Annotated in this window: 101 protein-coding genes, 4 tRNA genes and 4 pseudogenes (2 of these 109 running past the window's edge); 58 read left to right on the forward strand and 51 right to left on the reverse strand. The window is 59.1% G+C overall.

Annotation, left to right across the window (positions count from 1 at the left end):
• From arcC to arcD (PSH65_RS07350), 4 genes are all read right to left on the reverse strand, one after another.
• On the reverse strand, positions 1-96 hold the 5' end (the start) of the coding sequence (arcC, locus tag PSH65_RS07335; RefSeq protein ID WP_305425574.1) for a carbamate kinase. It extends 834 nt beyond the left edge of the window; only the first 96 of its 930 coding nucleotides appear in the window; the start codon lies at positions 94-96; its stop codon lies beyond the left edge, outside the window.
• A gap of 192 nt (positions 97-288) precedes the next feature.
• Positions 289-1299 (reverse strand): ornithine carbamoyltransferase, encoded by a 1011-nt coding sequence (locus PSH65_RS07340; RefSeq protein ID WP_305425575.1) that lies wholly within the window; start codon positions 1297-1299, stop codon positions 289-291.
• A gap of 69 nt (positions 1300-1368) precedes the next feature.
• Positions 1369-2625 (reverse strand): arginine deiminase, encoded by a 1257-nt coding sequence (gene arcA / locus PSH65_RS07345; protein ID WP_305425576.1) that lies wholly within the window; start codon positions 2623-2625, stop codon positions 1369-1371.
• 35 nt (positions 2626-2660) lie between these two features.
• Positions 2661-4088, reverse strand: coding sequence for an arginine-ornithine antiporter (gene arcD, locus PSH65_RS07350; RefSeq protein ID WP_305425577.1), 1428 nt, complete (start codon positions 4086-4088; stop codon positions 2661-2663).
• 447 nt (positions 4089-4535) lie between these two features.
• Between arcD (PSH65_RS07350) and arcD (PSH65_RS07355) the strand changes: the two genes are divergently transcribed.
• The gene (gene arcD / locus PSH65_RS07355; protein ID WP_305425578.1) at positions 4536-5963 is read left to right on the forward strand and encodes an arginine-ornithine antiporter; all 1428 of its coding nucleotides are present in this window, start codon (positions 4536-4538) and stop codon (positions 5961-5963) included.
• The gene (locus tag PSH65_RS07360; protein ID WP_305425580.1) at positions 5960-6823 is read left to right on the forward strand and encodes a DNA-3-methyladenine glycosylase; all 864 of its coding nucleotides are present in this window, start codon (positions 5960-5962) and stop codon (positions 6821-6823) included. Before arcD (PSH65_RS07355) ends, PSH65_RS07360 begins: the two co-directional genes overlap by 4 nt.
• A gap of 121 nt (positions 6824-6944) precedes the next feature.
• Here PSH65_RS07360 and PSH65_RS07365 read toward each other — a convergent pair whose 3' ends face one another.
• Both PSH65_RS07365 and PSH65_RS07370 read right to left on the reverse strand, forming a co-directional pair.
• Positions 6945-8276: a CoA transferase gene (locus PSH65_RS07365; RefSeq protein ID WP_305425582.1), complete on the reverse strand. Its 1332-nt coding sequence runs from the start codon at positions 8274-8276 to the stop codon at positions 6945-6947.
• Between the two features lie 172 nt (positions 8277-8448).
• A complete protein-coding gene (locus PSH65_RS07370) occupies positions 8449-9708 on the reverse strand; it encodes an IS256 family transposase (RefSeq protein ID WP_305422598.1) in 1260 nt (419 codons plus the stop codon).
• A gap of 418 nt (positions 9709-10126) precedes the next feature.
• On the opposite strand from PSH65_RS07370, the gene PSH65_RS07375 reads away from it, so the two are divergent.
• Positions 10127-10489 (forward strand): DUF6124 family protein, encoded by a 363-nt coding sequence (locus PSH65_RS07375; protein WP_305425584.1) that lies wholly within the window; start codon positions 10127-10129, stop codon positions 10487-10489.
• A 205-nt stretch (positions 10490-10694) separates the two neighbouring features.
• Here PSH65_RS07375 and PSH65_RS07380 read toward each other — a convergent pair whose 3' ends face one another.
• Positions 10695-11159, reverse strand: coding sequence for a methylglyoxal synthase (locus PSH65_RS07380; RefSeq protein ID WP_305425585.1), 465 nt, complete (start codon positions 11157-11159; stop codon positions 10695-10697).
• Positions 11160-11232: 73 nt separating this feature from the next.
• A complete protein-coding gene (gene gap, locus PSH65_RS07385) occupies positions 11233-12234 on the reverse strand; it encodes a type I glyceraldehyde-3-phosphate dehydrogenase (RefSeq protein WP_253550852.1) in 1002 nt (333 codons plus the stop codon).
• A gap of 219 nt (positions 12235-12453) precedes the next feature.
• On the opposite strand from gap, the gene edd reads away from it, so the two are divergent.
• The 11 genes from edd to PSH65_RS07440 all read left to right on the forward strand — a co-directional run bounded on the left by edd (position 12454) and on the right by PSH65_RS07440 (position 26170).
• A complete protein-coding gene (gene edd / locus PSH65_RS07390) occupies positions 12454-14280 on the forward strand; it encodes a phosphogluconate dehydratase (RefSeq protein WP_050681574.1) in 1827 nt (608 codons plus the stop codon).
• Entirely contained in the window at positions 14277-15227 is a 951-nt protein-coding gene (locus PSH65_RS07395; protein ID WP_305425586.1) for a glucokinase, read from the forward strand. Before edd ends, PSH65_RS07395 begins: the two co-directional genes overlap by 4 nt.
• A gap of 176 nt (positions 15228-15403) precedes the next feature.
• A complete protein-coding gene (locus PSH65_RS07400) occupies positions 15404-16135 on the forward strand; it encodes a response regulator (protein ID WP_305425587.1) in 732 nt (243 codons plus the stop codon).
• Entirely contained in the window at positions 16125-17594 is a 1470-nt protein-coding gene (locus PSH65_RS07405) for an ATP-binding protein (RefSeq protein ID WP_305425589.1), read from the forward strand. Before PSH65_RS07400 ends, PSH65_RS07405 begins: the two co-directional genes overlap by 11 nt.
• A 237-nt stretch (positions 17595-17831) precedes the next feature.
• Positions 17832-19091, forward strand: coding sequence for an AGE family epimerase/isomerase (locus PSH65_RS07410; RefSeq protein WP_305425591.1), 1260 nt, complete (start codon positions 17832-17834; stop codon positions 19089-19091).
• 117 nt (positions 19092-19208) lie between these two features.
• Positions 19209-20516, forward strand: a complete 1308-nt coding sequence (locus PSH65_RS07415) for an ABC transporter substrate-binding protein (protein WP_123719265.1) — start codon at positions 19209-19211, stop codon at positions 20514-20516.
• A 183-nt stretch (positions 20517-20699) separates the two neighbouring features.
• On the forward strand, positions 20700-21608 hold the full coding sequence (locus PSH65_RS07420; RefSeq protein ID WP_007902369.1) for a carbohydrate ABC transporter permease: 909 nt from the start codon (positions 20700-20702) through the stop codon (positions 21606-21608).
• A complete protein-coding gene (locus tag PSH65_RS07425) occupies positions 21601-22446 on the forward strand; it encodes a carbohydrate ABC transporter permease (RefSeq protein ID WP_305425594.1) in 846 nt (281 codons plus the stop codon). The genes PSH65_RS07420 and PSH65_RS07425 overlap by 8 nt, the downstream gene beginning before the upstream one ends.
• 3 nt (positions 22447-22449) lie before the next feature.
• Entirely contained in the window at positions 22450-23610 is a 1161-nt protein-coding gene (locus PSH65_RS07430) for an ABC transporter ATP-binding protein (protein WP_305425595.1), read from the forward strand.
• Positions 23611-23737: 127 nt separating this feature from the next.
• The gene (locus PSH65_RS07435) at positions 23738-25084 is read left to right on the forward strand and encodes a carbohydrate porin (protein ID WP_305425596.1); all 1347 of its coding nucleotides are present in this window, start codon (positions 23738-23740) and stop codon (positions 25082-25084) included.
• Between the two features lie 231 nt (positions 25085-25315).
• Positions 25316-26170, forward strand: coding sequence for a D-hexose-6-phosphate mutarotase (locus PSH65_RS07440; RefSeq protein WP_305425597.1), 855 nt, complete (start codon positions 25316-25318; stop codon positions 26168-26170).
• A 150-nt stretch (positions 26171-26320) separates the two neighbouring features.
• Here PSH65_RS07440 and PSH65_RS07445 read toward each other — a convergent pair whose 3' ends face one another.
• Positions 26321-27181 carry a MurR/RpiR family transcriptional regulator gene (locus tag PSH65_RS07445; protein ID WP_173667542.1) on the reverse strand — a complete coding sequence of 287 codons (861 nt, stop codon included), beginning with the start codon at positions 27179-27181 and terminating at the stop codon, positions 26321-26323.
• A 228-nt stretch (positions 27182-27409) separates the two neighbouring features.
• Between PSH65_RS07445 and zwf the strand changes: the two genes are divergently transcribed.
• The 4 genes from zwf (at position 27410) to PSH65_RS07465 (ending at position 31194) form a co-directional block, all read left to right on the forward strand.
• On the forward strand, positions 27410-28879 hold the full coding sequence (zwf, locus tag PSH65_RS07450) for a glucose-6-phosphate dehydrogenase (protein ID WP_048395673.1): 1470 nt from the start codon (positions 27410-27412) through the stop codon (positions 28877-28879).
• Positions 28866-29579, forward strand: coding sequence for a 6-phosphogluconolactonase (pgl, locus tag PSH65_RS07455; protein ID WP_305425598.1), 714 nt, complete (start codon positions 28866-28868; stop codon positions 29577-29579). Before zwf ends, pgl begins: the two co-directional genes overlap by 14 nt.
• A 17-nt stretch (positions 29580-29596) precedes the next feature.
• Positions 29597-30262 carry a bifunctional 4-hydroxy-2-oxoglutarate aldolase/2-dehydro-3-deoxy-phosphogluconate aldolase gene (locus tag PSH65_RS07460; RefSeq protein WP_008072964.1) on the forward strand — a complete coding sequence of 222 codons (666 nt, stop codon included), beginning with the start codon at positions 29597-29599 and terminating at the stop codon, positions 30260-30262.
• Positions 30263-30468: 206 nt separating this feature from the next.
• The gene (locus PSH65_RS07465; protein WP_305425599.1) at positions 30469-31194 is read left to right on the forward strand and encodes an intradiol ring-cleavage dioxygenase; all 726 of its coding nucleotides are present in this window, start codon (positions 30469-30471) and stop codon (positions 31192-31194) included.
• Between the two features lie 2 nt (positions 31195-31196).
• On the opposite strand, the pseudogene PSH65_RS07470 reads toward PSH65_RS07465, so the two are convergent.
• A pseudogene (locus tag PSH65_RS07470) lies at positions 31197-32380 on the reverse strand (aminotransferase class V-fold PLP-dependent enzyme).
• Between the two features lie 25 nt (positions 32381-32405).
• On the reverse strand, positions 32406-32642 hold the full coding sequence (locus PSH65_RS07475) for a DUF3820 family protein (protein WP_007949456.1): 237 nt from the start codon (positions 32640-32642) through the stop codon (positions 32406-32408).
• A 203-nt stretch (positions 32643-32845) separates the two neighbouring features.
• Between PSH65_RS07475 and PSH65_RS07480 the strand changes: the two genes are divergently transcribed.
• Positions 32846-33313 carry a PA2169 family four-helix-bundle protein gene (locus tag PSH65_RS07480; protein ID WP_305425600.1) on the forward strand — a complete coding sequence of 156 codons (468 nt, stop codon included), beginning with the start codon at positions 32846-32848 and terminating at the stop codon, positions 33311-33313.
• Positions 33314-33592: 279 nt separating this feature from the next.
• On the opposite strand, the gene PSH65_RS07485 is transcribed toward PSH65_RS07480, so the two are convergent.
• Together PSH65_RS07485 and PSH65_RS07490 are read right to left on the reverse strand one after the other, a co-directional pair.
• Entirely contained in the window at positions 33593-34063 is a 471-nt protein-coding gene (locus PSH65_RS07485) for a MaoC family dehydratase (RefSeq protein ID WP_305425601.1), read from the reverse strand.
• Positions 34064-34106: 43 nt separating this feature from the next.
• Positions 34107-35051, reverse strand: a complete 945-nt coding sequence (locus PSH65_RS07490) for an alpha/beta hydrolase (protein ID WP_007902411.1) — start codon at positions 35049-35051, stop codon at positions 34107-34109.
• A gap of 245 nt (positions 35052-35296) precedes the next feature.
• Here PSH65_RS07490 and fadD2 point away from each other — a divergent pair, with 245 nt between their 5' ends.
• Positions 35297-36985: a long-chain-fatty-acid--CoA ligase FadD2 gene (gene fadD2 / locus PSH65_RS07495; RefSeq protein WP_305425603.1), complete on the forward strand. Its 1689-nt coding sequence runs from the start codon at positions 35297-35299 to the stop codon at positions 36983-36985.
• Positions 36986-37366: 381 nt separating this feature from the next.
• Positions 37367-39067, forward strand: coding sequence for a long-chain-fatty-acid--CoA ligase FadD1 (fadD1, locus tag PSH65_RS07500; RefSeq protein WP_305425604.1), 1701 nt, complete (start codon positions 37367-37369; stop codon positions 39065-39067).
• 219 nt (positions 39068-39286) lie between these two features.
• Here fadD1 and PSH65_RS07505 read toward each other — a convergent pair whose 3' ends face one another.
• On the reverse strand, positions 39287-39664 hold the full coding sequence (locus tag PSH65_RS07505; protein WP_008069134.1) for a hypothetical protein: 378 nt from the start codon (positions 39662-39664) through the stop codon (positions 39287-39289).
• A 191-nt stretch (positions 39665-39855) separates the two neighbouring features.
• On the opposite strand from PSH65_RS07505, the gene PSH65_RS07510 reads away from it, so the two are divergent.
• From PSH65_RS07510 to def, 3 genes are all read left to right on the forward strand, one after another.
• Positions 39856-40047, forward strand: a complete 192-nt coding sequence (locus tag PSH65_RS07510) for a CsbD family protein (protein WP_050681583.1) — start codon at positions 39856-39858, stop codon at positions 40045-40047.
• Positions 40048-40217: 170 nt separating this feature from the next.
• A complete protein-coding gene (locus PSH65_RS07515; protein ID WP_305425605.1) occupies positions 40218-41162 on the forward strand; it encodes a YihY/virulence factor BrkB family protein in 945 nt (314 codons plus the stop codon).
• Positions 41159-41698: a peptide deformylase gene (gene def, locus PSH65_RS07520; protein WP_305425606.1), complete on the forward strand. Its 540-nt coding sequence runs from the start codon at positions 41159-41161 to the stop codon at positions 41696-41698. Before PSH65_RS07515 ends, def begins: the two co-directional genes overlap by 4 nt.
• Positions 41699-41769: 71 nt before the next feature.
• On the opposite strand, the gene PSH65_RS07525 is transcribed toward def, so the two are convergent.
• Positions 41770-42189: a GNAT family N-acetyltransferase gene (locus PSH65_RS07525; RefSeq protein WP_305425608.1), complete on the reverse strand. Its 420-nt coding sequence runs from the start codon at positions 42187-42189 to the stop codon at positions 41770-41772.
• 365 nt (positions 42190-42554) lie between these two features.
• Positions 42555-43157: a glutathione transferase GstA gene (gene gstA / locus PSH65_RS07530; protein ID WP_305425610.1), complete on the reverse strand. Its 603-nt coding sequence runs from the start codon at positions 43155-43157 to the stop codon at positions 42555-42557.
• A gap of 99 nt (positions 43158-43256) precedes the next feature.
• Between gstA and PSH65_RS07535 the strand changes: the two genes are divergently transcribed.
• Positions 43257-44189 carry a LysR family transcriptional regulator gene (locus PSH65_RS07535; protein WP_305425611.1) on the forward strand — a complete coding sequence of 311 codons (933 nt, stop codon included), beginning with the start codon at positions 43257-43259 and terminating at the stop codon, positions 44187-44189.
• A gap of 71 nt (positions 44190-44260) precedes the next feature.
• Here PSH65_RS07535 and PSH65_RS07540 read toward each other — a convergent pair whose 3' ends face one another.
• Positions 44261-44893, reverse strand: coding sequence for a glutathione S-transferase family protein (locus PSH65_RS07540; protein WP_305425612.1), 633 nt, complete (start codon positions 44891-44893; stop codon positions 44261-44263).
• 67 nt (positions 44894-44960) lie between these two features.
• A complete protein-coding gene (locus tag PSH65_RS07545) occupies positions 44961-45992 on the reverse strand; it encodes a LacI family DNA-binding transcriptional regulator (RefSeq protein WP_305425613.1) in 1032 nt (343 codons plus the stop codon).
• Between the two features lie 215 nt (positions 45993-46207).
• On the opposite strand from PSH65_RS07545, the gene PSH65_RS07550 reads away from it, so the two are divergent.
• Together PSH65_RS07550 and PSH65_RS07555 are read left to right on the forward strand one after the other, a co-directional pair.
• Complete coding sequence (locus PSH65_RS07550) at positions 46208-46741, forward strand: gluconokinase (protein ID WP_007902444.1); 534 nt, start codon at positions 46208-46210, stop codon at positions 46739-46741.
• Between the two features lie 81 nt (positions 46742-46822).
• The gene (locus tag PSH65_RS07555; RefSeq protein WP_305425614.1) at positions 46823-48175 is read left to right on the forward strand and encodes a GntP family permease; all 1353 of its coding nucleotides are present in this window, start codon (positions 46823-46825) and stop codon (positions 48173-48175) included.
• A 179-nt stretch (positions 48176-48354) separates the two neighbouring features.
• Here the strand turns inward: PSH65_RS07555 and alaC are convergent, their stop codons facing one another.
• The gene (alaC, locus tag PSH65_RS07560) at positions 48355-49572 is read right to left on the reverse strand and encodes an alanine transaminase (RefSeq protein ID WP_305425615.1); all 1218 of its coding nucleotides are present in this window, start codon (positions 49570-49572) and stop codon (positions 48355-48357) included.
• A 140-nt stretch (positions 49573-49712) separates the two neighbouring features.
• Here alaC and PSH65_RS07565 point away from each other — a divergent pair, with 140 nt between their 5' ends.
• The 3 genes from PSH65_RS07565 (at position 49713) to PSH65_RS07575 (ending at position 51513) form a co-directional block, all read left to right on the forward strand.
• Entirely contained in the window at positions 49713-50375 is a 663-nt protein-coding gene (locus tag PSH65_RS07565) for a LysE family translocator (protein WP_305425616.1), read from the forward strand.
• A 66-nt stretch (positions 50376-50441) separates the two neighbouring features.
• The gene (locus PSH65_RS07570; RefSeq protein WP_305425617.1) at positions 50442-50927 is read left to right on the forward strand and encodes a GyrI-like domain-containing protein; all 486 of its coding nucleotides are present in this window, start codon (positions 50442-50444) and stop codon (positions 50925-50927) included.
• 97 nt (positions 50928-51024) lie between these two features.
• The gene (locus tag PSH65_RS07575; RefSeq protein ID WP_305425618.1) at positions 51025-51513 is read left to right on the forward strand and encodes a GNAT family N-acetyltransferase; all 489 of its coding nucleotides are present in this window, start codon (positions 51025-51027) and stop codon (positions 51511-51513) included.
• Positions 51514-51650: 137 nt separating this feature from the next.
• On the opposite strand, the gene PSH65_RS07580 is transcribed toward PSH65_RS07575, so the two are convergent.
• The 4 genes from PSH65_RS07580 to PSH65_RS07595 form a co-directional block, all read right to left on the reverse strand.
• Complete coding sequence (locus PSH65_RS07580) at positions 51651-53483, reverse strand: ABC transporter ATP-binding protein (protein WP_123719238.1); 1833 nt, start codon at positions 53481-53483, stop codon at positions 51651-51653.
• Positions 53484-53576: 93 nt separating this feature from the next.
• The gene (locus PSH65_RS07585; protein WP_007902463.1) at positions 53577-54134 is read right to left on the reverse strand and encodes a peptidylprolyl isomerase A; all 558 of its coding nucleotides are present in this window, start codon (positions 54132-54134) and stop codon (positions 53577-53579) included.
• A gap of 3 nt (positions 54135-54137) precedes the next feature.
• Complete coding sequence (locus tag PSH65_RS07590; RefSeq protein WP_305425619.1) at positions 54138-54941, reverse strand: alpha/beta fold hydrolase; 804 nt, start codon at positions 54939-54941, stop codon at positions 54138-54140.
• Positions 54942-54955: 14 nt separating this feature from the next.
• Entirely contained in the window at positions 54956-55879 is a 924-nt protein-coding gene (locus tag PSH65_RS07595) for a LysR family transcriptional regulator (RefSeq protein WP_305425620.1), read from the reverse strand.
• A gap of 49 nt (positions 55880-55928) precedes the next feature.
• On the opposite strand from PSH65_RS07595, the gene PSH65_RS07600 reads away from it, so the two are divergent.
• From PSH65_RS07600 to PSH65_RS07615, 4 genes are all read left to right on the forward strand, one after another.
• Positions 55929-56258: a 3-phosphoglycerate kinase gene (locus tag PSH65_RS07600; protein WP_305425621.1), complete on the forward strand. Its 330-nt coding sequence runs from the start codon at positions 55929-55931 to the stop codon at positions 56256-56258.
• 151 nt (positions 56259-56409) lie between these two features.
• On the forward strand, positions 56410-57009 hold the full coding sequence (locus PSH65_RS07605; protein WP_305425622.1) for an FMN-dependent NADH-azoreductase: 600 nt from the start codon (positions 56410-56412) through the stop codon (positions 57007-57009).
• A 346-nt stretch (positions 57010-57355) separates the two neighbouring features.
• Positions 57356-58222, forward strand: a complete 867-nt coding sequence (locus tag PSH65_RS07610) for a carboxylate/amino acid/amine transporter (RefSeq protein ID WP_305425623.1) — start codon at positions 57356-57358, stop codon at positions 58220-58222.
• A gap of 256 nt (positions 58223-58478) precedes the next feature.
• On the forward strand, positions 58479-59327 hold the full coding sequence (locus PSH65_RS07615) for a mechanosensitive ion channel family protein (protein WP_305425625.1): 849 nt from the start codon (positions 58479-58481) through the stop codon (positions 59325-59327).
• Positions 59328-59481: 154 nt separating this feature from the next.
• Here the strand turns inward: PSH65_RS07615 and PSH65_RS07620 are convergent, their stop codons facing one another.
• On the reverse strand, positions 59482-60780 hold the full coding sequence (locus PSH65_RS07620) for a mechanosensitive ion channel family protein (protein WP_305425626.1): 1299 nt from the start codon (positions 60778-60780) through the stop codon (positions 59482-59484).
• A 193-nt stretch (positions 60781-60973) separates the two neighbouring features.
• On the opposite strand from PSH65_RS07620, the gene PSH65_RS07625 reads away from it, so the two are divergent.
• The 4 genes from PSH65_RS07625 to PSH65_RS07640 all read left to right on the forward strand — a co-directional run bounded on the left by PSH65_RS07625 (position 60974) and on the right by PSH65_RS07640 (position 66029).
• Positions 60974-62320, forward strand: coding sequence for a DEAD/DEAH box helicase (locus PSH65_RS07625; RefSeq protein WP_305425628.1), 1347 nt, complete (start codon positions 60974-60976; stop codon positions 62318-62320).
• A 530-nt stretch (positions 62321-62850) separates the two neighbouring features.
• Complete coding sequence (locus tag PSH65_RS07630) at positions 62851-63426, forward strand: recombinase family protein (RefSeq protein WP_223536304.1); 576 nt, start codon at positions 62851-62853, stop codon at positions 63424-63426.
• Between the two features lie 4 nt (positions 63427-63430).
• Complete coding sequence (locus tag PSH65_RS07635) at positions 63431-65068, forward strand: IS481 family transposase (protein ID WP_305426955.1); 1638 nt, start codon at positions 63431-63433, stop codon at positions 65066-65068.
• Positions 65058-66029, forward strand: a complete 972-nt coding sequence (locus tag PSH65_RS07640) for an ExeA family protein (protein ID WP_305425629.1) — start codon at positions 65058-65060, stop codon at positions 66027-66029. The genes PSH65_RS07635 and PSH65_RS07640 overlap by 11 nt, the downstream gene beginning before the upstream one ends.
• A 113-nt stretch (positions 66030-66142) precedes the next feature.
• Here the strand turns inward: PSH65_RS07640 and PSH65_RS07645 are convergent, their stop codons facing one another.
• The 4 genes from PSH65_RS07645 to PSH65_RS07660 all read right to left on the reverse strand — a co-directional run bounded on the left by PSH65_RS07645 (position 66143) and on the right by PSH65_RS07660 (position 68913).
• On the reverse strand, positions 66143-66553 hold the full coding sequence (locus PSH65_RS07645) for a hypothetical protein (protein ID WP_305425630.1): 411 nt from the start codon (positions 66551-66553) through the stop codon (positions 66143-66145).
• Positions 66554-67236: 683 nt separating this feature from the next.
• A complete protein-coding gene (locus PSH65_RS07650) occupies positions 67237-67497 on the reverse strand; it encodes a hypothetical protein (RefSeq protein WP_370694695.1) in 261 nt (86 codons plus the stop codon).
• A gap of 105 nt (positions 67498-67602) precedes the next feature.
• A complete protein-coding gene (locus tag PSH65_RS07655) occupies positions 67603-67875 on the reverse strand; it encodes a hypothetical protein (protein ID WP_129442062.1) in 273 nt (90 codons plus the stop codon).
• Between the two features lie 303 nt (positions 67876-68178).
• Complete coding sequence (locus PSH65_RS07660) at positions 68179-68913, reverse strand: thioredoxin family protein (protein ID WP_305425632.1); 735 nt, start codon at positions 68911-68913, stop codon at positions 68179-68181.
• A 201-nt stretch (positions 68914-69114) separates the two neighbouring features.
• Here PSH65_RS07660 and PSH65_RS07665 point away from each other — a divergent pair.
• Positions 69115-69511, forward strand: a pseudogene (locus PSH65_RS07665) (transcriptional regulator).
• A 188-nt stretch (positions 69512-69699) separates the two neighbouring features.
• Here the strand turns inward: PSH65_RS07665 and PSH65_RS07670 are convergent.
• The 4 genes from PSH65_RS07670 to PSH65_RS07685 all read right to left on the reverse strand — a co-directional run bounded on the left by PSH65_RS07670 (position 69700) and on the right by PSH65_RS07685 (position 72114).
• Positions 69700-70569 (reverse strand): DUF6279 family lipoprotein, encoded by an 870-nt coding sequence (locus PSH65_RS07670; RefSeq protein WP_305425633.1) that lies wholly within the window; start codon positions 70567-70569, stop codon positions 69700-69702.
• 77 nt (positions 70570-70646) lie between these two features.
• The gene (locus PSH65_RS07675) at positions 70647-71363 is read right to left on the reverse strand and encodes a TorF family putative porin (protein ID WP_305425635.1); all 717 of its coding nucleotides are present in this window, start codon (positions 71361-71363) and stop codon (positions 70647-70649) included.
• A 209-nt stretch (positions 71364-71572) separates the two neighbouring features.
• Positions 71573-71761 carry a hypothetical protein gene (locus PSH65_RS07680; protein WP_017337097.1) on the reverse strand — a complete coding sequence of 63 codons (189 nt, stop codon included), beginning with the start codon at positions 71759-71761 and terminating at the stop codon, positions 71573-71575.
• 152 nt (positions 71762-71913) lie between these two features.
• Positions 71914-72114, reverse strand: coding sequence for a hypothetical protein (locus PSH65_RS07685; protein ID WP_305425637.1), 201 nt, complete (start codon positions 72112-72114; stop codon positions 71914-71916).
• Between PSH65_RS07685 and PSH65_RS07690 the strand changes: the two genes are divergently transcribed.
• The 3 genes from PSH65_RS07690 (at position 72113) to PSH65_RS07700 (ending at position 75881) form a co-directional block, all read left to right on the forward strand.
• Positions 72113-72949: a S1 RNA-binding domain-containing protein gene (locus PSH65_RS07690; protein WP_030131899.1), complete on the forward strand. Its 837-nt coding sequence runs from the start codon at positions 72113-72115 to the stop codon at positions 72947-72949. The genes PSH65_RS07685 and PSH65_RS07690 overlap by 2 nt on opposite strands.
• Positions 72950-73339: 390 nt before the next feature.
• Positions 73340-74785 carry an NCS1 family nucleobase:cation symporter-1 gene (locus PSH65_RS07695; protein ID WP_305425639.1) on the forward strand — a complete coding sequence of 482 codons (1446 nt, stop codon included), beginning with the start codon at positions 73340-73342 and terminating at the stop codon, positions 74783-74785.
• 163 nt (positions 74786-74948) lie between these two features.
• Positions 74949-75881, forward strand: coding sequence for a DMT family transporter (locus PSH65_RS07700; protein ID WP_305425641.1), 933 nt, complete (start codon positions 74949-74951; stop codon positions 75879-75881).
• Here the strand turns inward: PSH65_RS07700 and PSH65_RS07705 are convergent.
• Positions 75817-77007, reverse strand: coding sequence for an MFS transporter (locus PSH65_RS07705; RefSeq protein ID WP_305425643.1), 1191 nt, complete (start codon positions 77005-77007; stop codon positions 75817-75819). The genes PSH65_RS07700 and PSH65_RS07705 overlap by 65 nt on opposite strands.
• Positions 77008-77111: 104 nt before the next feature.
• Here PSH65_RS07705 and PSH65_RS07710 point away from each other — a divergent pair, with 104 nt between their 5' ends.
• Together PSH65_RS07710 and PSH65_RS07715 are read left to right on the forward strand one after the other, a co-directional pair.
• The gene (locus PSH65_RS07710; protein ID WP_305425644.1) at positions 77112-78005 is read left to right on the forward strand and encodes a LysR family transcriptional regulator; all 894 of its coding nucleotides are present in this window, start codon (positions 77112-77114) and stop codon (positions 78003-78005) included.
• Between the two features lie 140 nt (positions 78006-78145).
• Positions 78146-78274 (forward strand): PA1414 family protein, encoded by a 129-nt coding sequence (locus PSH65_RS07715; RefSeq protein WP_007905120.1) that lies wholly within the window; start codon positions 78146-78148, stop codon positions 78272-78274.
• A 186-nt stretch (positions 78275-78460) separates the two neighbouring features.
• On the opposite strand, the gene PSH65_RS07720 is transcribed toward PSH65_RS07715, so the two are convergent.
• From PSH65_RS07720 to speB, 6 genes are all read right to left on the reverse strand, one after another.
• On the reverse strand, positions 78461-78712 hold the full coding sequence (locus PSH65_RS07720) for an acyl carrier protein (protein WP_305425645.1): 252 nt from the start codon (positions 78710-78712) through the stop codon (positions 78461-78463).
• Positions 78713-78767: 55 nt separating this feature from the next.
• A complete protein-coding gene (locus tag PSH65_RS07725; RefSeq protein WP_305425646.1) occupies positions 78768-79493 on the reverse strand; it encodes an MBL fold metallo-hydrolase in 726 nt (241 codons plus the stop codon).
• An 84-nt stretch (positions 79494-79577) separates the two neighbouring features.
• Positions 79578-80957, reverse strand: a complete 1380-nt coding sequence (locus tag PSH65_RS07730) for a sodium:solute symporter (protein ID WP_305425647.1) — start codon at positions 80955-80957, stop codon at positions 79578-79580.
• A gap of 190 nt (positions 80958-81147) precedes the next feature.
• A complete protein-coding gene (locus PSH65_RS07735) occupies positions 81148-82659 on the reverse strand; it encodes a cytosine permease (protein ID WP_305425648.1) in 1512 nt (503 codons plus the stop codon).
• A gap of 54 nt (positions 82660-82713) precedes the next feature.
• Complete coding sequence (locus tag PSH65_RS07740; RefSeq protein ID WP_305425649.1) at positions 82714-83136, reverse strand: nuclear transport factor 2 family protein; 423 nt, start codon at positions 83134-83136, stop codon at positions 82714-82716.
• A 9-nt stretch (positions 83137-83145) separates the two neighbouring features.
• Positions 83146-84096 carry an agmatinase gene (speB, locus tag PSH65_RS07745; RefSeq protein WP_019648049.1) on the reverse strand — a complete coding sequence of 317 codons (951 nt, stop codon included), beginning with the start codon at positions 84094-84096 and terminating at the stop codon, positions 83146-83148.
• Positions 84097-84406: 310 nt separating this feature from the next.
• Between speB and PSH65_RS07750 the strand changes: the two genes are divergently transcribed.
• Together PSH65_RS07750 and PSH65_RS07755 are read left to right on the forward strand one after the other, a co-directional pair.
• Complete coding sequence (locus PSH65_RS07750; protein ID WP_258620607.1) at positions 84407-85300, forward strand: LysR family transcriptional regulator; 894 nt, start codon at positions 84407-84409, stop codon at positions 85298-85300.
• Positions 85301-85304: 4 nt separating this feature from the next.
• On the forward strand, positions 85305-85901 hold the full coding sequence (locus PSH65_RS07755) for a tRNA-uridine aminocarboxypropyltransferase (RefSeq protein ID WP_305425650.1): 597 nt from the start codon (positions 85305-85307) through the stop codon (positions 85899-85901).
• Between the two features lie 131 nt (positions 85902-86032).
• Here the strand turns inward: PSH65_RS07755 and PSH65_RS07760 are convergent, their stop codons facing one another.
• From PSH65_RS07760 to PSH65_RS07770, 3 genes and pseudogenes are all read right to left on the reverse strand, one after another.
• A complete protein-coding gene (locus tag PSH65_RS07760) occupies positions 86033-87388 on the reverse strand; it encodes an HlyD family type I secretion periplasmic adaptor subunit (RefSeq protein ID WP_305425651.1) in 1356 nt (451 codons plus the stop codon).
• A 9-nt stretch (positions 87389-87397) separates the two neighbouring features.
• Positions 87398-89559: pseudogene (locus PSH65_RS07765) on the reverse strand (type I secretion system permease/ATPase).
• Positions 89560-89592: 33 nt separating this feature from the next.
• A complete protein-coding gene (locus PSH65_RS07770; protein ID WP_305425653.1) occupies positions 89593-90951 on the reverse strand; it encodes a TolC family outer membrane protein in 1359 nt (452 codons plus the stop codon).
• A gap of 632 nt (positions 90952-91583) precedes the next feature.
• Between PSH65_RS07770 and PSH65_RS07775 the strand changes: the two genes are divergently transcribed.
• The gene (locus PSH65_RS07775) at positions 91584-97928 is read left to right on the forward strand and encodes a retention module-containing protein (RefSeq protein ID WP_305425655.1); all 6345 of its coding nucleotides are present in this window, start codon (positions 91584-91586) and stop codon (positions 97926-97928) included.
• A 168-nt stretch (positions 97929-98096) separates the two neighbouring features.
• Here the strand turns inward: PSH65_RS07775 and PSH65_RS07780 are convergent, their stop codons facing one another.
• The 6 genes from PSH65_RS07780 to PSH65_RS07805 form a co-directional block, all read right to left on the reverse strand.
• Positions 98097-98456, reverse strand: coding sequence for a DUF6124 family protein (locus PSH65_RS07780; protein WP_305425656.1), 360 nt, complete (start codon positions 98454-98456; stop codon positions 98097-98099).
• 351 nt (positions 98457-98807) lie between these two features.
• Positions 98808-99095, reverse strand: a complete 288-nt coding sequence (locus PSH65_RS07785; protein WP_305427087.1) for a hypothetical protein — start codon at positions 99093-99095, stop codon at positions 98808-98810.
• Between the two features lie 130 nt (positions 99096-99225).
• On the reverse strand, positions 99226-101637 hold the full coding sequence (locus tag PSH65_RS07790; protein WP_305425657.1) for an Ig-like domain-containing protein: 2412 nt from the start codon (positions 101635-101637) through the stop codon (positions 99226-99228).
• A gap of 239 nt (positions 101638-101876) precedes the next feature.
• Positions 101877-102725, reverse strand: coding sequence for an EF-hand domain-containing protein (gene xopAW, locus PSH65_RS07795; RefSeq protein ID WP_305425659.1), 849 nt, complete (start codon positions 102723-102725; stop codon positions 101877-101879).
• A gap of 238 nt (positions 102726-102963) precedes the next feature.
• Complete coding sequence (locus PSH65_RS07800; protein WP_305425660.1) at positions 102964-104016, reverse strand: HAMP domain-containing sensor histidine kinase; 1053 nt, start codon at positions 104014-104016, stop codon at positions 102964-102966.
• Positions 104016-104774 (reverse strand): response regulator, encoded by a 759-nt coding sequence (locus PSH65_RS07805; protein WP_223484365.1) that lies wholly within the window; start codon positions 104772-104774, stop codon positions 104016-104018. Before PSH65_RS07805 ends, PSH65_RS07800 begins: the two co-directional genes overlap by 1 nt.
• Before the next feature lie 292 nt (positions 104775-105066).
• On the opposite strand from PSH65_RS07805, the gene pyrF reads away from it, so the two are divergent.
• A complete protein-coding gene (gene pyrF, locus PSH65_RS07810; RefSeq protein WP_007931610.1) occupies positions 105067-105765 on the forward strand; it encodes an orotidine-5'-phosphate decarboxylase in 699 nt (232 codons plus the stop codon).
• A gap of 132 nt (positions 105766-105897) precedes the next feature.
• Here pyrF and PSH65_RS07815 read toward each other — a convergent pair whose 3' ends face one another.
• Positions 105898-106902, reverse strand: coding sequence for an NADP-dependent oxidoreductase (locus PSH65_RS07815; RefSeq protein ID WP_305425664.1), 1005 nt, complete (start codon positions 106900-106902; stop codon positions 105898-105900).
• A gap of 236 nt (positions 106903-107138) precedes the next feature.
• Here PSH65_RS07815 and PSH65_RS07820 point away from each other — a divergent pair, with 236 nt between their 5' ends.
• From PSH65_RS07820 to PSH65_RS31780, 4 genes and pseudogenes are all read left to right on the forward strand, one after another.
• Positions 107139-107900: an SDR family oxidoreductase gene (locus PSH65_RS07820; protein ID WP_217854199.1), complete on the forward strand. Its 762-nt coding sequence runs from the start codon at positions 107139-107141 to the stop codon at positions 107898-107900.
• A gap of 282 nt (positions 107901-108182) precedes the next feature.
• Positions 108183-109559, forward strand: coding sequence for a PLP-dependent aminotransferase family protein (locus tag PSH65_RS07825; protein WP_305425665.1), 1377 nt, complete (start codon positions 108183-108185; stop codon positions 109557-109559).
• A 1016-nt stretch (positions 109560-110575) separates the two neighbouring features.
• Positions 110576-110752: pseudogene (locus PSH65_RS31775) on the forward strand (HAMP domain-containing protein); the annotation flags it as partial.
• Between the two features lie 204 nt (positions 110753-110956).
• Entirely contained in the window at positions 110957-111661 is a 705-nt protein-coding gene (locus PSH65_RS31780; RefSeq protein WP_370694696.1) for a methyl-accepting chemotaxis protein, read from the forward strand.
• 70 nt (positions 111662-111731) lie between these two features.
• Here the strand turns inward: PSH65_RS31780 and PSH65_RS07835 are convergent, their stop codons facing one another.
• Positions 111732-112490 (reverse strand): hypothetical protein, encoded by a 759-nt coding sequence (locus tag PSH65_RS07835; protein WP_305425668.1) that lies wholly within the window; start codon positions 112488-112490, stop codon positions 111732-111734.
• A gap of 391 nt (positions 112491-112881) precedes the next feature.
• On the opposite strand from PSH65_RS07835, the gene PSH65_RS07840 reads away from it, so the two are divergent.
• From PSH65_RS07840 to PSH65_RS07855, 4 genes are all read left to right on the forward strand, one after another.
• Positions 112882-112957: transfer RNA gene (locus PSH65_RS07840), tRNA-Glu, on the forward strand.
• Positions 112958-112959: 2 nt separating this feature from the next.
• Positions 112960-113035 (forward strand) — tRNA-Gly (locus tag PSH65_RS07845).
• Between the two features lie 104 nt (positions 113036-113139).
• Positions 113140-113215, forward strand: a tRNA-Glu gene (locus tag PSH65_RS07850).
• Between the two features lie 3 nt (positions 113216-113218).
• Positions 113219-113294, forward strand: a tRNA-Gly gene (locus tag PSH65_RS07855).
• Positions 113295-113353: 59 nt separating this feature from the next.
• On the opposite strand, the gene PSH65_RS07860 is transcribed toward PSH65_RS07855, so the two are convergent.
• Entirely contained in the window at positions 113354-114220 is an 867-nt protein-coding gene (locus PSH65_RS07860; RefSeq protein WP_305425670.1) for a response regulator transcription factor, read from the reverse strand.
• A 408-nt stretch (positions 114221-114628) separates the two neighbouring features.
• Here PSH65_RS07860 and PSH65_RS07865 point away from each other — a divergent pair, with 408 nt between their 5' ends.
• Positions 114629-114820 carry a Flp family type IVb pilin gene (locus tag PSH65_RS07865; RefSeq protein WP_305425671.1) on the forward strand — a complete coding sequence of 64 codons (192 nt, stop codon included), beginning with the start codon at positions 114629-114631 and terminating at the stop codon, positions 114818-114820.
• 29 nt (positions 114821-114849) lie between these two features.
• Positions 114850-115343, forward strand: the 5' portion of a protein-coding gene (locus tag PSH65_RS07870; RefSeq protein WP_305425672.1) for a prepilin peptidase. Its footprint extends 37 nt past the window's final position; only the first 494 of its 531 coding nucleotides appear in the window; its start codon is at positions 114850-114852; its stop codon lies off the right edge, out of view.

The raw sequence follows: 115343 nt of genomic DNA on the forward strand, positions 1-115343 counted from the left end.
GGTGGCGATCCGGATGTTGGCGCGCTGGTTGTCCGCGGTCAGGGGTTCACCCCGGCGGAGCAGGGCGTTACCGCCCAGAGCAACGACGATACGCATAATGCAGATCCTTTCAGAGAGGGAACGAACAACACGATGATCGTCCCCTCGCTGATCGTTCCCACGGTCCCCGTGGGAATGCCGCCCGGGACGCTCTGCGTCCCATGTGACGCGGAGCGTCACCGGATGCATTCCCACGCAGAGCATGGGAACGATCAGCGGAGAGCGTGGGAACGATCACCGCGTCAGTCTTTAGATATCCGCCAGCGCCGACACCAAAATCGCCTTGATGGTGTGCATGCGGTTTTCCGCTTGCTCGAAGGCGATGTTGGCCGGCGACTCGAAGACTTCTTCCGTCACTTCAACGCCGTTGGCCAGGTGCGGATAGCGCGCGGCGATGTCTTTGCCGACCTTGGTTTCGCTGTTGTGGAACGCCGGCAGGCAGTGCATGAATTTCACGCGCGGGTTGCCCGAGGCCTTCATCATGTCGGCGTTGACCTGGTAGGGCAGCAGTTGCTCGATGCGCTCGTCCCACGCCTCAACCGGCTCGCCCATCGATACCCAGATGTCGGTGTGGATGAAGTCCACGTCCTTGACCGCTTCTTTCGGGTCTTCGGTGATGGTGATGCGAGCGCCGCTTTCCTCGGCGAAGGCTTTGCACTGATCGATGAAGTCCTGATGTGGCCACAGCGCTTTCGGCGCGGCGATGCGCACGTCCATGCCGAGTTTGGCGCCGATCATCAACAGCGAGTTGCCCATGTTGTAGCGGGCATCGCCGAGGTAGGCGTAGCTGATGTCGTGCAGCGGCTTGTCGCTGTGTTCACGCATGGTCAGGGTGTCGGCGATCATTTGCGTCGGGTGGAATTCAGCGGTCAGACCGTTGAACACCGGCACGCCGGCGAACTTCGCCAGCTCTTCGACGATTTCCTGTTCGAAGCCGCGGTACTCGATGGCGTCGAACATCCGCCCGAGCACGCGAGCGGTGTCTTTCATGCTTTCTTTGTGGCCGATCTGCGATGACACCGGGTCGATGTAGGTGACGTGGGCGCCCTGATCATGGGCCGCGACTTCGAAGGCGCAACGGGTACGGGTCGAGGTTTTTTCGAAGATCAGCGCGATGTTCTTGCCTTGCAGGTGCGGACGCTCGGTGCCGGTGTACTTGGCGCGCTTGAGGTCACGGGACAGGTCCAGCAAGTAATTCAGCTCGCGAGTGGTGTGGTGCATCAAACTCAGCAGGCTGCGGTTGCGCATATTAAAAGCCATGATTGGATCTCCTTTGGTATCGGTTATCCCCCGGGCCGCGCTGGATAAGCGGCGGCCAGGGTTTGAAAGTTAATAGTCGATAGGGTCACGAATGATCGGGCAGGTCATGCAGTGGCCGCCGCCACGCCCGCGACCGAGTTCACTGGCGCTGATGGTGATGACTTCCACACCGGCCTTGCGCAGCAAGGTGTTGGTGTAGGTGTTGCGGTCGTAGCCAATGACCACGCCCGGCTCCACCGCCACCACGTTATTGCCGTCGTCCCATTGCTCGCGTTCGGCGGCGAAGGCGTTGCCGCCGGTTTCGACGACGCGCAGCGCTTTGAGGTTGAGGGCCTTGGCCACGGTGTCAAGGAAGCTGGTTTCTTCACGGCGAACGTCGACGCCGCCCGGTTTGCTTTCATCAGGGCGCACGCTGAAAGCGACGATCTGGTTCACCACTTCCGGGAAAATGGTCACAAGGTCGCGGTCGCAGAAGCTGAACACGGTGTCCAGGTGCATCGCTGCGCGGGACTTCGGCAGGCCGGCGACAATCACACGCTCGACCGCTTTGTTCTTGAACAGGTTGACCGCCAATTGACCGATGGCCTGACGGGACGAACGCTCGCCCATGCCGATCAACACCACGCCGTTGCCGATCGGCATCACGTCGCCGCCCTCAAGGGTGGCGCTGCCATGGTCCTGGTCCGGGTCGCCGTACCAGATCTGGAAGTCGGCGTTGGTGAACTGCGGGTGGAATTTGTAGATGGCCGTGGTCAGCAGGGTTTCCTGGCGACGCGCCGGCCAGTACATCGGGTTGAGCGTCACGCCACCGTAGATCCAGCAGGTGGTGTCGCGGGTGAACTGGGTGTTGGGCAACGGCGGCAGAATGAAGCTTGAGTGACCGAGATATTCGCGGAACATCTGAATGGTCTTGCCGCCAAAGCTGTCCGGCAGGTCATCGGCGGAGACGCCGCCAATCAGGAATTCAGCGATCTTGCGCGGCTCCAGGCTACGCAGCCAGGAAGCGGTTTCATTGACCAGACCCAAGCCCACCGAATTGGCGGTGATCTTGCGCTCCAGGATCCAGTCCAGCGCTTCAGGAATCGCGACGATGTCGGTCAACAGGTTGTGCATTTCCAGCACGTCGACGTTGCGCTCGCGCATCTTGGTGACGAAGTCGAAATGGTCACGCTTGGCTTGAGCAACCCACAGCACATCATCGAAAAGCAGTTCATCGCAGTTGTTCGGGGTCAGCCGCTGGTGGGCCAGGCCGGGGGAGCAAACCATGACTTTGCGCAGTTTGCCGGCTTCGGAATGGACGCCGTACTTAACTTTTTCGGTGGTCATTACAGTGATCCTCCAGATGACAAATGGGTCAGGTGTTACAGAGTCAGGAAGCCGTCATACAGCCCGTAAGCCGCCACCAGGGCGCCCACGACTACGGCGGCGAAAATCAGCTTCTCGACGTTGGTGAAAACCGGTTTGTTGACTTCAAGCTTGGCTTTGGCGAACAGAATTGCGCCGGGGGCATAGAGCAGGGCGGAGAGCAGCAGGTATTTGACCCCGCCGGCATAGATCAGCCAGACCGCGTAGATCAACGCGACGGTGCCGATGAACAGGTCTTTCCTGCGCTCGGCCACGGCGTTTTCATAACTCTCGCCGCGCACCGCCAACAGCAGCGCGTAGGCCGCCGACCACAGGTACGGCACCAGAATCATTGAGGTGGCGAGGTAGATCAGCGACAGATAAGTGCTGGCCGAGAACAGCGTGATGATCAGGAACAGCTGGACCATGGCGTTGGTCAGCCACAAGGCGTTGACCGGCACCTGGTTGGTGTTTTCCTTGCGCAAAAACGCCGGCATGGTGTGGTCCTTGGCGGCGGCGAACATGATCTCCGCACACAGCAACACCCACGACAGCAGCGCACCGAGCAACGAGATGATCAGGCCAACGCTGATCAGCACCGCGCCCCAATGACCGACTACATGTTCCAGCACCGCGGCCATGGACGGGTTCTGCAGTTTTGCCAATTCCGGTTGGGTCATGATGCCCAGCGACAGCACGTTCACCAGCACCAGGAACAGCAGCACGGTGATGAACCCGATGACGGTGGCTTTACCGACGTCGCTGCGTTTTTCCGCACGGGCCGAGAAGATGCTCGCGCCTTCGATACCGATGAACACCCAGACGGTGACCAGCATCATCTTGCGCACCTGGTTCATCACGCTGCCCAGGTCAGGGTTTTTCATACCCCAGATGTCGGCGGTGAAGATGTCCAGTTTGAACGCGAAAATCGCGATCAGCACGAACAGCAGCAGCGGTACGACTTTGGCGACGGTGGTCACCAGGTTAATGAACGCTGCTTCCTTGATTCCGCGCAGTACCAGGAAATGCACACCCCAGAGCAGCACCGATGCACAGATCACGGCAGCGACAGTATTTCCCTCCCCAAAAATGGGGAAGAAGTAGCCGAGGGTGCTGAACAAGAGTACGAAATAACCAACGTTACCCAGCCAGGCACTGATCCAGTAACCCCAGGCGGACGAGAACCCCATGTAATCACCGAAACCGGCTTTGGCGTAGGCGTAGACACCGCCGTCCAGATCAGGTTTTCGATTAGCGAGGGTCTGGAAGACGAAGGCCAGGGTCAACATGCCCACTGCGGTAATTGCCCAACCGATAAGAACGGCACCGACGTCGGCACTGGCAGCCATGTTCTGGGGCAAAGAGAAGATCCCGCCACCAATCATTGAGCCGACAACCAATGCAACCAGGGCGCCGAGTTTCAGTTTTCCGGGGGATTCAGACATTGCATGACTCCAGTGCAGGAGAAGAGAGAAAACAGGTTAGTTTTATTAGCTGTTCAATCATCTGACTCAGATCAATGCATGGTCACATTCCATTGTTAATTAATGACTTATGTTGTTCTTATAGGCGTAATGTTATTGCCGGAAGAGCCCTTTCCAGAGGTCTCAGCTGACGGTTGAAGAAATAAAGCTTATCAATTTAAGTTTAGACGCTAGTTTGTTTTTCTGTTTTGGCAAGTGATGGATTCTGATTTTGGAGTGATATTTGTTTATTAGAAGCAACTGACAAAGTCGCGATTTCCAGTTAGTCGCGTTAGCGTGATTGGTTATAAGTAGAAGGCGGAAATTGGCGTTAATTGATAAACGTTATTACGCTTTATCTGTTTAGTTAAAATCAACAATGTGACGGTCTCGTGGCGATAGCGCGGCGGGGTAAATGGAGACGCCCGAATGTCGCAACCGACGCAAAAGCTTCGCCTGAGTGCGCTGATCGCTTTGGTGGTGGGATCGATGATTGGCGGTGGGATTTTTTCCTTACCGCAAAACATGGCGGCACGTGCCGATGCCGGGGCGATATTGATTGGGTGGGCAATCACTGCCGTAGGCATGCTGACCCTGGCCTTTGTCTTTCAGACCCTGGCCAATCGCAAGCCGGAACTGGACTCCGGGGTGTACGCCTACGCCAAGGCCGGGTTCGGCGATTACATGGGGTTCTCGTCTGCCTGGGGATACTGGATCAGCGCCTGGCTGGGCAACGTCGGTTATTTCGTATTGCTGTTCAGTACTCTCGGTTATTTCTTTCCGGTGTTTGGCCAGGGCAACACGCCGATCGCCATCGGCTGTGCCTCGGTGCTGCTCTGGGCGGTGCATTTTCTGGTGCTGCGCGGGATCAAGGAGGCGGCGTTCATCAATCAACTGACCACTGTGGCCAAGATCGTGCCGCTGATCATGTTCATCGTCATCGCCGCCGTGGCCTTCAAGGCGGACATCTTCACCCGCGACATCTGGGGCCGCAGCAACCCGAATTTCGGCGGCGTGATGGACCAGGTGCGCAACATGATGCTGGTCACGGTATTCGTGTTCATCGGTATAGAAGGCGCCAGTGTGTATTCGGCGAGGGCGGAGAAACGTTCGGACGTGGGCCGGGCGACGGTCATCGGTTTTGTCGGTGTGTTGGCGCTGCTGGTGCTGGTGAATGTGTTGTCTCTGGGGATCATGAACCAACCGGAATTGGCCACGTTGCAGAACCCGTCGCTGGCCGCGGTGCTGGAACATATCGTCGGCCCTTGGGGCGCGCTGCTGATCAGCATCGGCCTGGCGGTTTCGCTGCTGGGGGCCTTGTTGTCGTGGGCGCTGCTGTGCGCCGAAATTCTCTTCGCCACGGCCAGGGACAAAACCATGCCGGCGTTCCTGAAAAAGGAAAACGCCAACCATGTGCCGGTCAACGCGCTGTGGTTGACCAACGTGATGATCCAGATTTTTCTGCTGATCACGCTGTTTTCCGCCGGCACTTACACCAGCCTGATCTACCTCGCCTCGTCGATGATTCTGGTGCCGTATCTGTGGTCGGCAGCGTATGCGGTGTTGTTGAGCGGGCGAGGGGAAACCTATGAGCATGCTTCGGCCGAGCGCACGAAAGACTTGCTGATCGGCGGCATTGCCCTGTGTTACGCGGTTTGGTTGTTGTACGCCGGCGGGGTGAAGTACCTGCTGCTCTCGGCGTTGTTGTATGCGCCGGGGGTGATTCTGTTTGCCAAGGCCAAGCGGGAACAGGGCGAGCCGCTGTTTACGTGGGTGGAGAAGTGGATTTTCAGCTGTGTGATTATCGGGGCGGGGCTGGCGGCGTATGGGTTGTATAGCGGATTGTTGTCGTTGTGAGGTTGTTGCTGGCGTATCAACCGCCTTATGACTGGTCGGCGATGCTGGGTTTTTTGTCGGCGCGGGCGGTGGTCGGGATGGAAACGGTGGTCGATGGGGTGTACTTGCGCAGCATCGGTTTGAACGGTGTTCACGGTGTGATTTCGGTCAGGCCAGGGGCGGGCGATGTGCTGGAAGTGACGCTGGATTTTCCTGATTCAGCGGCAGTACCGGAGATTGTCGCGCGGCTACGGCGGATGTTTGATCTGGATGCGAATTTGCCAGCCATTCATCGACAATTGGCGGTTGATCCGTTGATGGCGCGCTTGATTGCCGCACGTCCGGGGCTGCGAGTGCCCGGGGCTTGGGATGGGCTGGAGTTGGCCATTCGTGCGGTGTTGGGGCAGCAGATTAGCGTGGTCGCGGCGATCAGGTTGGCGGGGAAACTGCTGGCGCAATATGGGCAGCCATTGCAGTCGCCGATGCCGGGGTTGAGTCATGTGTTTCCTGATGCTGCAGCATTGGCCGCAGCGGATCTGGCAACGTTGGGGATGCCAAAAAGTCGGGGTCGGACCTTGTCCGGCGTGGCTCAGGCGTTGCTGGATGATCCCCTGTTGTTTGAACCTGAACGGGAAGACGGTGTGGCGCGGTTGTTGGCGTTGCACGGGATTGGTGACTGGACGGCGCAATACATTGCCTTGCGGCAGTTGCGGCAGATGGATGCGTTTCCGAGCGGGGATGTGGGGTTGATCAATTCGCTGGCGGCGCTGGAAGGTCGAGTGGTGACGGCTCGGGAGTTGTGGGTGCGGGCCGAGACTTGGCGGCCCTATCGAGGGTATGCGGCGCAGGTGCTTTGGACATCGTTGAGCCGACCGGGTTGAGCTGAGCCGAGATGTGTAGTGACTTTCCGGGTCTCTTCGCGGGCAAGCCCGCTCCCACAGGTTTTGTGATCGACGCTGAGCTAATGTGGGAGCGGGCTTGCTCGCGAAGGGGCCCGAACAGTCACCACCACTGCGCGCGATGGGAACCCAATTCTGCGGCCGGAAGCGCCCACTGCAGCGGTGTTCCGGTGATTTTCAGTGGCACCTGCAGCCGATGGGCCGGCCCCCATGGTGTCTGCTCAACCAACATCCCTTGATCGCTTTGATCCTCCGCCCGCAACGCCTCGTCGGTTCCTGCGCCATGTTCAATCAGCAACCTGGCGGTCCGCGCCAACGACAACCTGGCCGACCCGCCACGGCCCAATAACTTGATCGCCGCAGCGGCCATCAAATACCCGGTGGCGTGATCAAGCGCCTGCACCGGCAGCGGTGTCGGCTGGTTCGCTTTCTTCCACTGCATCCCCGCTTCGGCAATCCCGCTGCTCATCTGTACCAAACTGTCGAACCCTCGACGGTTCTGCCAGGGGCCGCTCCAACCGTAGGCGTTGAGGCACACATCAATCAGTCCCGGCGCCAGTTTTTGTCGCACGGCGACGCCGTAGCCCAACCTTTCCAATGCATCGGCGCGGTAGCCGTGGAGCAGGATATCGGTGTCCTTGAGCAGGCTTTCGAACACCGCACGATCAGTCTTGTCGTGCAGATCCAGGCGCGCACAACGTTTGCCCAATGTGACTTCCGGCACCACGCCCGGTTCGTTCCAGGTCGGTGGGTCGATGCGCAAAACATCGGCGCCGAGGCCGGCGAGAAAACGACTGGCGATGGGGCCAGCCAACACGCGGGTCAAATCCAGCACCTTGACCCCGGCCAGCGGTTGAGCCACTGAACCCTGCCACGGTTTTGGGTTTTTACTGTCGTCGGCGCTGAACTGAATCAACGGCTCGGCGTTCACCGCCAAACCTTGGGGATGTGCTTGCCATTGCGCCCAGCTGCGCATTTCGGCCGCGCAACCTCCGGCATCAACCACGGCCTGTTCCAGATCACTTTTCACCCATTGCGCAACCTTGCTCGCCATCGCGGCGCGGTTGGCACAGGCGCCGAGCACACTTTCAGCGGCGGCACGATGATGAGGCGCATTGGTGTGCAGGCGGATCCAGCCGTCCTTGGTCGCGTAGTCACCGGCAACCGGATCCCACAACGGTGGAACGCTCCAGCCCATGGGGCGGATCGACGTCGCGAACCAGAACGACGCCAGGCGGCGGTCGACTTCAAGGCTGGGCAAGCGACCGGTTTGTTGATGCAGCAGTTCGCTGGCGGCCTGGCCGGCGGCAGCAATGCTGGCGCAAGCCAGATCGGTCACGGCAAACGCCGAGGGCAGGGCGCCGCTCGAGGTGAACGGGATTGGGGTGTGAGGCAAGCCGAGTGCGGCTTGAATGGACGTGAGTAAATCAGTCATCGAAGGCCCTCCGGAGCGAGAGCCCGAGCATAGTCCAAAAAGACGACTCGGCCAGATGAAATCCTGTGGGAGCAAGACCGATCTGTCAGGGTATTCATCGATTTCCGAGCGGGGAGTGTCAGATTTTTTGTGTGCGGGCCGGTAACGGCCTGCCATAAGGCAAGCCCTCATTTCACCAGTTTGACCTGGTAAATCGATCGCCATAAAGAATCGCAAACTGATTCATTGCGCTCTTCCAGTCGTGCGCTGCGCTGCCCCAATTGGCCGTGATGTTTTGCAGTGCCAGCCAGATCAGCTTCGTCGCTGCATCATCAGTCGGGAAGTGGCCTCTTGTCTTGATGATCTTGCGCAACTGAGCATTGATGCTCTCGATGGCGTTAGTGGTGTAGATCACTTTTCGGATGGCAGGCGGGAAGACAAAAAACGGGATGACTCGATCCCAGGCACGTCTCCAAGCGGCTACGACTGTTGGGTATTGTTTGCCCCAAGGCCCCGTTTCAAATGCGTCCAGAGCTTGCTCGGCAGCTTCAACGTTAAGCGCCTGATAAACCGGCTTGAGGGCTTTGGCCAACTCGCGGCGCTTGTCCCAGGAGGCGTAATCAAGACTGTTACGGATCAGGTGCACGATGCAGGTCTGCAAGGTCGTCGTCGGAAACACCGCACTCAAGGCTTCTGGCATGCCTTTAAGGCCGTCAGTTACCGCGATCAATACATCCTCAACGCCACGGGTCTTGAGGTCGTTGAAGACCTTCATCCAGAACTTGGCCCCCTCAGTGGTCTCAATCCAGATGCCCAAAATGTCTCGGGTGCCGTCCGGCAGCACGCCCAGAGCCAGGTAGATGGCCTTGTTGCGAACCAGTCCTTCCTCACGGATTTTGACCCGCAGCGCATCGAAGAAAATCACCGGATACATCGGCTCAAGCGGGCGTTGTTGCCAGGCAGTCACTTCCTCCAACACTGCGTCAGTGACCGAGCTGATGAAATCATGGGAAACATCGGTCCCGTACTGCTCCGAAAGGAATGCCCGGATCTCTCGGACGGTCATGCCACGGGCGTACATGGCAATGATTTTGTCGTCGAAGCCCGTGAACCGACGCTCATGCTTGGGGATCAGCATTGGCGCGAAGCTGCCATCGCGATCCCGAGGAATGTCCAGACGCAGCGGGCCATCATCGGTCAGCACGGTCTTGCTGCTTTTGCCGTTGCGCTGGTTACTCGACTCCTCAGGGCGCTCCGCGCCCTGAGGGTAGCCAAGGTGGTGACCCAGCTCCGCGCCAAGGGCTCGCTCGATAAGCGCCTTTTTGAACGCCATGGATGCGTCCTGAATCGCCTCGGCGCTCATTGGGCCTTTAACGAACTGATCGATCAGCTCCTTCGGAATCGAAGGAAGCTGGGTTTTGGCCTCCGAGGCCGGTTTCTTTTTGGTCGGCATACATGCTCCTTTTCAACATGTTATGCCCGAACACAAAATTTCTGACAGTCCCTCCGAGCGCCATTACACACGATCCAGAATGAATGTTTAACGACACCCTGTGTTACGTCCTAAAGCCCACGAAACCTTGCGCCGTTGCCTACGCCTGCGCCAGAATCCGCCGGCTTGTGTGCCTTGGGGCCGGTCGGTAACTTGATTCGCATCACTGATTCCCAGTGATCGGGTTTAGCAGCCCGTGGTTAACCTAAGGTCGTACGCGCACTATCAGTCAGGCTCCATGCCTGCATTTGATGGCGGCTGTACGCAGGGCGCTTCGGCGCGCCGGCTTCCTTAGGTTCCCCGGTCTGCTAACCTGCGTTCAGCTGTCACCCCTTCTTTTAGCAGAGAAGAGGTTCCAGCATTATTTTGGAACCTGAAAATGATAAAGCCTACGCCTAACCCGCCGGTCACCGACCCGGTCTCCCCCTACGAATCCCTCGATTCCAGAAAACTCAACGAAGCCGCCGAACGCGCCCTCGACCATTACCTCAACCCGGCGGCCACGGTCATGGCCACACCCTACCAACCCAACAACCTGTACTTGGCCAACCCGGCGGCCGCCACCGAGCCGATGCTGGTCAACGCCAGCGAAACCCTGGGCTCGGCCACCGTCATGCTCAACGACTTCGCGGCTTTGCTTGAAGGCACTCACCGCAAAACCTTGCTGGGCATCGCTCAGGTCGTGATGCTGGCCGAACTGGCGGTCAATCAGGTGCTGGACAAGGTAGTGCCGACTGAGTAATTCCCCGAGGATTGGGTATGCTGCTCACTTAAACGCACTCTTGGTCATGCCTACCTTTGTGGCGAGCGAGCTTGCTCGCGCTGGGCTGCGTAGCGGCCCCAAAAATCTGACAACCTGCCAATTTTTGTGAGTGCTGCACACTCAAGCGGGAGCAAGCTCCCTCGCCACAGGTTTCTCTGACCTGAGCGAGCCTGCTGCCACAGCTTTACCCACGCCCCTGCAGATAGGTCGCGTAATCCGGGATGCGGTGTTCGTGAGCCTGATCCATCAACGGGCTGCTGAGCAGGTAGTCGGCGCTGCATTCGTTGCAGGCCACGGGGATGTTCCACACCGCCGCGACCCGCAGTAATGCCTTGATGTCCGGGTCGTGGGGTTGCGGTTCGAACGGGTCCCAGAAGAACACCAGCATGTCGACCCGCTGCTCGGCGATTTGCGCGCCGAGTTGCTGGTCGCCGCCCAGTGGACCGCTGATCATGCTTTCCACCGGCAGGTCGAGGCGTTGTTGCAACAACAACCCCGTGGTGCCGGTGGCGACCAGTTCATGCTGCGCGAGCTTGTCTTTCTGCCGCTCGGCCCAGTCCAGCAAAAATATTTTGCAGTGGTCGTGGGCAACCAGGGCGATACGCTTGCGCGCCGCCAGGGTTTTTTGCGTAAAGCTGATACCGATCATCGCTTGCTTCTCCAGACGAGAATGCGCCTGCGACGACGCATTTAGGGCCGCGTCGACACAGGTGTCGGGCTGTTTATTCTGCGTTGCAGAGCGCCAGGCAGTTATCGAGCATGCGGTTGGAGAAGCCCCACTCGTTGTCGTACCAAGCCAGCACTTTGAGCAGCTTGCCGCTGGACTTGGTGTGGTTGGCATCGAAGATCGAGGACAGCGGGTTGTGGTTGAAGTCGCTGGAAACCAGCGGCAGGGTGTTGTAACCCAGAATCTTCGAGTGCTGGCTGGCTTGTTTGAGCATCGCGTTGACTTCATCGGCCGATGCTTCACGCTTGAGCTGCACGGTCAGGTCCACCAGCGACACGTTGATCACTGGAACACGCACCGCCATACCGGTCAGTTTGCCCGCCAGTTCCGGCAGCACCAGGCCTACCGCTTCAGCGGCCCCGGTCTTGCTCGGGATCATGTTCTGGGTGGCGGAACGGGCGCGGTACGGGTCGGTGTGGTAGACGTCGGTGAGGTTCTGGTCGTTGGTGTAGGCGTGGATGGTGGTCATCAGACCGCTTTCGATGCCCAGTTCGCGGTGCAGCACCTGGGCCACCGGGGCCAGGCAGTTGGTGGTGCACGAGGCGTTGGAGATGATCTGGTGCGACTGGCGCAGAATGTCGTGGTTAACCCCATAAACCACGGTGGCGTCGGCGCCTTTGGCCGGGGCCGAGATAATCACTTTGCGCGCGCCGGCCGTAATATGCGCGGCGGCTTTGGCCCGGTCGGTGAACAGGCCGGTGCATTCGAACACGACGTCGACCTTCTCCGCGGCCCAAGGCAGCTCGGCCGGGTTGCGAATGGCGCTGACCGAAATGCGGTCGCCGTTGACGGTTAGACTTTCCTGATCGTGCTGGACTTCGGCATCGAATGTGCCGTGAACGGTGTCGTATTTGAGCAGGTGAGCATTCATTGAGCTGTCGCCCAGGTCGTTGATCGCAACGATCTGCAGATCCTGACGATAGCCTTGGGTATACAGTGCGCGCAGGACATTACGGCCGATACGGCCAAAACCATTGATTGCGATTCGAAGAGTCATTTATAGCGCCGCCGTCGTTTTGTTGTTGGAATTACAAGATTATTCGCAAAAAAATAGAAAACAAGCCTTTTTAGTGGCAATATTTTGTTTTATCTACAACGAGTGACCTGAATCAACTGGTCCGAATGATCAAGAAAGCCGTCTGTCATCCCGATCACAACGGCGTTTGATCAGCATAGACAATCAGGTCGCCACATCCGTTAGCCTGGAGTTCTACACATGCATCCCCGCGTCCTTGAGGTCACCGAACGGCTTATCGCCCGCAGCCGCGCCACGCGTGAGGCTTACCTTGCATTGATCCGCGGCGCGGCCAGCGACGGCCCGATGCGCGGCAAGCTGCAATGCGCCAACTTCGCCCATGGCGTGGCCGGGTGTGGCAGCGACGACAAGCACAGCCTGCGGATGATGAACTCCGCCAACATCGCCATAGTTTCGTCATATAACGACATGCTCTCGGCGCACCAGCCGTACGAAGTCTTCCCGGAACAGATCAAAAAAGCCCTGCGCGAAATTGGCTCCGTCGGCCAGTTCGCCGGTGGCACCCCTGCGATGTGCGATGGCGTGACCCAGGGCGAGCCAGGCATGGAACTGAGCCTGCCGAGCCGCGAAGTGATCGCGCTGTCCACCGCTGTAGCGCTGTCCCACAACATGTTCGACGGCGCGCTGATGCTCGGCATCTGCGACAAGATCGTGCCGGGCCTGATGATGGGCGCGTTGCGTTTCGGTCATCTGCCGACGATTTTCGTGCCGGGCGGGCCGATGGTGTCGGGCATTTCCAACAAGCAGAAAGCCGATGTGCGTCAGCGCTACGCCGAAGGCAAGGCGACCCGCGAAGAGCTGCTGGAATCGGAGATGAAGTCCTATCACAGCCCTGGCACCTGCACCTTCTACGGCACCGCCAACACCAACCAGTTGCTGATGGAGGTCATGGGCCTGCACTTGCCAGGCGCCTCTTTCGTCAACCCGAACACCCCGTTGCGCGATGCCCTGACCCGCGAAGCGGCGCACCAGGTCACCCGCCTGACCAAGCAGAACGGCGACTTCATGCCGATCGGCGAAATCGTCGACGAGCGTTCGCTGGTCAACTCCATCGTGGCCCTGCACGCCACCGGCGGTTCGACCAACCACACCCTGCACATGCCGGCCATCGCCATGGCTGCGGGCATCCAGTTGACCTGGCAGGACATGGCCGACCTCTCCGAGGTGGTGCCGACCCTGAGCCACGTGTACCCGAACGGTAAAGCCGACATCAACCACTTCCAGGCGGCGGGTGGCATGTCGTTCCTGATCCGCGAATTGCTGGAAGCCGGCCTGCTTCACGAAAACGTCAACACGGTGCTGGGTCACGGCCTGAGCCGCTACACCATGGAACCGTTCCTCGAAAACGGCGAACTGGTCTGGCGCGAAGGCCCGATCGAAAGCCTCGACGAAACCATCCTGCGTCCAGTCGCGCGTGCGTTCTCGCCAGAGGGCGGCTTGCGGGTGATGGAAGGCAACCTCGGCCGTGGCGTGATGAAAGTCTCGGCGGTTGCGCTGGAAAACCAGGTCGTCGAAGCCCCGGCCATGGTATTCCAGGATCAGCAGGACCTGGCCGACGCGTTCAAGGCCGGTTTGCTCGAGAAGGATTTTGTCGCCGTGATGCGCTTCCAGGGCCCGCGCTCCAACGGCATGCCGGAACTGCACAAGATGACGCCGTTCCTCGGCGTGCTGCAGGATCGCGGTTTCAAAGTCGCGTTGGTGACTGACGGGCGTATGTCCGGCGCCTCGGGGAAAATCCCGGCGGCGATCCACGTCAGCCCCGAAGCTTATGTGGGCGGCGCTTTGGCGCGGGTGCAAGAGGGCGATATCATCCGCGTCGATGGCGTGAAAGGCACCCTGGAGCTTAAGGTGGACGCCGAAGAATTCGCAGCGCGTGAACCTGCCAAGGGCCTGTTGGGCAACAACATTGGCAGCGGTCGCGAACTGTTTGGTTTCATGCGCATGGCCTTCAGCTCCGCAGAGCAGGGCGCCAGCGCCTTTACTTCTGCCCTGGAGACGCTTAATTGAAACTGGCTTTGGTCGGTGACATCGGTGGCACCAACGCACGTTTCGCGTTGTGGAAAAACCAGCAGCTGGAATCGGTCCAGGTGCTGGCGACGGCAGACCACGCCAGCCCGGAAGAGGCGATTGCCATCTACTTGAGCGGGCTCGGCCTGGCGCCGGGTTCGATCGGTTCTGTGTGCTTGTCGGTGGCAGGCCCCGTGAGCGGTGATGAATTCAAGTTCACCAACAATCACTGGCGGCTCAGTCGCAAGGGTTTCTGCAAGGCCTTGCAGGTGGATCAACTGCTGTTGATCAACGATTTCTCGGCGATGGCCCTGGGCATGACCCGCTTGCAGCCGGGCGAGTTCCGGGTGGTCTGCGAAGGCACGCCGGAACCGTTGCGGCCGGCGGTGGTGATCGGTCCGGGCACTGGCCTGGGCGTGGGCACGTTGCTCGATCTGGGCGAGGGTCGTTTTGCCCCGCTGCCGGGGGAGGGCGGTCACGTCGACCTGCCGCTGAGCAGCCCGCGGGAAACCCAGCTGTGGCAACACATCTACAACGAGATCGGCCATGTCAGCGCTGAAACGGCATTGAGCGGCAGTGGTTTGCCGCGAGTCTACCGGGCGATCTGCGCGGTGGACGGTCACACGCCTGTGCTCGACACACCTGAAGCGATCACGGCGGCCGGGCTGGCGGGGGATCCGATTGCCATGGAAGTGCTCGAGCAGTTCAGTTGCTGGCTCGGTCGCGTGGCCGGCAACAATGTGCTGACCACCGGAGCGCGCGGTGGCGTTTACATCGTTGGCGGAGTGATTCCACGGTTTGCCGATTTCTTCATCAAAAGCGGTTTCGCCCGGTGCTTTGCCGACAAGGGTTGCATGAGCGATTACTTCAAGGGCATTCCGGTGTGGCTGGTGACAGCGCCGTATTCCGGCCTTGTTGGCGCGGGTGTGGCGCTCGATCAGGCTTGAAACCGCGTCGCCTTTATCGCGGGCAAGCCACGCTCCCACAGGATTACCTACATCTGAAAATGTGCGCATAACCTTGTGGGAGCGGGCTTGCCCGCGATGAGGCCCTCACCGACAACATAGATCTTTGAACGATCAGGCATAATCCTCCCCAACACAAACAACAAGGACGCCGCCCCGTGAGCTCAGTCAACAAGTCGATTTTGTTGGTCGATGACGATCAAGAGATACGCGAGTTGCTGGACACCTACCTGACCCGCGCCGGTTTCCAGGTCCGCACCACGCCTGATGGTGCCGGTTTTCGTCAGGCCCTGAACGAGGCACCTAGCGACCTGGTGATTCTCGATGTGATGCTGCCGGACGAAGACGGTTTCAGCCTCTGCCGCTGGATCCGCCAGCACCCGCGCCAGGCCCATGTGCCGATCATCATGCTCACCGCCAGCTCCGACGAGGCCGACCGCGTCATCGGTCTGGAACTGGGCGCCGACGACTACCTTGGCAAACCCTTCAGCCCCCGTGAGTTGCAGGCGCGCATCAAAGCCTTGTTGCGCCGCGCGCAGTTCGGTCAGGAACGTTCCGGCGGTGAAGTGCTGGCCTTCGATGATTGGCGGCTGGACATGGTCAGCCATCGGCTGTTCCACATCGACGGCGAGGAAGTGATTCTCTCCGGCGCCGATTTCGCCCTGCTGAAACTGTTCCTCGATCACCCTCAGGAAATCCTCGATCGCGACACCATCGGCAACGCCACCCGTGGCCGTGACCTGATGCCGCTCGATCGTATCGTCGACATGGCGGTCAGCCGTTTGCGGCAGCGCCTGCGCGACACCGAAAAACCGCCGCGGCTGATTCGGACCGTGCGTGGCAGTGGCTACCAATTGGCAGCCAACGTGGTTGCCAGCAATGGTCATTGAGTTCCTGCGCAAGCTCGCCGGGCGTGTGCCGGTGCCGCGCTCGCTGCTCGGGCGCATGTTGCTGCTAACCCTGTTGGCGGTGCTGTTCGCCCAGACGCTGTCGAGCGTGATCTGGGTCTCGCAATTGCGCGCCACGCAGCTCGAAGGCCTGGTCACCAGCGCCCGCAGCCTCGCCCATTCGATGACGGCCAGCGTCAGTTATTTCCGCTCGTTGCCGGTGGCGTTTCGGCCGCTGGTGCTCGATCAGTTACGCAGCATGGGCGGCACCCGGTTTGTGGTGACGCTCAACGACAAACCCTTAGGGATGGAAGTGCTGCCGATCACCCCGCGCAAAGAAGCGGTGCTCAAAGCGGTGGGCGAAGTGTTGCGCGAGTCGCTGGGGCAGGACATCGATATCTCGGTGACCTTCGTCAGCCCCGAAGACCTGCGGATTTTCAATGGTGGCTTGAAGCTCGATGAGTTGCCGCGTTCCTGGGCGCATTACGCGTTGACCCTGGAGCCGGTAAACCCGCCGGTGCTGGTCACGCAAATCCAGATGGCGCCGGGCGAATGGCTGTACATCGCCTCGCTGTTGCCCGAGCCCTACACCAGCCTTGAAGAACAAGGCCTGCCGGCGCAGCAGGTCTGGTTCATCGTGCTCACCAGCGGCTTCTTGCTGCTGTTCATCGGCCTGCTGGTGCACTGGCAGAGTCGGCCGCTCAAGCGATTGGCGCGGGCGGCGCGGGACATGTCCCTGGGCGCTGAAGTCGAACCGGTGGCCGAAGGCGGCGGCAGTGAAGTGGTGGAAGTCGGTCGCGCGTTCAATGCGATGCGCGAGCGGATCAGCCGTTACCTGACCGAGCGCAGCCAGTTGTTCAGCGCGATTTCCCACGATTTGCGCACGCCGATCACCCGGTTGCGACTGCGGGTGGAATTGCTCGAAGACGAAAAGCTGCAAGCCAAATTCGGTCGCGATCTGGATGAGCTGGAGTTGCTGGTCAAGGGCGCGTTGCAATGCGTGAAAGACACCGACATCCACGAAAACATCGAGCCGGTAGACCTCAATCATGTGCTCGACTGTCTGGTGGAACCGTATCTGGCGCCCAATGGCAATGGCCGCGTGACCCAACATGGCCGGGCGTTGGCGCCGTATCCCGGCAAACCGTTGGCGCTCAAGCGTTGCATTGGAAACCTGATCGACAACGCCTTGAAATATGGGCAGAACGCACATCTGCACATCGATGACGACGAGAGCGCGTTTGTCCTGCATGTCGACGATGAGGGGCCGGGCGTGCCTGAACAGCGGTTGGAGCAGGTGTTCGAGCCGCACTTTCGCTTGGCCGGACAGCAGCAGGGTTATGGCTTGGGGCTGGGGATTGCGCGCAACATTGCCCACAGCCATGGCGGTGAAGTCAGCCTGCAAAACCTGCGTGAAGGCGGGTTGCGGGTGACGTTGCAGTTGCCGCGTAGTGTTGATTAGCGGCACCGCGTTATCGTTCATCGCGGGCAAGCCCGCTCCCACAGGATTGCCTACATTTTCAAGGTATGTGCATAACCTTGTGGGAGCGGGCTTGCCCGCGATGGCGTCAGATCAATCAACGCATGCCTGAAGGAAAATGTCACAACTCGGTGACATAACTCGCCCCCTTCGTTACCTGCCCGCCACCGCCCGTTGTTTAGACTGGTCCCAGTCATAACAACAAAAAAAGGTACTCCCATGGACACCTTCCAACCCGCCTTCAGCAGTTGGCTGAACGCGCCTGCCCATCCGCAATGGCTCGCCGCCGAAGGCCTGCGCCTGTTGGCGTTTGCCAAGGCTTCAAAGCTTGCCGAAGGTTTCGGCAATCTTGATGAAAAGGGTCGCCTGCCGGCCAACGCGCAAGCTGAAACCATGAACACCGCGCGCATGACCCACAGCTTCGCCATGGCCCACATCCAGGGCCTGCCGGGTTTTGCCGAGCTGGTGGATCACGGCATCCAAGCCCTTAGCGGGCCGCTGCGTGATGCCGAACACGGAGGCTGGTTCGCCACGCCCGAACACCGCGACGGCAATACCGGCAAAGCCGCTTACCTGCATGCTTTCGTTGCATTGGCCGCGAGTTCTGCGGTGGTTGCCCAGCGCCCCGGTGCCCAAGCCTTGCTCGACGATGCGATCCACATTATCGACAGCCATTTCTGGTGCGAGGAGGAGGGCGCCATGCGCGAATCCTTCAACCGCGACTTCAGTTGCGAGGAGGCCTATCGCGGCGCCAACAGCAACATGCACGCCACCGAAGCCTTCCTCGCCCTGGCCGATGTCACCGAGGACAACCGCTGGCTGATTCGCGCCCAGCGCATCGTCGAGCGCGTCATTCATGATCACGCCGCGGCCAACGATTACTTGGTGGTCGAGCATTTCGACCGTGACTGGCAGCCGCTGCGCGACTATAACCACGACAACCCGGCTGACGGTTTTCGCCCTTACGGCACCACGCCGGGCCATGGCTTCGAATGGGCGCGGCTGTTGCTGCACCTCGAAGCAGCGCGGGTGCAGGCCGGAATACTCACGCCGGGCTGGCTCGCCACCGATGCGCAAAAACTCTTCGAGCACAATTGCCGTCATGGCTGGGACGTCGACGGTGCGCCGGGCATTGTCTACACCCTCGACTGGGACAATCGCGCGGTGGTTCGCCATCGCTTGCACTGGACTCATTGCGAAGCCAGCGCCGCCGCCAGTGCGCTGCTCAAACGCACCGGTGATGAGCAATACGAGCACTGGTACCGACTGTTCTGGGAGTTTTGTGACAATCATTTCATCGACCGTTGCGATGGCAGCTGGCATCACGAACTCGATCCGCTGAACCGTCCGAGCGCCGATATCTGGGCCGGCAAACCCGACCTGTATCACGCCTGGCAAGCCGTATTGATCCCGCGCCTGCCGTTGGCGCCGAGCATGGCCACTGCGCTGGCGCAATTGTCCCAGAGCATTGCTGTGTAACCATGTGGTGACATTCGCGCGTCCCTTCGTTACCTGCGAAGGGGCATCCCCTGTTTAGAATCCTATGCAGCGCAAGCACCAGACTTGCATGCATAACAACAAGAAAGGTACTACTAGATGAATGCGATTTCTCGCCTCGCTACTGTCATTTCTCTCGCCTCACTGCTTCCTGTTGCAGCATTCCCCGTCAGTGCCCTTGCCGCCGATGCCAAAGGTTCGGTGGAAGTCGTTCACTGGTGGACGTCTGGTGGTGAAAAAGCGGCCGTCGATGTACTCAAGGCTCAAGTCGAAAAAGACGGCTTTACCTGGAAAGACGGTGCAGTTGCCGGCGGTGGCGGCTCCACGGCCATGACCGTACTCAAAAGCCGCGCCGTGGCCGGTAACCCACCAGGCGTTGCCCAGATCAAAGGTCCGGACATCCAGGAGTGGGGTAGCACTGGCCTGCTCAGCACCGACACCCTCAAAGACGTTTCCAAGTCCGAAGGCTGGGATAACCTGCTGATCAAGAAAGTCTCCGACACCGTGAAATACGAAGGCGATTACGTCGCCGTGCCGGTGAACATCCACCGCGTCAACTGGCTGTGGATCAACCCGGAAGTCTTCAAGAAAGCCGGGATCGAAAAAGCGCCGACCACCCTCGAAGAATTCTATGCCGCTGGCGACAAGCTCAAAGCCGCCGGCTTCATCGCGCTCGCTCACGGTGGCCAGCCTTGGCAGGACAGCACCGTGTTTGAAGACGTGGTGCTCTCGGTCATGGGCGCGGACGGTTACAAAAAAGCGCTGGTCGACCTGGACCAGAAAACCCTCTCCGGGCCGGAGATGGCCAAGGCCTTCACCGAGCTGAAAAAAATCACCGGCTACATGGACCCGAACCGCGCCGGTCGTGACTGGAACATCGCTGCAGCCGACGTCATCAACGGCAAGGCCGGCATGCAGATGATGGGCGACTGGGCCAAGAGCGAATGGACCGCCGCGAAGAAAGTCGCAGGCAAGGACTACCAGTGCGTGCCGTTCCCGGGCACCGAAAAAGCCTTCACCTACAACATCGACTCGATGGCTGTGTTCAAGCTCAAAGCCGATCGCAAAGGCGACATCGCCGCCCAGCAAGACCTGGCCAAGGTCGCTCTGGGCAAAGACTTCCAGAAAGTCTTCAGCATCAACAAAGGCTCGATCCCGGTGCGTACCGACATGCTTAACGACATGAGCGCGTTGGGCTTCGATTCTTGCGCTCAAGCGTCTGCCAAGGACTTCCTGGCTGACGAGAAGACTGGCGGCCTGCAACCGAGCATGGCGCACAACATGGCCACGTCCCTGGCCGTGCAGGGCGCGATCTTTGATGTGGTGACCAACTTCATGAACGACAAGAACGCTGACCCGGCCAAGGCCAGCGCGCAATTGGCGTCAGCCGTCAAAGCTGCCCAGTAACTCCTGACACAACCTGATCCTGGGTGGAATGGGATTGTGTGGGAGCGGGCTTGCCCGCGATGCAGGCGACTCGGTTTAACTTCGAACCGTGTTGATGCCATCGCAGGCAAGCCACCTCCCACAGGGTCCTGCTCTACCAGAGATCACTGTGTCGATTCTTTCCTCTTCACCTGGATTATCCCGATGAGCTCTGTGGCGGTTTTCAGCAAAGCCTCACCGTTCGACGCACTGCAGCGCTGGCTCCCAAAACTGGTTTTGGCGCCGAGCATGCTGATCGTCCTGGTTGGTTTTTACGGTTACATCATCTGGACATTTGTTCTGTCCTTCACCAATTCCAGCTTCATGCCGAGCTACAAATGGGTCGGCCTGCAGCAATACATTCGCCTGATGGACAACGATCGCTGGTGGGTCGCGAGCAAGAACCTCGCGGTGTTCGGCGGCATGTTCATCGGCATCAGCCTGGTTCTGGGCGTATTCCTCGCGGTGCTGCTGGATCAGCGCATTCGCAAGGAAGGCTTCATCCGCACCGTTTACCTGTACCCGATGGCGCTCTCGATGATCGTTACCGGTACCGCTTGGAAATGGCTGCTCAACCCAGGCCTGGGCCTGGACAAAATGCTGCGTGACTGGGGCTGGGAAGGCTTCCGTCTCGACTGGCTGGTGGATCAGGATCGCGTGGTGTATTGCCTGGTGATCGCCGCCGTGTGGCAAGCCTCCGGGTTTGTGATGGCGATGTTCCTGGCCGGCCTGCGTGGCGTCGATCAGTCGATCATCCGCGCGGCGCAAGTCGACGGTGCGAGTCTGCCGACCATCTACCTGAAGATCGTACTGCCGAGCCTGCGCCCAGTGTTCTTCAGCGCCTTCATGATCCTGGCGCACATCGCGATCAAGAGCTTCGACCTGGTGGCGGCGATGACCGCGGGTGGCCCGGGCTATTCGTCCGACCTGCCGGCGATGTTCATGTATTCCTTCACCTTCAGCCGTGGCCAGATGGGCATTGGTTCGGCGAGCGCCATGATGATGCTCGGTGCGATCCTGGCGATTCTGGTGCCGTACCTGTACTCCGAATTGCGAGGCAAACGCCATGAGTAATCAACTCGGAAAACCGGCGATCAGCTTCAGCCGCATTGCGATCTACGCAACCTTGTTGCTGGCCGCGGCGATCTATCTGGTCCCGCTGGTGGTGATGCTGCTGACCAGTTTCAAATCGCCGGAAGACATCCGCACCGGCAACCTGTTGAGCTGGCCGCAAGTGATTGACGGCATCGGCTGGATCAAGGCCTGGGATGTGGTGGGCGGCTACTTCTGGAACTCGGTGAAAATCACCGTGCCGGCGGTACTGATCTCTACTTTCATCGGTGCCATGAACGGCTATGTGCTGTCGATGTGGCGCTTCCGTGGTTCGCAACTGTTCTTCGGTCTGCTGTTGTTCGGTTGCTTCCTGCCGTTCCAGACCGTGCTGTTGCCGGCTTCGTTCACCCTCGGCAAGTTCGGCCTGGCCAACACCACCACGGGCCTGGTGCTGGTGCACGTGGTCTACGGCCTGGCGTTCACCACGCTGTTCTTCCGCAACTACTACGTGAGCATTCCGGATGCGCTGGTCAAGGCGGCGCGGCTGGATGGCGCGGGCTTCTTCACGATTTTCTGGAAGATCCTGCTGCCGATGTCGATCCCGATCGTGATGGTCTGCCTGATCTGGCAGTTCACGCAAATCTGGAATGACTTCCTGTTCGGCGTGGTCTTCGCCAGTGGCGATGCCCAGCCGATTACCGTGGCCCTGAACAACCTGGTCAACACCAGCACCGGGGCCAAGGAATACAACGTTGATATGGCCGCCGCGATGATCGCCGGGCTGCCGACACTGCTGGTCTACATATTCGCTGGCAAGTATTTCCTGCGTGGGCTGACGTCTGGCGCGGTCAAGGGGTAGAACATGGCAACTCTCGAATTACGCAACGTTAACAAAACCTACGGCGCCGGTTTGCCGGACACCCTGAAAAACATCGAGCTGAAGATCAATGACGGTGAGTTTCTGATCCTGGTCGGTCCATCGGGCTGTGGTAAATCCACTTTGATGAACTGCATTGCGGGTCTGGAAAACATCAGCGGCGGGGCGATCCTGGTGGACGACGCCGACATCAGCGGCATGAGCCCCAAAGATCGCGACATCGCCATGGTGTTCCAGTCCTACGCGCTGTACCCGACCATGAGCGTGCGCGACAACATCGCGTTCGGCCTGAAGATTCGCAAAATGCCGGCCGCTGAAATCGACGAAGAAGTCGCTCGCGTGGCCAAGTTGCTGCAAATCGAACACCTGCTCAGCCGCAAGCCCGGCCAGCTCTCCGGTGGCCAGCAACAGCGCGTGGCCATGGGCCGGGCGTTGGCGCGGCGGCCGAAGATTTACCTGTTCGATGAACCGCTGTCCAACCTCGACGCCAAGCTGCGGGTCGAGATGCGCACCGAAATGAAACTGATGCACCAGCGCCTGAAAACCACCACGGTCTACGTGACCCACGACCAGATCGAAGCCATGACCCTGGGCGACAAAGTGGCGGTGATGAAGGACGGGATCATTCAGCAATTCGGCACGCCGAAAGACATCTACAACAACCCGGCCAACCTGTTCGTGGCGAGCTTCATCGGTTCGCCGCCGATGAACTTCATTCCCCTGCGTTTGCAGCGCAAGGACGGTCGTCTGCTGGCGCTGCTCGACAGCGGTCAGGCACGCTGCGAATTGCCGCTGGGCATGCAAGACGCCGGGCTTGAAGACCGCGAAGTGATCCTCGGCATGCGTCCGGAGCAGATCGTTCTGGCGGGCAGCGAGCCGAATGGTTTGCCGACCATTCGTGCCGAAGTGCAGGTCACCGAACCGACCGGTCCCGACACCCTGGTGTTCGTCAATCTCAACGACACCAAAGTCTGCTGCCGCTTGGCACCGGACGTCGCACCGGCCGTGGGCGAGACCCTGACCCTGCAATTCGATCCATCGAAAGTGCTGTTGTTCGATGCCAAGACCGGTGAACGCCTGGGGGTGGCCGGCCTGCCAAAATCCGAAGCTCACAGCGCCAACGTAGCCCAATTCAAAGGCCGCTGAAGATCAAAATGTGGGAGCGGACTTGCTCCCACAGGGGGGATTCGCGGCAGATGGGGACATCCGCCGCAATCGTTGTAAACCGCGTTAGATAAAAACAGTTAATAACAATAAAGACGAGGATGTAGGGATGAAGAAGAAGAACAACGCTCAGCTTATCTGCCAATTGTCAGCTCTTGCGATGATGACTATGGCCGGTAGCGCACACGCGGCTGACGCGTTCAGTGCCGACTCGCAGTGGATGACCGGGGATTGGGGTGGTGAGCGGACCAGGCTGATCGAACAAGGTATCGACATCAAGGCCGACTACGTCGGTGAAGTGGGCGCCAACCTGCATGGCGGCTACAACGACGACAAGACGGCGCGTTACGCCGACCAGTTTGGCCTGGGCGTGGCGCTGGACCTGGAAAAACTGTGGGGCTGGGATAACACCCAGGCCAAGATCCAGCTCACCAACCGTAACGGTGAGAACATCTCCAATGACCGTGTCGGCGACCCGCGTGCCGGCACCTTGAGTTCCTCCCAGGAAGTCTACGGCCGTGGCCATATGGTCCGTTTGACCCAGTTGTGGATCAAGCACCAGTTCCTCGACGGTAAACTGGACGTCAAGGCCGGTTACTTCGGCGAAGGCGAAGACTTCAACACCTTCCCTTGCGAGTTCCAGAACCTGGCATTCTGCGGTTCCCAAGTGGGTAACTGGGCGACCAACATCTGGTACAACTGGCCGGTCATGCAGGCGGCGATTCGCGTGAAGTACAACATCACGCCTGAGTTCTATGCGCAAGTCGGCGCGTACAACCAGAACCCGTCGCAACTGGAACACGGTAACGGCTTCAAGCTCAGCGGCAGTGGTACCGAGGGCACCGTCTTGCCAGTTGAATTGGTCTGGTCGCCGAAGGTCAACAACCTGCCGGGCGAATACCGTGTCGGTTACTACAAGAGCACTGCCAACGCCGATGACGTCCGTGAAGACGCCAACGGCAATGATGCAGCGACCAGCGGCAACGCCTATCGCAGCCACGATAGCAAGCATGGCTACTGGTTCGTGGCGCAGCAACAACTGACCACTCACAATGGTGATGCTTCACGCGGTCTGAACATCGCGGCCAACGCCACCTTCCACGACAAAGACACCAACTTCGTCGACAACTACCAGTCGCTGATGTTTGTGTACAAGGGCCCGTTTGATGCGCGTCCTAAAGATGACGTCGGGATCGGCTTCTCCCGTATCCATGTCAACGAAGATGTGAAGAAAAACGCCGAGTTGGTCAACGCCGCCAATGGTGTCACCGACTACAACGATCCGCTGTTCTCGCCGTTGCGTTCCACCGAATACAACTACGAGATCAACTACGGTTTCCACGTTACCAACTGGCTGACCGTACGGCCTAACCTGCAATACATCACTCACCCGGGTGGTGTCGATGAAGTCGACAACGCTCTGGTGGCCGGTCTGAAAATTCAGTCGGTGTTCTAACGCTGTTGCGATAAGCTCCTCTCTATGTGCGCATTTTTGCGGACGGCCATGGCTGTCCGCTTTTTTTTGGGGCAGCACACCCCTTGGAGCAGATCGTTCCCACGCTCTGCGTGGTAACGCCGCGCTGGACGCTCTGCGTCCATCGTATGTGACGCAGAGCGTCACGGGATGCATTCCCACGCAGAGCGTGGGAACGATCAGGTAGAAAAATGATTTTCAGGACCGTGGCACATGCTTGAGCATCCGCTACAACGCTTCTTCAAATCCTTGCGCGAACGGCCGGTGTTTGCGTGGGAGCGCTATCAGATGCGCGATGTGCTGGTGATCGACCATCCGCTGTGTCAGGCGGTGTTCAGTCGGCAGGGCGCGCAGTTGCTGCACTTCCAGCCAAAGGGTCAGAAACCCTGGTTGTGGTGCGCGGCGAAGTGGCCGCATGTCGGTGCGATTCGCGGCGGTGTGCCGGTGTGTTGGCCGTGGTACGGCCGTCATCCGAGCGAAAACGCCTGGCCGTCCCATGGCTGGGCGCGTTTGCTCGACTGGAAACTGCTCGATAGCAGCAGTGATGACGATGGTGTGCACCTGCACTGGCAGTTACAGCTGTGCGACTGGCAAGTGGACTTGCACGCGCACTTGGGCGAACGCATGGATTTGCACCTGAGCACCGAGCATCAGGACGACATGCCATGCCAGTTGAGCCAGGCCTTGCACGCCTATTGGCGTATTGGCGACGTGGGCGAGGTAGCGCTGTCTGGGCTCGACGGCGCGCAAGGTTACGACCAGTTGAGCCGCCAGGTTTGCCAGCAGGAAGGCGAGTTGCGGGTCGACGGCGGTTGTCAGCGGGTGTTCCAGCATGACGGCGAATTGCAGCTCAAGGACCACGCCTGGCAGCGGGAACTGTGTATCGACACGGGTGACCATGCGGACACGGTGGTCTGGCATCCCGGCTCGCGGCCGTTGCTGGGCGTGAGCTGGAACGAGGTTTTAGAGTTCGTCTGCGTGGAAGCGGCCAGCGGCGGGACCGACAGCCTGTGCCTGGCACCGGGGGAGCGGGCGCATTTGAGTTTGCAGGCGCGGGTAGGGGTTTAGCTCAAGACCTTCGGTGTTGCGCCGGGCCTCATCGCGGGCAAGCCCGCTCCCACAGGGATATTCAGTGAACACAGATTTGTGTACGCCGTAGATTTCTGTGGGAGCGGGCTTGCCCGCGATGAGGCCCGAACAGGCAATGAAGATCCTGGGTTAGTTGAATTCATCCCCAATCGGATACCGACTGGCATTCAGGCTTTCCTTGATCTTGCGCAAGTGCGGCTGGAAATCCACGCCCCGGCGCAGGGTCATACCGGTGGCGAGCACATCGAGCACGGTCAGCTGAATGATCCGGGACGTCATCGGCATATAGATGTCAGTGTCTTCCGGCAACGGGATGTTCAGGCTCAAGGTGCTCGCCTTGGCCAGCGGCGAACCCTCGGCTGTCAGGCCCAGCACTGACGCGCCGTTTTCCCGCGCGATGCGCGCCACTTCCACCAGTTCGCGGGTGCGGCCGGTATAGGAAATGATCACGAACAACTCACCCGTGTGGGCCACCGAGGCAATCATGCGCTGCATTAACACATCGGCATGGGCGGTCACCGCCAGGTTGAAGCGGAAGAACTTGTGCTGTGCATCCAGCGCTACCGGGGCCGAAGCACCGAGGCCGAAGAAGTGGATCTGCCGGGCCTGGATCAACAGGTCGACGGCGCGGCTGATCAGGTTCGGATCAAGCGCCTGTAATGCACTGTCCAAAGAAGCGATGGCGCTGCCGAAAATCTTTTTGGTATAGGCCTCTGGATTATCGTCGGCCTCGACCGCACGGCTGACATACGCCGCGCCACTGGCCAGGCTTTGGGCCAATTGAAGCTTGAGTTCCGGGTAGCCGCTAACGCCAAACGAACGGCAGAAACGGTTGACCGTCGGCTCGCTGACTTTAGAAGCCTGGGCGAGGGCGGCGATGCTGAACCGGGTGGCCTGCTCCGGGTTGAGCAGGATCACTTCGGCGACTTTGCGTTCTGCCTTGTTCAGGTCTTCAAGGCGATTCTGGATCTGTTCCAGTAAATTTCGCACGCGGTCCATTTCATGTTCCTTAGGTCAGCAGCGCAAATAAGCGTTCGGCTAATGCAAATTGGGCCTTTGATACGGCCCATAACGGTGGCCTATCCTACTGATGGCTCCGACCGACCACCACTCGGAATCTATATTTTGCGAAAATGTTGTGGTTATTACTACATTTTCCCTTGAGTGATGCCTTGAAAAAAGGTATTTGTAGCTTAACTTGATAAAAGAACAAACATCATGCCTTCTATTACGGTTGAACCGTGCACCTTTGCCTTGTTCGGCGCTCTCGGCGATCTAGCCCTGCGCAAGCTGTTTCCTGCCCTCTATCAACTCGATGGCGCCGGCCTGCTTCATGAGGATACGCGCATTATCGCGCTGGCCCGTGAACCCGGCAGCGAGCAACAGCATCTGGCATTCATCGCCACTGAGCTGCGCCGTTACGTGGGCGCCAAAGAGCTGGATGAAGCGGTGGTCGAGCGCTTCCTGGCCCGCTTGAGCTACCTGCACGTCGACTTCCTCAAGGCTGACGATTACGTCGCCCTGGCCGAGCAGGCTGGCAGCGCCCAGCGGGTGATTGCCTACTTCGCCACCCCGGCGGCGGTTTACGGCGCTATTTGCGAGAACCTGTCGAAGGTCGGCCTGACCGAAAACACCCGCGTGGTGCTGGAAAAACCCATCGGTTCGGACCTGGAATCCTCGCGCAAGGTCAACGACGCCGTGGCGCAGTTCTTCCCGGAGAACCGCACCTACCGTATCGACCACTACCTGGGCAAAGAGACCGTACAAAACCTGATCGCCCTGCGTTTCGCCAACAGCCTGTTCGAAACCCAGTGGAACCAGAATTACATCTCCCACGTGGAAATCACCGTGGCCGAGCAGGTCGGGATCGAAGGCCGTTGGGGTTACTTCGACAAGGCTGGCCAGCTGCGGGACATGATCCAGAATCACCTGCTGCAATTGCTCTGCTTGATCGCCATGGACCCGCCCGCCGACCTGTCCGCCGACAGCATCCGCGACGAGAAAGTCAAAGTCCTCAAGGCACTGGCGCCGATCAGCCCGGAAGGCCTGACCACTCAAGTGGTGCGCGGCCAGTACATCGCCGGCCACAGCGAAGGCAAATCGGTACCCGGGTATCTGGAGGAGCCTAACTCCAACACCCAGAGCGACACCGAAACCTTCGTCGCCCTGCGTGCTGACATTCGCAACTGGCGCTGGGCCGGCGTGCCGTTTTACCTGCGCACCGGCAAACGCATGCCGCAAAAGCTGTCGCAGATCGTCATCCACTTCAAGGAACCGTCGCACTACATTTTCGCCCCCGAGCAGCGCTTGCAGATCAGCAACAAACTGATCATCCGCCTGCAACCGGACGAAGGTATTTCCTTGCGCGTGATGACCAAAGAACAAGGCCTGGACAAGGGCATGCAGCTGCGCAGCGGTCCGTTGCAGCTGAATTTTTCCGACACCTATCGCAGCGCGCGGATTCCCGACGCCTACGAGCGGTTGTTGCTGGAAGTGATGCGCGGCAATCAGAACCTGTTTGTCCGTAAAGATGAAATCGAAGCCGCGTGGAAGTGGTGTGACCAGTTGATCGCCGGGTGGAAAAAGTCCGGTGATGCGCCCAAGCCGTACGCGGCCGGGTCATGGGGGCCGATGAGCTCCATTGCACTGATTACGCGGGACGGGAGGTCGTGGTATGGCGATATCTGAATTGAAACTGCCTCAGGGTGTTAGCGCCCATGAGTTCAAAAGCCCGGTGCTGCTGGCCGAAGGTCTGGCGCTGAATGTGGCCAAGCAACTGAGTGACGCCATCGACGCGCGCGGCACCGCGACCTTGGTGGTTTCCGGTGGGCGCAGCCCGGTGGCGTTTTTCCAGCACCTGGCCAAGCAGACGCTGGACTGGTCCAAGGTTGTCGTCACGCTGGCTGACGAGCGTTGGGTGCCGGTTGAACACGCCGACAGCAATGCCGGTCTGCTCAAGCGTTACCTGTTGCAAGGCCCGGCGGCCAAGGCCCAGTTCCTGAGCCTCTACAGTGCCACCGCCAACCTGGAACAGGCCGCCGAGCAGGCTGATCGCTTGCTCGCCGAATTGCCTCCGATTGACGTGCTGATACTCGGCATGGGGGACGATGGTCATACCGCTTCGCTGTTCCCCAACAGCCCGCACCTGAGCGATGCCTTGAAAGCCGACGGCACCCGTCGTTGCTACCCGATGCTGGCGCCGACCGTGCCGCATCAGCGACTGACCATGAGCCGCGCGCTGCTGGCCTCGGCGAAGTACACCGTTCTATCGATTTCCGGTCAGTCCAAGCTGACCACCCTGAATACCGCACTGGCCGGTGACGATGTCGCCGCCATGCCGATTCGGGCGTTTCTGCAACCTACGTTAGAGATTTACTGGTGCCCATGAACCAAGGATCAGCCGCTATGACAAACACATCCCCGACCGTTTCCATGGCGGACAAAGTTGCCCTGATCGACAGCCTCTGCGCCAAGGCGCGGATCCTGCCGGTGATCACCATCGCTCGTGAACAGGACGTGCTGCCATTGGCCGACGCCCTCGCGGCCGGTGGCCTGACGGCGCTGGAAGTGACCCTGCGTTCGCAGTTCGGTCTCAAGGCGATCCAGATCCTGCGCGAGCAGCGTCCGGAACTGGTGACCGGTGCCGGCACCGTGCTTGATCGCAGCATGCTGGCCGCTGCCGAAGCGGCTGGTTCGCAATTCATCGTCACGCCGGGTATCACCCGTGATCTGCTTGAAGCCAGTGTCGGCAGCCCGATCCCGCTGTTGCCGGGCATCAGCAATGCCTCCGGCATCATGGAAGGCTATAGCCTGGGTTATCGCCGCTTCAAGCTGTTCCCGGCGGAAGTCAGCGGCGGCGTCGCGGCTATCAAGGCGCTGGGCGGCCCGTTCGGCGAAGTAAAATTCTGCCCGACCGGCGGCGTCAGCCCGGCCAACATCAAGAGCTACATGGCGTTGAAAAACGTGATGTGCGTGGGCGGTAGCTGGATGCTTGACCCCGAGTGGATCAAGAACGGCGACTGGGCCCGCATCCAGGAGTGCACCGCCGAGGCGTTGGCTCTGCTGGACTGATTCACCGGATTTACCAAACACTTCGTTGTGTGTTCTACGGCTTTACGGTGCGCTTGGTCGGTGCACCGTTTTTTTTTGCCTGAAAAAAAGAGAAACCTGTAGGCGCGGGCAAGCCTCGCTCCTTGGAAAGAAGGCGATACATAGTTACCGCATCTCGCCGCTCGTCCAGCGCTAACCTGCGTTCATCTTATGGAAGAGAGAACGTCATGGACGACAACACTGCAATTACATCCCCACAACCGGTTTGCCAACTGTCACCCGAACAGATCGCCGGCCCGTATTTTCGAAACCCGAAACTGATCAGGCGAAACATCAGCGAAGGCATGGATGGCATCCCCTTGGTGCTGCGACTGACGATCGTCGATGCGATGACCGGTCAACCGGTTACCGGGGCGGTGGTCGATATCTGGCATTGCAACGCGCGTGGGGCGTATTCGGGCTGGAGCAAGGTCGACCCGGACAAGGAAGTCGACGTCGATGCCATCGGTTCGATCCCACGTACCGATGACGATACCTACCTGCGCGGCGGGCAATTTACCGATCCCCAGGGCGTGGTGCGATTTACCACCATCTACCCGGGTTTTTATGCCGGTCGCGCCTTGCATATTCATGTAGCGGTCCGCATCACGGCCGGCAACAACTATCTGGAAGAGCGGCATGTCGCCTGGGTCGGTCAGCTGTACTTTCCCGAGGTGGCCTCGCGGATGGTACTCAATGCTCGTGAGTACCGCGGGCGTGGCATCTGCGTGCTGAACAACGAGCAGGATGAGTTCTATCAGGGCATGGGTGGTGAAGCCTCGACCTTGAATGTCCATGCCATCGGTCGAGACTCGAACGAAGACGGCTTTTTCGGGCACATGACCATCGGTGTCGACACGTTTGCGGTGTCATCACAAATCAAGCCCGAGGACTTCGACAAATACACCGTGTGACGTCAGCGCAACTCAGTCAGCGCACGGGCCAGCAGATCCATGTCGGCTGCGGTGGTGGTGAGCCCCGGCGTAATGCGGATGCACGGGCCACACGCCGCACCGCTGCGCGCCACGGTAAACAGGTTGTAGTCGTTGAGCAGTCGCTCGACCATCACCTGCTGATCAGCATGCCGGGTAAAGCGCATCGAGGTGATGCCGCAATACAGGCGCGGGTCATTGGGGGTCATGACTTCGATCCCCGGTAACCCCCGCACGGCATCGACCCATCGGTTGCGCAGGTAATTGAGCCGCGTGCCCTTGGCGACGGAACCGCCCATGGCGTGATGTTCTTCGAACACCAGTGGCAGGGTCAGCAGGGCCGGGATGTTTGGGGTGCTGTACGGCGTGCGGGCGCGAATGTCAGTGATCGGGAAATGCATCTCGCCCATGTCCGGGTCGATATCGGCCAGGCGCTGGGGCGCGATATAAATGAACCCCAGGGTCAGCGGCGCACCGATCCATTTGTGCAGGTTGTAGCCGGCAAAGGCGATGCCCAATTCATCGAGATTGAACTTGATCTGACCCAAGGCATGTGCGCCGTCGAGAATCACGTCGACGCCATGTTCCCTGGCGGCAGCGGCAATCGCCTGCACCGGCATCACCAATCCTGTGCGATGGGTGACGTGGGTCAGGGCCATCAGCTTCAGTCGCGGATAACGCATGAAGGCTTCGCGATAAGTGGCCAGTAAACTGTCGAAACTGGCGGGGTGGCGGTGTTCGATCTCGATCACTTCCACGCCTCGATAGCGTGCCAGCCAACGCATCGCGCCCTTGACCGTGTCGTACTCCAGATCGCAAATCAGCACTTGATCGCCCGGTTCCAGGCGGTTGTAGTTGCGGATCAGCGATTGCAGGCCGTCCGAGGCATTGCGGGTGAGGGCGACGGCTTCGGCGCGGGGGCACCGATCAGCTCGGCCAGCTGCGCACGAATCTTGACGCTTTCGCCCTGTTCGAAGCGCTGGCGCACATGCACCGAGTTGCCGCGGTTGATCAGCTCGATGTTGCGCTGATACTCCTCGACCACAGTGCGCGACATGCGCCCGAAGTAACCGTTCTCCAGGTTCAGGGGGCCGGGTTCGACAGCATAGCGGTCGGCAAAGGTCTGCCAAAAGGCTTCATCGCGGGAACGGCGGGTGTTATCGGGCATGGGCAACTCGGTGAGGTAAGGCGGATCAGTGGCGAGGGGCGGGTTTGCCGTGTTTGGCGCGCAGCGGTTCGAGCAGCTCCGACAAACCGTTGTGATCGATTTCCTGCATCAAGGCCAGCAAACCGCCCAGCTCACCGTGGGGGAAACCTTCGCGAGCGAACCAGTTCAGGTACTGGCCGGGCAGGTCAGCGATGATGCGGCCCTTGTATTTGCCGAAGGGCATTTCACGGGTAATCAACAGTTCGAGCTTTTCGGGATTCATCATCAGTCGTCTTGATTCAAAACAGTCTGGAAAATACAGGCATTCTGCATGCAGGCCAAATGACAGATCATGCAAATAAAGCGGATACAGATTTCGTCTTTAAAGTTAACTTGTTGAAATATAATGAAAAATACTCAATCCGAAGCTGGCATGCAGGATGCAATTACTTATTGCATCTTTCATCAACCGCAAGGAATTGAAAAATGACCGACATCAATAAAGAAGCGATCTCTGTACTCAACGACCTGATTGAAACCTGTAAAGATGGTCAGGAAGGGTTCAAGACTTGCGCTGAAGACATCAAAAATCCAGAACTCAAAAACCTGTTCATCCAGCGCTCCGCCGACTGCGCCTCTGCCGCGGCCGAGCTGCAGGCCACTGTGCGTTCCTTGGGCGGTGATCCAGAAACGTCCACCAGTGTCAGTGGCGATATGCACCGTCGCTGGGTCGACGTGAAGGCGATGTTCACCGGCAAGGATGAAGAGGCGGTGTTGAACGAGGCCGAACGCGGTGAAGACCACGCCAAGAAGGCTTACAAGGACGCGCTGGAGAAAATCAACAAAGACAACCTGGTGAGCATTCGTGACATCGTTGAACGCCAGTATCACGGCGTACAACGCAACCACGATCAGGTGAAAGCCCTGCGTAACCAGGCTCGCGCACGCTCATAAGCGTTCGTTATCCGTCAAAAACGCCAGCCAGTCTGGCGTTTTTTGTGTTCGGGATGGTAGGAGAACGATAACGCTGCATTTACTGTGGCGAGAGGGCTTTCTGTGGCGAGGGAGCTTGCTCCCGCTGGGGTGCGAAGCGCCCCCAATCGGGCACATCTATTCACCTGTTCCAGCGCGGTGGCAGCTTTACGACTGCTGCGCAGCCGAACGGGAGCAAGCTCCCTCGCCACAGGCAAGCCACTAGCCACAGAAAGCCCCTGTCCACAGAGGCGCGGTGAATCAGCCGATGCTGATCGCCGGCAACGTCGGCAATGTCACGGTCTGTTGCTTGCGCGGCGCCAGAATCTCCGCCTCGCCATCCACCACCAACTCATCGCGTTGGTTGAACACCCGAGTGGCGATACGCACACGAAACTTCGGCAGTTTCTCGAGAATTTCCAGGCGCACAGTCAGCGTGTCGCCGATTTTCACTGGCTTCTGAAAGCTCATCGTCTGACCGATATAAATAGTCCCCGGCCCAGGCAACTCGCAAGCCACCGCCGCGCTGATCAACGCGCCGCTGAACATGCCGTGGGCGATACGCTCCTTGAACATGCTGGCAGCGGCGAATTCGGCGTCCAGATGCACCGGGTTGTGATCGCCGGACATCGCGGCGAACAACTGAATGTCGCGCTCTTCGACGCTCTTGCTGTAGCTGGCGGTCTGGCCGATTTCGAGGGCTTCGTAAGGGGTGTTGGTAACCTGGGTCATCTGTCTTGATTCCTGTGACGAATTAAAAAAATCCACAAAAAAACTATTCGGCTCTGGGTGGCCGGCGGTTGCTCAAGGCCTGGGCGATCCAGTTCAGCACATCGGCCGTCACTTCGTCGCGGTTGCTCTCGTTAAACAATTCATGCCGGGCCTGCGGGTAAATAGTCAGCTGCAGGCTCTGGCAGCCAGCGTCGCGCAGGGCGTGGGCCAGATCTTTCAGACGTTTGCCTTCGCTCACCGGATCACATTCGCCACCAATCACCAGCAACGGCAGGCCCCGATCGATCTGGGCGAGATTGGACGCTTTGCTGATTTGCTGCAAGCCACCGAGCAAATCGATCCACAGTTGATTGGTGCAGCGAAAGCCGCAGAGCGGGTCATTGGCGTATTTGTCGACTTCGGCCGGGTCGCGGCTCAGCCAGTCGAACGGCGTACGTGCCGGTTTGAATTTCTTGTTGAACGAGCCGAACGACAGCCATTCGATCAGCGCACTGCGCCCTTTGGGCCCTTGGCGCAGGCGTTCCAGACGAGCAATCTGTCGCGCTGCGCGATAGAGCGCTACAGGCTGGAAATTCGAGCCGCTGAGAATCGCCCCGTGCAGGCTGGCGCTGTGGTGCAGCAAGTAAGCCTGGGCGATGTAACTGCCCATGCTGTGGCCCAGCAGCACGATCGGCACGCCGGGATGCTGTTGGCCGATATGTTGGTTAAGACTGGCCAGGTCGCCGACCACTTTGCACCAGCCATCATCGTCGGCGAAATGGCCCAGGGTGCCGTTTTCGGCAGTTTTGCCATGTCCACGCAGGTCCGGCGCATAAACGCCGTAATCCTGATCACAGCATGCTTGCGCCAGGCGGGCGTAGCGACCGCTGTGTTCTGCCATGCCGTGGGCCAGCAGGATCACCGCCTTGAGCGGCGCGGCCGGCAGCCACTGGTTGACGAAGAGGCGGCTGCGGTCACTCGCGGTCAGCCAGAAAGTGTCGTGGATCATGGCGATTCCTTTGCGTTGGACTGCATGAGGCAGCAGGGGTGGGAAACAGCCCCGCTGCATTGTATAGCGCATCCAACGGCTACCGTCTGATCAGGCCACGCCGGGGCAGCAAGATTCACGCGATCAATGACGACCGTGCGCATATTTGCCTGTTTCACCATAGCTGCTAGTGTCCGGGAAGCACCGCTTTTCAGAAGTGACAGAAAAGCGGCCCCGGATAGGCTCAGGTAAAGAGGACAAGAATAATGCAACCTGATTTCTGGAATGACAAACGCCCGGCCGGCGTGCCCCTGGATATCGACCTTGGGGCCTATAAGTCGGTGATCGAGGTGTTCGAGCGTTCCTGCAAGAAATTTGCCGACCGCCCGGCGTTCAGCAACATGGGCGTGACCCTGACCTACGCTGAACTGGAACGCTACAGCGCTTCGTTTGCCGGTTACTTGCAAGCCCACACCGACCTGGTGCCGGGGGATCGCATTGCGGTGCAGATGCCCAACATCCTGCATTACCCGATTGCCGTGTTCGGCGCCTTGCGTGCCGGGCTGATCGTGGTCAATACCAACCCGTTGTACACCGCGCGGGAGATGCGTCATCAGTTCAAGGACTCCGGTGCCCGGGCGCTGGTCTACTTGAACGTGTTCGGACAGAAGGTCCAGGAAGTGCTTCCCGACACCGACATCCAGTACCTGATCGAAGCGAAGATGGGCGACCTGATGCCTACCGCCAAGGGCTGGCTGGTCAATACTGTGGTCGCCAAGGTCAAGAAAATGGTCCCGGACTATTCCTTGCCGCAGGCGATTTCTTTCAAAAGCGCGCTGCGTCTGGGCCGGGGCCTGGGCATCAAACCGCTGAACGTCGGTCTCGACGACATCGCCGTGCTGCAATACACCGGCGGCACCACCGGGCTGGCCAAGGGCGCCATGCTGACCCACGGCAATCTGGTGGCGAACATGCAGCAGGCGCGGGCATGCCTCAGTCAGCTGGGTACCGACGGCCAGCCGCTGCTGCGCGAAGGCCAGGAAGTAATGATCGCGCCGCTGCCGCTGTACCATATCTATGCCTTCACGGCGAACTGCATGTGCATGATGGTGACCGGCAACCACAACGTGCTGATCACCAATCCACGGGACATCAAGGGCTTCATCAAGGAACTGAAGAACTGGCGATTCTCGGCGCTGCTGGGGCTCAACACGCTGTTCGTCGCGCTGATGGACCATCCCGACTTCAAGACCCTGGATTTCTCCAGCCTCAAGCTCACCAATTCCGGTGGCACTGCGCTGGTCAAGGCCACCGCCGAGCGCTGGGAGCAGCTCACCGGTTGCCGGATCACCGAGGGTTATGGCCTGACTGAAACCTCGCCGGTGGCCTGCACCAATCCCTACGGCGACAAGTCGCGCATCGGCACGGTCGGTCTGCCGGTGCCGGGCACGACGCTCAAGATCATCAACGATGAGGGCGCCGAGCAGCCGCTGGGCGAGCGTGGCGAACTGTGCATCAAGGGCCCGCAGATCATGAAGGGCTACTGGCAGAAACCCGAAGCCACCGCCGAAGTGCTGGACGCCGACGGCTGGTTCAAGTCGGGCGACATCGCGGTGATCGACCCGGACGGTTTCGTGCGCATCGTCGATCGCAAGAAAGACATGATCATCGTCTCGGGCTTCAACGTGTACCCGAACGAGATCGAAGACGTGGTGATGGCCCATCCGAAAGTCGCCAACTGCGCAGTGATCGGCGTGCCGGACGAGCGTTCGGGGGAGGCGGTGAAGTTGTTTGTGGTGGCCCGCGAATCGGGGGTCAGCCTTGAAGAGCTGAAGGCCTACTGCAAGGAAAACTTCACGGCGTACAAAGTACCCAAGCACATCGTCTTGCGTGAGTCGTTGCCGATGACGCCGGTGGGCAAGATTCTGCGGCGGGAGTTGCGAGAGATTGCCTGATCGTTGAATGGCCGCGCATCGCGCGGATCGCGGGCAAGCCTCGCTCCCACAGGTTTAGTGTTGTGCACAAAGAATGTGTACGACGCGGACCTTGTGGGAGCGGGCTTGCCCGCGATGCTTTTAAGGGAAGAGCCCCAAAATACGGGGCTTGCAAGGCTGTATAGAATTTTTGCTCTAAAATGACCGCTTGTTAGTCTTGAGTCATTAAAGTGACTGTAGAGGCCGATTTTGGCTCTAGTCGGCCCTTGGCAAAGCTGCTACTCTCGGCGCGCTTTGTGACTTCTCGGCCTTGTTAAAAGCCAGACTCACCAATAATCAAACACCAATAATAATCGCATCAAATGCGGTATTTGAATTCGCGTTGCTGAGGAGTGGGCTTCCATGATCGAAGACTTTTGGAAGGATAAGTACCCAGCTGGAATTGCTGCCGAGATCAATCCAGACGAGTATCCGAATATTCAGGCAGTGTTGAAGCAATCCTGCCAACGCTTCGCTGACAAACCGGCATTCAGCAACCTGGGCAAAACAATCACCTACGGTGAGCTGTACGAATTGTCCGGTGCCTTTGCTGCTTACCTGCAACAGCATACCGATTTGCAACCCGGTGATCGAATCGCCGTGCAATTGCCCAACGTGTTGCAATACCCGGTCGCTGTCTTCGGTGCTATCCGCGCCGGGCTGATCGTGGTCAACACCAACCCGCTGTACACCGCGCGGGAAATGGAACACCAATTCAACGATTCCGGTGCCAAAGCCCTGGTCTGCCTGGCCAACATGGCGCATCTGGCTGAGACCGTCGTGCCGAAGACCGGCGTCAAGCACGTGATCGTCACTGAAGTGGCCGACCTGCTGCCGCCGCTCAAGCGTCTGCTGATCAACAGCGTCATCAAGTACGTGAAGAAGATGGTCCCGGCGTATCACTTGCCCAAGGCAATCAAGTTCAATGACGTGCTGAGCAAGGGCCATGGCCAGCCAGTGGCTGAAGCCAACCCGGCCAGCAGCGACGTTGCCGTGCTGCAATACACCGGCGGCACCACCGGCGTGGCCAAGGGCGCGATGCTGACCCACCGCAACCTGGTGGCGAACATGTTGCAGTGCAAGGCGCTGATGGGCTCCAACCTCAATGAAGGTTGCGAGATCCTGATCACCCCGCTGCCGCTCTACCATATCTATGCCTTCACCTTTCATTGCATGGCGATGATGCTGATCGGCAACCACAACATCCTGATCAGCAACCCGCGCGACTTGCCGGCGATGGTCAAGGAACTGTCGAAGTGGAAGTTCAGCGGCTTCGTCGGCTTGAACACTCTGTTTGTTGCGCTGTGCAACAACGAAGCGTTCCGCAAGCTGGATTTCTCGAACCTGAAAATCACCTTGTCCGGCGGCATGGCCTTGCAACTGGCCGCGGCTGAGCGCTGGAAAGCGGTCACCGGTTGCCCGATCTGTGAAGGTTACGGCATGACCGAAACCAGCCCGGTGGCCACGGTAAACCCGAACCAGAACATCCAGATCGGCACCATTGGTATTCCGGTGCCGTCGACCCTGTGCAAAGTCATCGACGATGCCGGCGTGGAACAGCCGTTGGGCGGCATCGGTGAACTGTGTGTGAAAGGTCCGCAAGTCATGAAAGGCTACTGGCAGCGTCAGGACGCCACCGATGAAATACTCGACAGCGAAGGCTGGTTGAAGACCGGTGACATCGCGCTGATCCAGCCCGATGGCTATATGCGCATTGTCGATCGCAAGAAAGACATGATCCTGGTCTCCGGTTTCAACGTGTACCCCAATGAGCTTGAAGACGTGCTGGCGACCCTGCCGGGCGTGCTGCAATGCGCAGCGATCGGTGTGCCGGACGAGAAGTCGGGCGAGGCGATCAAGATTTTCATCGTCGCCAAACCGGGCGTGATCCTGACCAAGGAACAGGTGATGGAGCACATGCGCGCCAACGTCACCGGCTACAAGGTACCCAAAGCCGTGGAGTTCCGCGACGCGCTGCCGACCACCAACGTCGGCAAGATCCTGCGCCGCGAACTGCGCGACGAAGAGCTGAAGAAACTGGGCGTGAAGAAAGTCAGCGCCTAGTCAAACAAAAGCCCCGCAGATGCGGGGCTTTTGTTTGCCTGCCAGATCGAGAGCGCTTTTGTGGCGAGGGAGCTTGCTCCCGCTCGACTGCGCAGCAGTCGTTAAAGCTGCCATCGACCTGATCAGGTCAGGTGAATCGAGGTGCCTGATTTGGGGGCGCTGCGCACCCCAGCGGGAGCAAGCTCCCTCGCCACAGTAGTCCTCAGTACAGACGGGTGGTTACTGCCGGAACTGCGCGAAATTGACGTTGGTACCCGCCGGGCGCATGTCCTGCAGGTAGGAGTCCTTGTCGGCGCTCAGTTCCAGGCTCAAGGCTGCCTTGCGTTTGCCCTGATTGCGCACCACCAGGCCTTCGAGCTTCTCGCGCAGGAACACCGTCGGCACTTTCAGGTGCAGCAGTTCGTCGGTATCCGGGGTGTGCATCAGCAAGTGAATCCATTCGTACTGACCAACGGCCAGGCGTGCGACCGGGATATCGAACCAGAAAATGTTGCGGTTACGGTTCAATTCGGTGAAATGGCAGTTGTTGACGCCAAGCACAGCACCGCCGAGTTCCTGGTTTCTGCGGGCAATGGCCTGCTTTTTATCGAGTTTCATAACATTCCTACGGGATTGGATCTTCAGCGCCATGGCCTGAATACGTTGCGCATTCTCGGGGCAAAGCCTGCAAACATAAAGCCTAACCGGCGAAATGTCCGGTGAATAAATAAATGAAACTCCGTGCAAAGGCTCCCGGTCAATCCTTGTGTAACCACTTTCCCCGTTGAAATGTTCACAGGAGAAATACCATGAGCAGCACTGGCGATAAAGTTAAAGGCATGGCAAACGAAGCGGCCGGCAACGTCAAGCAAGGCGTCGGCAAGGCCACTGGCAACGAAAGACTGCGCTCCGAAGGCGTGGCGCAGGAGAGGAAGGGAGAAACCCAGCAAGCGGTCGGCAAAGCCAAGGATGCTCTTAAAAAAGGCATCGACAAGGCGTAATGCCGCGTTTGACGAGTAATAGGAACGGCCATCCGCGGATGGCCGTTTCTATGTCAGCTTGAACTTGAGCAAGGAAATTGTTTCAAAGTCGCCAAGTACGCTACTTTGTTGTAGAAAACGGCCCCTGAGTCGCCATGACTTCAACCTTTTTGCGGCGAAAGGAGACGCTAATGTTTTTTCCGACCATGAAAGGTCTGCCCCTGCATCGGGTGATGATGCGCACGATCACCGAGTTCGTCGCCGACGAGATGTCGACCTATGCCTCGGCGCTGGCCTATCAGATGCTGTTCTCGCTGTTCCCTTTCATCCTGTTCCTGATCGCCCTGATTGGTTTTCTGCATTTGCCGGACTTCTTCTCCTGGCTGCGCCTGCAATCGGAACTGGTCCTGCCGCCCCAGGCGTTGGAGCAGGTGAACCCGGTGATCGACCAGCTCCAGCAATCCAAGGGTGGTTTGCTCTCGGTGGGTATCGTGATCGCCCTGTGGACCGCGTCCGCTGGTGTGCGGCTGATGATGAGCGCAATGAATGCCGCGTACGACGTGGTCGAAGGTCGTCCGGTCTGGAAGCGTTTTCCATTGTCGATTTTCTACACCATTGGCATCGCCGGCATGTTGCTGATCGCTGCCGCGCTTATGGTGCTCGGGCCGCAGGTGATGGGCTGGATCGCCGCACAAGTGGGCCTCGAAGATTTCATCGTAACCTTATGGACCATTGTGCGCTGGCCGGTGATCGTGATTCTGTTGATGATGGCGGTGGCGCTGATTTACTACGTCATGCCCGACGTCAAACAAGAGTTTCGCTTCATCACCCCGGGTGCGGTGTTGTCCGTGGTGGTCTGGATCATCGCGTCATTGGGCTTCGGTCTCTACGTCAAAACCTTCGCCAACTACAACGCCATGTATGGCAGTATCGGCGCGATCATCGTGTTGTTGTTGTACTTCTATATTTCGGCCGCGGTGCTGTTGCTCGGCGCGGAAATGAACGCGGTGATCGAGCACATGTCCTCCGAAGGCAAGAAACCTGGCGAAAAGGTGCCCGAAGAACCCAAACACCACGTTTCGGGACTGGGACGGGACCACTCAATCAAGCCGACCACTGACGAAGCCATAAAATGATCCGTGAAATTCTGAAAATGGGCGATGAACGCCTGCTGCGTATTGCCCCACCGGTGCCGGCAGAAATGTTCGACAGCCCTGAGTTGTGGCAATTGATCGACGACATGTTCCAGACCATGGAAAGCGTCGGCGGAGTCGGCCTGGCCGCGCCGCAGATCGGTGTCGACCTGCAACTGGTGATCTTTGGTTTCGAACACAGCGAACGCTATCCGGACGCCGAAGCGGTGCCGCAGACGATTCTGATCAATCCGTTGATCACGCCATTGAGCCCGACCCTCGAAGAGGGGTTCGAAGGCTGCCTGTCGGTGCCGGGCCTGCGTGGTGCGGTGGATCGTTATCAGCAGATTCGCTATGAAGGCTTCGATCCCAAGGGCGAGCCGATCGTGCGCGTTGCCTCGGGATTTCATGCGCGGGTGGTGCAGCATGAATGCGATCACCTGATCGGCCGGCTGTACCCGTCGCGCATCCGTGATTTCAGCAAGTTCGGGTTTACCGAGGTGATGTTCCCGGACCTGGACCCTGCGGTGGATGACTGATACCGCCCTTCGAATCCAACACAAAACACTGTGGGAGCGGGCAAGCCCGCTCCCACAGGGATTGTGTCGTTTCAAAGAGCGCGCGGTTCCAACCCCATGGCAATCATCGGTTTGCTGCGCGCATAACGGCTCAACCGTTCAGCCATGGCGTAGGGCAGGGGCGGGTCGAAGGTAAAACCGCGGCGCTCATAAAAGCCACGCAAATCCGGATGGCAGAACAACCAGACCGGTGCTTGCACATCCTTTACCGCTTCGGCGATCAACCTGGCGGCAATTCCCTGTTCGCGACAACCCGGATCGACGAACAGCCCGGTCAGCCAATGCCCGCCGGCCACTGGCCGCAAACATAACGCCGCAATGATCACATCGCGTTTTGCCACCCACAGCCGAGCGTCGCGGACCGCCTTCATCGACGATTGGTGGGCGCGGTAAAACTTGTTCATCAACGGCCATAACGGCTCGTCGAGCAAGGTGTACTGAGTGTTGGGCATGGGTTCGGACTGTCGGTACGCAAAGCGGGTGATTATAAAAGAACGCGGGCGCCGCGATAGGTGTATACCTGATCTCACGTCCCGTATGAGTGGAGTATGTATCATGGCCAAAGGCATGGATTCAAAGAAAGCGGCAAAGAAGAAACCGGCTAAAACCGCCGATGAAAAACGTGCGGACAAGAAGGCCAAGAAGGTGGGCGTGTTCGGCCACTGATCCCGCGTCAACGGAGCCCGAGTCCTCGGGCTCCTTGTTTTTATGCCTATCGAAATAACCAGATAATCTGCAAGAAATCCCTGCGCGGTGGCACAGAGGCGGACAGGTTCCCGTTCTGAGCAAAGGCTTGCCCGCGAAGCGATTCAGCGCCTTACACCAACTCCGCCGCCAACGCCGCTTTCACGCTTGGCCGCTGATCAACCCTCGCTTGAAACCGCGCCAACGCCGGCCAATCATCCAGATCAATCGCAAATAGCCGAGCCCACCGCAACACCGTAAACAGATACGCATCGGCAATGCTGAACCCTCTTGCCATCAGATAATCCTGCCCCTCCAGCGTCTGGCTCAACACGACAAATCGCTTGAACAGCTTCTCTTTGATGAGCGCTTTCACATCATCCGGAAACTGCGAATTGAACAGCCAACCCAGCCCGCCATGAATCTCGGTCGAAACGAAGTTCAGCCATTCCTGCAAACGCACCCGCTCGAACGTCCCGTTCGCCGGTGCCAGGTGCGCCTCGGGACGCAGATCCGCCAGGTACTGCAGGATCGCCGGGCCTTCGGTCAGCACATCTCCATTATCCAGCCGCAACGCCGCGACGTAGCCTTTTGGGTTAATGGCCAGGAAGTCCTCGTCGGTGACGGTTTTCTTGGTGCTGTTATCGACACGTTCCAACTCGAACGGCAGCTCCAGTTCGCGCAGTACAATGTGCGGCGCCAAAGAGCAGGCTTGCGGGGCGTAATACAGCTTCATGGGCGGGGCTCTGGTTGTGGATTTGCGCCAGTGTCATAGTGCGCGGCGCGCTCGGTAAAATTAATCTTTCAGAAAACTGCCATTAGGAAAGCTACTGCCATGATGAACCTGATGCACTGGCGAATGGTGGTGGCGGTGGCCGATACCGGCAACATTAGCCGGGCCGCCGAGCGGGTCGGCATGACCCAGTCCGGTGCCAGCCAAGCGTTGGCCTTGATCGAAGAAACCCTGGGCGTTCAGCTGTTCAGCCGGGAAAACCGTCAGACCTTGCCGACCGCCATCGGCTTGCCTGTGATCGAACAGGCGCGAACCATGCTCGGTGCTCTCGAGAACATTCGCAGCACCGTTGATGCCACTAAAGATATCCAGCGAGGGACGATTCGCCTGGCCAGTTTCCCTTTGGTGCTGGCGACCTTTCTGCCGCCACTGCTGCGTCAGTTCAATCGGTTGTATCCCGGCATTCAAGTGGTGGCGCTGGAGGTCAGCGACGATGAAGTGGAAACGTTGCTCAGTGCAGGGCTAGTGGATGTCGGTGTGGCGTTGAACCCGGCGCCCGCGCGCAATGCCGGTCGTTTGGGGCGTGATGCCTGGGTGGCGGTGCTGCCCGGTGGCCACCCCTTGGCGCGCCGCTCGAATGACGAGGGCGTTTCATTGGCGGAACTGGCGGAGCAACCCTTTGTGCTGGCCACGGGCGGTTGTTCGACCAATGCCCGCAGCCTGGCCGCCGACGTCGGGCTGCAACTGCTGGATGTGCGGGCCGAGGTGCGAGAGTGGAGCAGTGCGTTCACTCTGGTGCGGGAAAATATCGGCGTGACCCTGGTGCCGGAAATGACCCTGCCGAATAATCGCCAGGGTTTGCGTGTAGTGCCTGTGACGCCGCGTATTGATCGCGAGTTTGCGTTAGTGGTTGCGCCTGACAAAGAACCAACGGCAGCGGTGCGGGCACTGTTGGGAATGCTCGCAGACCGCAATCCATGTGGGAGCGGGCTTGCCCGCGATGGCAGCGTCACATTCAACACATTCGTCGACTGACATTTCGCTATCGCAAGCCCGCTCCCACAGGTTTCGCGCCTGAACTGGGCCAGTAAGTCGTTCGGTCGAAATCAAGGCACGCCATTACAGGCGTGTGTCATGAACCCCGGCCGCTGCGCCAGTCGTTGGCAATACGCGTCGACGGCGGGGTAATCCGGGCGCTCCATCGGTGTCATGCGCCAGCGGTTGACCGACAGCCCGATGAGGATATCGGCCAGCGTGAAGCGTGGTCCGGCAACATACGCGCCGGTCTCCGCGAGTTGCTGTTCGAGGATGCCCATCTTCGCGTTCCAGCCGCGAACGCCATCAGCAATCCGCTGTGAGTCCTGGAAATCTGGCGATTGCCGGACCAGTGCAAAAAAGGCGTAGCCCCACGACGGGTTGAGTTCGGTGGCTTGCCAGTCCATCCATTGCTCCACGCGAGCGCGTGCCGCCGGTTCGATGGGTAACAGGTCAGTGTTTTGGTGTTTGCCGGCCAGGTACCGGCAAATGGTATTGGATTCCCACAGCACACCGGCTTCATCGATGAGCACTGGCACCTGTGCGTTGGGGTTGAGCTGGAGAAATTCCGGGCTCTGGGTCGATGCGAAACCGCTGCCCCAGTCTTCACGTTCGTAGGAAACGCCCAGTTCGTCGCAGGTCCACAGGACTTTTCTGACGTTGATTGACGACGCTCTACCCAAAATCTTCAGCGTATGTCCCATTGAGCTTCTCCGTTTGCTGTTCCAGGTATCGGGAATCTAGCACGCGGAGCGTGGGAATGGTCGCGCTTCAGGTGCTCTCGCGCACCTTCAATTCAAACCCCATATCCTGCACCGGTTTGGTCACTGAATTGCCGGCCAGCAAGGTCAGCATCAGTTCGGCCGAGCGACGGCCAATGGCCTCTCGCGGCGTATTGATGCTACTCAGGCGCGGGACCATGTGTTCTGACATAGGCAGGTCGTTGAATCCGAGGATCGCCACTTGTTCGGGGATCTTGATGCCACAGCGCAAGGCTTCGAGCAGGGCGCCCTGGGCCAGGTCGTCGTTGCCGAAGAAGATCGCATCGACGTCCGGATGGGCGGTGAGCAGTTGCAGGAACAATTCGCCGCCCAGCCCTACCGACGAGGCTCGCGGGGTCAGCACTTCCAGGGCCGGATCATACAAGCCGGCCTTTTGCAGCGCGCGACGGAAACCTTCGCCCCGCAGCAATGTGCGTTGGTCCAGTTGCGCGCCGATGTAGGCCAGGCGTTTGCGACCGCGGGACAGCAAATGCTCGGCCGCGGTTTCGCCGGCAGCGACTTGCGAAAAACCGACGCAATTGAGCCCGGCCGCGCTGTCCAGTTCCATCATGTAGACGCAGGGAATGTTGCTGGCCTCGATCATCCTCCGCGAGCTTTCGGTGCGGTCGAAACCGGTCAGCAGCAAGCCGCGAGGCTGATAGGCCATGTAATTGCGCAGCAGGTTTTCTTCTTCATCACGCGAGTAATGGAAGTTGCCGATCAGCACTTCGAAGCCCTTTGGTCGCAAAACCTGATGAATGGCTTCCAGCGTGTCGATGAACAGCAGGTTGGACAGCGAGGGCACCAAAACCACGACGGAATGGCTCTGGGCCGAGGCTAATGCTCGGGCGGCGGGGTTGACCACGTAGTTCAGGTCGAGGGCGGCCTTCTGGACTTTTTCCACCAGTTCGGTGGCCACCGTGCTGACGCCGCGCAGGGCGCGGGAGGCGGTAATCGGGCTGACACCGGCCAGGCGCGCGACTTCGTTGAGGGTAGGACGGCCAGTGGTGCGAGTATTTTTATCGTTTTTAGGGGTATTCATCGGACGGCTTGCCAAACAAAATTCAAGGCACTAAGGTAGCGCTGTCTCGATGCAGCTGCAAATGCGTGAACGAGGTTTGCCTGATCCTCGCTTTTTGGCATCGAGAACGAACATGCTGCAACCCACAAAAATGACAAGAAGGCGTCGGCAACTTCTGCTTTTGCACTTGAGTCTTACGTAGCAAAGGTAGCGCTGTCTGCGCGCTGAGGTGTTACATGAATCATCCCATCACCGCCCTGGTCATCATGGGCGTTGCCGGTTGCGGCAAGACGTGCGTCAGCCAGTCCCTGTGCCAGCTTAGCGGCGCGACCGCCATTGAAGGCGACACTTTTCACCCTGCCGCCAATATCGAAAAAATGAGCGCGGGTATCCCCCTGAACGACGAAGACCGTGCCGGCTGGCTCGACAGCCTGTGCGATGAACTGCGCCGCGTCGATGCCAAGGGCGAACGCCCGGTGCTGACTTGCTCGGCCCTCAAACACAGTTACCGCGAACGCTTGCGCAGTGCCTTGCCGGGCCTGGGCTTCGTTTTTCTTGAGCTGACCCCCGAAGTCGCCGCCGATCGTGTGTCTCACCGACCGGGCCACTTCATGCCGTCGACCTTGATCGACAGCCAGTTCGCCACCCTTGAATCGCCCGTCGGTGAGCCCCTGACCCTGGCTCTGGATGCGTCCAGCCACAGCGTCGATGAGTTGGCGAAGCAGGCTCATGCCTGGTGGCTCGATCATGGCTTGAAACTCGCCAGTTGAGTTTTGCTCCAAGAGATAGCGCTGTCCTGACGGCCTTTGATTAACCGCTTTAATAACAACAACAACCAGGAGACACCCCTAATGTTTGGCATGTCCCACGAGACGTTTCTGCTGCTAGATGCAGTGGTCACGGTGATCGGGCTTATCGTCCTGATCACCAAGTTCAAGTTGCACCCATTCCTCGCGCTGATCATCGCCGCCGCTTTCCTCGGGCTGACGTCCGGCATGCCGATCGGCACCATCATCAAGGCGTTCCAGGACGGCTTCGGTGGCGTGCTTGGTTTCGTCGGCATCATCCTGGCGCTGGGCACCATGCTCGGCAAAATGATGGCCGAATCAGGCGGTGCGGATCAGATTGCGCAGACGTTGATCCGCGCCTTCGGCAAGGACAAGGTGCAGTGGGCAATGATGTTCGCCGCGTTCCTGGTCGGCATTCCGCTGTTCTTCGAAATCGGCTTCGTGCTGCTGATTCCGCTGGTGTTCATCGTGGCCCGTCGCACTGGCGTGTCGATCATCAAGATCGGTATCCCGCTGCTGGCTGGTCTGTCCGCGGTACACGGCCTGGTGCCGCCGCACCCGGGTCCGCTGCTGGCCATCGGTGTGTTCGGTGCCGACATTGGTAAAACCATTCTTTACGGCCTGATCGTTGCGCTGCCAACGGCCATCATCGCGGGTCCGATCTTCGGTACGTTCATTGCCAAGCACATTCCAGGTCATCCGAATCAGGAACTGGTGGATCAACTGGTGCGCGATGAAGATGCAGGCGATCTGCCTAGCTTCGGCATTACCTTGGTCACCGTGCTGTCGCCTGTGTTCCTGATGCTGCTCAAGACCTTTGCCGATGTGGCGCTGCCGGACGGCAACTTCTTCCGTACCTTCATGGACCTGATCGGTCACCCGATCTCGGCGCTCCTGCTGGCGTTGCTGCTGTCGCTGTACACCTTCGGCTACAAGCAGGGCATCGGTTCGCAACAGATGCTCAAATGGCTGGACGCGAGCCTTGCACCAACCGCCGCGATCATCTTGATCATCGGTGCCGGTGGCGGCTTCAAACAGATGCTGGTGACCAGCGGTGTGGGTAATGTCATCGGCAACATGGCGGTGGAAGCGCAGATATCGCCAATCCTTCTGGCGTGGCTGGTGGCGGCGGTGATTCGCATCGCGACCGGTTCGGCAACCGTGGCGACCATTACTGGCGCAGGCATCGTGGTGCCGGTGGTGGGGATGATTCCGGGTGTGAACCGTGAGCTGCTGGTGCTGGCCACCGGTGCCGGTTCGTTGATCCTGTCCCACGTCAACGACGCCGGTTTCTGGCTGGTGAAGCAGTACTTCAACATGACCGTGGCGGAAACCTTCAAGACCTGGACCGCGATGGAAACCATCCTGTCCGTGGTGGGCCTGGGCTTCATCCTGCTGTTGTCGTTGTTCGTTTAAGCGATTCGACAGACACAAAAAAACCGCAGCGATGCGGTTTTTTTGTGGGTGATCGATTTCAAGGCTGAACATAAAACCAATGTGGGAGCGGGCTTGCCCGCGATGGCGGCTGGTCAGTCAACATTAATGTTGAATGTGATGCAGTCATCGCGGGCAAGCCCGCTCCCACAGGTTACGTGTTAGCCGTTAGTTTTCGGTACCAACCCATCCGCCCGGAACATCCCGCGAATCCCGCGCACGGCCTGACGGATCCGGTCCTGGTTTTCGATCAGCGCGAAGCGCACATGATCATCCCCATACTCGCCAAATCCCACACCCGGCGAGACACAGACCTTGGCCTCGGCCAGCAGTTTTTTGGCGAATTCCAGCGAGCCCAAGTGTGCGTAAGCCTCGGGAATCTTGGCCCAGACATACATCGATGCTTTCGGGTTTTCGACCATCCAGCCCAGTTCATGCAGGCCTTTGACCAGCACGTTGCGACGCTGCCGATACTGATCGGCAATGTCTTTGACGCACTGCTGATCGCCTTCCAGCGCCGCGATGGCCGCAACCTGCAGCGGGGTGAACGTGCCGTAGTCGTGGTAGCTCTTGATCCGCGCCAGGGCGTTGACCAGCTCCGGGTTGCCGACCATGAAACCGATGCGCCAGCCCGCCATGTTGTAGCTCTTGGACAGGGTGAAAAACTCCACCGCGATGTCCTTGGCGCCGGGTACTTGCATGATCGACGGGGCTTTCCAGCCGTCGTAGACGATGTCGGCGTAGGCCAGGTCGTGCACCACCAAAACGTCGTACTGCTTGGCGAGGGCGATCACCCGCTCGAAAAAATCCAGCTCCACGCACTGGGCGGTGGGGTTGGACGGGAAGCCGAGGATCATCATTTTCGGTTTCGGGATCGAGCCGCGAATCGCCCGTTCCAGCTCGGCGAAGAAGTCCACACCAGGGATCAACGGCACCGACCGCACCTGGGCGCCGGCAATCACGGCACCGTAGATGTGAATCGGGTAGCTCGGGTTCGGCACCAGCACGGTGTCGCCCTGGTCGAGGGTGGCCAGCATCAAGTGCGCCAGGCCTTCCTTGGAACCGATGGTGACGATGGCTTCGGTTTCCGGGTCGATGTCGACCGCGTAGCGATCCTTGTACCAGTTGGAAATCGCCCGGCGCAGGCGCGGAATCCCTTTGGACGTGGAATAGCCGTGGGTGTCTTCGCGCTGGGCAACGGTGACGAGTTTTTCGACAATGTGCGGCGGCGTGGCGCCGTCGGGGTTGCCCATGCTCAAGTCGATGATGTCTTCGCCACGACGACGGGCGGCCATCTTCAGCTCGGCAGTGATGTTGAAAACGTAAGGGGGGAGTCGATCTATGCGCGCAAAGCGGCGCGGCGAACCTTGTTCGGCCATTGTTGCCTCGGATAACGTAAGCGCCCGGAACCGTCCGAGCGACGCTGGCCACTGCGGTGGCCTGTGGCGGAATGTAAGGGCAGTCGTGGCAAACTGTCTAGCCTGCGCATCAATAAAATTTTTCCCCAAGGATATGGTCGATGGAATTTACCAGTGGCTTCTTGTTGAGCCTTTCGCTGTGCCTGGACATCGGCGTGGCCAATATCGCGATGATCACGCTGGCGATGCAGCGCGGCTATTTTCAAGGCTTTGCCCTGGGGCTGGGGACGTGTGTCGGCGACCTGATTTACGCGGTGCTGGCATTGGCCGGCATGACCGTATTGCTGCAGTACGAGACCGTGCGCTGGGTGTTGTGGATCGGCGGATCGGCGTTGCTGGTGTATTTCGCGGCGAAGATGATTTATTCGGCGATTCACCATGAAGCGCTGTTGGCGCAGACTGCTGAAGTCGGTCACAACTCCCACCGGAAAGAGTTTTTTCGCGGGATTTTCCTCGCCATGTCATCGCCCAGTGCCATTCTCTGGTTCGCCGCAGTGGGCGGCACACTGATCGCCCGTTCCGGCGGCGGTGGCACGCTCAGCTCGGCGCTGTTTCTCGGCGGCTTCTTGTGCGCCGGGATACTTTGGTGCGTCGGTCTGTGCTTCGCGGCGAGCCACGGCGGCAAATTGCTCGGTGACAAACTGCTGCGTTATTCCTACATGGCATCGGCAGCGATCTTCTGTTATTTCGCGGTCTACGTGATCCTATCGGGTTATAACGAGTTCATCGGCCCAGGCGCCATAGAACAGTTGCATGCACTGTAATTGGGCGAATCGGGTTTGGCTTCTATACTCCCAGCCGAACCCACCTTTTGTACCAGGAGTTGAGTCATGGATGAGCAAACAGGCGTCGAAACGGCCGAGCCACGCTTTGAAAACGGGCACTTCATGCTCATAGCGGGGTTTGGCGGCCGATTTACGGCGGATACGACCAAAGCGATCCCCGACCTATGGGAGAAATTCATTCCCGAGATTGGCAAAATTCCCGGTCAGAAAAGCGAAGTAACCTACGGCATCTGCTGCAATCCGGATGGCAAGGGTGGTTTCGAATACATAGCCGGTGTCGAAATCAGCAAGCTCGACGACCTGCCCGAGAAGTACCGCTGGATCGAAGTTCAGCCTCAGAAGTATGCAGTCTTCGAACACAAGGGCTCGCTGGATGCCTTGCCCCAAACCTTTCAATACATCTGGAAAATCTGGCTGCCGAAGTCCGGTTATGAAGCGGCGGACGCTCCGGAGTTCGAACGCTACAGCGACGATTTCAACCCGAAGCTCAACACCGGCGTGCTGGAAATCTGGCTGCCGCTCAAAGTGTAAAGAGCGGGGCGAGCGGCGGATCGGTGATTCGCCTCTCGATGTCGGGTTGATGCTGATTTATGATCCCCAACCTTTCCCACGCCGATTCCGAGCTGCCATGAACACCGTCATCCGCCACGTCATCCCCGCTGACCTGGACCGCTGCTACGCCATCGAAACCATTGCCTACGAAGGCGATGAAGCCGCCACCCGCGAAAAAATCGCCACCCGCATCGCCACCTGGCCCGAGGGCTTCATCGTGGCTGAAGTGGATGGCGTTGTAGCCGGTTTCATCAATTCCGGTGCGGCGTTTGAGGTGGAGATGTCGGACGAGGCATTCAAGGAACTGATCGGCCACGACCCGGCCGGCCCGCACGTAGTGATCATGTCGGTGGTGGTGCATCCGGACTATCAAGGGCAGGGCCTGGCGAAACGTTTGATGGGTGAGTTCATCCAGCGCATGCATGCACTGAACAAGGCCAGCATCCATCTGATGTGCAAAGAGCGGCACATTCCACTCTATGCCGGGTTTGGTTTTGTCTACATCAAGCCTTCGGCGTCGGACCATGGCGGGATGGCGTGGCATGAGATGGTGTTGGAGTTCTGACCCATCTGTCAGGACGCCGCAAACCCCTGTGGGAGCGAGCTTGCTCGCGATAGCGGACTCTCAGTCGACTTGGATGTTGACTGACACACCGTCATCGCGAGCAAGCTCGCTCCCACAGGATTGGTGTTGCTCGCAGCTCAATCGATCCCGACAAACCCCCCGGTCTGGTGCTGCCACAACCGCGCATACAAGCCGCCATGGGCCAGCAGTTCGGCGTGGCTGCCGGTTTCGGCGATCTTGCCGTTTTCCAGCACCACCAGGCGGTCCATCCGCGCGATGGTCGAGAGGCGGTGGGCGATGGCGATCACGGTCTTGCCCTGCATCAGGGTTTCGAGGCTTTCCTGGATCGCCGCTTCGACTTCCGAGTCCAGTGCCGAGGTGGCTTCGTCCATGATCAGGATCGGCGCGTCCTTGAGCAGCACCCGGGCGATGGCAATTCGCTGACGCTGGCCACCAGAGAGCTTCACTCCGCGCTCACCAACATGAGCATCGAAACCGGTGCGGCCCTCAGAGTCCGACAGCAACGGGATGAATTCGTCGGCCCGGGCCTTATGCACCGCCTCCCAGAGTTCGGCGTCGGTGGCGTCGGGTTTGCCGTACAGCAAGTTATCGCGGATCGAGCGGTGCAGCAGCGAGGTGTCCTGGGTGATCATGCCGATGCGTTCGCGCAGGCTTTCCTGGCCGACTTCGGCGATGTTCTGGCCGTCGATGAGAATCCGCCCGCCCTGCACGTCATAGAGGCGCAGCAGCAGATTGACCAACGTCGATTTACCGGCACCGGACGGGCCGATCAGGCCGATTTTCTCGCCGGGTTTGATGGTCAGGTTGAGGTCGCCGATGATCCCGCTTTTCTTGCCGTAGTGAAAATCGACGTGATCGAAACGCACCTCGCCACGCGCCACATTCAAAGGTTTGGCCTGTTCGCGGTCGGTGATGCTGACCGGCTGGGAAATGGTCTGCAAACCGTCCTGGACCATGCCGATGTTTTCGAAAATGCCAGTGACCACCCACATGATCCAGCCAGACATATTGACGATGCGGATCACCAGGCCCGTGGCCAAGGCAATTGCACCCACCGTGATCAGCGATTGCGTCCATAGCCACAGCGCGAGGCCGGTGGTGCTCACGATCAGCAGGCCGTTCATGCTAGTGATGGCCACGTCCATGCTGGTGACCACACGACCGGCCAGTTGGGCTTTTTCGGTTTGTTCCTTGATCGCTTCGCGGGCGTATTGCTGCTCGAAGTTGGTGTGGGCGAACAGCTTCAGGGTGGTGATGTTGGTGTAGCCGTCGACGATCCGCCCCATGAGTTTGGAGCGCGCATCGGACGACACCACCGAGCGTTCCTTGACCCGTGGCACGAAGTAGTAGAGGGCGCCGATGAAGGCGGCGATCCAGGTCAGCAACGGGATCATCAGGCGCCAGTCGGCTTCGGCGAACAGCACCAATGAACTGATCGCATAGATCAGCACGTGCCATAGCGCGTCCACCGCTTGCACAGCCGAATCGCGCAACGAGTTGCCGGTTTGCATGATGCGTTGGGCGATGCGCCCGGCAAAGTCGTTCTGGAAGAAATTGAGGCTCTGTTTGAGCACATAACTGTGGTTTTGCCAGCGGATCAGGCTGGTCAGGCTGGGGCTCAAGGTCTGGTGCACCAGCAAGTCATGCAGGCCAACAAATATGGGGCGCAGGACCAGCGCAACCACCGCCATCCAGGCCAGTTCGATGCCGTGTTCCTTGAAAAAATTGACGTTGGGTGTGCCTTGGGCGAGGTCGATGATGCGGCTCAGGTAGCTGAACAGCGCCACTTCGATCAGCGCGCCGAACAGGCCGACGATCAGCAGGGCGGCGAAACTCGGCCAGACCTGCTTCAGGTAATAGGTATAGAAGGGGAGAACCCGATCCGGTGGAGCCGCCGTCGGTGCATCGCGGAAAATGTCGATCAGTTTTTCAAAACGGCGATAAAGCATCAGTTCTCCGCCCGCGCACGGGCTCTCCTTTAAACAATATGAGCGGCGCCGGAAGCACCGGCGGCCGCTCAAAACTCCCTGTCCAGCTTACTCTCAGTCGATGCGCTTGGCCGACTTGATGAAGACCGGGTCGGCCGGCACGTCTTTCATGCCGCTTTTGGTGGTGGTCTGGGAGTTGACGATGACATCGACGACGTCCATGCCTTTAACGACTTTACCGAACACGGCATAGCCATCGCCCTGGTCCAGGAAGTCGTTGTCTTTGACGTTGATGAAGAATTGGCTGGTGGCCGAATCCGGGACGGAAGTACGGGCCATGGACAGCGTGCCACGCACGTTATGCAGGCCGTTTTTGGATTCGTTCTTGATCGGCGCCTTGGTTTCTTTTTGCTGCATTTGTTGAGTGAAACCGCCGCCCTGGACCATAAAGCCAGGAATCACACGGTGAAAAATCGTGTTGTTGTAGAAGCCGCTGTCGACGTACTCAAGGAAGTTCTTGGTACTGATCGGCGCCTTGACCGGGTCCAGTTCGATTTCGATCTGGCCGTTGGTGGTTTCCAGCAGCACGTGCGGTGCCTTGGCGGGCGTGGCGGCCATCAGGTTGGCGGCAAACAGAACGGAGCCGGCGACGAGGGCGATTTTTTTCAGCATGGGTCAGTGATCCTGAGTGGTGGTGTCGACTGCGGTGAGAAACTCGAGCAGCGTTTGGTTGAAGCGTTCGGGTTGATCCAGCGGGGTGGCGTGGCGCGAGTCGGCGATCACCACCAACCGCGCATCGGGCAGCAGTTTTACATAGGTTTCTTTCAGCGCGACCGGGGTGTAGTCACGGTCGGCGCTGACGATGAGGGTTGGACAGGAGACCTTGGAAAGTCGTTCCTGAACCCCCCAGCCAACGATGGCATCGAAGCTGGCGAGATAAGCACGTTTGTCATTTTTTGCCCAGCGCGCCGCTATTTTTTGTCGTAACGAAGCTTGTTCGGGCTTGGGAAACAGCTTCGCACCCAGGGCCTTGCCGATGGTGCCCATGCTCAGCGCGCGCATCAGGCTCCAACGCTTGAACCACTGCCAGTAATCGTTACGGCTGCGCCGTTTGACCTCGGGCGCGCTGTTGACGATGCACAGGCTCTTGAGCAGTTGCGGCTGATCCACCGCCAGTTGAAAGGCGATCATGCCGCCCATCGACAGTCCCACAAGATGTACAGCGCCCAGGTTCAGATGTTCGATCAGCGCGATCAGGTCGGCGCTGAACCCGGCGATGCTGTAACGCTCGCGGGGTTTGTCGGAGCGCCCGTGGCCGCGCACATCCGGCACGATCACCCGATGGTGGGCCGAAAGCGCCGGGATCTGCATTTCCCAGTCCAGGGTGCTGGAGCCCAACCCGTGAACCAGCAGTAACGGCGTGCCATGGCCATATTCCTCATAGTGCAGGTTGCAACCTTCATGTTCGAAATAGGCCATGGGTACACTCCGTGTCAGGCTTGTTCGGGGGCGGCGAAGGGCGCATCCAGCGGCGCGGTATCGAAGGTGCGCAGCAGTTCGATGAGAATCTGCGTCGCCGGGCCCAAGGGTTTGTCCTTGTTCGAATACAGATAGAAACTCGGGTTACGGCTTCTTCCCTGATCCAACGGTAGCACTTTGAGCGTGCCTTCCTTGAGTTCCCGCTCGATCATGTGCCGGGGCAACCAGGCGAAGCCCAGGCCGCTGCTGACGAAGGTCGCGGCGGTGGCCAGGCTGCCGACGGTCCAGCGCTGTTCGGCGCCGAGCCAGCCGACGTCTCGCGGTTGCTGACGGCCGGAGTCGCGGATCACCACTTGCATCTGGCTTTCCAGGTCCTGGAAGTTCAGTTCGCGGTTCAGGCGATGCAAGGGATGCTCGGGGTGGGCGACAGCGATAAATTCGACGTCGCTTAATTCCGCGCCCAAATACCCGGGAATGCTGAACCCGGTGATGGCCAGATCGGCCACGCCTTCAAGCAACACTTCCTCGACACCCGACAACACTTCCTCACGCAGGCGCACCCGGCAGCCACGGCTTTGTGGCATGAATGCGGTCAGTGCGCGGACGAGGCGGGCGCTGGGGTAGGCGGCATCGACCACCAGCCGCACTTCCGCTTCCCAGCCTTGCTCCATGTGGTGGGCCAGGTCTTCCAGTTGGCTGGCCTGTTTCACCAATTGCCGGGAGCGGCGCAGCAGTACGCCGCCGGCCTCGGTGAGTACTGCTTTGCGGCCGTCGATGCGCAAGAGCGGCACACCGAGCTGATCCTGCATACGCGCTACGGTGTAGCTGACCGACGATTGCGAGCGGTGCAGCGCTTCGGCGGCCTGGGCGAAACCGCCGTGATCGACCACGGCCTGCAATGTTCGCCATTGATCAAGGGTCACGCGGGGCGCTTTCATGTTGAGCTCCTCTTGTCCTAAGCTGGCAGTCCTTATTGGAGACTGCTGAATGAAAAAATTCTGTTGTGTGATGGCGGGTTGTGCTGTGTTGGCGATGTTGCCGCTGACGGCATTTGCTTATCCGATCGATGTCAATAAACAGCTCAACGGTTTGAAGGTCGACTACAACGCCTACGACACAGACGCCGACATCGGCTCCATTCAGGTCAACAACTACGGCGACACCGACGTGTCTTGCAAAGTGGTCTTCAAGAATGGTCCGGAAGCGCCACGCACCCGCACAATCGAAGTGCCCGCCGGTAAACACAAAAACGCCACCGCCAAGTTCACCCGCACCATCATCAAGCTGCGTATCGACCTGACTTGCACCCCGAAATGACATCGAGCGGGGCAGCCCAGCTGGGACATGCTCCGCTTATAAACGAATTTATCGATGCTTTATAGCAATTATTTGCGCTTTTTCATCGATATGACTCTGTTTAACCTTCACTCCATCGACCTACAGCATTCTCAGATGGAGGCTACATCCCATGTCCCGCGTTCTGATCATCGAAAGCAGCGCCCGTCAGCAAGACTCGGTTTCCCGCCAGCTGACCCAGACCTTCATCAGCCAATGGAAAGCCGCACACCCGGCCGACCAGATCACCGTCCGTGACCTGGCCACCACCCCGGTGCCGCACCTGGACATCAACTTGCTGGGCGGCTGGATGAAACCTGCCGAACAACGCAACGACATCGAGCAGGCTTCGCTGGAGCGCTCCAACCTGCTGACCGACGAACTGCTGGCCGCCGACGTGCTGGTGATGGCGGCTCCCATGTACAACTTCGCCATTCCGAGCACCCTTAAAGCCTGGCTCGACCACGTGCTGCGTGCCGGCGTGACCTTCAAGTACACCGAAACCGGCCCGCAAGGTTTGCTCAGCGGCAAGCGTGCTTATGTGCTGACCGCTCGCGGCGGGATCTACGCCGGCAGCACCGCGGATCACCAGGAACCGTACCTGCGCCAGGTCATGGGCTTCATTGGCATCCACGACGTCACGTTCATTCACGCCGAAGGCATGAACCTGGGCGGTGACTTCCAGGAGAAAGGCTTGAACCAGGCCAACGCCAAGCTTTCCCAGGTCGCCTGACACGTTAATCGCCAGATAATCGCTGGATGGTCTAGTGACCTGGCGCAACCCTTCAAGCCTGCGCGCGCATCGAACCTCCCTTTGCACTTGTTGCTCCTGAGTGCTCTAGCCCGATTGAACGCATTAGCGAGATCGGGCTTTTTTTTGCCTGGGATTTAGTGAATGAGCATACAAAACCCTGTGGGAGCGGGCTTGCCCGCGAAAGCGGTGTATCAGTCGACTTCAATGCTGCCTGACACACCGCCATCGCGGGCAAGCCCGCTCCCACAGGTTTTTGTGTGTTGCTGACTGTTCGCGATGAAGGGCAAAACCCGCTATCGTCGCCGCCATTCGAAATGAGGCGACCATGGGCTATCTACTTTTTGTCACGCTGATCCAGGCGTTTTCCTTCAGCTTGATCGGCGAATACCTGGCCGGTCATGTCGACAGCTACTTCGCAGTGCTGGTGCGGGTGTTGCTGGCGGGGTTGGTGTTCATTCCGCTGACGCGCTGGCGTCAGGTCGAACCGGCATTCATGCGCGGCATGTTGTTGATTGGCGCGTTGCAGTTCGGCGTGACCTACGTCTGTTTGTATTTGAGCTTCCGGGTGCTGACGGTACCGGAGGTGTTGCTGTTCACCATCCTCACGCCGCTGCACGTGACCCTGATCGAAGACGCGCTGAACCGGCGCTTCAATCCCTGGGCCTTGATCGCGGCACTGGTGGCAGTGGCGGGCGCGGCAGTGATTCGCTTTGACCGGATCAACCCGGATTTCTTCATGGGTTTCCTGCTGCTGCAACTGGCCAACTTCACCTACGCTGCCGGGCAGGTGCTCTACAAACATCTGGTGGCCCGCCATCCGAGTGATCTGCCGCATTACCGGCGTTTTGGGTACTTCTACCTCGGTGCATTAGCGGTGGCGTTGCCGGCATTTCTGCTGTTCGGCAAACAGAACTTCCTGCCCGAAGCGCCGCTGCAATGGGGCGTGCTGCTGTTCCTCGGCCTGGTCTCGACGGCATTGGGGTTGTACTGGTGGAACAAGGGCGCGTGCCTGGTGAACGGCGGGACGCTGGCGGTGATGAACAACCTGCATGTGCCGGTGGGGTTGCTGATCAATTTGCTGATCTGGAATCAGCATGAGGAATTGGGGCGGTTGTTTTTTGGTGGCTCGGTAATTCTGATGGCGGTGTGGATTAGCCGGTTGGGTGTACGCAAACTTGTGGCTATCCACTGAACCCTGTGGGAGCGGGCTTGCCCGCGAAAGCATTGTGTCAGGCAATATTAGTATCGACTGACTGAACTGGCCTAATAACTCCGGACGCCACTTAAAGTTACACGCCGCCAGTCTCTCCATCGCTACCGGTGAGCAATAGTTGTTGTCGCTATGCGGCTTGGTGTTGTACCGCGATACGTACGCAGCCCATTGACTGGCGGGGCATACAGGCTGTGCTAGTGTTCCGGAACCAATTCTTCACCTTTGGGCCCCAGCCATGGACGAGACTATCGTTAACGTTACCACTGCGAAGTTCAACGCGTTAATCGCGTTGGTGCAACAGTATGGTGCAGCTTTCGCGGTGAAGATCCTCTCCGCCATCGCCTTCTGGATCGTCGGACGCTGGCTGATAGGCTTTGCTGTCGGCATGGTGCAGCGGGCCTTGGGCAAACAGAAGGTCGACCCGACCGTACTGCGCTATGTTGGCTCAGCCATTACCGTGACGCTGAACATCATTCTGGTGATCGGTATCCTCGGCTACCTGGGAATGCAGACGACCACCTTCGCTGCGCTGCTCGCTGCGGTCGGTCTTGCGATCGGTCTGGCCTGGTCGGGGTTGCTGGCCAATCTGGCGGCGGGCGCGTTTATTATTGTCTTGCGCCCATTTAAGGTCGGCGACTTCATCTGCGCGGGTGGGGTGACGGGTACGGTCACCGAGATCGGTCTGTTCGCCACCGCTATCAACACTCCGGATAATGTGCTGACTCTGGTCGGTAATAACAAAATTTTCAGCGACAACATCCAGAACTTCACCCACAACCCGTTCCGCCGTGTCGAACTCAAAGCACAGCTATCGGGCGCGGCCGACTGGAAAGCGGCGGCGGCCTTGCTGAAACAACACATTGCCACGATCCCCAATGTGCTTGCCGAGCCGGCAGTGGAGGTGGAGATTTTAGAGTTCAATCTGGTTGGTCCGGTGTTGGCGGTGCGTCCTTACTGCCACAACGAGCACTATTGGCAGGTTTATTTCGACACCAACCGCATCATCAAAGATTCACTCGGTGAAGCCGGTTTCCCGGCTCCGATGCCGGCGCAGACGGTAATCATCCAACAGCATGCCGGGTGAGCCGAGGTGCTGCGACAGCGTTCAATATTTCCCGTTCCCAGCATGTCGACCGTGGGTGGAACCTCCATAACGGCCTCCTCACTGAAAGCGTTTAAGTTCGCACCTTGATTTTTGCGTCACCTCTGTGAGGCAGGGAGGCCAGTGTTTTTGGGTGTTACATGATGTGTTTTTCGGGCTCGGGAACGTGGCTTGCGCCCAACGCAGCTGGAAGCAACCCGGACCGCAAATCACCACCACTCGGCTGCTGATAAAGGCTCAAGCCAAACTCCGGCAGCACCGCCAGCAGGTAATCGAAAATATCCCCCTGAATCCGCTCGTAATCGGCCCACACGGTGGTACGGGTGAAGCAGTAGATCTCCAGCGGGATGCCTTGAGCGGTGGTCTGCATCTGGCGAACCATGCAGGTCATGTTCGGCTGAATCTCCGGGTGACTCTTCAGATACGCCAGCGCATAGGCGCGGAAGGTGCCGATGTTGGTCATCCGTCGACGGTTGGCCGCCATCGCCGCGACGTTGCCCTGGGCTTCGTTCCAGGCCTTGAGCTCGGCTGTCTTGCGGCTCATGTAGTCGGTCAGCAGATGCACCTGGGACAGCTTCAGCTCTTCGTCATCGCGAATAAACCGCACGCCGCTGGCGTCGATGAACAGGCTGCGCTTGATCCGGCGCCCACCGGACTGCTGCATGCCGCGCCAGTTTTTGAACGACTCGGACATCAGGCGCCAGGTTGGGATCGACACAATCGTCTTGTCGAAATTCTGCACTTTGACCGTGTGCAAGGTGATGTCCACCACGTCACCGTCGGCACCGACTTGCGGCATCTCGATCCAGTCGCCGACCCGCAGCATGTCGTTGCTGGTCAGTTGCACACTGGCGACGAACGACAGCAGGGTGTCTTTGTAGACCAACAGAATCACCGCCGACATGGCGCCCAGACCCGACAGCAGCAACAGCGGCGAACGGTCGATCAACGTGGCGACGATGATGATCGCGCCAAACACGAACAGCACCATTTTCGCCAGTTGCACGTAGCCTTTGATCGAGCGGGTGCGGGCGTGTTCGGTGCGGGCATAGATGTCCAGCAGGGCATTGAGCAATGCGCTGACGGCCAGTACCAGGAACAGAATGGTGAACGCCAGCGCCACGTTGCCGAGGAAGTTCAGGCTGGTCTTGCCCAACTCCGGCACCAGGTGCAGGCCGAACTGGATCACCAGCGATGGCGTCATTTGCGCCAGGCGATGAAACACTTTGTTGTGGCGAAAATCGTTGATCCAGTGCAGCGACGGCTGACGACCAAGCATTTTGGTCGCGTGAAGAATGAGGTAGCGCGCCACTCGTCCGAGCACCAGCGCCACCACCAGCAGCAACATCAGCGCGAGCGTGGAATGCAGGAGCGGGTGCTGTTCGAGAGCACCCCAGAGGTCTTGGGCATTGAGCCAGAGCTGTTTGATATCCATGGGTGAAAACGGTTCTTCTGTAGGACGCGACGGGGCGATTAGAGCATTTAAGACGTTACGGATGACGTTTTGAGACAAAACAGGCAACAAAAAAAACACTGTTTGCAGCCGTTTGTATAAAGAAACTCGGCCTTCGCGCTCGAAACCGTTACCCTATGCAGCTGTTTTTTTGTATTTCTTCGAGGTAGCACCCGTGTTTTCCCAATTCGCCCTGCACGAACGCCTGCTCAAAGCCGTGGCCGAGCTTAAATTTGTCGAGCCAACGCCTGTGCAAGCAGCGGCTATTCCGCTGGCGCTGCAAGGGCGTGACCTGCGGGTGACAGCGCAAACCGGCAGCGGCAAAACCGCTGCATTCGTTTTGCCGATCCTCCACCGCTTGATCGGCCCGGCCAAAGTCCGCGTCAGCATCAAGACCCTGATCCTGCTGCCAACCCGCGAGCTGGCCCAGCAGACCATCAAGGAAGTCGAGCGCTTCGCTCAGTTCACCTTCATCAAGTCCGGCCTGATCACCGGCGGTGAAGACTTCAAGGTCCAGGCCGCCATGCTGCGCAAAGTGCCGGACATCCTGATCGGTACGCCGGGTCGGATGATCGAGCAACTGAACGCCGGCAACCTCGACCTCAAAGAAGTCGAAGTGCTGGTGCTCGACGAAGCCGACCGCATGCTCGACATGGGCTTTGCCGAAGACGTACAGCGTCTGGTGGAAGAGTGCACCAACCGTCAGCAGACCATGCTGTTCTCCGCCACCACCGGCGGTTCGGGCCTGCGCGAGATGGTCGCCAAAGTCCTGAACAACCCTGAGCACTTGCAGCTGAACAACGTCAGCGATCTGAACGCCACCACTCGTCAGCAGATCATCACCGCCGACCACAATCAGCACAAAGAACAGATCGTGAACTGGCTGCTGGCCAACGAGACCTATCAGAAGGCCATCGTGTTCACCAACACCCGGGCCATGGCCGACCGTATCTACGGCCGCCTGGTGGCGCAGGAATACAAAGCATTCGTGCTGCACGGCGAGAAGGACCAGAAAGACCGCAAACTGGCCATCGACCGTCTGAAGCAGGGCGGCGTGAAAATCCTCGTGGCCACCGACGTCGCGGCCCGTGGCCTGGACGTGGAAGGCCTGGACCTGGTGATCAACTTCGACATGCCGCGCAGCGGCGACGAATACGTTCACCGCATCGGTCGTACCGGTCGCGCCGGCAACGATGGTCTGGCCATCTCGCTGATCTGCCATGGCGACTGGAACCTGATGTCGAGCATCGAGCGCTACCTCAAGCAGAGCTTCGAGCGCCGCACCATCAAGGAAGTCAAAGGCACCTACGGCGGACCGAAAAAGGTCAAGGCCTCAGGCAAAGCCGTTGGCGTGAAGAAGAAAAAAGTCGACGCCAAGGGCGACAAGAAGAAAACCGGCGCCAAGGCCCCGACCAAGCGCAAGATCGCCAACCGCCCGAAGACCGACGCCCTGTCGCTGGTCAGCAAGGACGGCATGGCCCCGCTCAAGCGCCGCAAGCCGGAAGCGCCGGCTGCTGAATAAGGCGCGGTAGCGATCCCATAAAAAACCCGGACAGTGTCCGGGTTTTTTTCGTCTAAAAATCGCAGCAGCTCTTACAGCTGCACGCTCAAACCGGTGTAGCTGCCGAAGGCTGTGATCTTTTGATCTTGCCCTTTAACTCTCGGCTTTGTTCTCCGCCGACTGCAACTCCTTGAGACGCTGATCGATCAGCTGGCACTTGTCCGGCAGATCCTTACTTGTAGTTGCTTGCAATCGAAAACGGCCATGCTTGCAATCAGCGCTATTTCAGGCTCGGATTAATTGCGACTGAAACAGTCCCCATGCTCGCATTAACTGCAACTGAGCTTGCATTCAGCGGCACGTGCTTGCATTCCATTTCCGCGTGCTCACATTATTTGCGACTGATCGGTCGTCCATCAAACGCTGGTTTGTTGGACGCTAAGCTGTGATGGGGCCTTTGCTTCGAAATCCGCACTGACTGTGTCCAGTAACTGTTTCCAGATTTCAATATCCAGCTAAGCTGATTATCTATTGAATATCTGGACGAAATCATGCTGATTGGATATGCCCGAGTCTCAACCGATGACCAACTCCTAGATCTGCAACGCGATGCGTTGCACAAAGCAGGCTGCGAGCGTGTGTTCGAAGACATCGGCAGCGGCGCCAAGGCCGAACGGGTTGGCCTGACTGCTTTGCTGACCACGCTGCGCCGGGGCGACACCGTGGTGATTTGGCGTCTGGATCGTCTTGGGCGCTCGCTGAAGGATCTGATTCGACTGGTCGAGCAACTGGACGCTGCAGACGTTGGTTTGCGCAGCTTGCAGGAAAGCATCGACACGGTCTCGATTGGTGGACGCTTAGTGTTTCATCTGTTTGGTGCTCTGGCCGAATTCGAGCGCAATTTGATTCGTGAGCGCACCCAAGCAGGGCTATCAGCAGCACGTGCACGCGGACGCAAGGGGGGACGCAAGAAACGGCTCGATCCGGCCAAGCAAGAACTGGCCCTAAGTCTTTACCACGAACGAAAACACACCGTGGCAGAAATCTGCCGCTTGATGGGCATCGGTCGCTCAACGCTCTACAACTATCTGACCGAGGCTGAACGCAATGCCCAGCGGGCGGCATAGTGCCATCCCTGACGATTCGCTGACGCAGTTGCGGCAGCGACTTGACCGTTTGCCGAAAAAAAGTCCGGAGCGGACTACCCAGGTGGCCGCGATAGCGCAGTTGTATGGTGTGTCTCCCAGCACCGTGTACCGGGCGCTGAGCCTCATCCATAAACCCCATGCAGCCCACCGGGCCGATCACGGCAAGCCCCGTGTGTTGCAGAAGGCCGAGCTTGAGCGCTACTGCGAGCTGATTGCGGCACTGAAGTTACGCACGACGAACAAGCAGGGGCGACATGTATCAACCCGTCGCGCCATTGAGTTGTTGGAAGACTACGGGGTAGAAACCGAGCAGGGACTGGTCAAAGTACCCAATGGCGTGCTGAGACGTCCGACCATCGACCACTACTTATCCTTGTGGGGACTAGATCAAACTCGCCTGTCGCGACAGCCACCGGCCACCCGTTTTCAAGCGGAAAACAGCAACGACTGTTGGCAGTTTGACCTGTCACCCTCGGACCTGAAGCACATCGACAAACCGGACTGGATCGATCCAAGCAGGGGCATGCCGACGCTGATGCTGTTCAGTGTGGTGGACGACCGCAGTGGCTTGGCTTATCAGGAATACCGCTGTGTATACGGTGAGGACGCGGAGTCTGCGCTGCGCTTCTTGTTCAATGCAATGGCGCCGAAGGCTGACCCGAGCTTTCCATTTCAAGGCCGTCCAAAGATGATCTACCTGGACAACGGCCCGGTCGCCAAGCGCCGAGTCTTCCAGAACGTCATGCAGGCGCTGGGCATTGAATGGCAAACACACATCCCCGCTGGCAAGGATGGAACACGCACCACCGCGCGCTCAAAGGGCAAGGTTGAGCGCCCGTTCCGCACGGTAAAAGAAGCCCACGAGACGCTGTATCACTTCCACAAGCCAGAAACCGAAGCGCAGGCCAACGAATGGCTGATGCGTTACCTGGTGCGCACCTACAACGTGCAGCCCCATCGTAGCGAGCCGCATTCGCGGATTGAGGACTGGCAGTCCAATCTACCCGATGAAGGCATTCGTGAAATGTGTACCTGGGAGCAATTCTGCCGCTTTGCCCGTGAGCCTGAACGGCGCAAGGTGGGTGGTGATGCACGGGTCACGGTTGATGGCACCGCTTTTGAGGTGGGGCCAGACATGGCAGGAGAGTTTGTGGTGTTGCTGTGGGGGCTGTTCGATAACGAACTCTATGCCGAATTCGGCGGTGAGCGATTCGGGCCTTACTATCCCGTGTCCGGACCGATTCCGCTGCATCGGTACCGAGCGTTCAAGCGTGGCAAAGTCGATGAACGATCCGACCGCATCCGTTCACTGGCCGATCAGTTGGGGTTGCCCATCGCTGCGCTGGCCGGTAACGATGTGCGGCTGACGCCTTCTGCTGTTTCGGTGGAACTGCCACGTCTCCCTTTCAATGCCGACGCGCACGAGTATCACTTTCCCAGCGCTATTACCGCCAAGCTTGCCATTGCCGATGAACTCGCGCAGCCCTTATCCAAACTCTCGACCGAGGATCAAGCTTTCATCCACCTGGTGCTGAATGAAACGCTGACACGCCGTGTTGTCCTGGAGCGCATCAGGGTCTATTTCCGCCATAAAAAAGCAGGAGACGAACATGCGGGTTGAAGTGATGCAGCACTATGGGTTGACGTTACCGCTGAGCCAAGCCGGTTATTTTGAGACCGCGCACCATCAGCAACTGATCAAAGACATCAAGGGCGCGATCTTCGAAGGACGTTTGATTGCACTGTGTGGAGTCATCGGCAGTGGTAAAACCGTGATGCTACGTCGCCTTCAACAGGTGATGGAGGCGGAAAAGAAAATCACCGTCTCCAAGTCCTTCGCCATCGAGAAGCACAGCATCAAGCTGGCCACCTTCATCGCTGCGCTTTACTACGATTTGTCCACCGAAAAACAGGTACGCATCCCCACGCAGGGTGAAAAGCGTGAACGTGACTTGCGCGAGCTGGTGAGGAAGAACAAGCGCCCGGTGGCCCTGTTCGTGGATGAAGCCCATGACCTCAATGGTCACACTCTGACCGGGCTTAAGCGCTTGATGGAATTGGTCGAAGACGGCGACGGGCGACTGTCAGTGGTGCTGGCCGGGCATCCCAAACTGCGCAATGACCTGCGTCGTCCGACGATGGAGGAAATCGGTTATCGCACTGACATTTTCTCGCTCGACGGCATCACTGGTAGTCAGCGCGAATACATTCACTGGCTGCTGGAAACCTGCACAGCGGGGAAAGTCGATATTCAATCGATCATAACCGAGGAGGCGATTGATCTGTTGGCCACCAAGTTGCGCACGCCTTTGCAAATTCAATTGCATCTGAGCCTGTCCCTGGAGGCCGGTTACCTGACGGGCGAGAAACCTGTCTCGGCGGAACTGGTTGAGTCGGTGCTGTCGCGTCAACTGGATGACCTGGAACCTACACTGACGCGCCATGGGTACCGCATCAAGGATCTGGTGGAGCAATTCGACGCCAGGCCCAGCGAGATCAAAGCGCTGTTCAACAACATGCTCGAGCCCGCGCGAGCTGGTGAGTTGCGCGACAAAATGCTGGCTGCGGGGTTGCCAATTTAAGTCTTTTCAGTCGCCATTAATGCCGGTTAGCGGGTCCGGATAGACGCAATTAATGTTGCGTCGAAAAACGCGCTGATTGCAGGTCGCTACAGCTATATGCTCTTCAAATGTGCCTATCTACGGCGATTAAACGCGGCACGAAGACTAATCATGTCCATAATATCGCTAATACCATGCTGTTGCGCGGCGTGCTCAACCGAGGCGCCTTGCTGAATGGCCGTTACCGCCACCGCCAAGGTTTCAGCACTGACAGGCGGGTTTTGCTGACGATTAAACGCGGCACGAAGACTAATCATGTCCATAATATCGCTAATACCATGCTGTTGCGCGGCGTGCTCAACCGAGGCGCCTTGCTGAATGGCCGTTACCGCCACCGCCAAGGTTTCAGCACTGACAGGCGGGTTTTGCTGACGATTAAACGCGGCACGAAGACTAATCATGTCCATAATATCGCGAATACCATGCTGTTGCGCGGCGTGCTCAACCGAGGCGCCTTGCTGAATGGCCGTCACCGCCACCGCCAAGGTTTCAGCTCTGACTCTGCTTGGAGCCTGCCAACCACGAGCTGGGGGGCGTACTGGCAGGTGTGCTACTGCTGCCTGAGTAGCTGCTCTCTCTTGAAGAGTATTGTGTACATCCCGCAGTGCATTCGCCAATAGCCGATAGGTCTCCTCGTCTATGTGCCCTCCCTCTGCCCGCTCATCAAGCACTGCCATCGCGTCTGAGGCTTGTGACGGGCTCGTGATCGTACCCCAGTGCTCTCTAGCCTGATCAGCGGTTCTTATCACTAATCGAGCCGGCCCAGACGCCTGGCGCGGGCTGTGTTGGATGGGGCTAGTAGGCGAACCAGAGATGTTGTTTATTCCACTCATTGGTTTAATCCAAGAAAAAAATCTAATCAATGAGTGGCGTTTCGACCTTTTGGGGTTCCATGGATAAGTGTAGTGACCTGCATTCATAAACACACCGACCTGCAATCATCGCGATTTTCAACCGAAATGAGCTGCACCTATCCACCTCCGCAAACCAGCATTAGTTGCGAATGAAGCTACGTCTTCCGACCATCCAACAAACAAAAAACGAGCGTTTGATGGACGGGCCGTCAGTCGCACATAAAGTGAGCACGCGGAAATCGATTGCAAGCACGTGCCGCTGAATGCAAGCACAGTTGCAGTTAATGCGAGCATGGAGACTGCTTCAGTCGCAATTAATCCGAGCCTGAAATAGTGTTGATTGCAAGCATGGCCATTTTCGATTGCAAGCAACTACACTTACTGGCCGTCTCCAGGTCCATCTTCTGCAACTCATCATTGATCTCCTTGGCCTTTGCCGGGTTCTGCTCAGTGATCTTGGCGACTTCCTTGGCCAGTTGTTCGCGCTTGGTGGTGGCTTCCTCGGGAGGGCAGGCCCAAACGGGGAGGGCGCAGGCGAGTGTGATGGCGAGGGTGAGTTTGAGCAGGGCTTTCATAAAGTTGGGCCTCAGTTCCGGATAAGGCGGGTTATCCGGTTGAGGGTTGAAGGGCGGAAAAAGTTCAGTGACAGAAAGGGCGACCCATAGGTCGCCCGTTTTCATTCACTCCGCAGCCTGCGCCCGCAACCGTCTGCCAATGACATCCATCAAATCACAGCCATCGCGTAATGGAATGGCTAGCAGTTTGGAGAAGTCTGAGAGCACCACCGTGTCGCAACCGATTTCGGCACGAAAGGCGATGTTTTCCAGCACTTGGGTGACGGTGCGAATGCGGTAGTCGGCCATGGCTTGCAGGACGTCGAGTGGGGCTTGGGTGTCGATGAGCAGGGACGCCGGGATCAGGTCGATTCCGGTGAGGGGCATGTATCTATTCAATGGTGGAGTCTCTTGTGATTGATGAGAAGACTCTGTTTATCAGGTCGCCAAACCCGGTCGCCTTGTGAGTGACGGGTTGACTATAAAGTTCAGCCCGCCAAAGGTATAGAGCGCTGGATCTGAACTTGATGTAGGGGAAATATCCCGATGAGGTCAGAAAGCCTGAGGCGATTTGCGGATTAATAAACACCGCCAACACCTGTGGGAGCGAGCCTGCTCGCGATAGCGGTGTATCAGTCGACATCAATGTTGAGTGTCAGTCAGCCATCGCGAGCAGGCTCGCTCCCACAAGGGATTGGTAGTCTACCCCCCATGGCAGCAACTGGCCGGTGCCTTGTCCTCATACCGGTCGTGATGCCTCACCCAATCCATGATTTCCTCTTCATTACGCCCCTTGGGCGTGAGGTCGAGGTAGTTGTAAGTGCCGACCAGCAGGTCCAGGCCTCGGGCATAGGTAGAATAGGTGTGGAAAATCTCCCCCGCTTCATTGCGATAAAACACGCTGAGCCCAGGAAGTTCTTCTTCGGCGCCGTCAGATTTTTCGTAGTTGTAGGTAGCCTTTCCGGCGGCGACGTCTTCGGCTCGGGCTGAGACGCCAAAGTCGTAGTTGAAGTCGCAGCCTTCGGACGATACCCAGTCGAATTTCCAGCCCATGCGCTGTTTGAAGGATTGGAATTCGGCGAACGGTGCGTGGGAAACCGCGACCACGGCTACATCGTGATGGGCCAGGTGTTGGTTGGCGCCGTCGATGTGGTCGGACAGGAACGAGCAACCCGGGCAGCCTTCGTCCCAGCCTGCGGCGAACATGAAGTGATAGATGATCAATTGGCTGCGGCCGCCGAACAGGTCGACCAGCTTCAATTCGCCGTTCGGGCCCTGGAAGTGATAATCCTTGTCAATCTTCACCCAGGGCAGGGCGCGGCGTTCGGCGCTGAGTTTGTCTCGTTCCTTGGTGAAGGCTTTTTCGTGTGCCAGGTGTTGTTTGCGGGCGGCGAGCCATTCTTCTCGGGACACGACCGGATGATTCTGAATGTTCATGGTGATTTCTCCTGCATGCTTTGGCGAAAGTCGATCCGCGCAGAGGGGTAAATCGTCTTACATAGCCTAGTCGTTTGGCCTGGGCTCAAATCGACAGGCCGCCGGTCGGTCGGGCGAAATACCTCGGCTGAACGGCTGCCCTCCCTGTCGGTCACAACCTATGAAGGCCATTTCACTCGCGGGCACTGGAGGTTGATCAGGATGACGACTTATAACTGGGATTTGATTGAGCGCTTGCTGCATGAAGTGCAGAACAGCGCCGGCCACAATTTCACTCCACGGCCCTACGCCGAGCAGTATGCGGCGGCGAAAGCTGCCGCGGGGGAGCCGTTTGAGAACCTGGATCACCTGAAAACGGTGGCTGGCGAGTACGAAAAGTTACTGTTGCTACGGGGCTATATCGAACCTCGGCCAGAAGATCAGGGTGGCAATGGCGAGAACTACATTTTGACGCCTCGGGGTTCGAGTTTGTTGAGCCTGATCGACAGCAGCATTCCGGGGGAATGAGCATCCGCGGCAGGTGCTGGATGAACAGGAGGAGGATGCGCTGGATGAATTGACGTTTGATGAGGTGGCGTCGAAGGCGCAGATTGCCTGATACCGTAAAAAGCTTCGCGGGCAAGCCTCGCTCCCACAGGTTTTGTGTCGTTCACAAAATGTGTGAACGACGCTTACCTGTGGGAGCGAGGCTTGCCCGCGAATGCGGTGTGACATTCGACAAAGATTTTGAATGTTAAACCGCATTCGCGAGCAAGCCCGCTCCCACATGGGATTGTGGTGGGGCGATTAACCCTGCCGCGTCGCCTTCAGGCATTTCAAATCAGTGAAATCCTTACGCACGCCTTCAATCTTCTTCAGCAACTGCTCACGCTGAACCGGCGTGCTCTCGGCCATCACGTCCACCAACAGCGCCCGAGCCTGGGCTTCGGTGTTGGCGAAGGCCTCGCGGTAAGCGGGCGTCCACAAGCTCTCGCGATTCACCAGAAGTGTCTCGATTCGCTGTGGGAATTCTGGGCTCTGCCGTTGCGCGACTGCCGCGCTGAATTGCTGTTGCCAATGGGCGCGGTTGCCAATCCATTGTTTGTTCTGATCACCCAGGGCATTCGACCAGGCCACTACCCGTTGCTGTTGGGTTGGGCTGAGCGGGCCGAGCCAGACATTCAGGCGTTTCTCCATGCGCTTGCTCCGCGCGCTGATCTGTTGCTCCAGCGACGGTTTTAGGTAGGCCTCCTGGCGTTTGCGCTGGTCCTTGGCGAAGGCATCGTTCATTTCCGCGACTTGCTTGTCATCAAGGCCCTGCAACAGCTCGATGGCCGACGGGGTGATTGCCCGGGCGGTTTCGGCGATGGCCTGTTTGGCTTCCTGGGTGCGGGTTTGCAGTGCGACGTCGGTGATCTGGTTGGCTTCGACCATGGCCTGTAAGCGATCCAGCCAGTCGAGGTAACCAGGCAATTGCGTGGTGCAGTGCCAGCTCAGGTGTTCTTTGAGGCGTTCGTTGAACCAGTCTTTTTGCTCGTGGTTCATGTCCAGATAGTCGCTGAGCGTCCAGGGAATGATCACGTCGAGATTGCGGTAAGCCAGCCCCACGCGGCTGCACGCGGCGACGGTAAGGCTGAGGGTGATGATGACGCCGATCTGTTTCCACCAGTGCGACATGGCGAGTCCTTGCGAAGACCTGGTTTCTTTAAGGGTTCTCTTGTGTGATCGCGGGATGAACCCGGCGGTTCAGCCGATTAATAGAAACTGTGTGCAGCCTTGAGCGTGACCAGGCCGTCGCACTCGGTGTTGTGGCCGGAATAGGCGGAGCAATCACTGCCGCTCAGGTTTGAATCACTGTAGATCAAGTCCAGATCGATGCCCATGAACGGCCGGGACAATTTCACTGACCAGTCGGTAAAACTGCCTACATACCCATCGTCGACGGATACTGGTGTGTTGAGTTGGTGGGTGGTGTATTTCAGGCTGATCCCGATGCCGAACGGCTGATTGCCACTGAGGTCGGCGAACAGGGTGCTGTTCTGTTTGTCCGGGTCGTTGCTGAAGGCCGCGCCGAAGCGACTGCCCAGCAGGGTCAGGCCGCCGAACAGCTCCTGGCTGTCGAGGGTGTCCGCTTTCGGGTAGCTGTAATGGATCATGCCCACTTCGTAGCCGAGGGAGTGATCGAAAGGCTGTTTAAAGCCCATGTAGGAATCGACTTCAAGGTTGCTCGACGGGCTCAGTCCCATGCTGGGGGACCATTGACCCACGTAGAAGCCGCTGTCGTGACTCAGGTCGAGGCCACCATGGAACGAGCCGGACGTCGAGGGCTTAACCAGACCTTGGGCCATGCTGCGGCTGGGGGTGGTCGCGAGCTTGAGATCGAAGTCGCCCAGTTCGCGCTGGAAGACTTGCGCCTGGGCGACCGAATACCACAGCAGGCTGCCGAGCAGGAAAAGAGAGGGCTTGAACATGCGTCACTCCATGAACAGCGAGGAGCAGGTGCTGAAAACCTGCTGAAACGCTTGATCCAGACACGTGCAAGCATACCGACGAATGTTCGGCATCGAGGGCCGTTCGTCGATTTTTGAAATATTGATTTGTTTTATGGGGTATTGCGGGAGGGTTCCAGTCCAAGCGCTTCGAAGCTCAAAGCGCTTAGGGACCAGTTAACGCGGGGGAATTACTTCTTGCCCAGCGTGATCTGCTTGGACGGGCCGAACGTCTGGCCGCTGACGCCTTTGGCAATTTGCTGGATCTCGCCGCCAGACTTCAGGAACGCAGCGATCTGGTTGTTGATCGATTCGCTGGTTTCAACGGCTGGAGCTGGCTTTGCTTTGCTGTTGGATGCTTTTACACGCATGGCGGCCATTAACCTGTAGAAATTAACTTGGCCAGGCATCGTACAGGAAATACTTGACAATTGCTTGGTAAATATCCTCCCGAAATACACATTGGAGCAACGCAATTTATCGCAAGTTATTATTCGCAATGTTCCCCTAAGCTGCTGTTTTAACTAAGAACTCAAGTGAGGATAAAGCGCTTTTGGGATGGGCTGGCGAGGGGGAGGAACAGCCGAACGGCCTGACGAGCGGCCAAATGCACGCGGCAAAACCCAGGAAAATTAAGGCCTTCGACGGATTTTCTTGCGCCATCGGGCCGGCCGCCGAACGCCGCCCGCAAAACCGGGTAGAATGCCGCCCACGCAATGAGGGTATTGGACATGGCTTTAGTCGGGCGCTACAACAGTTTGCAAGTGGTTAAACACACTAACTTCGGTTTATATCTGGACGGTGGCGCGGATGGCGAAATCCTTCTGCCTAATCGTTATATCCCCAAAGATATTCCCAGCGAAGATGAAGACTGGCTCAACGTTTTTATTTATCTGGACAGCGATGACAAACTTATCGCTACCACCGAAAAGCCGAAAGTTCAGGTCGGTGAATTTGCCAGTTTGAAAGTCGTTGAAGTCAACAGCATCGGCGTGTTCCTGGATTGGGGTTTGCCGAAGGATCTGCTGCTGCCGTATTCCGAAGAAAAGCGCCAGATGACGGCCGGCGAGTATGTCGTGGTGCATGTCTACCTCGACAAACACACGCGACGCATCACCGCGACGGCGCGTCTGGACCGCTACCTGGACAAGACCCCGGCCAACTACACTCCTGGCCAGGAAGTTGATTTGCTGGTGGCCGAAGCGACCGATATGGGCTTCAAGGCAATCATCAACAACAAGCATTGGGGCCTGATCCACAAGAACGAAATCTTCAAGTTCATGCGCGCCGGTAAAGAAGAGAAGGGCTTTATCAAAGAAGTCCGCGCCGACGGCAAGATCAGCCTGAGCCTGCAACCGGTGGGCGAAGAAGCCGCCACCAGTCTGAACTCGAAGATTCTCGCCAAGTTGCGCGACAACAACGGCACCCTGCCAGTCAGCGACAAGAGCGACCCGACCCTGATCAGCAGTATGTTCGGCGTCAGCAAGGGCAACTTCAAAAAGGCCATCGGTGCGTTGTACAAGAACGGCCAGATCGTCATTCACGCTGATCGTATCGAACTCAGCTGACCTTACACCGGCCCCTGTAAGAGCTGCCGCAGGTTGCGATCTTTTGACTCGCAGCCTGCGGTAAGCGTCGGGCGCAAACTCCTCGGTTCACCACAAATCCAATGTGGGCCTGCTCGCGATTGACTGCGCAGCAGTCATCCATCTCTGTTGTATACATAAAACCCTGCACCGTTTGCAGGCGCTGACGCCCTGTTCATGGGCATTACCACCCCCTCTACGTCCTAAATGCTTTGCTCTGAACAGAGTTTAAAGGCTGATCTGTCACACCTTTAGTTCGTATGGCACGCATTCTGCGTAGCAACTCGTATACAAACCATGCCAGCTCCCGTACGCAGTGTGGTCGCCACATCAATCTCGGGGGCCGCGCCTGTACTTTCGAGGAGCCCTGCGATGACCGAGCAATTGCCCAACGGCTACAGCCCACGCCTGTATAACCAGGACCTGGGGCCGCTGCCGCAGAAATGGAATTGGTACAACATCTTTGCCTTCTGGATGAGTGACGTACACAGCGTCGGTGGCTATGTGTTCGCCGCCAGTTTGTTTGCGCTGGGGCTGGCCAGTTGGCAGGTGTTGATTGCCTTGCTGGGCGGGATTTGCATCGTGCAGTTGATTGCCAACCTAGTGGCTAAACCGAGCCAACAGGCGGCGGTGCCGTATCCGGTGATCTGCCGACTGGCGTTCGGGGTGTTCGGGGCGAATATTCCTGCGGTCATTCGCGGCCTGATCGCGGTGGCCTGGTACGGGATTCAGACGTACCTGGCGTCCAGTGCCCTGATCATCGTCGTGCTGCGGTTTTTCCCTTCAATGGCGGCCTACGCCGAACCGCACTTTGCCGGTTTGTCCTACCTTGGCTGGTTCGGTTTCCTCAGCCTGTGGTTCGTCCAGGCGCTGGTGTTCTGGACTGGCATGGAGTCGATCCGCCGCTTCATCGACTGGGCCGGCCCGGTGGTCTACGGCGTGATGTTCCTGCTCGCCGGCTGGATCGTCTGGCAGGCCGGCTGGAGCAACATCAGTTTCACTCTCGCGGAAAAGTCTCTGTCTGGCTGGGAAGCCTTCGGCCAAGTGATCGTGGCAACGGCGTTGGTGGTGTCGTACTTTTCCGGTCCGACCCTGAACTTCGGCGATTTCAGTCGCTACTGCCGCAGCATGAACGACGTGCGACGCGGCAATTTCTGGGGCTTGCCGGTGAATTTTCTGGCGTTCTCACTGGTGACCGTGGTGATCGTTTCCGGCACCTTGCCGGTGTTCGGTGAAATGCTTCACGACCCGATCGCCACCGTGGCGCGCATCGACAACAGCGTGGCGGTGCTGCTTGGCGCCTTTGCCTTCGTTACGGCGACCATTGGTATCAATATCGTCGCCAATTTCGTGTCCCCGGCGTTCGACTTCGCCAACGTCGCCCCGAGCAAAATCAGCTGGCGCGCCGGCGGCATGATCGCCGCCGTGGCTTCGATTTTCATCACCCCGTGGAACCTGTTCAACAACCCCGAAGTGATTCACTACACCCTCGACGTGCTGGCGGCATTCATCGGGCCGCTGTTCGGGATTCTGCTGGTGGATTACTACCTGATCAAAAAACAGCAGATCGACGTCGATGCACTGTTCAACGACGGCCCGAGCGGGCGTTATTACTACAGCGGCGGGGTTAACTGGACGGCGGTCAAGGCGTTGATTCCGGCCACCCTGATGGGCGTAGCGATCACGTTCATTCCAGTCCTGCAGCCGATGGCCAACTTCGCTTGGTTTACCGGCTGCTTCCTTGGCGGCGCCCTGTTTTTCGCGCTGGCCAAGCGCGAGCAGGCACAGCAGTCGGCGGCGCTGGTCATAGCGGGATGACGCAAGCGGCGATTTAAAGGTCTTTTGCAGACACCTTTTTCTGTCCATCTGGTTAATAATCGACGGCATAATTTTTCGCCCCGGCACTCTGCTCAGCCAGAAGGCCGGGGCTTTGCTTTTACTGTCGAGTCACTGCCATGGATTGTGTTGTCGAGGTGTTTCGGTGAGCGCCACCCGGCGTAGCGCCGATGGATTTGCCCTGCAAGTGATGGTCGGGCTGTGCCTGATCTGGGGCGTGCAACAGGTGATGATCAAATGGGCCGCGCCCGACATCGCGCCGGTCATGCAAGCGGCGGGGCGGTCGGGTATTTCCGCGTTGCTCGTAGGATTGTTGATCTGCTGGAAGGGCGGTTGGGATCAGGTCGGTACTACCTGGCGCGGCGGCTTGCTGGCGGGAGCGTTGTTTGGTCTGGAGTTCTTCTTCATAGCCGAAGGCCTGCAATTGACCACGGCGGCGCACATGTCGGTGTTCCTCTACACCGCGCCGATTTTCACCGCGTTGGGCGTGCATTGGCTGCTGCCGAGTGAGCGTTTAAGACCGGTGCAGTGGCTGGGGATTTTTCTTGCCTTCGTCGGCATTGCCGTTGCGTTTGCCGGTGGTGTGTCGTGGGACAACCTCGACCACCGCATGCTGATGGGCGATGCGTTGGGCGTGCTGGCCGGCGCCTCATGGGGCGCAACCACCGTGGTGGTGCGCGCCTCGCGTCTGTCGGAAGCGCCGGTGACCCTGACGCTGTTTTATCAACTGATCGTCGGCTTCGTCGGCCTGCTGTTGATCGCGATCCTCAGCGGGCAGGTCACCCATGTCAGCCTGACCACTGTTGCCGTGGCCAGTGTGTTGTTCCAAGGGTTGGTGGTGTCGTTCTTCAGTTACCTGACCTGGTTCTGGCTGCTGCGCCGTTATCTGGCGGCGAACCTGGCGGTGTTTTCGTTCATGACGCCGCTGTTCGGCGTCACGTTCGGCGTGGTGCTGCTGGGCGAAGAACTGAGCCTAAACTTTGTGATCGGCGCGGTGCTGGTTCTGCTCGGAATCACTTTTGTGAGTGCAGAACAGTGGGTCCGCCGTCGTTTGCGCAAAGCACTTGGGCAACCCTGACCGGGCGTAGCAACAGGGCTCCTGCGATGAGCAAACCGCTGCCGGCGATCACCAGCGCGGGTTGCAAGCCCCCGCTGAAATGACTGCTCAGCGCGGCCAGCAACGGCCCGCTGAGCTGACCCACGGCGAAGCACGCAGTCAGCAGCCCGGCGTTGCGCTGGGTGGCATGGGGCGCCAGTTCCCGGGAGCGCTGCATCACCAGTTGCATGCAGGCCAGGAACGGCCCGCCACACAGGATCACCCCCAGCGCCAGGCCGACACCGCTGCCCAACAGGCAAGCAAACACCCCGGCGGCTTGCAGCCACAGCGTTGCCATCAGCCAATGGCGAGTGGCATTCGGGTTGTGCCGACGCAGGCTCACCAACACCACCCCGATTGCTGCCGCCAGGCCGAAGCATGGCCAGAACAGATCGGCTTGCCATTGCCCATGGAACTGCGCGCTGGCCATTTGCGAGAGGAAAGTGGCCGGGATGATGTAGCCCAAACCGTACAGACCATAAATCACCGGTAAACGTCCGACACCTTGGGTGCCCGATGTAACGGCAAGCGGTGTCGCAGAGGAAGGGCCGGCCGGCTGCGGCAGGAACGGCAGAATCCCCAGCAGCATGACCAGCCCGACACCGGCATACACCAGCCACAAGGTCGCGGACGTCTGCCCCAGCAGGTTTGAGCCCAAGGCCAATAACCCTGTCAGAAAAATCCCCAGACCCGGTCCGGCAAACACCAAGGCGCCGAGTCGCGGACGACCGGCCGCCGCTGCCAGCGGTTGGCTCAATGCGGTAATCATCACCAATACCCAGGCGCTGGCCACGCCGGTGCCGAAACGCAGCACCAGATGCGACCAGAACCCGTCGGCCCAGAACGAGGCCAGGGTCAGCAAAACACAAAGCCACAAACCGCCGAGCAGGCGCCGACGAACCTGGTCGGGGCGCCGGGCGAACATCGCGTCCACCGCGCCGACGAAGTAGCCGAGGTAGTTGGCGGCGGCAATCAGACCAGCGGCAGTCAGGTCGATCTGACCTTCGCTGAGCAAGTGGGGCAGTTGCGGCGTCAGGGCGAAACGCCCGATGCCCATGGCCATCATCAGGGCGATAAAGCTGGCGGTTAAGCGAATCAGAGGGGACATGGTCTGAGTTCCGTTTCGAGGATCAATGACCGTCAGGCTAGGACTGATTGACTTTCTTTAAAAATGAATAATAGTGAGAAACTTGTTCTGATTTGGAGAATGGCGTGGAATTCAGCCAATTGCGGATCTTCCAGGCGGTGGCGGAGGAGGGCTCCATTACCCGCGCTGCTGAACGCCTGCATCGTGTGCCATCCAACCTGTCGACCCGGCTCAAGCAGCTCGAAGAGCAACTCGGTGTCGAACTGTTCGTACGCGAGCGTCAGCGTTTGCAGTTGTCACCTGCGGGAAAAGTCCTCTTGGACTACACCGCCAAGCTGTTCGCCTTGCACGACGAGGCCCACGCGGCGGTGCAGGGCGGGCAACCGGCCGGGGATTTTGTCCTTGGCACCATGTACAGCACCGCTGCGATTCACCTGCCAGAGCTGTTGGCGCGTTATCACCGCCGCTATCCGGCGGTGAACCTGCAAGTGCAATCGGGACCCAGCGGCGAATTGCTCGAAGGTCTGCTCACCGGACGCCTCGATGCGGCGCTGGTGGACGGCCCGCTGGAACTGGCCGGGCTCGATGGCGTGCCGTTGTGCGACGAACGGCTGGTGCTGATCAGCGAGGCCGATCATCCGCCGGTACGCAGCGCGCTGGATGTCGAAGGACGTTCGGTGTTTACGTTTCGGCAGGGCTGTTCCTATCGGATGCGTCTGGAAGCCTGGTTCGCCCATGATCACGCGGCCATGGGCCGGGCGATGGAGATCGAGTCTTATCCGGGAATGCTCGCCTGCGTGATCGCCGGCTCCGGCGTAGCGCTGATGTCGGAGTCGATGCTCGCCAGCCTGCCGGGGCGCGAAAGTGTGGCAGTGCACCCGTTGGCCGAGCCGTTCGCCAGCGCGACCACTTGGCTGATGTGGCGCAAGGGCATGGTCGGCGCCAACCTGAATGCATGGATCGAGCAGCAGCAGGCGGTGTATCCGTCGGCAGCGATTCAGGCCCAGGCATTTGCTTGAACGAACGTCCAAGGATTTGGATCAATTCAGTAACAGATCATTGCGATGTTGGACGAGCATTGCGTAGGACTTCGGACTATTATCAGTGCGAAGGGGCTACAGAACTTCGGCCGCTCGGCACGACCCTGAAGGGGGGCATCATGAAAGAGAAAATCCAAAACTGGCTGCATGACCTGGGTGTCGCACTCGGTTTGATCGAACCGCCTCTGCAACCCATACCAATTCGCACTGACGACGAACAACGTCGCCGCCAGCAGCGCCGCCGGTAAGTCTGGCAAATCACCTGTGGCGAGGGAGCTTGCTCCCGCTGGGGCGCGTATCGGCCCCATTCATCGCCACTCAGGTGGGTCAGGTTGAGCGCGAGTGCAGCTTGCGATTGCTGCGCAATCGAGCGGGAGCAAGCTCCCTCGCCACAGAGGTTCATTCGGTCCATCGGATGTATTTAGCAATCCGTTTCAATACCGCCCGATCTCAATCAAAAACCGGCTCAAGTCGTCGACGGTCGTCGCGGTCTTGAGCATCCGGTCTTCTTCGGCGGTAGATGCCGTCAAACCCAGCTGATCCTCCAGATGGAAGATCAGTTCTTCAATATCTTCTCTATCCAACCCCAACTGCACTAGATGAGTGTTGTCGTCGAAGTCATCCCGGCCCTCCAGCAGGCGGCTGATGAAGTGGTGCACGGCTGTACGAACGGCGTCTCTGGTCATGGTTGTTCTTCGAGGGCGTTATTGTTGTTGTCCCTGGTGCTGAGTACAGCAGGCTTCAGGCGTGCCGACGCTGCCACTCGTCTATCATCTTGCGCAAATACTCCCCGGAAAAACTCCCGAAATGCCCGCCGTGCACCGTGCGGATCGGCAGCGCGCGCAAGCGTTGCAGGCTGCGGGCGTAGTCGTCGAGGTTGGAGTGGTAGGCGTTTTCGATCAGTGGCCCGTCGTAAATGATGTCGCCGCTGAACAGGGTTTCGGTCGCCGCCTCAAACAGGCTGATGCCGCCCGGTGAATGCCCTGGCGTGTGCAGCACTTGCAGGACTCGATTACCGAGATCGAGCACGTCGCCTTCTTCGATCAAACCCGTGGCCGGTGCGGCTTTGACTTGGTATTCGGCGTAGCACAACGGGCAGTCGGGGTGAGCCTCGAACATGTCATCACCGACGAAAGCCTTGCTCAGGGTGTTGTCGCCGTCGGGTTCGGCAAGGATCTGTGCTTCGGCCGGGTGTACCAGCCGTTCGGGGAATTCGTGATGCCCGGCGATGTGGTCGAAGTGGCAATGGCTGGCCACCGCCACCAGTGGTCGTTCGGTGATCCACGGCAACTGCTCGCGCAGGCTGACCAGCCCGGAACCGCTGTCCAGCAGCAAATCCTTGTCACGCCCCTGAATGTGCCAGAGGTTGCAGCGGTAAAAAGGCCGAATGTAAGGCTCGTGAATCAGGCGTATACCGTCGCTGAACTGTTTGACCTCGAACCACTGATCGCGGCTGACGATCTTCATAAGTGATTCTCCAGACGAAAAAAAACGGGTGTGGCAACCGACGCCACACCCGTCGAAGAAAGCATCAAGTCGTCATGTTTAAGCTTAGGCGGCGCTCGCCACCGGTGCCGGGCGACGGGACAGCAAGCTGACCAGCACGAAGCTCACCAGACCAACGCCCAGGCTGTAGTAGATCGGGGTGTTGGCGTCCATACCATCCTTGACCATGAACAGCAGCGCGGTGGCGAAGCCCATGCCCATGCTGGCGATAGCGCCGGCGGTGGTTGCGCGTTTCCAGAAGATTGCACCGATCAGCGGGATCAGCATGCCGCCCACCAACAGGTTGTAGGCCAGGGTCAGGGCGCTGATCACGTCGTTCACCACCAGCGCGATACCCAGCACGGCGATGCCGGTCAGCAGGGTGAACAGGCGGTTGATACCCAGACTCGACTGTTTACCGCCGCGCAGTTTCGGCAGCAGGTCTTCGGTCAGGGTGGTGGCGGCGGCGAGCAGGCCGGCGCTGGCGGTGGACATCATGGCGGCCAGTGCCGCAGCGATTACCAGGCCACGGATACCGTCCGGCAGGGACAGTTTGACGATGGCCGCAAAGGCATTGTTGACGTTGTCCAGGTCCGGGATCAGTACATGAGCGGCCATGCCGATCAGGGCGCAGGCCAGTCCGTAAAGGATGCAGTAGAAGCCTGCGAATGTACCGGCGACCTGAGCCACTTTGGCGCTTTTGACGGTGAACACACGCTGCCAGATGTCTTGGCCGATCAGGATCCCGAAGAAGTAGATCATGAAGTAGGTGATGATGGTGTCCCAGCCAATCGTGGTGAAGCTGAAGGCGGTTGCCGGCAGCTTCAACACCAATTCATCCCAACCACCGACGCGGTACAGGCAGATTGGCAACAGGATGAACATCAGGCCCACGGTCTTGATGATGAACTGGACGATGTCGGTCAGGGTCAGGGACCACATGCCACCGATCGCGGAATAAATCACCACCACGCCACCGCCGACCAATACCGACAGCCAGAACGGCAGGTCGAACAGCACTTGCAACACGGTGCCAATGGCCAGGATCGAGACCACGCCGATCATCAGCGCATACGCCAGCATGATCACCGCGCTCGCGGTGCGGGCCATCGGGTTATAGCGTTTCTCCAGTACCTGGGTAACGGTGTAGATTTTCAGTTTCAGCAGCGGTTTGGCGAGGAACAGGTTCAGCGCCACGATCCCGCAACCGAGGGCTGCGCAGAGCCAGAAACCGGAGATGCCATGGACGTAGCCCAGGCGCACGGTGCCGACGGTAGATGCGCCGCCCAGAACGGTAGCAGCCATGGTGCCCATGTACAGGCTCGGGCCGAGGTTGCGACCGGCGACCAAAAAGTCTTCGTTGGTCTTGGCCTTGCGCATGCCGTAGTAGCCGAGTATCAGCATCGCGGCGGCGTAGATGAGTACGACGAATAAATCCAAAGCCATGATGGCGTGTCTCCGATTGTCTTTTTTATGGTGAGGCGAAAATCAATCTTTGTGGGAGTACCAATTCCTGTGGGAGCGTGGCTTGCCCGCGATGGGAGCGCCGCGATCTGTCAGGCGGACCGCGTCATCGTTCATCGCGGGCAAGCCTCGCTCCCACAGGTAATGCGTTGACCACAGCTAATGCGTTGAATCAGGCGGCCTGTCGAATCGCCGGTTTACCGAGCGAATCCGTGCCCTTGCTGCGTGCATCATTCGGCCCGAACACCGCAGCCGGTTCCGGGAACAGGCTCAGCAGCGTCAGGTACACCAGCGAGGCCAGGCCGAGGGTCACCGGCAGGCTGATGTCGATGCCGCCCGCCAGATTCCCGAGTGGCCCGACAAACTGCCCCGGCAGGTTCACGAAGCACAAACCCACCAGCGCACTCGGGATCCAGGCACCCAGGCCACGCCAGTTCCAGCCGTGGGTGAACCAGTAGCGGCCACCTTTCTCGCCGCGGGTGAACACTTGCAGGTCGTCCGGGCAGTAGAAGCCGCGACGCACCAGCAGGCCGATGATCATGATCACCATCCACGGAGTGGTGCAGGTGATGATCAGCACGGCGAAGGTCGACACGCTCTGCACCAGGTTCGCCGCAAAGCGCCCGATGAAGATGAAAGCAATCGACATCACGCCAATCAGCAGCGTGGCCTTGACCCGCGACAGCACCCTCGGGAACACGCTGGACATGTCCAGCCCGGTGCCATACAGCGAGGTGGTGCCGGTGGACATGCCGCCGATCACCGCAATCAGGCACACCGGCAGGAAGAACCAGCTCGGCGACACCGCCAGCAGACCGCCGACGTAGTTGTTGGCCGCGATGTAGTCCGGTGCCTTGATCGCGACGATGGTGGCGGTGGCGAGGCCGAACAGGAACGGGATGAAGGTGGCGACCTGCGAGATCACCACGGCAGCCATGATCCGGCGCTTGGAGGTGTCACGCGGGATGTAGCGCGACCAGTCGCCGAGGAACGCCCCGAAGGAAATCGGGTTGCTCATCGCTACCAGGGCCGCGCCGATGAAGGCCGCCCAGAAACCCGGTTGACCAACGCTGACGCTGCCGGCGTAGTTCACATCGAAAGGACCGGCGAAGGCGAAGATGCCCAACAGGAACAACAGGCTGGCGCTCCACACGGCGATCTTGTTGACCCACAGCAGGAAGCGGAAACCGTAGATGCACACCGTCAGCACCAGGATCGCGAACAGGCCGTAGGCCAGGCCCAGGGTCAGGTCGGTTTCCGGCAAGCCGATCAGGCGTTTGGCGCCACCGATCAACGCATCACCCGAGCTCCACACCGAGAGCGAGAAAAAGGCGATGGCAGTCAGTAGCGACAGGAACGAACCGACGATCCGCCCATGCACGCCGAAGTGCGCACCGGACGACACGGCGTTGTTGGTGCCATTGAGCGGCCCGAACAGGCCCATCGGCGCAAGGATCAGCGAACCCAGCAACACGCCCAGCACAATCGCCCAGACGCCCGCCTGAAAAGACAGGCCGAACAGTACCGGGAAGCTGCCGAGCACGGCGGTGGCAAAGGTATTCGAACCGCCGAAGATCATCCGGAACAAGTCCGTCGGGCCTGCGGTGCGTTCGTTGTCCGGGATCTGTTCGACCCCGTAGGTTTCGATTTGCGTAAGGCTTTGGTCTTTGTTGTTGTTATTCATGATCTGCTCCGATCATAAAGGCGCGCTCATCGTGCGTGAGCGTCACCTGTTTGGCTAAGGGGGTGGCAGCCCTTCCGGCATTGCGGACAAATGTTCATGGCAGGCCAGCCATAGGCCTTGTTGTTCTTGGCCAGACGTCTGTTTCTTGAAAACAATCGTCTCGCGCTCCTGGCTGAAGTGTTGCTCCCCTTGCATGCGCAGCTCGGTGGCCACGTCATGGATGAAAATCGCCACGTCACCCAGCAGGCTGACGAAGGCGTTGCTCGAGGTGCACGACAGCACCTCGAAGCCGTCCTCGGCGCGCCAGCTGTCCCACAACGCCTGATAGGCATCGCGCGACAGCAGGGGCTGCTCGAGGGTGTAGAACACGAAGCTGGCGTCGACGCTGAATGCGCCGAAGTAGGCTTCGCGATCGTTACGGGCAAAGGCCGATACCAGCTCGGCGGCGGCTTTGAGTACCTGATCACGTTCGCTCATGACCGATCCTCAGCGATGGACCACGCCCGGCAGTACGCAGAGCATTTCGTACAGCAGGTTGGCGCCCAACAGCGAGGTATTACCGGTGGTGTCGTACGCAGGCGAGACTTCTACCAAATCGCAGCCGACCAGGTCGAGGCCTTGGCAGCCGCGCACGATTTCAATCGCCTGAATGGTCGTCAGACCGCCGATTTCCGGGGTGCCGGTGCCAGGTGCCCAGGCCGGGTCGATACCGTCGATATCGAAACTCAAGTACACCGGACCGTCGCCGACTTTCGCGCGAACTTCAGCCATCAGCGGTGCCAGGGATTTGTGCCAGCACTCTTCGGCCTGAACCACACGGAAGCCTTGATTGCGGCTCCAGTTGAAGTCATCAGCGGTGTAGCCCTGAGCCCGCAGGCCAATTTGCACTACGCGGTCGCAATCCAGAAGACCTTCTTCTACCGCGCGACGGAAGGTGGTGCCGTGGGCGATTTTCTCGCCGAACATGTGATCGTTCACATCGGCGTGAGCGTCGATGTGCACCAGGCCGACCTTGCCGTGCTTTTTATGGATGGCTCGCAGGATCGGCAGGGTGATGGTGTGATCGCCGCCGAGGGTCAGGGGGATCACATCGTGTTCGAGGATATTGTCGTAGGCCTCTTCGATGATCCGCACGGCGTCCAGCAGGTTGAAGGTGTTGATCGCCACATCACCGATGTCGGCAACCGACAGCGAATCGAACGGCGCGGCGCCGGTGGCCATGTTGTACGGGCGGATCATCACCGATTCAGCGCGGATTTCACGTGGCCCGAAACGGGTGCCGGGGCGCAGGGAAGTGCCGATGTCCAGCGGGATGCCGATAAAGGCAGCGTCCAGGCCAGCAGCGGATGGCAAATGGGGGAGTCGCAGCATGGTGGCGATGCCGCCGAAGCGCGGCATTTCGTTGCCGCCCAGTGGTTGGTGAAGAATCTTGTCCACGGGTAAGGCCTCATCGTCGTTGTTTTATTTATGTCGGTTGCACGCTCGGGGAGAGACGGGCACCGCTGGGGGCCGATTCTGCGAAATGCAGTGGCCGGGAAGAATCGCTACGGGCAAATACTTAGTTCAGATTTTTCTAAACTAATGGCGAGGGCGGAGATAGACTCTTACGCGTGATCGTTCCCACGCTCTGCGTGGGAATGCATCCACGGACGCTCCGCGTCCAGCTGTTTCCTGCATGTGACGCAGAGCGTCACGGGCTGCATTCCCACGCAGAGCGTGGGAACGATCTAGGTGCTTGGAGAGCCCCATGGCCAACGCTTTACCCGACCTGAAACTATTGCGCATCTTCGTCAGCGTGGTTCGCCATCAGGGGTTCGCCAACGCCCAGCACGAGCTCAACCTTTCGACCTCGGCGATCAGCACCTACATGAGCCAGCTCGAAGCGGCCCTCGGTCTGGTGCTGTGCCATCGCGGGCGTGGTGGTTTCAGCCTGACCAGCAAGGGCGAGCTGTTCCATCAGGAAACCCTGCGTCTATTGGCCGAGCTCGAAGGTTTCGAACAATACGCCGCCGCCCTCAAAGGCGAGTTGCGCGGCACCTTGAACCTGGGCGTGATCGACTCCACCGTCAGCGATAAGGCCTTGCCCTTTGCCGAAGCCATCGGTGCCTACAGTCAGGAACACCCGGCGGTGCATTTGCATCTGTCGGTCATGAGCCCTTACGAGCTGCAACTCGGCGTGCAGGACAACCGCCTCGACCTGGCCATCGGTGCCTTTTCCACGCGCATGAGCGGTCTGGTCTACATGCCGCTCTACCGCGAGCAGCACTGGCTGTATTGCAGCAGTCGCCATCCGCTGTTCACCGAGCGGCGTATCCCCGAGCAAGTCATCACCCAGCAGCGCATGGTCGGTCGCGGCTATTGGAGCCAGGCCGAACTGGCCCGCCACGGTTTCAAACACAGCGCGGCGACCGTGGAAAGTATGGAAGCCCAGCTGATTCTGGTGCTGTCCGGTGCCTACATCGGTTACCTGCCGGAGCACTACGCCCAGGCCTGGGCCGACAAAGGTGATTTGCGCGTGCTGCTGCCAGCGACGTTCGGTTATCAGGCGCCGTTTTCGATGATCGTACGCCGTGGCCGCAGCCGTGAACCGCTGATCCAGACCTTTCGTGATCTGCTTAAAGCACAACTGAATCAGGCTTAAGACGATGTCCAGAATCCAATGCCCACGCTGTCTACGCCCGCAAACCCATTGCCTGTGCCCGCTGATCCCGAGCCTCGACAGTCGCACTCGGGTGCTGCTGCTTCAGCATCCGAGCGAAGTGAACCATGCGCTGAACACCGCGCGGCTGGCCGTGATGGGATTGAAGAATGCCGAGTTGATTGTGGGCGAGGTGTTCGAGGATCTGCCGGCGCTGCTGAATCAGCCGGGCTATCAGGCGCGGCTACTGTTTCCCGGCGAGGAGGCGCAGCCGATGCAGGCCTGCACCGCCAATGATGAGCCGCTGCTGCTGGTGGTTCCGGACGGCACCTGGCGCAAGGCGCGCAAAATGCTGCACCTCAATCCGTTGTTGGCGGCGTTGCCCAGGGTGACATTGGCCGAAGGCGGGGTGTCGCGTTATCGCCTGCGCAAGGCGCCGGGGCCGGGGGCGCTGTCGACAGTGGAGGCGATTGTGCAGGCGTTGCAGACCCTGGAAGCGCCGAGCACGTTCGAGCCGTTGCTACGACCGTTCGAGGCGTTGATCGAGGGGCAGATTGTGGCAATGGGGGAGGAGGTTTTTCAGCGCAATCATGGGCCGAAATAGTGATCGTTCCCACGCTCTGCGTGGGAATGCATCCAGTGACGCTCTGCGTCACATCCGGGAAGGGACGCGGAGCGTCCCGGGCGGCATTCCCACGCGGAGCGTGGGAACGATCACACAGGAGCGCGTCCAGCCTATCTTTCGCGCATCGCCTCTGTCCGGGCTTTCAACACCGGTTTGAGCAGGTAATCCAGCACGCTTTTCTCCCCGGTAATAATGTCCACCGTCGCCACCATCCCCGGAATGATCAGCAGCGGTTTCAGATCCCCGCCCAAGTGATTCTTATCGGTCCGCACCTGAATCAGATAAAAGCTGTTGCCCTTGTCATCGGTGATCGTATCCGCGCCGATCAGCTCCAGCTTCGCACTCAATCCCCCATAAATCGTGTAGTCGTAAGCGCTGAACTTGACCATGGCTTTCTGGCCCGGGTGCAGGAACGCCACGTCTTGAGGCCGGACCTTGGCTTCGATCAGCAGGTTGTCTTCCAGCGGCACGATTTCCACCATGTCGTTGCCCGGCTGAACCACGCCACCGATGGTATTGACCTTCAGCATTTTGATAATGCCGTGAACCGGCGACACCACCGTGGTGCGTGTCACCCGGTCGTCGATGGCAATGCTCGAGGCAGTGATTTTCGACAGGTCGGTGCGTTTCTCATTCAGCTCTTTCGCCGCGTCCGAGCGGAAGGATTGTTCGGACTCATCGATCTTGCTTTTGATCTCATTGATTGCCGATTCGGCCCGGGGAATCGCCAGGGTCGTGGCGTTCAGCGAGCCGCGGATTTCCACCGCGCTGCGTTTGAGTCGCAGGATTTCCACCGGCGACACCGCCCCGGTGCCCACCAGCGGCGCAGACATGTTCATCTCTTGTTGCAGCAGCGCCAGGCTGGAACTGAACTGCCCTTGCTTGGAACGGAATTCCGCCAGCTCCTGGGTTTTCTGCCGAAGTTGTTCGGTCAGTGTGCGCTGCTCGCTGGCCAGTCTGCGTTGGCGTTGTTCGTACAGCGAGCGTTCGTCCTCGGCCACTTGCGGCGCCTTGGCGATCACTTCCGCGGACAGCTTGAACGGCCGGCCTTCCGCTTCGGCGGACAGCCGTTCGACCTGTGCGGTCAGTGCATAACGATCCGCTTCACTTTCACCTTTGTTCGACAGGAATCGCGTGTCATCCAGGCGCAGCAAGGTGTCGCCCTTGTTCACCATTTGCCCTTCGCGCACGAAAATTTCCGTGACGATGCCGCCCTCCAGGTTCTGGATTACTTGAATCTTGCTCGACGGAATCGCCTTGCCTTCACCTGTGGTGACTTCCTGCAACACGGCGAACTTGGCCCAAACCAGTGCGGTGATCAGCAGCGCCGCTGCCAGCCACACGGTGATCCGCGACCAGCGCGGCGAATCCTGCAACGAGGCGCCGGCGGTTTCCGGCATGAATTCGACTTCGGCACTTTTGCCGAAACTGTTGAAGTAGCCACGGGAACCTTGATCCGCAGACATGGGCAACTCCTAAACCGTCGCAGAGCCAACGCGGCCCTTGCGCAATGCATCGATGACCGCTTCTTTGGGGCCGTCGGCGACGATCCGGCCGTTGTCCAGCACCACCAACCCGGTCCACCAGGCTGAGCATCGAGGTGCGGTGAGTGACCAGCAGCAGGGTTTTGCCCTGAATCCAGCCGTGAAGTTTCTGTCGCAGGACGTCTTCGCTGCTGTTGTCCATGGCGCTGGTGGGTTCATCGAGCAGCATGATCGGCGGGTCGAGCAACAAGGCCCGCGCCAACAATACCGCTTGCCGTTGCCCGCCCGACAGCAGCTGACCGCGTTCGCCCACCGGCCGGTCGAAGCCCTGGGGATGTTGGCGAGCCAGTTCGGTGACGCCGGTCAGTTCGGCGACTTCAAGCATCCGCGCATCGCTGATGTAACGGGCACCGAGGGGTCAGGTTGTCGCGCAGGCTGCCGGCCAGCAGCGGCAGGTCGTGGGCGACGTAGCCGATCTGTTGACGCAGGTCGGCGACGTCCAGTTGCCGCAGGTCCAGGCCATCGAGCAGCAACTGGCCTTCTTCCGGCGCATAGAACCCCATCACCAGTCGCGCCAATGTGCTTTTACCCGAACCGCTGCGGCCGATGATGCCGATCCGTTCGCCGGGTTTCATGCTGAAGCTGACATTGGCCAGGGCCGGGGCGTTCTGGCCGTTGTAGTGGAACGTCACGCCGCTGACAGCCAGTGCGCCTTGCAGTTGCGTGCGCTCCAATGGCCGCTGTTTGGCGTCACGTTCTTGCGGCAACGACATCAGCGCATCGGTGCTTTTCATGGTCAGTTGTGCTTGCTGATAACGGGTGATCAGCCCGGCGATCTGCCCCAGCGGCGCGAGCACGCGGCTGCCAAGCATGTAGGTCGCCACCAGCGCACCGACGCTGAGGTTGCCGGCGATGATGCTGTAGACCCCGGCGACGATGGTCGCCATGCCGGAGAATTGCTGAATGAACAGCGTGCCGTTGGTGGCCAGCGCCGAGAGGTTGCGCGCATGGCTGTCGAGGCGGGTGAGGGCGCCGTGGGTGCTTTCCCATGTGTGCTGGCGTTCGCTTTCGGCGCTGCACGCCTTGAGGGTTTCCAGGCCGCCGAGGGTTTCGATCAGCAGGGCCTGGCGTTCGGCGCCCAGGCTCAGACTCTTCTGCACGGTGTCGCGCAGACGTGCCTGAATCACCATGGCAAAGATGATTGTGATGGGGAAGGCCAACAGCGGAATCACCACCAGCCAGCCACCGAGCAGGCCGATCACCACCAGCATCAACACCGCGAAGGGCAGGTCGATCAGGCTGGTCAGCGTGACGGCGGTGAGAAATTCCCGCAGACCCTGAAAGTCATGAATGCTCTGGGCGAAACCACCGATGGTCGCTGGTCGCGCTTTCATCGCCATGCCGGTGATGCGTTCGAACAAGGTCGCCGAAAGAATCACGTCGGTTTTCTTCCCGGCGGTGTCCAGCAAGTGCGCGCGAACCACCCGCAGCACCAGTTCGAACCCGGTGCCGATCAGCAAGCCGATCGACAGCACCCACAACGTTGAAGTGGCCTGGTTCGGCACCACCCGGTCGTAGGTCTGCATCACGAACAGCGGCACCATCAGCCCCAACAGGTTGATCAGGAAACTCGCCAGAATCGCATCGCTGTACAGCCACTTCGACAACTTCAACGTGTCGCGAAACCACGCTTCCACTCGCGGCACCAGCGGCGCGCGCAAGTCTTCGAGTTCATGCCGCGGCCGGGCGAACAAGGCCTGGCCGCTGTAGTTGGCGGTCAGCTCGTCCGTGCTGACCCATTGTTCTCCGCCGTCGGCTTCGCTCGGCAGGATCAACGCCTGACCGTCATCGCCGAAGCGACGCAAGATAGCGCAGCGGCCATGGTTGAGGATCAGCATCACAGGCAGGTTGAGCGCGGAAATATCCCCCAGTTCACGGCGCAACACACGCGCCTGCAAACTGGCCCGGGCCGCTGCGCGCGGCAGCAGGTCCAGGCTCAAGCGTTGGTGTGCCAATGGCAGCCCGGCACTCAGGCTGGCGCGACTGACCGTCGCGCCATGAAGTTTGCAGAGGATCAACAGACCGTCCAGAAGCGGGTCATCGAAGCTCAGGCGCGGATCGACACCCGTGTTGCCGGTTTCCATGCTGGTCACATTGATCGCTCCCTTTGCGCTACTTCATATGAGCTACTTCAGTTCAGGCAAACGCGCTTCGTTTTTCACTTCGGTGGAGGCGATCGCATCGGCGGGCAGCACCACCCGTTGTTTGCTCAGCAACTGACCCATGTTCGCCAGCACGCGGTACATCGAAAACTCCTCGGTGTAGCGCACTTCGGTGTAGCGGCGGTTGGCGTTGTAGAGCTCGTTTTCACTGTCGAGCAAGTCGAGCAGGGTCCGTTGGCCAAGACCGAACTGATCCTGATACGCAGCGCGCACACGGGTGGTGGTCTCGGCGTATTCACGGGCGGTCGGGGTTTGTTTCTTGGCGTTGAGCATGGCGTTCCAGGCCAGGTGGATGTTCTCATTGAGTTGGCGCAGGGCGTTGTTGCGGATGTCCAGCGCCTGGTTGATCTGGTGCGCATTGGAGGCCAGCCGGGCCTTGTCGCTGCCGCCACGGAACAGGTTGTAGTTCATCACCACACCCACTCGCCATTCGTTGTCGTGGCCTTCGTCGCCCTGAATATTGTTATTCGCGCCCACCGCCGCTTCAGCGTCAAAACGCGGGTAGAACGGCGACTTGGAGACTTCGTACTGGCTCTCGGCCGATTGCACATCGGCCTGGGCGGATTTCAGGTACGGGTTGTTTTCCACCATGCTCTGCTGGGCTTCCGGCAGGGTGGCGGGCAATTCGCCGCGAGTCGATGGCGGCGCTTCGAGTTCATCGGGCATGCGCCCCACGACGCTGTAGAAGTTCGTCTCGGCATCGGCCAGATCGACTTCGGCGGTGTCGAGGTTGTTTTGCGCCAGCGCCCGGCGAGCGGTGGACTGATCGGAGTCGGCGTTGCTGCCGACCCCACGCTGGGTGCGCAGGCCGATCTGATCGTTGACACGCATGTGCGCTTGCAGGTTGTTCTTGGCCAGGGTCACCAGTTCGCGACGCTTGAGCACTTCGAGGTACACCTCGACGGTGCGCAGGGCCAGATCCTGGGCGGTGCCCTGAGCGTAATAGGCTCGCGAGTTGGCCACGCCTTTGGTGCGCGCGACCTCGTTGGAGGTGTTGAAACCGTCGAACAGCATCTGCCGCAGGCGCAGTTCCGATTGGGTGTAGGTGAGGATTTCGGTGTGGTGATTGCCCTGCGCCCGAGTGGTGGTGTTATCGCTGTACCCGCGCCCGTAGCCGGCGTTCAAATCCACCGATGGATAAAAGCCCCCTTTGGCGACTTTAATCTGCTCGTCGGCCGAGAGCCGGGCATCGACCCGCGACGACAGTTCCGGGTGGGTCGCAATGGTGCTCTGGATCGCCTCGGTCAATGACATCGCCTGAGCCTGAGAAGTGCAGGCCATGGCCAGCAAAATCGCGCTGCAGAGGGGGGTTAAAACGCGCATGGATGCCTCTCCCTGATTCCTGATGGTGCTTAGTGAGTTGCCAAATATTTGACGTTATTTTTAAGTGAAACCGTCTCACGCTTGTTACAACAGAGCTAAGAACATCCTGAAGAGAAGCTAAGAAGGATTTCTCATAAGACATATGCCGAAAAAAACTTATGCGCTCTGAAAAATCCAGCACATTGTTCAATGCGAAAGCCTTGTTTTTATGAGCTCTCAGAGCATCGACGGGCTTTATAAAAGTTCCATTCACTTTTCGACACAGGGCGAAGAAGTGCTGGAGGGGAGGGAAGCGAGACGGTTTTAAAGTGACAGTTTTTTGTCGCTCGAGTGATTCAAAACCGTTACGCATCGTTCGCAGGCCGGTTATTTGGAAGTGGGCCCCGATGCCATTGATTGCAGAGGGTTTTATCCCGATCCAGAAATCTCCCTCGCGAGTGACATGCCTGGCGAGAGCGTCGGGAGGCAGCGGTTTACGTCAGGTAAACGCTTTCTCGGTAAACAATCCGCCTAGGCAACCTGCCTGAACCATGAGCACGTCTTCGCGCAAACAGGATGCCGACAGCAGTTGGCAGCGGAGGAAATGCACATGGCAACGTATCGTCAGTAAGGTCATCGGTCAGGTGTAGGCAGTGGCGGGTGATGGCACCCGACGCACTCTGGTCGAGGGCGATCGGCTGTTTGCCGGCGAGCAACTGGTCACCGGGGCCGAAGGCGCGGTGGCGGTGCATCTGCAAAACGGCCAGGAGCTGACCCTGGGGCGTGATAGCAGCCTGCAGATGACGAGCCAATTACTGGCGCATCAGGTCCCGCACGTGGAGGCCGCCGATGCGGTGACGCCGAGCCAGGCGCAACTGACCGATGTCGAGCAACTGCAAAAAGCCATTGCCGCCGGCGCCGACCCGACCCAGACCGGTGAAGCCACCGCCGCCGGGCCGGGCGCAACGGGCGCGCCGGGTGGATTGGGCGGCGGTCATAGTTTTGTGTTGCTGGAGGAAGTGGGGGGCCGGGTCGACCCCACGATTGGTTTCCCCACCGCGGGCTTCAACGGTATTCCCGAATTCCTCCTGGAACGCCGGGACCCGGACAACGGCGACAACGGTGCAGGTGGCGCGGGGGGGACAGGCGCGCCGAATAACCCGGTCACCCTCATTGGCCTGTCGGTGGCGGGAGGCGAACTGACCCTCAATGAAGCCCACCTGGCGGACGGTTCGGCCAGCAACCCCGGAGCGCTGATTCAAAACGGCACCTTCACAGTCATTGCGGCTGACGGGCTGAACAGTCTGAGCATCGGCGGGATCAACGTGATCAGTGGCGGTGTGGCTGTCGGTTTCCCGCAGTCGATCACCACTCAACTGGGCAACACCCTGACGATCACCGGCTACAACCCGGCCACCGGCGTGGTGAGTTACAGCTACACCCTGGTCGGCAACGAAATCCACGCGGCTGGTGACGGTGCCAACAACCTCAGCGAACAGTTCACCGTGGTCGCGAGTGACAGCAACGGCGATACCGCCACCGGTTCGCTGGACGTCAACATCACCGACGATGTGCCCAAAGCCATCGGCGACACCAACGCCAATACCGGCTCGGAAACCCTGCTGACCCTGACCGGCAGCGTGCTGCCCAATGACCTCCAGGGCGCCGACCGCATTGCCACCGGCCCCGACAGCGGGCCGATCATCGGCGGCACGTTCAACGGGACTTACGGCACACTGGTGCTCAACGCCAATGGCACGTACACCTACACCCTGAACACCAGCGACGCCGACTTCAAAGCCCTGAACGGTGGTGGCAACGCTACCGAGAGTTTCGTCTACACCCTCACCGATTCCGATGGCGATACCAGCACCGCGACGCTGGTGCTGAATATCCAGAACAGCGATGACCCAGTGACCCTCGATGGTCTGAATGTCGAAGGCGGGGAGCTGACGGTTTATGAGAAAAACCTCAGCGACGGCACCAGCCCCAACACACCGGCCTTGACCCAGAGCGGCACCTTCACTGTCACCGCCCTCGACGGTTTGCAAACCCTGACCGTGGGCGGCATCGCGGTGGTCACCAGCGGTGTGGCCGCGGGCTTCCCGCAATCGATTGTCACTGCGCTCGGCAATACGCTGACCATCACCGGTTTCAACAGCACGACCGGCGTGGTCAGCTACAGCTACACCCTGACGGATAATGAAACTCACCCGAACGCCAACGGCGCCAACAGCATCACCGAGAACCTCAATGTCGTCGCCACCGACGTCGACGGCAGCACGGCATTGGGTCAGATCAACGTCAACATCGTCGATGACTTGCCCACAGCCCATCCTGATCTCGCCACGATAGCCGAGGGCGCAACGGCCTCGGGCAACGTGCTGAACAATGACGTGGGTGGCGCCGACGGCCCGGCGCTCAGTGGCGCGGTGGTCGGCGTGCGCGCCGGCAGTGACACGTCGACTTCAGCCATCGGCGGCTTGAATACGCAAATCAACGGCACCTACGGCTACCTGACTCTGGATGCCAACGGTAACGCCGTGTACCACAGCAATCCGAACTCGGTCAGCGCACCGGGCGCCACGGACGTGTTCACCTACACCGTGCGTGATGCCGATGGCGATGAAAGCACCACGACCATCACCGTCAACGTGGCCGACTGCACCCTTGTAGCGGCCAGCGATAGCGACGTGACGGTTCACGAAAAAGCCCTGGATTTGACCAAGGACGGCCAGGACCTGGCAGTGGGCACAGTCACCGGCAGCGAGCCTGGTAACCCAGGTGAAACCGCCTCCGGAACGTTGGTCGGCTCGGTCACCGGCACCACGGGCGCGATCACTTACACCCTGGTCGGCAGCGCCACCGGAACCTACGGGCAGATCCTGCTCAACCCCGACGGTTCCTACACCTACACCCTGACTTCCGCGCCAGCGACCACGCCCAGCGCGAACAACGGGCCGAACACCCTGAGCGAAAGTTTCACCTATCAAGCGACCGATCCCTTGGGCAACAGCGTCACCAGTACCATCGTGATCAACATCGTCGATGACGTCCCCATTGCTCACGCCGATGCCGTCTCGGTGGTGGAGGGCGGTACGGTCAGCGGGAATGTGTTGGGCAATGATGTGCTGGGTGCTGACGGCCCTGCGTCGGGTGGTGCAGTGGTCGGCGTGCGCGCCGGCAGCGACACTTCGACTTCAGCCATTGGCGGCCTGAACACGCAAATCAACGGTACCTACGGCTACCTGACTCTGGATGCCAACGGCAACGCCGTGTACCACAGCAATCCGAACTCGGTCAGCGCGCCGGGCGCCACGGACGTGTTCACCTACACCGTGCGTGATGCCGATGGCGATGAAAGCACCACGACCATTACCATCGACGTGGCCAACTGCTCCCTCGTCGTGGCTCCCGATACCGACGTGACGGTTCAGGAAAAAGCCCTGGATTTGACCAAGGATGGACAGGACCTGGCGGCGGGTACGGTTACCGGCAGTGAGCCTGGCAATACCGGCGAAACTGCCAGCGGCACCTTGGTCGGTTCCGTCACCGGCGCCACTGGCGTGATCACTTACACGTTGGTCGGTAGCACCACCGGGACCTATGGGCAAATCCTGCTCAACCCGGATGGCAGTTACACCTACACCCTGACGTCCGCACCAGCGACCACGCCCCATGCCAACGACGGACCGAACACCCTGAGCGAAAGTTTCACCTATCAGGCCACCGATTCTCTAGGCAACAGCGTCACCAGTACCATCGTGATCAACATCGTCGATGACGTGCCGACTGCTTACTGCGATTCAGTCGCGGTGGTGGAGGGCGGGACAGTCAGCGGTAATGTACTGGACAACGATGTGCTCGGTGCTGACGGCCCCGCATTGGGAGGTGCGGTGGTCGGCGTGCGCGCCGGCAGCGACACCTCGACCTCGGCCATCGGCGGTTTGAACACGCAAATCAACGGCACCTACGGCTACCTGACGCTGGATGCCAACGGCAACGCCGTGTACCACAGCAACCCGAACTCGGTCGGCGAGCCGGGCGCCACGGATGTATTCACCTACACTGTGCGCGATGCTGATGGCGATGAAAGCACCACGACCCTGACCATCGACGTGTCCAACAACTGCCTCGTAACGGTCACCGATACCGACGTGACCGTCTACGAAAAAGCCCTGGATTTGACTCGGGACGGCCAGGACCTGGCAGCAGGCACGGTCACTGGCAGCGAGCCGGGCAACACCGGTGAAACCGGCTCCGGGACGCTGGTCGGTGCGGTCACCGGCGCCAGCGGCGCGATCACCTACACCCTGGTCGGCAGCGCCACCGGAACCTACGGGCAGATCCTGCTCAACCCCGACGGCAGCTACACCTACACCCTGACCTCGGCGCCGAAAACTTCGCCCAACGCCAACGACGGCGCGAATACGCTGAACGAAAGCTTCACCTATACCGCCACCGATGCCGTGGGCAACAGCACCACCGGCACCCTTGTGGTCAGCATCGTCGATGACGTGCCGTCTAACGCCGTCGCCTCGGACCGTTCGGTGCCCGCGGTGCAGATCGACTCCAACCTGCTGCTGGTGATCGACGTGTCCGGGAGCATGGACGACCCCTCCGGCGTATCGGGCCTGTCGCGGCTGGACCTGGCCAAGCAGGCGATCAGCGCACTGCTCGACAAGTACGACAATCTGGGCGACGTGAAGGTGCAGATCGTCACCTTCAGCAGCAGCGCCACGGACCAGACGTCGATCTGGGTCGATGTGGCGACGGCCAAGTCGATTATCGCGACGTTGACGGCGGACGGCGGGACCAACTACGACGCGGCCGTAGCGACCATGCAAAGTGCGTTCAACACCACGGGCAAACTCATCGGGGCGCAGAACGTCGGCTACTTCTTCTCCGATGGCAAACCCAACGAAGGCGACATCGGCCCCGCGGACGAGACCGCCCTCAAAGCCTTCCTCGACGCCAATGGCATCAAGAACTACGCCATCGGCCTGGGCAGCGGTGTCAGTAACGACAGCCTCGATCCAGTGGCCTATGACGGCAGTACGCACACCGACACCAATGCCGTGGTGGTGACCGACCTCAATCAACTCAACTCGATACTCTCGGGCACCGTGCAAGGCGCGCCGGTTACCGGCTCGCTGCTGGGCGAGGGCGAGGGCGGTACGTTCGGTGCCGATGGTGGCTTCATTAAAACCATCACCGTCGATGGCACCACTTATACCTATGACCCCAAAGGCAACAGCAACCAGGGTTCGCTGAGCTTCAGCGGCGGCACCAACCACGGCACCTTCAACACCGCCAACAACACCTTGAGTATCGCCACCGACAACAGCGGCACGCTGCTGGTGAACCTCGACACCGGCGAGTACACCTACACCTCGCAGACAACCACAGCCGTGGCGATCAGCGAAAACATCGGCTTTACCGCCAGCGACAACGACGGCGATCTGGCCAGCTCCACCCTGGTGATCAACGTGATTCCGAACACGCCACCGGTGGCGGTCGATGACCACGTCATCACCAACGTGCTGTCGGGCAGCATTGTGCTGCCGGGGGAATTGCTGCTGGCCAACGACACCGACATCAATGGCGACCCGCTCACCGCATCGCCTACCACCTTCAATACCGGGTGGCTGATCAAGGGCGCGGACTTTACCGGCACCAACCCGAACTTCAGCTTCACCGGAAATAACGTCCAGGCAGTGACCATCGCCCGCAGTGCATTCGTCGCCAACACCGCAGCCATGACGGCAGTATTGGTGGTCAGCGGAGCACTGGGGTCGGTCAACGCTAACAATACCAATGATGAGGACCGGATCACCGTCAACCTCAAACAGGGTGAAACCCTCAACCTGGACCACAACCTGGCGGCCGGTCATATCACCATGGAGTACTCGGTCAACGGGGGTGCTTATGTTGCTCTCGCTGACGGCCAGACCCTGACCGCCACGGCGGACGGCACGTACCAGATCCACCTCACCAACATTGACGACGGTGGTCCGGGCAACAGCGGCAAGGGCGCGGAAAACTACCAGCTGACCATGACCATCAACTACGCCGGAGCCCAAGCCAGCACCCCGGACTTCCACGGCAGCTACACCGCCAACGACAACCACGGTGGCAGCGACTCGGCCAATGTGACCATCAGCTATCAGGATGGCCATACGCTGACCGGCACTTCCGGCGACGACGTACTGGTGGCGGGCGCTGGCAACAACGTCATCAATGCCGGCGACGGCAATGATGTGCTCACCGCAGGGTCAGGCAATAACGAAATGCACGGCGGCGCCGGCAATGACTTGCTGTTCAGCGGAGCGGGCAATGACCTGCTCGACGGCGGCACCGGCAACGACACCGCGAGCTATGCGCACGCCACCGCCGGGGTCACTGTCGATCTGGGGCTGCTTACCGCGCAGAACACCCTTGGCGCGGGCACCGACACCTTGACCGGCATCGAAAACCTCACCGGCTCAAATTTCAACGACAGCCTCATGGGTGACAACAACAGCAACATCATCAACGGCGGTTTGGGTAACGATGTGCTCAACGGCGGGGGCGGTGACGACTTCCTTATCGGTGGCCTGGGCAACAACACCCTCACCGGCGGCAGCGGCACCGACACCGACACCTTCCAGTGGCTCAAGGGCAACAGCGGCCACGACGTCATCACCGACTTCACCCCAGGCACCGACAAACTCGACCTGTCGCAACTGCTGCAAGGCGAAAACGGCACTGCGGCGTCACTGGATGACTACCTGCACTTCACCGTCAGCGGCAGTGGTGCGTCGGTGATTACCAGCATCGACGTCAGCGCCATGGCCGGCGCCACGCCGAACCAGACCATCGACCTGGCGGGGGTGAACCTGGCCAGCCATTACGGTGTAACGCCGGGGGCGGGTGGGGTGATTGCCGGCGGCGCGGATACGGCGACGATCATCAACGGCATGCTCAATGATCATTCGTTGAAGGTGGATACCGTGTGATCTGAAACGACAAAACCCGCCATTTCTGTGAGAAGGAATGGCGGGTTGATCGTTCCCACGCTCTGCGTGGGAATGCCTCAACGGACGCTCTGCGTTCGGCTCTGGAAGGGACGCGGAGCGTCCCGGGCTGCATTCCCACGCAGAGCGTGGGAACGATCAGTGCGTCTGTTAGCCCTGCGGGTCGAGATTATCCAGCACCCGATTCACCGCCAACTCCCCCAGCATGACCACCGATTGAATCCCCAGCATCATGTTGCGCTGTGGGATGTCCATCAACCCGGCGAATTCACTGAGCATCACGCTGGCTGAGGCCAGGGATTCGCAGGCGTTGACCAGCAGGGTTTCGTTATCGACCTTGGCGCCGACGTGGTAAATGGTGCTGGGTTTGCGCTTGGTGTCTTTGGGGGTGGGTGGTTTGAGGTAGTGATCGAGGGCGCGGTCGGCGGCTTCGTTGAGTTTTTTCGAATCGAGGGATTCGTAGGGGGATGTTGGATCGGTTTCAGGGGGGTTGGGTGTGGCTTTGAACATGGTGAAGCTCCTTGATGAGTGGAGCTACCGCCGTTCGCGGTCAAACGAACAAGGTGGCAGCTGTACGCGGGTTGACCGACCGGACATCAAGGAATCCGGCACACCCGAAGGTGTCCCACGCACAGCCACCGCGACACGATATTTCAGACATGCCTGAAATAGGTCTTGGACGCTGGCGCGCCTTGATTTATTCGGACGGTCAAATCCGATCGCTGATTCGTCAGCGACCCGGAAACGATAGGGCCCGACACCAAGACACACAAGCCGGCGGATTCTGGCGCAGCTGTAGGCAGCGCCGCAAGGTTGTGTAGCCTGAGAGAGTTTCTGGAGATGTCGATTAAACATCTTTGTTTATTGATCACTCAGGCCCTGGTTCAGGCGGAGCGAACGGTAAATAAATACGTCCCCTTTTCGCTGTGTTCGCCGCCATATCGCGGTTGAGCACAATCTCATGGAGCTGCCGAAGGATGCGATCTTTTGATCTACAAACCCTGTGTCCACGGCACATCTGAAGCTTTGCGGAACGAGGTTATCCAGCATCCTGTTCACCGCCAGTTCACCCAACATGACGGACTGTTGAATACCGAGCAGGGTATGGTACTGCGGGCAGTTCAGCAGCCCCGCGAAATCGCTCAACATGACCTCGCTGACGCCTCGCTTCAAGGAACCCGGCGCACCGAAGTGCCCCACGTATAGCCGCCATAGACCAATTGACGAAACTGTCGATTGGTCTATGGCGACACTGACGAGCCTTGATTTTACTCTCGTTTCAGTTTCTCGGTACGAGCGCAATAATCCCTCGGCGTGTTGTATCTGTGTCACTAGGGCCATATGTCGAAAGCCGATACATGTTTTCGACCGCCGACCTTACATAACCTAACGCTCCATTTGAGTTGTATATGTAATAATTTGAGGCGTCAAAGTTTAATAGGGTATGAGTGGGATTTACTAATGAGTTATTAAGCAGTGTTGAGATAATTTGAGCAATAGGTGCGCCTCCTATTGATCTAATGTATGCAAGAGCTTCTGGACCCGTTCTCGTTTGGTTATGCTCGACTTTAAGGTCATATGTCTCAACCACCTGGACAATGTAACTGGAGGTTTGTTTGGTCTCATCAGTGACAGTGATGGTCGCGGATCCATTCCTCAAACCGGTGACTGTTCCGGTCGACGAATTGACCTGCGCTACTAGGGGGGCGGATGAACTATAGCTGTAAGGAGGATTGCCCTGGCTGGGGGTTCGTGTCCGGCTGTAATTTGGGCGAGGGTGCATAGTGAAGGTCGGATGAAAAAGTTTGTAACCGGACATACGTATCCCACTTGTCTCCATGACTAGCTTGATCTTGAAGGCTGTAATATAGCTCCGCACCGGAAAACTCACCGCTGTCGACTCATTAGACATACGATCAAAATTCACTTTGAAAGTGATCTTCACACTGCTGTAATTCTTAAGTTTGCCAAACCATTCTAAGGGAATAGGGGAACTTAGCCCTGACGCGGAAGAATACTCAGTTCCGCTAAAAACCACTACTTCAGTCGCATTGCCGTTCTTGTCGATCCCGTCATACCGCAACCAGATAAATTGCCCGACCTCCTGTCCTAGCCATTGCGCGATAGTCAGCGCATCTGTCGCAACCAGCTCCGAAACATCCAGTTCCTGCCCGGTTCGCCCGGCGATCACCGGTGTAGGCAAGCGCGCATCCCCATCCGCAATCTTCAACACACTCAGCTTCAGTACCGGCGACTTGCCAATCTGTGCGTCGTTTCGGTTCAAATTCCACCGCAGCTCAATATCCTTCCCTTGGCGCTCAGCTAGAAACGCCGGGGTCAGAATAGTATTGGTGCGTTTGTTACTGTTGAACGCCACCAGTGGAAATTGCGGCGAACCTGCAGGCGGATTAAGCTCCACCAACCGAGCCCTGTCCCCTTCCAGCGCCCCTAAGTGTTCAATGCGCACCGTCACCCCCTTCGGATAGGCCAACGGATCAATCGGGCTCACCGCAGGCGCCACCGGAAACGGCGGTAGCAAATCAACACTTGCTCTGCCGATGACCTCGACAGTGGTAATTTTGGACGTGGCGAAAACAGCCCCGTTTCTGACCTGCTCATATTTCACCCGCACAACGCTCTCCGCAATCACCTTGGCATTGGGCACCATCAGCTTGTAGGTGAATGGAGTCCGCGCAACATCCATTTCAACTGTGTGCTCCACGACAGCTCCGCTGAGCAGGGTGGCGCTGTAACTCACGCGGATTTTGTCATTGGACTGCCACTGTGGGGCAAAAACATGCACCAGTACCGTCAGGTCTTTCGTACCGAGTTTGCCAAGATCGATAGTGTTTGGGTCATCGCTTGGATCGTCCGGGTCTTCGGCCACATCTGGCTTGACCAGGCGCCTTTCCGCAAGATGCACGTCCACCAGCTCCGCACCTGACCACGGCGAGTCGGTGTCCGGGCCGTTACCCAATTGGTCAGTAACGGTGAAGGAAATTGGGAATTTCGGATTATCCTTGGCTGCCACGAACACGGCTTCCTCGACCATCACGCAAATGGTCGTGGGTTCCGGCGAGGGAATGGCAGGCGCTTCAGCGACAGTGACCGTCCGGTAAACATCCTGGCCGTTTAAGTTCAGCCTGAGGTAGTCATACGGGCGGCAAAAGGGGTATGAACAACAAACCAGCACACCTTGTTTCGCGCGGTCGGCATCGATGCCATCGTCGGTCACATCCTGCGGCAGGATGACTTTCAGTTCGGAGTGAGCCTTGTCGCCAGGGGTGCGGTCTTCCATACCGGGGCGAATGGCGTTGTACAGTAATGTCAGAACCGGTGTTGAGGTGCCGATATTCTGACTGCCGCGGGTGATGGTATAGACGAGTTCATTGAGCCGGTCAGACAGTAACAACCCTTTCGGGAGGTATAACGTGTTGACGGCGTTCTCTTCGCCTCGCTCAATGGGTTTGCTGGCCTTGGTCTCCCCGTTCAACACCAGTGCAATGACATCACCCGGGCGCACCGTGCCGGCGAGCGCCGGGGGGATATCCACTTTCAAGCCCTCGGGCTTGAGGTCATACGCACGTTGCGGCACCCCATAATGGGCACCGACCACGGGCGTGGTTGCTTCGGGAATACTGGGTGGAAACAGTGCGAGTACGGTGATGTCGGGTGATTCGGGCGTGGTCATGTCTGAGGCTCCTGCGTAATGATGACGGGCAGGAGTTATCAGAACGCTTTGCGGAGAAATGCGCACCTGTCAGATCTGACAGGTGGATGCGTGTTTCCGACCGGCGGTGCAACGCTATGAACTCTCGTTTCTGCTGGATACCTCTCAGCCGAGGCCGAAACGACAAAACCCCTCCCAAAGCCCACTGAGCCTGTGGAGAGCAGCGGGCTTTTTGCTGGGGTTTGAGGTTCTATCGCGGCTCAGGTCGCCTCGTTCAGGTATTTGCCCACGGTCGCCACGTTATCGAGCGAGTACTGCTTGCTCAGGTTGGCGATCATTTTGTTCAGGGCTTCGGTCACGTTGAACTGATTGGTGGAGCTATCAGTGTTCTGCTCGCGACCGGCTTGCAGGGCGGTTTTCAGTTCATCGCTGCTGACGCCCCCGCTGCTATCGCTGTCCAGAACCTTGAGCAAGGCGGCGCTGGTGTCGGTGCTGGTCGACGAGGTGCTGTCGCTGGCCAGGGCGCTGCTCAGTTCGGTGGCGGTGACACTGCCGTCGCTGTCGGTATCGAGCTGGCTGAACAGCTCTTCGCTGGACACTTGCTGAGGCGGTGGTGGCGGTGGGGTCAGGCTGGCGACGAGTTCGTCCTGGCTGACGGTGCCGTCTTCGTTCTTGTCCAGGGCCGAGAAGATTTCTGTGCTGTCGGCGGTGCTGCCGGCGCGGGTCAGGCCGTTGCTCAATTCATCGCTGCTGATGGCGCCGTCGCCGTCCGTGTCCAGGGCGCTGATCAGCGCATCGGCCAGTTCGGTGCTCGGCGCCTGATCACGCGGTGGCGGCGGAGGAGGGGCCATTGCGGCCATTTCCTCGCTGCTCAGGCTACCGCTTTCGTCACTGTCCAGGTCGCTGAAGTTTTTGCTCAGGCTGACCAGCAGACCGTCGTCGGTTTTCTGCGACAGGGCGCTCGTGAGCTCGTCCTGATCCACCGCGCCGTCGCTGTTGCTATCGAGTTTGGTGAGCAATTCTTTCTGGAATTGCTGGCTGCGGGCACTGTTGGTGGAGGTGCTGCTGGTGCTGGTATAGCTCGTGTAGTTGCTGACACTACCGATCATGGTGCTCACTCCTTGGAATGGGAAACCGGTGAGTGCACCGGCCTATGCAGCCTCAAGGGGTGAGTTGTCGTGGGTATGTGGGGTTTGTACCGTCCGGTACACAAACACAAATATCAGGCCAGCATCAAATCCTGTGGGAGCGGGCTTGCCCGCGATGAGGCCGGAAAATTCAACATCGATGTTGACTGTCAGACCGCTATCGCGGGCAAGCCCGCTCCCACAGGGGAGTCGTTGTGGTTTAGACACGAGGTAGGCGGATGACCGCCGTCAGGCCGCCACCGGACGTCTCTTCCAGGCTCAACTGCCCACCCAAACGCTCCGCTGCTTCCCGGGCGATGGTCATGCCCAGACCGACGCCGCCGGAGTTGCGATTACGTGAACCTTCCAGGCGAAAGAACGGTTCAAACACCGCTTCACGTTTATCCGCCGCGATACCCGGGCCATGGTCGATGACCCGGATCACCAGTGCCTCGCGGCTGTCTTCAAGCGTGATCAGCGCGTCCCCGGCATAACGCAAGGCGTTATCCAGCAAGTTGTTGATACATGAACGCAAGGCCATCGGCTGAACCTGCAACGGCGCGCAATGGCCGCTGGCCTGAACGTTGGAACCCTGGTCCTGGGCGTTTTCGCTCAGGGATTCCACCAGCGCCTGCACGTCCATCCATTGTGGCGCCTCGCTAGTGCGCTGTTCATGCAGGTAGGTGAGGGTGGAATCGAGCATGCTGATCATGTCGTCCAGGTCCTGACGCATCTGGCCTTGCAGCTTCTCGTCGTCGATCTGTTCCAGTCGCAGCTTGAGTCGCGACAGCGGCGTGCGCAAATCATGGGACACCGCGCCGAGCATGCGCGAACGCTGCTGCACTTGTTCCAGAATGCGTTTTTGCATCAGGTTGAACGTGTGCGCCGCTTGCCGCGCTTCCCGTGGCCCCGACTCATCCAGCGGTGGACTGTCGAGATTTTCACTCAGGCGCTCGGCGGCGTCGCTCAGGCGTTGAATCGGGCGGGTCAGCAGCTTGGCGCCGTACCAGGCGGCGATGATCAGCGAGACAAACTGAAAGGTCAGCGGCACCAGCGGCCCGCCGAACCATGGCCGTGGCGGCCGGTTACCGAAGCGCGAGTCCGGCGGTGGGCGTTGTCCGTCGAAGCGTTCGGAAAATTCCGACGGCGGAGGAGGGGGAGGCGGTGGACCGTAATGCCTGAACCAGAAGAACGCCAACAGGTGCGCCAGTACGATCGCCAGCAGCAGCACGCCAAACAGGCGGCCGAACAGCGTATCGAAGCGCGCACGCATCAGCCGATGTCTCGTGCGTCGAACAGATAACCCTCGCCGCGAACGGTCTTGATCAGTTGTGGGGCTTTTGGGTCATCACCCAGTTTCTGGCGCAGGCGCGAGACGAGCAAATCAATGCTGCGATCGAACGCTTCAATTGAGCGACCGCGGGCGGCGTCCAGCAGTTGTTCGCGGCTAAGTACCCGGCGCGGACGTTCGATGAACACCCAGAGCAAACGGAATTCGGCGTTGGACAACGGCACCACCAGGCCATCGGCGGCGATCAACTGGCGCAGCACGCTGTTGAGGCGCCAGGTGTCGAAGCGAATATTCGCACGCTGTTCGGTGCGGTCGTCGCGCACCCGACGCAGAATGGTCTGAATCCGTGCGACCAGTTCCCGCGGCTCGAATGGCTTGGCCATGTAGTCGTCGGCGCCCAGTTCCAGGCCGATGATCCGGTCGGTGGGTTCGCAGCGGGCGGTGAGCATCAGGATCGGGATGTCCGATTCGGCGCGCAACCAGCGGCACAACGACAAGCCGTCTTCGCCGGGCAGCATCAGGTCGAGCACCACCACGTCGAAGTGCTCGGCTTGCAGGGCCTGACGCATGGCGGCGCCATCGGTGACACCGCTGGCGTGGATACTGAACCGGGCCAGGTAGTCGATCATCAGTTCGCGGATCGGGACGTCATCGTCGACGATCAGGGCGCGAATGCTCCAGCGTTTATCGTCGGCCGGCGCTTTTTGATCGTCGTTCAGAGGTGCTGGGGAGTTGTGCATGCGTGCGTTCATCTGCCAGATAGGCTGCCAACCACAAAGATAGGCTGCGAGGTTGTGGCTTCAGCATAGGCGTCCGGCCGTGAGGCGGGAAGTGCTGTAGGACCTGTTGCGGCTGCCGAGGGTAGCGTTGAAGGGTGTTGTGGGCGTGTCGTGTGTGTATCGAACTCGACACAATGGCCGCAGGAGCTAGTCTTGTCTAAGCCGCGATGACGAATTACCGATCATCGGGTCCCGCAGCGGCGCTGGTTCCGCTACAATGCGCGCCGATTTCGACTTGCCTGAGAGCCCACTCATGTCCGCCTGCCAGACGCCTATCATCGTCGCCCTGGATTTCCCTACCCGTGACGCCGCACTGAAGCTGGCCGATCAACTGGACCCGAAGCTGTGTCGGGTCAAAGTCGGTAAAGAACTGTTCACCAGTTGCGCCTCGGAAATCGTCGGCACCCTGCGCGACAAAGGCTTCGAAGTGTTCCTGGACCTCAAGTTCCACGACATTCCGAACACCACCGCCATGGCCGTCAAGGCCGCCGCGGAAATGGGCGTGTGGATGGTCAACGTGCACTGCTCCGGTGGTCTGCGCATGATGGCCGCTTGCCGTGAAGTGCTCGATCAGCGCAGCGGCCCGAAACCGCTGTTGATCGGCGTGACCGTGCTGACCAGCATGGAGCGTGAGGATCTGGCGGGTATCGGTCTGGACATCGAACCGCAGGAGCAGGTGCTGCGCCTGGCCGCGCTGGCGGAAAAAGCCGGGATGGACGGTCTGGTCTGCTCGGCCCTGGAAGCCCAGGCCTTGAAGGCTGCTCACCCGTCGTTGCAACTGGTGACCCCGGGGATTCGTCCGGCGGGCAGCGCCCAGGACGATCAACGCCGCATCCTGACCCCGCGTCAGGCGCTGGACGCCGGTTCCGACTACCTGGTTATCGGCCGTCCGATCAGCCAGGCGGCGGATCCGGCGAAGGCGTTGGCGGCGGTTGTTGCCGAACTCGCTTAAACGCCACTAAACCTGTGGGAGCGGGCTTGCCCGCGATAGCGGTGTATCAGACAAGATTGATGTTGACTGACACGCCCTCATCGCGGGCAAGCCTGCTCCCACAGGGTTTTGTGATTCTTTCAAAATACCGGGTTAAATTTTCAACACCAACTTCCCGAAATTCTCACCGCTGAACAATTTCATCAGCGTCTCCGGGAATGTTTCCAGTCCTTCAACGATATCTTCCTTGCTCTTGAGCTGCCCCTTGGCCATCCAGCCGGCCATTTCCTGACCGGCAGCGCCGAACTGTGCGGCGTAATCCATCACCACAAAGCCTTCCATCCGTGCACGGTTGACCAGCAACGACAGGTAGTTGGCCGGGCCTTTGACCGCTTCTTTGTTGTTGTACTGGCTGATGGCACCGCAAATCACCACCCGCGCCTTCAGGTTCAGGCGGCTCAGCACCGCGTCGAGAATGTCGCCGCCGACGTTGTCGAAATACACGTCGACACCTTTCGGGCATTCGCGCTTGAGGCCGGCGTGTACGTCTTCGTTTTTGTAGTCGATGGCACCGTCAAAACCCAGCTCATCGATCAGGAACTTGCACTTGTCCGCGCCGCCGGCAATGCCCACCACCCGGCAACCTTTGATCTTGGCGATCTGCCCGGCAATGCTGCCCACCGCACCGGCTGCGCCCGACAGCACCACCGTGTCACCGGCTTTCGGCGCGCCGACATCGAGCAGGGCGAAATAGGCGGTCATCCCGGTCATGCCCAGCGCGGATAAATAGCGCGGCAGAGGTGCCAGTTTCGGATCGACCTTGTAGAAACCTCGCGGCTCGCCAAGGAAGTAATCCTGCACACCCAAGGCACCGTTGACGTAGTCCCCCACGGCAAAGCCCGGATTGTTCGAGGCGATGACTTTGCCTACGCCCAACGCACGCATCACTTCACCAATGCCGACCGGAGGAATGTAGGACTTGCCCTCATTCATCCAGCCACGCATGGCCGGGTCCAGGGACAGGTATTCGTTCTTGACCAAAATCTGACCCGTCGCCGGCTCGCCGACCGGTACTTCTTGATAGGTGAACGTCTCACGGGTGGCCGCTCCCACGGGGCGTTTGGCGAGCAGGAACTGGCGATTGGTCTGGGTAGTCATGACAGGCACTCAAGATGAATGAAGTCTTGTTGATAGACCTTCATTGGCGAAGCTGCAAGGTTGGCTGACGCTGCGAATGCACATCGATCCAGTGCAGTGATAGTCAGGGCGGCAGTTCTATCACTGCAACTCATGGGTGCCCAACCGGCCTTCTGATAGTGCTGCCGTGCCATACGGCCCTATGACTAGACTGGGCACACCCGATCCCCCGCATTCTTCCCTCCGAGGACATAACAATGAGCATGACGTTTTCCGGCCAGGTCGCCGTTGTGACAGGCGCGGCCAATGGTATTGGCCGCGCGACCGCTTTGGCGTTCGCTGCTGAAGGTTTGAAAGTGGTGGTCGCCGATCTGGACGCGGCCGGTGGTGAAGGCACTGTGGCGCTGATTCGCACCGCGGGCGGTGAAGCGACCTTCGTGCGCTGCAACGTCACTCTGGAAGGCGATGTGAAAAATCTGATGGACGAGGTAGTGAATACCTACGGCCGTCTCGACTATGCCTTCAACAACGCCGGTATCGAAATCGAGAAAGGCAAACTGGCCGACGGCACGATCGATGAGTTCGACGCGATCATGGGCGTCAACGTCAAAGGCGTCTGGCTATGCATGAAGTATCAGTTGCCATTGCTGCTGGCCCAAGGCGGCGGCGCGATCGTCAACACCGCTTCGGTCGCCGGGCTGGGCGCTGCGCCGAAGATGAGCATCTACGCTGCCTCGAAACACGCGGTGATCGGCCTGACCAAATCGGCGGCCATCGAATACGCCAAGAAAAAGATTCGCGTGAATGCGGTGTGCCCGGCGGTGATCGACACCGACATGTTCCGTCGAGCCTACGAAGCGGACCCGAAGAAGGGCGAGTTCGCCAATGCAATGCACCCGGTCGGGCGTATTGGCAAGGTCGAAGAAATTGCCAGCGCGGTGCTGTACCTGTGCAGCGATGGCGCGGCATTCACCACCGGTCATTCGCTGGCGGTGGATGGTGGGGTCACGGCGTTTTAATGTTTTGCCCACTTCTTCAGGCATACCTTTGTGGCGAGCGAGCTTGCTCGCGCTGGACTGCGTAGCGGCCCCAATTTTATGAGTGCTACGCACTCAAGCGCGAGCAAGCTCCCTCGCCACAGGTCTCTCAACATTACACACACTGGCGCCAGTTCCCTGAAGACGCCGATCAATGTGTTTCAAATGATTAGATCTGAGGGTTTTGGCGGCGTTGTCGCACATCCCCTCGAGCGCTCCTGTGATTAACTGTTTCCCGCAAAACGGACAGGAGTTTGCTTGCTCATGGAGTTGAGAATCGATCGACAGGCATTGGTGCCGGTCGTGCAGCAAATCGTCGACGCATTGGCCGACTGGCTCCGTCGCGGCGAGGTGTCGCCGGGGACGCGTTTGCCTTCCGTGCGACAAATCGCGCGAATCAATCTGCTCAGTCAATCCAGTGTCGTCGAGGCCTGTGAACGGCTTGTGGCTCAAGGAGTACTGGCGACGCGTAACGGGGCGGGTTTCTTTGTCGCGGCAACGGTGCTGGCCGCTCAGGGGCAACAGGATCTTCCCTGGTTCGAAGGGGTTGAGGAGAAGCAAAGCGGCCACGTCGGCAAACTGAAACTGGGTTGCGGTGGATTACCCGAAAGCTGGCGCGAGACTGACGACCTGAGCTACGCCATACGCCAGGTCAGCCGCACCGACATGGCCGGGTTGTTCAACTACAGCACGCCGCTGGGCCTGCCTGCCTTGCGCCAGCAGATCCTCAAACGGTTGAAACACCTGAATATCGAGGTGGATGAAAGCCGAATATTGACCACGGCGGGGGCCAGTCATGGGCTCGATCTGATTGTGCGCACGCTGTTCAATCCGGGCGATTGCGTGGTGGTGGAGAGTCCCGGTTACTCGATGCTGTTCGATCTGCTCAGGCTGCACGGGGTCTGCATGATCGAAGTGCCACGAACCCCTCGCGGGCCAGATACCGAAGCACTCGAGGCATTGTTGCTGAAGTACAAACCCCGTGGCTTGTTCATCAACAGCTTTTATCACAACCCCACCGGCAGCAGTTTGACCCCGGGGGTGGCGCAGCAGGTTGTGCAACTGGCGAAAAAAAATGGCGTGCTGGTGATCGAAGATGATGTCTATGCGGATTTGCACAGCGGCCCCGGCACGCGTCTTGCGGCTCTCGGCATCGATGACAACGTGATTTACGTCGGCAGCTACTCCAAAACACTCAGCAGTTCGTTGCGGGTCGGTTTTGTAGTGGCCGGTGCCGATGTTATTTCGCGATTGGCGCAGGTCAAGATGATCAGCAGCATGGGCGCTTCGCGGTTTAGCGAGTCGGTACTGGCTTGTCTGTTGGCCAGTGGTGCCTATCGCAAATTGGTGCAGCGTCAGCGCCAGCGTTTAAGCACGGGCAGGGAAGCGGCCTTGCAGGTGCTCGAAGACGCGGAGTGGGAGGTGTTCGGCAAGCCGGCGGGCGGCCTGTTCATCTGGGCGCGATCGCGCAAGTCTGACTACGCTCAGGTGCGAACTCAGGCGCGGCGCTTCGGTGTCCTGCTGTCTTGCCCAACGGCGTTCAGTCCGAGCGGCCAAGCTGATGACTGGCAGCGCATCAACGTTGCCTACGCCTGTGATCCTCGTGCCCGGGCATTTTTTCAAGCCACCGCCAGGGTCTGACGTTTGGGGATCGACCTCAAGCGTTCTGAAAGCGACGCGGACGTAGCTTTTTGCCATTATTCCGACGCCAGAGACTTGTGTTGGCACAAGCCCGTTGCGAATCTGCATCAACAGACAATGGCAGGGGACTAAGCGCAATGATTTCGGCCGTGCAAGGACGTTTTGCCAACCTCGGTATGGCGAAAAAACTGGGTATCGGGTTTGTGTTGGTGCTGCTGTTGACAGCCCTGGTGGCAGCCATTGGCGTATGGTCCCTGCAAACCATCAGCCAGCGCTTCGACGGGCTCAAGCAAATGTCGTCGCTCAACAGCGGTTTGCTCAAGGTTCGCCTGCTCGAGCAGGAATACGCCTTGCACGGTAATCCGAAAACCGCGGACGCCTTGCGCGCCGGGGTGGGCGCTCTGGTCGCGCTGGCAACCCAGCTCAAGGCTCAGTCGGCGACCAATGTGCCGGTCATGAATGACGTCGAGCAATCTCTGGACGCTTATCGCAAGGCTTTTGACGAGTTTGTCTCGCTGAGTCAGGGCAAGGACCTGGCACTGGAAATGGCCAGTTGGTCGGTATCCAGTGTGGCCAATAACCTGGACGTGCTGCAGGCCGGGCTCGCCGATGATGGTGCCTATACCTTGAAGGAATCCGAGGGCAAGGATGGCGCGCAATTCATTGAGCAGGCGAATCAGGTCAGCCAGGTTTCGCGGCTGATGTTGCAGGCCATGAACGAAGCGCGCGTACGCCTGGACCAGAGCCGCAAGGGCGACGACAGTGGCGGGCAGGGCAAGATCGAGCAAGCCGATCAGGCACTGACCCAGGCCGAGCAACTGAAAACCACGATCAAGGATGAGGGGTACCAGACCGTCCTCAATGAAGTGTCCGGTCACATCGCCGGTTTCAGTGAAAAACTCGCTGAGTACACCGGCTTGTTGGCGCAGGAAAAGACCGTCTACGAGCAACTCCACCAGCGCGCCGCTCAAGTGGTGGCGCGGGTGGATCAGGCCTATGTTGCTGAAGACCAGTCGATGCAGGCAGAGCTGAAAAAGAACTCGCTGTTGATCATCGGCTCCTCGGCGCTGGCCTTGCTGGTGGGGCTGATTGCTGCGTGGGTGATCACCCGGTTGATCGTCGCGCCGCTGCGCAGTGTGATCCGTGTCGCTCAGCAGATCGCCGCGGGCGATTTGAGTGCCACGATTGAAGTGACCCGCCGTGACGAGATCGGCCAGTTGATGCAAGCCATGCAGCAAATGGGCGCAGGGCTCAGCCATATCGTCAGTGGTTTGCAGGCCGGTATCGAACAGCTGGCAAGCTCTGCTCAATCGCTGTCGGCGGTGACCGAACAGACCAACCTTGAAGTCAGCAGCCAGAAGGAAGAAACCGAGCAGGTCGCCACGGCGATGAATCAGATGACCGCCACGGTGCATGACGTCGCACGTAACGCCGAGGAGGCCGCCCAGGCAGCACAGACTGCCGACGGCAAGGTCGAAAGCGGTCAGCAGGTGGTGCGTCAGAGCATGGCGCGGATCGAACAATTGGCGGACTCGGCCACCTCGGCCAGCTCCAGCATCGAAAGCCTCAGTGCGGAAATCCAGAACATTGGCACAGTGCTCAGCGTGATCAAAAGCGTCGCCGAGCAGACCAACCTGTTGGCGCTCAATGCGGCCATCGAGGCGGCGCGGGCCGGCGAGCAGGGCAGGGGCTTTGCGGTGGTGGCCGATGAAGTTCGGGCGCTGGCCAAGCGAACTCAGCAATCGACCGAGGAAATCGAACGGCTGGTCAGCGCCTTGCGCTCGGCGGCTCAGTCGTCGGTGCAGCAGATTCAGAACAGTGGCGAGTTGGTGAAGCTGGCGGTGAGCGATGCGTTGCAGACCGAGAGCGCCTTGGGGAGCATTGCGGCTGCGGTGTCGTTGATTCAGCAGATGAACCAGCAGATTGCAGCGGCTGCGGAAGAGCAGAGTTCAGTGGCCGAGGAGATCAATCGCAGTGTCACCAGTATTCGCGCCAGTGCGGATCAGTCGTCGCTGGCGATGCGGGGCAATGCGGCGTCGAGTATTGAGTTGGCGCAGTTGGGGGTTGAGTTGAAGGGGATGGTGGGGCACTTCAGGTTGTAGGGGCTGCCCTCCATCAATCCCAACGCAAAAAAAAGCCACCTGACCCGGTGGCTTTTCAGCATTTACATGATCAGTCGTAGATCGCTTTTTTCTTCCAGTCGGCATCAGCTTCGACGTCTTTCAGGCCTTCGGTCAATTGGTTCACCTCGCCTTCAACCGGAGCGATCTTGTCCATGACCTGGGCGTTGGCGCGGGCCAGGAGTTTCTCCAGGTATTCCAGCTGTTCTGCGTAAACCTGCGGTTCCTGTTGTTTGCGCAGGTATTGCACGCCGCGTTCGAAGGCCAGACGGGCCTGACCGGGCTGGTTCTGTTGCAGAGAATGCTGGCCCAGGTTGTTGAAGAATTCGATGTGCAGCAGGACCAGAATGTGGCGCACTTCGCGGATCCAGCGCTTGGCTTCGTTGGTCGGCAGGAAGCCGTCCTGTGCCGCGCGGGTGATCTGGCCATGCAAGGCTTCGAGCAGGAAGCGCACGTCTTTGGCTTTGGCTTCGGTCTGTATCGGTGCCGGCGGGTTGTTGACCGGGATCGATTCGCCCTGGGCGACCAAGGCACTCAGCTCGGTAATCCGTGCCTTCAACGTGGCGTTGGTTTTTTCCAGGTTCAGCAGGCGCTGGCAGACGTTCAGTTCCAGGCGGGTCAATAGCAGCTTGAGCGCGGGTGTTGTGAACTGACCAGGGAAAGTCTCGGTGATTTCGCCGCAGCGACGCAGGCGGTCGTTGAGTTCAACCTTGGTGCGGGCTTTTTCCAGTTTATTGTTTTCCACCACATGGTTCATGTAGCCAATGGCGATCAATAGTGCGATCCCGGCTACGACTAGCAGGGTGATCATGAGTGGTGTCACCGGTAAGACCTCTTTATGGGGTTCGCGTGCGAGTCGAGTGTAGTGGCTTGGCATTTGGGTGCCTAGCGCCGCTCGACGAGTGAATCGGTGTGGCTCTGCTTATATCGGCCGCAATGCTGCATATATAAGTAAATAGCGTGTGAGGTACACATTGCCATCATCCAGCGGGGACTATAGCGCCTTGATGGATGCCAGAATATAGGCGCCAAAGGTCAGGCGACTGAAAAGCCTGAATCACTGCTGAAAGCAGGGCGAAGTCATTGATTTAAATAAATTTATATCTGGGGGTTGACGACCCCTCAATCCATCCATAGAATGCGCGCCACTTACAGCGTAAAGCACACAGCGAAACGCGGTAGGGAGTGAATGTTGTACGTGTGTCCCCTTCGTCTAGTGGCCTAGGACACCGCCCTTTCACGGCGGTAACAGGGGTTCGAGTCCCCTAGGGGACGCCAATGCGGGAATAGCTCAGTTGGTAGAGCACGACCTTGCCAAGGTCGGGGTCGCGAGTTCGAGTCTCGTTTCCCGCTCCAGTTTTAAACGGCTTTGCTTTCGGGCAGGGCTGAGTGAAACCAGAACCAAATCTTCGGATGCGGATCTGGGCACCGAAACACACACCATGTGTTCCGGGCAGCGTGTCCCCTTCGTCTAGTGGCCTAGGACACCGCCCTTTCACGGCGGTAACAGGGGTTCGAGTCCCCTAGGGGACGCCATTTGCGGGAATAGCTCAGTTGGTAGAGCACGACCTTGCCAAGGTCGGGGTCGCGAGTTCGAGTCTCGTTTCCCGCTCCAAATTCAAAAAAACGCCGCTCATTGAGCGGCGTTTTTTTATGCGCGTGAAATAAGCCGGCTCAACTTCCGAGGCTCTGCACCAGGCTTTCGAGCACTTCAGCAGTTGTATCCTCCAGCGCCGGTTGCGCTGCTACCGCTCTGAGTTGGCATGTCAAACGGTATTCGCTGGGTGTGCAGTTGACGGACTGCTTGAAGGCGCGAGCGAAGTAGGACGGGTCCTTGAAGCCGGCCTCATAGCCGATGCTGGTAATAGGCATCTGGCTATTGTCGAGCAGTTGCTTGGCGAAGTTCATGCGTTTGTCCAGGATGTAATCGGTGAAGCCAACGCCATTGGCTTCCTTGAACAGGCGGCTGAAACGAAATGTCGTCATGCCGCAGCGCTTGGCCAAATCCCTCTGATCAATGCTGTCGCGAAAGTGCTGATCGATGTACAGCATGATATGGCTCAGCGCCTGATGTTTTTGATGCCCCGCGGTCAGGCGGATGCTGTCCGGCAGGGTAGGGGAGTGATCGATCAGCGATGTCTGGCCCTGGCCATTGGCATTTCGGCGCAACTCGCACAGCTGCACCACAGCTGTCAGATAGCGCTTCCTCTCGGTGGCCGAGAACGGCAGCACCATGTATTCCCAGACACTGGAACGCATAGCCCAGACGGCCAGTTCCTCTGAATGTTGGACGGTGAACATGGTGATCGGGATGCTGGGAGTAGTGCGTTTGATCTCCAGCAACAGCCTCAAGCCTGGGGTGTCGGGGCGATCAAAATGGATGCAGATCATGTCTGCGTGTTCCCCGTGGGGCAACACGGAGTTTTTCGCCAATTTGCAGTCGCAGGCGCCCTCGAACTGCGCGATGAGTTCCTTGGTGGAGCGATCGTGGGTCAGATCGAACCACAGTAGCGATGGCCTTCTGGTCAAATTGGACGTCATGTCTCTACTCTGCGGTTCTTCGTGCCGTTCTCGGTGAGTAGTATTGCTAACGTGCTATCACTTTGCAGACTAAATGCTGATAAGAAAAACGTAAGTTAGTTCTATTCGCTCTATGTGTTGCCTGAGCCTGTCTAGGGCGACTGTTTGTTGACGTGGCTTGGCACACCCGGTGTCAACCGCTCGTCGCTTGTGAATGAATGGCAATCGCCATTGCCTGCCACCCCTCGTTTTGCCCCCTCCTGATACTTCTTCAAAAGCCAATTACCCGTATTTGGCTCACCCGCAAAAAAGTCCTAGTGATGTGCAAAATCTTCCTAACGCCTATGCCTTGCCCCTGACTAGTGTTGCATCCAGGCAGTTCAGAACGTACTGCCTTCCGGAAAAAACAACATTCGAGAGGTGGGCAAAATGATCATTCAAACAATCAAGGCTTCGGTAATGAAGTTCGTCAAAGACGAAGACGGCCTGACCATTGTGGAGTACGCGGTGGCAGGTGGGTTGATCACGGTAGCTGTTGTCGGGGCATTCACGCTTCTTGGCGGGGTAGTGGATACCCAGATCAGGGCTCTTTGCAACGCCGTTATTCCTGGTTCTTGCTGATAACAACAACTCTGTTAGGGAGATGCGAAATGTCCATGGAACAGCTGGTTGCGACCGTTTTGCTGATAGGACTGCTGGGCGTGGCGGTGGTGAGCGACTTGCGTCGCCACCGCATTCCCAACCTGCTGATCCTGGTAGGTCTGGCCTTGGGATTGGCCGGCCAGACTTATTCAGGTGGGATTAGCGGGATGGGGGACGGCCTGATGGGCCTCCTGATCGGTTTTGCGCTGTTCCTGCCCATGTATGCCCTGGGCGGCATGGCTGCCGGCGACGTCAAGCTGATGGCCATGGTTGGCAGTTTCCTACCCCCCCATTACGCCTTGTGGGCTGTGTTCTTCAGCCTGCTATGGGGAGGCTTGTGCGGTTTCCTGATCGTGCTGGTGCGCGGTCAATTATTGCAGACCCTGGGACGTTATCGGTTGATGCTTCGGGCGCGGGCCTATATGGCTCCGAACTCGGAGGAGGTGGCCGGTAAGCCCTTTCCTTATTCGGTTGCGATCCTGCTCGGGACGTTGAACAGCGT

Origin of the sequence: Pseudomonas sp. FP603 (assembly GCF_030687415.1) — a bacterium.
In the GTDB taxonomy this organism is placed as follows: domain Bacteria; phylum Pseudomonadota; class Gammaproteobacteria; order Pseudomonadales; family Pseudomonadaceae; genus Aquipseudomonas; species Aquipseudomonas wuhanensis.

Excerpts from the sequence above, each read along its gene's own strand:
- PSH65_RS07340 (WP_305425575.1), bottom strand. The coding sequence starts at position 1,299 with ATGGCTTTTAATATGCGCAACCGCAGCCTGCTGAGTTTGATGCACCAC.
- arcA (WP_305425576.1), bottom strand. The coding sequence starts at position 2,625 with ATGACCACCGAAAAAGTTAAGTACGGCGTCCATTCCGAAGCCGGCAAA.
- arcD (WP_305425577.1), bottom strand. The coding sequence starts at position 4,088 with ATGTCTGAATCCCCCGGAAAACTGAAACTCGGCGCCCTGGTTGCATTG.
- arcD (WP_305425578.1), top strand. The coding sequence starts at position 4,536 with ATGTCGCAACCGACGCAAAAGCTTCGCCTGAGTGCGCTGATCGCTTTG.
- PSH65_RS07365 (WP_305425582.1), bottom strand. The coding sequence starts at position 8,276 with ATGACTGATTTACTCACGTCCATTCAAGCCGCACTCGGCTTGCCTCAC.
- PSH65_RS07370 (WP_305422598.1), bottom strand. The coding sequence starts at position 9,708 with ATGCCGACCAAAAAGAAACCGGCCTCGGAGGCCAAAACCCAGCTTCCT.
- PSH65_RS07375 (WP_305425584.1), top strand. The coding sequence starts at position 10,127 with ATGATAAAGCCTACGCCTAACCCGCCGGTCACCGACCCGGTCTCCCCC.
- PSH65_RS07380 (WP_305425585.1), bottom strand. The coding sequence starts at position 11,159 with ATGATCGGTATCAGCTTTACGCAAAAAACCCTGGCGGCGCGCAAGCGT.
- gap (WP_253550852.1), bottom strand. The coding sequence starts at position 12,234 with ATGACTCTTCGAATCGCAATCAATGGTTTTGGCCGTATCGGCCGTAAT.
- edd (WP_050681574.1), top strand. The coding sequence starts at position 12,454 with ATGCATCCCCGCGTCCTTGAGGTCACCGAACGGCTTATCGCCCGCAGC.
- PSH65_RS07405 (WP_305425589.1), top strand. The coding sequence starts at position 16,125 with ATGGTCATTGAGTTCCTGCGCAAGCTCGCCGGGCGTGTGCCGGTGCCG.
- PSH65_RS07410 (WP_305425591.1), top strand. The coding sequence starts at position 17,832 with ATGGACACCTTCCAACCCGCCTTCAGCAGTTGGCTGAACGCGCCTGCC.
- PSH65_RS07415 (WP_123719265.1), top strand. The coding sequence starts at position 19,209 with ATGAATGCGATTTCTCGCCTCGCTACTGTCATTTCTCTCGCCTCACTG.
- PSH65_RS07420 (WP_007902369.1), top strand. The coding sequence starts at position 20,700 with ATGAGCTCTGTGGCGGTTTTCAGCAAAGCCTCACCGTTCGACGCACTG.
- PSH65_RS07425 (WP_305425594.1), top strand. The coding sequence starts at position 21,601 with ATGAGTAATCAACTCGGAAAACCGGCGATCAGCTTCAGCCGCATTGCG.
- PSH65_RS07430 (WP_305425595.1), top strand. The coding sequence starts at position 22,450 with ATGGCAACTCTCGAATTACGCAACGTTAACAAAACCTACGGCGCCGGT.
- PSH65_RS07435 (WP_305425596.1), top strand. The coding sequence starts at position 23,738 with ATGAAGAAGAAGAACAACGCTCAGCTTATCTGCCAATTGTCAGCTCTT.
- PSH65_RS07440 (WP_305425597.1), top strand. The coding sequence starts at position 25,316 with ATGCTTGAGCATCCGCTACAACGCTTCTTCAAATCCTTGCGCGAACGG.
- zwf (WP_048395673.1), top strand. The coding sequence starts at position 27,410 with ATGCCTTCTATTACGGTTGAACCGTGCACCTTTGCCTTGTTCGGCGCT.
- pgl (WP_305425598.1), top strand. The coding sequence starts at position 28,866 with ATGGCGATATCTGAATTGAAACTGCCTCAGGGTGTTAGCGCCCATGAG.
- PSH65_RS07460 (WP_008072964.1), top strand. The coding sequence starts at position 29,597 with ATGACAAACACATCCCCGACCGTTTCCATGGCGGACAAAGTTGCCCTG.
- PSH65_RS07465 (WP_305425599.1), top strand. The coding sequence starts at position 30,469 with ATGGACGACAACACTGCAATTACATCCCCACAACCGGTTTGCCAACTG.
- PSH65_RS07475 (WP_007949456.1), bottom strand. The coding sequence starts at position 32,642 with ATGAATCCCGAAAAGCTCGAACTGTTGATTACCCGTGAAATGCCCTTC.
- PSH65_RS07480 (WP_305425600.1), top strand. The coding sequence starts at position 32,846 with ATGACCGACATCAATAAAGAAGCGATCTCTGTACTCAACGACCTGATT.
- PSH65_RS07485 (WP_305425601.1), bottom strand. The coding sequence starts at position 34,063 with ATGACCCAGGTTACCAACACCCCTTACGAAGCCCTCGAAATCGGCCAG.
- PSH65_RS07490 (WP_007902411.1), bottom strand. The coding sequence starts at position 35,051 with ATGATCCACGACACTTTCTGGCTGACCGCGAGTGACCGCAGCCGCCTC.
- fadD2 (WP_305425603.1), top strand. The coding sequence starts at position 35,297 with ATGCAACCTGATTTCTGGAATGACAAACGCCCGGCCGGCGTGCCCCTG.
- fadD1 (WP_305425604.1), top strand. The coding sequence starts at position 37,367 with ATGATCGAAGACTTTTGGAAGGATAAGTACCCAGCTGGAATTGCTGCC.
- PSH65_RS07505 (WP_008069134.1), bottom strand. The coding sequence starts at position 39,664 with ATGAAACTCGATAAAAAGCAGGCCATTGCCCGCAGAAACCAGGAACTC.
- PSH65_RS07510 (WP_050681583.1), top strand. The coding sequence starts at position 39,856 with ATGAGCAGCACTGGCGATAAAGTTAAAGGCATGGCAAACGAAGCGGCC.
- PSH65_RS07515 (WP_305425605.1), top strand. The coding sequence starts at position 40,218 with ATGTTTTTTCCGACCATGAAAGGTCTGCCCCTGCATCGGGTGATGATG.
- def (WP_305425606.1), top strand. The coding sequence starts at position 41,159 with ATGATCCGTGAAATTCTGAAAATGGGCGATGAACGCCTGCTGCGTATT.
- PSH65_RS07525 (WP_305425608.1), bottom strand. The coding sequence starts at position 42,189 with ATGCCCAACACTCAGTACACCTTGCTCGACGAGCCGTTATGGCCGTTG.
- gstA (WP_305425610.1), bottom strand. The coding sequence starts at position 43,157 with ATGAAGCTGTATTACGCCCCGCAAGCCTGCTCTTTGGCGCCGCACATT.
- PSH65_RS07535 (WP_305425611.1), top strand. The coding sequence starts at position 43,257 with ATGATGAACCTGATGCACTGGCGAATGGTGGTGGCGGTGGCCGATACC.
- PSH65_RS07540 (WP_305425612.1), bottom strand. The coding sequence starts at position 44,893 with ATGGGACATACGCTGAAGATTTTGGGTAGAGCGTCGTCAATCAACGTC.
- PSH65_RS07545 (WP_305425613.1), bottom strand. The coding sequence starts at position 45,992 with ATGAATACCCCTAAAAACGATAAAAATACTCGCACCACTGGCCGTCCT.
- PSH65_RS07550 (WP_007902444.1), top strand. The coding sequence starts at position 46,208 with ATGAATCATCCCATCACCGCCCTGGTCATCATGGGCGTTGCCGGTTGC.
- PSH65_RS07555 (WP_305425614.1), top strand. The coding sequence starts at position 46,823 with ATGTTTGGCATGTCCCACGAGACGTTTCTGCTGCTAGATGCAGTGGTC.
- alaC (WP_305425615.1), bottom strand. The coding sequence starts at position 49,572 with ATGGCCGAACAAGGTTCGCCGCGCCGCTTTGCGCGCATAGATCGACTC.
- PSH65_RS07565 (WP_305425616.1), top strand. The coding sequence starts at position 49,713 with ATGGAATTTACCAGTGGCTTCTTGTTGAGCCTTTCGCTGTGCCTGGAC.
- PSH65_RS07570 (WP_305425617.1), top strand. The coding sequence starts at position 50,442 with ATGGATGAGCAAACAGGCGTCGAAACGGCCGAGCCACGCTTTGAAAAC.
- PSH65_RS07575 (WP_305425618.1), top strand. The coding sequence starts at position 51,025 with ATGAACACCGTCATCCGCCACGTCATCCCCGCTGACCTGGACCGCTGC.
- PSH65_RS07580 (WP_123719238.1), bottom strand. The coding sequence starts at position 53,483 with ATGCTTTATCGCCGTTTTGAAAAACTGATCGACATTTTCCGCGATGCA.
- PSH65_RS07585 (WP_007902463.1), bottom strand. The coding sequence starts at position 54,134 with ATGCTGAAAAAAATCGCCCTCGTCGCCGGCTCCGTTCTGTTTGCCGCC.
- PSH65_RS07590 (WP_305425619.1), bottom strand. The coding sequence starts at position 54,941 with ATGGCCTATTTCGAACATGAAGGTTGCAACCTGCACTATGAGGAATAT.
- PSH65_RS07595 (WP_305425620.1), bottom strand. The coding sequence starts at position 55,879 with ATGAAAGCGCCCCGCGTGACCCTTGATCAATGGCGAACATTGCAGGCC.
- PSH65_RS07600 (WP_305425621.1), top strand. The coding sequence starts at position 55,929 with ATGAAAAAATTCTGTTGTGTGATGGCGGGTTGTGCTGTGTTGGCGATG.
- PSH65_RS07605 (WP_305425622.1), top strand. The coding sequence starts at position 56,410 with ATGTCCCGCGTTCTGATCATCGAAAGCAGCGCCCGTCAGCAAGACTCG.
- PSH65_RS07610 (WP_305425623.1), top strand. The coding sequence starts at position 57,356 with ATGGGCTATCTACTTTTTGTCACGCTGATCCAGGCGTTTTCCTTCAGC.
- PSH65_RS07615 (WP_305425625.1), top strand. The coding sequence starts at position 58,479 with ATGGACGAGACTATCGTTAACGTTACCACTGCGAAGTTCAACGCGTTA.
- PSH65_RS07620 (WP_305425626.1), bottom strand. The coding sequence starts at position 60,780 with ATGGATATCAAACAGCTCTGGCTCAATGCCCAAGACCTCTGGGGTGCT.
- PSH65_RS07630 (WP_223536304.1), top strand. The coding sequence starts at position 62,851 with ATGCTGATTGGATATGCCCGAGTCTCAACCGATGACCAACTCCTAGAT.
- PSH65_RS07640 (WP_305425629.1), top strand. The coding sequence starts at position 65,058 with ATGCGGGTTGAAGTGATGCAGCACTATGGGTTGACGTTACCGCTGAGC.
- PSH65_RS07650 (WP_370694695.1), bottom strand. The coding sequence starts at position 67,497 with ATGAAAGCCCTGCTCAAACTCACCCTCGCCATCACACTCGCCTGCGCC.
- PSH65_RS07660 (WP_305425632.1), bottom strand. The coding sequence starts at position 68,913 with ATGAACATTCAGAATCATCCGGTCGTGTCCCGAGAAGAATGGCTCGCC.
- PSH65_RS07670 (WP_305425633.1), bottom strand. The coding sequence starts at position 70,569 with ATGTCGCACTGGTGGAAACAGATCGGCGTCATCATCACCCTCAGCCTT.
- PSH65_RS07675 (WP_305425635.1), bottom strand. The coding sequence starts at position 71,363 with ATGTTCAAGCCCTCTCTTTTCCTGCTCGGCAGCCTGCTGTGGTATTCG.
- PSH65_RS07680 (WP_017337097.1), bottom strand. The coding sequence starts at position 71,761 with ATGGCCGCCATGCGTGTAAAAGCATCCAACAGCAAAGCAAAGCCAGCT.
- PSH65_RS07690 (WP_030131899.1), top strand. The coding sequence starts at position 72,113 with ATGGCTTTAGTCGGGCGCTACAACAGTTTGCAAGTGGTTAAACACACT.
- PSH65_RS07685 (WP_305425637.1), bottom strand. The coding sequence starts at position 72,114 with ATGTCCAATACCCTCATTGCGTGGGCGGCATTCTACCCGGTTTTGCGG.
- PSH65_RS07695 (WP_305425639.1), top strand. The coding sequence starts at position 73,340 with ATGACCGAGCAATTGCCCAACGGCTACAGCCCACGCCTGTATAACCAG.
- PSH65_RS07705 (WP_305425643.1), bottom strand. The coding sequence starts at position 77,007 with ATGTCCCCTCTGATTCGCTTAACCGCCAGCTTTATCGCCCTGATGATG.
- PSH65_RS07715 (WP_007905120.1), top strand. The coding sequence starts at position 78,146 with ATGAAAGAGAAAATCCAAAACTGGCTGCATGACCTGGGTGTCGCACTC.
- PSH65_RS07720 (WP_305425645.1), bottom strand. The coding sequence starts at position 78,712 with ATGACCAGAGACGCCGTTCGTACAGCCGTGCACCACTTCATCAGCCGC.
- PSH65_RS07725 (WP_305425646.1), bottom strand. The coding sequence starts at position 79,493 with ATGAAGATCGTCAGCCGCGATCAGTGGTTCGAGGTCAAACAGTTCAGC.
- PSH65_RS07730 (WP_305425647.1), bottom strand. The coding sequence starts at position 80,957 with ATGGCTTTGGATTTATTCGTCGTACTCATCTACGCCGCCGCGATGCTG.
- PSH65_RS07735 (WP_305425648.1), bottom strand. The coding sequence starts at position 82,659 with ATGAATAACAACAACAAAGACCAAAGCCTTACGCAAATCGAAACCTAC.
- PSH65_RS07740 (WP_305425649.1), bottom strand. The coding sequence starts at position 83,136 with ATGAGCGAACGTGATCAGGTACTCAAAGCCGCCGCCGAGCTGGTATCG.
- PSH65_RS07750 (WP_258620607.1), top strand. The coding sequence starts at position 84,407 with ATGGCCAACGCTTTACCCGACCTGAAACTATTGCGCATCTTCGTCAGC.
- PSH65_RS07755 (WP_305425650.1), top strand. The coding sequence starts at position 85,305 with ATGTCCAGAATCCAATGCCCACGCTGTCTACGCCCGCAAACCCATTGC.
- PSH65_RS07760 (WP_305425651.1), bottom strand. The coding sequence starts at position 87,388 with ATGTCTGCGGATCAAGGTTCCCGTGGCTACTTCAACAGTTTCGGCAAA.
- PSH65_RS07770 (WP_305425653.1), bottom strand. The coding sequence starts at position 90,951 with ATGCGCGTTTTAACCCCCCTCTGCAGCGCGATTTTGCTGGCCATGGCC.
- PSH65_RS07780 (WP_305425656.1), bottom strand. The coding sequence starts at position 98,456 with ATGTTCAAAGCCACACCCAACCCCCCTGAAACCGATCCAACATCCCCC.
- PSH65_RS07785 (WP_305427087.1), bottom strand. The coding sequence starts at position 99,095 with ATGTTGAGCGATTTCGCGGGGCTGCTGAACTGCCCGCAGTACCATACC.
- PSH65_RS07790 (WP_305425657.1), bottom strand. The coding sequence starts at position 101,637 with ATGACCACGCCCGAATCACCCGACATCACCGTACTCGCACTGTTTCCA.
- xopAW (WP_305425659.1), bottom strand. The coding sequence starts at position 102,725 with ATGATCGGTAGTGTCAGCAACTACACGAGCTATACCAGCACCAGCAGC.
- PSH65_RS07800 (WP_305425660.1), bottom strand. The coding sequence starts at position 104,016 with ATGCGTGCGCGCTTCGATACGCTGTTCGGCCGCCTGTTTGGCGTGCTG.
- PSH65_RS07805 (WP_223484365.1), bottom strand. The coding sequence starts at position 104,774 with ATGCACAACTCCCCAGCACCTCTGAACGACGATCAAAAAGCGCCGGCC.
- pyrF (WP_007931610.1), top strand. The coding sequence starts at position 105,067 with ATGTCCGCCTGCCAGACGCCTATCATCGTCGCCCTGGATTTCCCTACC.
- PSH65_RS07815 (WP_305425664.1), bottom strand. The coding sequence starts at position 106,902 with ATGACTACCCAGACCAATCGCCAGTTCCTGCTCGCCAAACGCCCCGTG.
- PSH65_RS07820 (WP_217854199.1), top strand. The coding sequence starts at position 107,139 with ATGAGCATGACGTTTTCCGGCCAGGTCGCCGTTGTGACAGGCGCGGCC.
- PSH65_RS07825 (WP_305425665.1), top strand. The coding sequence starts at position 108,183 with ATGGAGTTGAGAATCGATCGACAGGCATTGGTGCCGGTCGTGCAGCAA.
- PSH65_RS31780 (WP_370694696.1), top strand. The coding sequence starts at position 110,957 with ATGACCGCCACGGTGCATGACGTCGCACGTAACGCCGAGGAGGCCGCC.
- PSH65_RS07835 (WP_305425668.1), bottom strand. The coding sequence starts at position 112,490 with ATGATCACCCTGCTAGTCGTAGCCGGGATCGCACTATTGATCGCCATT.
- PSH65_RS07860 (WP_305425670.1), bottom strand. The coding sequence starts at position 114,220 with ATGACGTCCAATTTGACCAGAAGGCCATCGCTACTGTGGTTCGATCTG.
- PSH65_RS07865 (WP_305425671.1), top strand. The coding sequence starts at position 114,629 with ATGATCATTCAAACAATCAAGGCTTCGGTAATGAAGTTCGTCAAAGAC.